Source organism: Paenibacillus sp. Paensp38 (assembly GCF_059491915.1).
Window position 1 is genome coordinate 1097231 of the sequence record NZ_CP168516.1, and the last position, 115343, is coordinate 1212573.

The 115343-nt window shown below is 42.3% G+C and carries 113 protein-coding genes and 2 pseudogenes (2 of these 115 running past the window's edge); 97 read left to right on the forward strand and 18 right to left on the reverse strand.

The features are described 5' to 3' along the window. Positions 1–994 carry the 5' portion of a hypothetical protein gene (locus ACEN8J_RS04910; RefSeq protein WP_029515490.1) on the reverse strand. It extends 11 nt beyond the left edge of the window, so 994 of the gene's 1005 nt are visible here — the first part of the coding sequence; it begins with the start codon at positions 992–994; the stop codon falls past the left edge of the window. Between the two features lie 260 nt (positions 995–1254). On the opposite strand from ACEN8J_RS04910, the gene ACEN8J_RS04915 reads away from it, so the two are divergent. The 9 genes from ACEN8J_RS04915 to ACEN8J_RS04955 all read left to right on the forward strand — a co-directional run bounded on the left by ACEN8J_RS04915 (position 1255) and on the right by ACEN8J_RS04955 (position 10894). Continuing rightward, complete coding sequence (locus ACEN8J_RS04915) at positions 1255–4017, forward strand: family 78 glycoside hydrolase catalytic domain (RefSeq protein WP_449292685.1); 2763 nt, start codon at positions 1255–1257, stop codon at positions 4015–4017. A 14-nt stretch (positions 4018–4031) separates the two neighbouring features. After that, complete coding sequence (locus ACEN8J_RS04920; RefSeq protein WP_165149771.1) at positions 4032–5225, forward strand: MFS transporter; 1194 nt, start codon at positions 4032–4034, stop codon at positions 5223–5225. 28 nt (positions 5226–5253) lie between these two features. Next, a complete protein-coding gene (locus tag ACEN8J_RS04925; protein ID WP_029515487.1) occupies positions 5254–6252 on the forward strand; it encodes an AraC family transcriptional regulator in 999 nt (332 codons plus the stop codon). 93 nt (positions 6253–6345) lie between these two features. Continuing rightward, on the forward strand, positions 6346–7353 hold the full coding sequence (locus ACEN8J_RS04930; protein ID WP_081317525.1) for a phosphotransferase: 1008 nt from the start codon (positions 6346–6348) through the stop codon (positions 7351–7353). Positions 7354–7437: 84 nt separating this feature from the next. Next, complete coding sequence (locus ACEN8J_RS04935; RefSeq protein ID WP_495594539.1) at positions 7438–8598, forward strand: immunity 26/phosphotriesterase HocA family protein; 1161 nt, start codon at positions 7438–7440, stop codon at positions 8596–8598. Between the two features lie 30 nt (positions 8599–8628). Then, positions 8629–9147: a hypothetical protein gene (locus tag ACEN8J_RS04940; RefSeq protein ID WP_069010518.1), complete on the forward strand. Its 519-nt coding sequence runs from the start codon at positions 8629–8631 to the stop codon at positions 9145–9147. Positions 9148–9182: 35 nt separating this feature from the next. Then, positions 9183–9842: a DUF2625 domain-containing protein gene (locus tag ACEN8J_RS04945; protein WP_449292689.1), complete on the forward strand. Its 660-nt coding sequence runs from the start codon at positions 9183–9185 to the stop codon at positions 9840–9842. A gap of 28 nt (positions 9843–9870) precedes the next feature. Then, positions 9871–10305, forward strand: coding sequence for a hypothetical protein (locus tag ACEN8J_RS04950; protein ID WP_069010520.1), 435 nt, complete (start codon positions 9871–9873; stop codon positions 10303–10305). A gap of 52 nt (positions 10306–10357) precedes the next feature. Next, positions 10358–10894 carry an SMI1/KNR4 family protein gene (locus tag ACEN8J_RS04955; RefSeq protein WP_069010521.1) on the forward strand — a complete coding sequence of 179 codons (537 nt, stop codon included), beginning with the start codon at positions 10358–10360 and terminating at the stop codon, positions 10892–10894. A 106-nt stretch (positions 10895–11000) separates the two neighbouring features. Here the strand turns inward: ACEN8J_RS04955 and ACEN8J_RS04960 are convergent, their stop codons facing one another. The 3 genes from ACEN8J_RS04960 to ACEN8J_RS04970 form a co-directional block, all read right to left on the reverse strand. Next, on the reverse strand, positions 11001–11585 hold the full coding sequence (locus ACEN8J_RS04960) for an RBBP9/YdeN family alpha/beta hydrolase (RefSeq protein ID WP_495594288.1): 585 nt from the start codon (positions 11583–11585) through the stop codon (positions 11001–11003). A gap of 197 nt (positions 11586–11782) precedes the next feature. Further along, positions 11783–12352 carry a DUF1697 domain-containing protein gene (locus ACEN8J_RS04965; RefSeq protein WP_495594289.1) on the reverse strand — a complete coding sequence of 190 codons (570 nt, stop codon included), beginning with the start codon at positions 12350–12352 and terminating at the stop codon, positions 11783–11785. 34 nt (positions 12353–12386) lie between these two features. Beyond that, positions 12387–13037 (reverse strand): hypothetical protein, encoded by a 651-nt coding sequence (locus tag ACEN8J_RS04970; protein ID WP_495594290.1) that lies wholly within the window; start codon positions 13035–13037, stop codon positions 12387–12389. 181 nt (positions 13038–13218) lie between these two features. Here ACEN8J_RS04970 and ACEN8J_RS04975 point away from each other — a divergent pair, with 181 nt between their 5' ends. From ACEN8J_RS04975 to ACEN8J_RS04990, 4 genes are all read left to right on the forward strand, one after another. Next, positions 13219–14214 carry a hypothetical protein gene (locus ACEN8J_RS04975; RefSeq protein ID WP_341039724.1) on the forward strand — a complete coding sequence of 332 codons (996 nt, stop codon included), beginning with the start codon at positions 13219–13221 and terminating at the stop codon, positions 14212–14214. Continuing rightward, entirely contained in the window at positions 14214–15299 is a 1086-nt protein-coding gene (locus ACEN8J_RS04980) for a hypothetical protein (RefSeq protein ID WP_495594291.1), read from the forward strand. The genes ACEN8J_RS04975 and ACEN8J_RS04980 overlap by 1 nt, the downstream gene beginning before the upstream one ends. A gap of 84 nt (positions 15300–15383) precedes the next feature. Further along, positions 15384–16325 (forward strand): ADP-ribosylglycohydrolase family protein, encoded by a 942-nt coding sequence (locus tag ACEN8J_RS04985; protein WP_029515476.1) that lies wholly within the window; start codon positions 15384–15386, stop codon positions 16323–16325. 212 nt (positions 16326–16537) lie between these two features. Continuing rightward, positions 16538–17458 (forward strand): YxiH-YxzG fusion protein, encoded by a 921-nt coding sequence (locus ACEN8J_RS04990; protein WP_495594292.1) that lies wholly within the window; start codon positions 16538–16540, stop codon positions 17456–17458. 43 nt (positions 17459–17501) lie between these two features. Here the strand turns inward: ACEN8J_RS04990 and ACEN8J_RS04995 are convergent, their stop codons facing one another. Next, positions 17502–18071, reverse strand: a complete 570-nt coding sequence (locus tag ACEN8J_RS04995; RefSeq protein WP_495594293.1) for a TerD family protein — start codon at positions 18069–18071, stop codon at positions 17502–17504. Positions 18072–18248: 177 nt separating this feature from the next. Here ACEN8J_RS04995 and ACEN8J_RS05000 point away from each other — a divergent pair, with 177 nt between their 5' ends. The 4 genes from ACEN8J_RS05000 (at position 18249) to ACEN8J_RS05015 (ending at position 24287) form a co-directional block, all read left to right on the forward strand. Next, positions 18249–20636, forward strand: a complete 2388-nt coding sequence (locus ACEN8J_RS05000; RefSeq protein WP_029515473.1) for a polyprenyl synthetase family protein — start codon at positions 18249–18251, stop codon at positions 20634–20636. A gap of 228 nt (positions 20637–20864) precedes the next feature. After that, the gene (locus ACEN8J_RS05005; protein ID WP_029515472.1) at positions 20865–21404 is read left to right on the forward strand and encodes a CueP family metal-binding protein; all 540 of its coding nucleotides are present in this window, start codon (positions 20865–20867) and stop codon (positions 21402–21404) included. Positions 21405–21688: 284 nt separating this feature from the next. Next, positions 21689–23752 carry a methyl-accepting chemotaxis protein gene (locus ACEN8J_RS05010; RefSeq protein WP_495594294.1) on the forward strand — a complete coding sequence of 688 codons (2064 nt, stop codon included), beginning with the start codon at positions 21689–21691 and terminating at the stop codon, positions 23750–23752. Between the two features lie 154 nt (positions 23753–23906). Next, positions 23907–24287 (forward strand): immunity 22 family protein, encoded by a 381-nt coding sequence (locus ACEN8J_RS05015; RefSeq protein ID WP_137078964.1) that lies wholly within the window; start codon positions 23907–23909, stop codon positions 24285–24287. Positions 24288–24495: 208 nt separating this feature from the next. Here ACEN8J_RS05015 and ACEN8J_RS05020 read toward each other — a convergent pair whose 3' ends face one another. Continuing rightward, complete coding sequence (locus ACEN8J_RS05020) at positions 24496–24702, reverse strand: hypothetical protein (RefSeq protein WP_290409353.1); 207 nt, start codon at positions 24700–24702, stop codon at positions 24496–24498. A gap of 302 nt (positions 24703–25004) precedes the next feature. On the opposite strand from ACEN8J_RS05020, the gene ACEN8J_RS05025 reads away from it, so the two are divergent. The 6 genes from ACEN8J_RS05025 (at position 25005) to ACEN8J_RS05050 (ending at position 28990) form a co-directional block, all read left to right on the forward strand. After that, positions 25005–25991, forward strand: a complete 987-nt coding sequence (locus ACEN8J_RS05025; protein WP_495594295.1) for a hypothetical protein — start codon at positions 25005–25007, stop codon at positions 25989–25991. 162 nt (positions 25992–26153) lie between these two features. After that, positions 26154–26753 carry a hypothetical protein gene (locus ACEN8J_RS05030; RefSeq protein ID WP_495594296.1) on the forward strand — a complete coding sequence of 200 codons (600 nt, stop codon included), beginning with the start codon at positions 26154–26156 and terminating at the stop codon, positions 26751–26753. Positions 26754–26790: 37 nt separating this feature from the next. Continuing rightward, positions 26791–26913 (forward strand): hypothetical protein, encoded by a 123-nt coding sequence (locus tag ACEN8J_RS05035; protein WP_495594297.1) that lies wholly within the window; start codon positions 26791–26793, stop codon positions 26911–26913. A 63-nt stretch (positions 26914–26976) separates the two neighbouring features. After that, positions 26977–27474, forward strand: coding sequence for a hypothetical protein (locus ACEN8J_RS05040; RefSeq protein ID WP_318627413.1), 498 nt, complete (start codon positions 26977–26979; stop codon positions 27472–27474). Between the two features lie 161 nt (positions 27475–27635). Continuing rightward, on the forward strand, positions 27636–28064 hold the full coding sequence (locus tag ACEN8J_RS05045; RefSeq protein ID WP_495594298.1) for a hypothetical protein: 429 nt from the start codon (positions 27636–27638) through the stop codon (positions 28062–28064). Between the two features lie 359 nt (positions 28065–28423). Then, positions 28424–28990, forward strand: a complete 567-nt coding sequence (locus ACEN8J_RS05050) for an HNH endonuclease (protein ID WP_495594540.1) — start codon at positions 28424–28426, stop codon at positions 28988–28990. 147 nt (positions 28991–29137) lie between these two features. Here ACEN8J_RS05050 and ACEN8J_RS05055 read toward each other — a convergent pair whose 3' ends face one another. After that, positions 29138–29425 carry a DUF6809 family protein gene (locus ACEN8J_RS05055; protein ID WP_318627410.1) on the reverse strand — a complete coding sequence of 96 codons (288 nt, stop codon included), beginning with the start codon at positions 29423–29425 and terminating at the stop codon, positions 29138–29140. 154 nt (positions 29426–29579) lie between these two features. Here ACEN8J_RS05055 and ACEN8J_RS05060 point away from each other — a divergent pair, with 154 nt between their 5' ends. From ACEN8J_RS05060 to ACEN8J_RS05190, 27 genes and pseudogenes are all read left to right on the forward strand, one after another. Next, positions 29580–29804 (forward strand): helix-turn-helix domain-containing protein, encoded by a 225-nt coding sequence (locus ACEN8J_RS05060; protein ID WP_069291285.1) that lies wholly within the window; start codon positions 29580–29582, stop codon positions 29802–29804. Between the two features lie 182 nt (positions 29805–29986). Then, entirely contained in the window at positions 29987–30937 is a 951-nt protein-coding gene (locus ACEN8J_RS05065; RefSeq protein ID WP_318627409.1) for a toll/interleukin-1 receptor domain-containing protein, read from the forward strand. Between the two features lie 310 nt (positions 30938–31247). Further along, positions 31248–32132, forward strand: coding sequence for a hypothetical protein (locus ACEN8J_RS05070; protein ID WP_495594299.1), 885 nt, complete (start codon positions 31248–31250; stop codon positions 32130–32132). A gap of 192 nt (positions 32133–32324) precedes the next feature. After that, positions 32325–32384 (forward strand): annotated as a pseudogene (locus ACEN8J_RS05075) (helix-turn-helix domain-containing protein); the annotation flags it as partial. A gap of 206 nt (positions 32385–32590) precedes the next feature. Then, on the forward strand, positions 32591–33580 hold the full coding sequence (locus tag ACEN8J_RS05080; protein ID WP_318627407.1) for a HEPN domain-containing protein: 990 nt from the start codon (positions 32591–32593) through the stop codon (positions 33578–33580). 160 nt (positions 33581–33740) lie between these two features. Further along, the gene (locus ACEN8J_RS05085; RefSeq protein WP_318627406.1) at positions 33741–34055 is read left to right on the forward strand and encodes a hypothetical protein; all 315 of its coding nucleotides are present in this window, start codon (positions 33741–33743) and stop codon (positions 34053–34055) included. Positions 34056–34095: 40 nt separating this feature from the next. Beyond that, positions 34096–34455, forward strand: coding sequence for an abortive infection family protein (locus ACEN8J_RS05090; RefSeq protein WP_495594300.1), 360 nt, complete (start codon positions 34096–34098; stop codon positions 34453–34455). Between the two features lie 194 nt (positions 34456–34649). After that, positions 34650–35543, forward strand: a complete 894-nt coding sequence (locus tag ACEN8J_RS05095; RefSeq protein WP_495594301.1) for a GIY-YIG nuclease family protein — start codon at positions 34650–34652, stop codon at positions 35541–35543. A gap of 83 nt (positions 35544–35626) precedes the next feature. Beyond that, positions 35627–36355: a hypothetical protein gene (locus ACEN8J_RS05100; RefSeq protein WP_495594302.1), complete on the forward strand. Its 729-nt coding sequence runs from the start codon at positions 35627–35629 to the stop codon at positions 36353–36355. Positions 36356–36488: 133 nt separating this feature from the next. Beyond that, positions 36489–36953 carry an SMI1/KNR4 family protein gene (locus tag ACEN8J_RS05105; protein ID WP_318627402.1) on the forward strand — a complete coding sequence of 155 codons (465 nt, stop codon included), beginning with the start codon at positions 36489–36491 and terminating at the stop codon, positions 36951–36953. A 372-nt stretch (positions 36954–37325) separates the two neighbouring features. Further along, complete coding sequence (locus ACEN8J_RS05110; RefSeq protein ID WP_318627401.1) at positions 37326–37697, forward strand: hypothetical protein; 372 nt, start codon at positions 37326–37328, stop codon at positions 37695–37697. Between the two features lie 198 nt (positions 37698–37895). Then, positions 37896–38555, forward strand: coding sequence for a hypothetical protein (locus tag ACEN8J_RS05115; RefSeq protein WP_069010392.1), 660 nt, complete (start codon positions 37896–37898; stop codon positions 38553–38555). 212 nt (positions 38556–38767) lie between these two features. Then, on the forward strand, positions 38768–39580 hold the full coding sequence (locus tag ACEN8J_RS05120; RefSeq protein WP_013372320.1) for a class I SAM-dependent methyltransferase: 813 nt from the start codon (positions 38768–38770) through the stop codon (positions 39578–39580). A 266-nt stretch (positions 39581–39846) separates the two neighbouring features. Next, positions 39847–40377: a hypothetical protein gene (locus ACEN8J_RS05125; RefSeq protein ID WP_209950157.1), complete on the forward strand. Its 531-nt coding sequence runs from the start codon at positions 39847–39849 to the stop codon at positions 40375–40377. A gap of 147 nt (positions 40378–40524) precedes the next feature. Further along, positions 40525–41013, forward strand: coding sequence for a hypothetical protein (locus ACEN8J_RS05130; RefSeq protein ID WP_069010394.1), 489 nt, complete (start codon positions 40525–40527; stop codon positions 41011–41013). A gap of 169 nt (positions 41014–41182) precedes the next feature. Next, positions 41183–41617, forward strand: a complete 435-nt coding sequence (locus ACEN8J_RS05135) for a hypothetical protein (protein WP_016324600.1) — start codon at positions 41183–41185, stop codon at positions 41615–41617. A 92-nt stretch (positions 41618–41709) separates the two neighbouring features. Continuing rightward, positions 41710–42126 (forward strand): DUF2569 family protein, encoded by a 417-nt coding sequence (locus ACEN8J_RS05140; RefSeq protein ID WP_029515461.1) that lies wholly within the window; start codon positions 41710–41712, stop codon positions 42124–42126. A 270-nt stretch (positions 42127–42396) separates the two neighbouring features. After that, positions 42397–42855 (forward strand): caspase family protein, encoded by a 459-nt coding sequence (locus tag ACEN8J_RS05145; protein ID WP_495594303.1) that lies wholly within the window; start codon positions 42397–42399, stop codon positions 42853–42855. A 1-nt stretch (position 42856) separates the two neighbouring features. Next, a complete protein-coding gene (locus ACEN8J_RS05150) occupies positions 42857–43738 on the forward strand; it encodes a hypothetical protein (RefSeq protein WP_495594304.1) in 882 nt (293 codons plus the stop codon). Positions 43739–44048: 310 nt separating this feature from the next. Continuing rightward, positions 44049–44354 (forward strand): hypothetical protein, encoded by a 306-nt coding sequence (locus ACEN8J_RS05155; RefSeq protein WP_495594305.1) that lies wholly within the window; start codon positions 44049–44051, stop codon positions 44352–44354. Positions 44355–44868: 514 nt separating this feature from the next. After that, positions 44869–45111, forward strand: a complete 243-nt coding sequence (locus ACEN8J_RS05160; RefSeq protein ID WP_495594306.1) for a hypothetical protein — start codon at positions 44869–44871, stop codon at positions 45109–45111. After that, positions 45112–45490: pseudogene (locus ACEN8J_RS05165) on the forward strand (retropepsin-like aspartic protease). Between the two features lie 709 nt (positions 45491–46199). Next, positions 46200–47240, forward strand: coding sequence for an ABC transporter substrate-binding protein (locus tag ACEN8J_RS05170; protein WP_495594307.1), 1041 nt, complete (start codon positions 46200–46202; stop codon positions 47238–47240). Position 47241: 1 nt separating this feature from the next. Further along, positions 47242–48018: a ferric iron reductase gene (locus ACEN8J_RS05175; protein WP_495594308.1), complete on the forward strand. Its 777-nt coding sequence runs from the start codon at positions 47242–47244 to the stop codon at positions 48016–48018. 109 nt (positions 48019–48127) lie between these two features. Then, positions 48128–49849, forward strand: coding sequence for a helix-turn-helix domain-containing protein (locus ACEN8J_RS05180; RefSeq protein WP_069010398.1), 1722 nt, complete (start codon positions 48128–48130; stop codon positions 49847–49849). A 775-nt stretch (positions 49850–50624) separates the two neighbouring features. Further along, positions 50625–50975 carry a hypothetical protein gene (locus tag ACEN8J_RS05185; RefSeq protein ID WP_495594309.1) on the forward strand — a complete coding sequence of 117 codons (351 nt, stop codon included), beginning with the start codon at positions 50625–50627 and terminating at the stop codon, positions 50973–50975. A 222-nt stretch (positions 50976–51197) separates the two neighbouring features. After that, positions 51198–51587 (forward strand): hypothetical protein, encoded by a 390-nt coding sequence (locus ACEN8J_RS05190; RefSeq protein ID WP_495594310.1) that lies wholly within the window; start codon positions 51198–51200, stop codon positions 51585–51587. A gap of 366 nt (positions 51588–51953) precedes the next feature. Here ACEN8J_RS05190 and ACEN8J_RS05195 read toward each other — a convergent pair whose 3' ends face one another. Then, on the reverse strand, positions 51954–52703 hold the full coding sequence (locus ACEN8J_RS05195; protein ID WP_495594311.1) for an SDR family oxidoreductase: 750 nt from the start codon (positions 52701–52703) through the stop codon (positions 51954–51956). A gap of 239 nt (positions 52704–52942) precedes the next feature. Here ACEN8J_RS05195 and ACEN8J_RS05200 point away from each other — a divergent pair, with 239 nt between their 5' ends. From ACEN8J_RS05200 to ACEN8J_RS05250, 11 genes are all read left to right on the forward strand, one after another. After that, positions 52943–53512, forward strand: a complete 570-nt coding sequence (locus ACEN8J_RS05200; protein ID WP_495594312.1) for a TetR/AcrR family transcriptional regulator — start codon at positions 52943–52945, stop codon at positions 53510–53512. Positions 53513–53940: 428 nt separating this feature from the next. Next, positions 53941–54390 (forward strand): GNAT family N-acetyltransferase, encoded by a 450-nt coding sequence (locus ACEN8J_RS05205; protein WP_495594313.1) that lies wholly within the window; start codon positions 53941–53943, stop codon positions 54388–54390. A 90-nt stretch (positions 54391–54480) separates the two neighbouring features. After that, on the forward strand, positions 54481–54894 hold the full coding sequence (locus ACEN8J_RS05210) for a GNAT family N-acetyltransferase (RefSeq protein WP_342444393.1): 414 nt from the start codon (positions 54481–54483) through the stop codon (positions 54892–54894). A gap of 181 nt (positions 54895–55075) precedes the next feature. Then, positions 55076–55426 (forward strand): helix-turn-helix domain-containing protein, encoded by a 351-nt coding sequence (locus ACEN8J_RS05215; protein ID WP_493430450.1) that lies wholly within the window; start codon positions 55076–55078, stop codon positions 55424–55426. Between the two features lie 145 nt (positions 55427–55571). Continuing rightward, positions 55572–56096 carry a hypothetical protein gene (locus tag ACEN8J_RS05220; protein WP_495594314.1) on the forward strand — a complete coding sequence of 175 codons (525 nt, stop codon included), beginning with the start codon at positions 55572–55574 and terminating at the stop codon, positions 56094–56096. A gap of 287 nt (positions 56097–56383) precedes the next feature. Beyond that, positions 56384–56932 carry a hypothetical protein gene (locus ACEN8J_RS05225; protein WP_495594315.1) on the forward strand — a complete coding sequence of 183 codons (549 nt, stop codon included), beginning with the start codon at positions 56384–56386 and terminating at the stop codon, positions 56930–56932. A gap of 55 nt (positions 56933–56987) precedes the next feature. Beyond that, complete coding sequence (locus ACEN8J_RS05230) at positions 56988–57611, forward strand: hypothetical protein (protein WP_495594316.1); 624 nt, start codon at positions 56988–56990, stop codon at positions 57609–57611. Between the two features lie 232 nt (positions 57612–57843). After that, a complete protein-coding gene (locus ACEN8J_RS05235) occupies positions 57844–58161 on the forward strand; it encodes a GNAT family N-acetyltransferase (protein WP_209018384.1) in 318 nt (105 codons plus the stop codon). 23 nt (positions 58162–58184) lie between these two features. Next, complete coding sequence (locus tag ACEN8J_RS05240; protein ID WP_495594317.1) at positions 58185–58640, forward strand: DinB family protein; 456 nt, start codon at positions 58185–58187, stop codon at positions 58638–58640. 21 nt (positions 58641–58661) lie between these two features. Continuing rightward, on the forward strand, positions 58662–59288 hold the full coding sequence (locus ACEN8J_RS05245; protein WP_029515441.1) for a class I SAM-dependent methyltransferase: 627 nt from the start codon (positions 58662–58664) through the stop codon (positions 59286–59288). A gap of 91 nt (positions 59289–59379) precedes the next feature. Beyond that, positions 59380–59793: a hypothetical protein gene (locus ACEN8J_RS05250; protein WP_495594318.1), complete on the forward strand. Its 414-nt coding sequence runs from the start codon at positions 59380–59382 to the stop codon at positions 59791–59793. A gap of 299 nt (positions 59794–60092) precedes the next feature. Here the strand turns inward: ACEN8J_RS05250 and ACEN8J_RS05255 are convergent, their stop codons facing one another. Then, on the reverse strand, positions 60093–60956 hold the full coding sequence (locus ACEN8J_RS05255; RefSeq protein WP_069010410.1) for a sulfurtransferase: 864 nt from the start codon (positions 60954–60956) through the stop codon (positions 60093–60095). A 75-nt stretch (positions 60957–61031) separates the two neighbouring features. Next, positions 61032–61976, reverse strand: coding sequence for a DMT family transporter (locus ACEN8J_RS05260; protein WP_318627380.1), 945 nt, complete (start codon positions 61974–61976; stop codon positions 61032–61034). Between the two features lie 239 nt (positions 61977–62215). Between ACEN8J_RS05260 and ACEN8J_RS05265 the strand changes: the two genes are divergently transcribed. The 7 genes from ACEN8J_RS05265 (at position 62216) to ACEN8J_RS05295 (ending at position 69227) form a co-directional block, all read left to right on the forward strand. After that, positions 62216–63124 carry a DUF8580 domain-containing lipoprotein gene (locus ACEN8J_RS05265; protein ID WP_318627379.1) on the forward strand — a complete coding sequence of 303 codons (909 nt, stop codon included), beginning with the start codon at positions 62216–62218 and terminating at the stop codon, positions 63122–63124. Between the two features lie 212 nt (positions 63125–63336). Further along, a complete protein-coding gene (dapD, locus tag ACEN8J_RS05270) occupies positions 63337–64050 on the forward strand; it encodes a 2,3,4,5-tetrahydropyridine-2,6-dicarboxylate N-acetyltransferase (protein WP_029515436.1) in 714 nt (237 codons plus the stop codon). A 181-nt stretch (positions 64051–64231) separates the two neighbouring features. Continuing rightward, complete coding sequence (locus tag ACEN8J_RS05275; protein WP_209950162.1) at positions 64232–65368, forward strand: N-acetyldiaminopimelate deacetylase; 1137 nt, start codon at positions 64232–64234, stop codon at positions 65366–65368. Positions 65369–65434: 66 nt separating this feature from the next. Further along, positions 65435–66544: an ABC transporter ATP-binding protein gene (locus tag ACEN8J_RS05280; protein WP_029515434.1), complete on the forward strand. Its 1110-nt coding sequence runs from the start codon at positions 65435–65437 to the stop codon at positions 66542–66544. Beyond that, positions 66534–67346 (forward strand): ABC transporter permease, encoded by an 813-nt coding sequence (locus ACEN8J_RS05285; protein ID WP_023989586.1) that lies wholly within the window; start codon positions 66534–66536, stop codon positions 67344–67346. The genes ACEN8J_RS05280 and ACEN8J_RS05285 overlap by 11 nt, the downstream gene beginning before the upstream one ends. Continuing rightward, positions 67336–68157 (forward strand): ABC transporter permease, encoded by an 822-nt coding sequence (locus tag ACEN8J_RS05290; RefSeq protein WP_322252249.1) that lies wholly within the window; start codon positions 67336–67338, stop codon positions 68155–68157. Before ACEN8J_RS05285 ends, ACEN8J_RS05290 begins: the two co-directional genes overlap by 11 nt. After that, the gene (locus tag ACEN8J_RS05295) at positions 68154–69227 is read left to right on the forward strand and encodes an ABC transporter substrate-binding protein (protein ID WP_340932748.1); all 1074 of its coding nucleotides are present in this window, start codon (positions 68154–68156) and stop codon (positions 69225–69227) included. The genes ACEN8J_RS05290 and ACEN8J_RS05295 overlap by 4 nt, the downstream gene beginning before the upstream one ends. A gap of 512 nt (positions 69228–69739) precedes the next feature. On the opposite strand, the gene ACEN8J_RS05300 is transcribed toward ACEN8J_RS05295, so the two are convergent. Next, on the reverse strand, positions 69740–70903 hold the full coding sequence (locus ACEN8J_RS05300) for an aminotransferase A (protein WP_495594319.1): 1164 nt from the start codon (positions 70901–70903) through the stop codon (positions 69740–69742). 392 nt (positions 70904–71295) lie between these two features. Here ACEN8J_RS05300 and ACEN8J_RS05305 point away from each other — a divergent pair, with 392 nt between their 5' ends. The 4 genes from ACEN8J_RS05305 (at position 71296) to ACEN8J_RS05320 (ending at position 74713) form a co-directional block, all read left to right on the forward strand. Then, positions 71296–71697: a VOC family protein gene (locus ACEN8J_RS05305; protein ID WP_029515431.1), complete on the forward strand. Its 402-nt coding sequence runs from the start codon at positions 71296–71298 to the stop codon at positions 71695–71697. Between the two features lie 112 nt (positions 71698–71809). Then, a complete protein-coding gene (locus tag ACEN8J_RS05310; protein WP_341039686.1) occupies positions 71810–72355 on the forward strand; it encodes a GNAT family N-acetyltransferase in 546 nt (181 codons plus the stop codon). 185 nt (positions 72356–72540) lie between these two features. Continuing rightward, positions 72541–73950, forward strand: a complete 1410-nt coding sequence (gene aspA, locus ACEN8J_RS05315) for an aspartate ammonia-lyase (RefSeq protein ID WP_029515429.1) — start codon at positions 72541–72543, stop codon at positions 73948–73950. A 175-nt stretch (positions 73951–74125) separates the two neighbouring features. Beyond that, positions 74126–74713: a restriction endonuclease gene (locus ACEN8J_RS05320; protein WP_165149872.1), complete on the forward strand. Its 588-nt coding sequence runs from the start codon at positions 74126–74128 to the stop codon at positions 74711–74713. 95 nt (positions 74714–74808) lie between these two features. On the opposite strand, the gene ACEN8J_RS05325 is transcribed toward ACEN8J_RS05320, so the two are convergent. After that, positions 74809–77985 (reverse strand): bifunctional cytochrome P450/NADPH--P450 reductase, encoded by a 3177-nt coding sequence (locus ACEN8J_RS05325; RefSeq protein ID WP_495594320.1) that lies wholly within the window; start codon positions 77983–77985, stop codon positions 74809–74811. Positions 77986–78269: 284 nt separating this feature from the next. Here ACEN8J_RS05325 and ACEN8J_RS05330 point away from each other — a divergent pair, with 284 nt between their 5' ends. The 6 genes from ACEN8J_RS05330 to ACEN8J_RS05355 all read left to right on the forward strand — a co-directional run bounded on the left by ACEN8J_RS05330 (position 78270) and on the right by ACEN8J_RS05355 (position 86300). Beyond that, entirely contained in the window at positions 78270–79274 is a 1005-nt protein-coding gene (locus ACEN8J_RS05330; RefSeq protein ID WP_029515426.1) for a BMP family lipoprotein, read from the forward strand. Between the two features lie 27 nt (positions 79275–79301). Continuing rightward, on the forward strand, positions 79302–80966 hold the full coding sequence (locus ACEN8J_RS05335) for a methyl-accepting chemotaxis protein (protein WP_495594321.1): 1665 nt from the start codon (positions 79302–79304) through the stop codon (positions 80964–80966). Between the two features lie 203 nt (positions 80967–81169). Next, the gene (locus ACEN8J_RS05340) at positions 81170–83617 is read left to right on the forward strand and encodes an AraC family transcriptional regulator (RefSeq protein ID WP_495594541.1); all 2448 of its coding nucleotides are present in this window, start codon (positions 81170–81172) and stop codon (positions 83615–83617) included. A gap of 129 nt (positions 83618–83746) precedes the next feature. After that, positions 83747–84754: a tripartite tricarboxylate transporter substrate binding protein gene (locus tag ACEN8J_RS05345; protein WP_495594322.1), complete on the forward strand. Its 1008-nt coding sequence runs from the start codon at positions 83747–83749 to the stop codon at positions 84752–84754. A 48-nt stretch (positions 84755–84802) separates the two neighbouring features. Beyond that, on the forward strand, positions 84803–85804 hold the full coding sequence (kdgT, locus tag ACEN8J_RS05350; RefSeq protein WP_495594323.1) for a 2-keto-3-deoxygluconate transporter: 1002 nt from the start codon (positions 84803–84805) through the stop codon (positions 85802–85804). A 142-nt stretch (positions 85805–85946) separates the two neighbouring features. Continuing rightward, positions 85947–86300 carry a hypothetical protein gene (locus ACEN8J_RS05355; RefSeq protein ID WP_029515421.1) on the forward strand — a complete coding sequence of 118 codons (354 nt, stop codon included), beginning with the start codon at positions 85947–85949 and terminating at the stop codon, positions 86298–86300. 81 nt (positions 86301–86381) lie between these two features. On the opposite strand, the gene ACEN8J_RS05360 is transcribed toward ACEN8J_RS05355, so the two are convergent. After that, complete coding sequence (locus tag ACEN8J_RS05360; RefSeq protein ID WP_039274499.1) at positions 86382–86864, reverse strand: helical membrane plugin domain-containing protein; 483 nt, start codon at positions 86862–86864, stop codon at positions 86382–86384. Positions 86865–86876: 12 nt separating this feature from the next. Then, a complete protein-coding gene (fdhF, locus tag ACEN8J_RS05365) occupies positions 86877–89819 on the reverse strand; it encodes a formate dehydrogenase subunit alpha (protein ID WP_495594324.1) in 2943 nt (980 codons plus the stop codon). A gap of 640 nt (positions 89820–90459) precedes the next feature. Here fdhF and moaA point away from each other — a divergent pair. From moaA to ACEN8J_RS05405, 8 genes are all read left to right on the forward strand, one after another. Continuing rightward, positions 90460–91473 (forward strand): GTP 3',8-cyclase MoaA, encoded by a 1014-nt coding sequence (gene moaA, locus ACEN8J_RS05370; protein WP_049816885.1) that lies wholly within the window; start codon positions 90460–90462, stop codon positions 91471–91473. Positions 91474–91513: 40 nt separating this feature from the next. Continuing rightward, entirely contained in the window at positions 91514–92326 is an 813-nt protein-coding gene (gene fdhD, locus ACEN8J_RS05375) for a formate dehydrogenase accessory sulfurtransferase FdhD (RefSeq protein ID WP_318627371.1), read from the forward strand. Positions 92327–92459: 133 nt separating this feature from the next. Then, complete coding sequence (locus ACEN8J_RS05380) at positions 92460–92708, forward strand: MoaD/ThiS family protein (protein WP_340885999.1); 249 nt, start codon at positions 92460–92462, stop codon at positions 92706–92708. A gap of 178 nt (positions 92709–92886) precedes the next feature. Beyond that, positions 92887–93618 carry a molybdenum cofactor biosynthesis protein gene (locus ACEN8J_RS05385; protein WP_029515415.1) on the forward strand — a complete coding sequence of 244 codons (732 nt, stop codon included), beginning with the start codon at positions 92887–92889 and terminating at the stop codon, positions 93616–93618. A 64-nt stretch (positions 93619–93682) separates the two neighbouring features. Further along, entirely contained in the window at positions 93683–94756 is a 1074-nt protein-coding gene (locus ACEN8J_RS05390) for a thiazole biosynthesis adenylyltransferase ThiF (protein ID WP_029515414.1), read from the forward strand. 89 nt (positions 94757–94845) lie between these two features. Next, positions 94846–95667, forward strand: coding sequence for a molybdate ABC transporter substrate-binding protein (gene modA, locus ACEN8J_RS05395; protein WP_039274513.1), 822 nt, complete (start codon positions 94846–94848; stop codon positions 95665–95667). A gap of 27 nt (positions 95668–95694) precedes the next feature. Next, complete coding sequence (modB, locus tag ACEN8J_RS05400) at positions 95695–96360, forward strand: molybdate ABC transporter permease subunit (RefSeq protein ID WP_069010423.1); 666 nt, start codon at positions 95695–95697, stop codon at positions 96358–96360. 244 nt (positions 96361–96604) lie between these two features. Then, on the forward strand, positions 96605–98140 hold the full coding sequence (locus tag ACEN8J_RS05405) for a right-handed parallel beta-helix repeat-containing protein (RefSeq protein WP_495594325.1): 1536 nt from the start codon (positions 96605–96607) through the stop codon (positions 98138–98140). Between the two features lie 235 nt (positions 98141–98375). Here the strand turns inward: ACEN8J_RS05405 and ACEN8J_RS05410 are convergent, their stop codons facing one another. Next, entirely contained in the window at positions 98376–99686 is a 1311-nt protein-coding gene (locus tag ACEN8J_RS05410; RefSeq protein ID WP_029515410.1) for an amidohydrolase family protein, read from the reverse strand. 156 nt (positions 99687–99842) lie between these two features. Between ACEN8J_RS05410 and ACEN8J_RS05415 the strand changes: the two genes are divergently transcribed. The 5 genes from ACEN8J_RS05415 to ACEN8J_RS05435 all read left to right on the forward strand — a co-directional run bounded on the left by ACEN8J_RS05415 (position 99843) and on the right by ACEN8J_RS05435 (position 103024). Beyond that, entirely contained in the window at positions 99843–100271 is a 429-nt protein-coding gene (locus tag ACEN8J_RS05415) for a MarR family winged helix-turn-helix transcriptional regulator (RefSeq protein WP_029515409.1), read from the forward strand. Positions 100272–100388: 117 nt separating this feature from the next. Then, positions 100389–100736, forward strand: a complete 348-nt coding sequence (locus ACEN8J_RS05420) for a Na-translocating system protein MpsC family protein (RefSeq protein WP_013311231.1) — start codon at positions 100389–100391, stop codon at positions 100734–100736. Positions 100737–100990: 254 nt separating this feature from the next. After that, complete coding sequence (locus ACEN8J_RS05425) at positions 100991–101728, forward strand: tRNA(His) guanylyltransferase Thg1 family protein (protein WP_025718215.1); 738 nt, start codon at positions 100991–100993, stop codon at positions 101726–101728. A gap of 2 nt (positions 101729–101730) precedes the next feature. After that, positions 101731–102183: an AAA family ATPase gene (locus ACEN8J_RS05430; protein WP_029515407.1), complete on the forward strand. Its 453-nt coding sequence runs from the start codon at positions 101731–101733 to the stop codon at positions 102181–102183. A 10-nt stretch (positions 102184–102193) separates the two neighbouring features. Next, positions 102194–103024, forward strand: coding sequence for a hypothetical protein (locus tag ACEN8J_RS05435; RefSeq protein WP_029515406.1), 831 nt, complete (start codon positions 102194–102196; stop codon positions 103022–103024). A 57-nt stretch (positions 103025–103081) separates the two neighbouring features. Here the strand turns inward: ACEN8J_RS05435 and ACEN8J_RS05440 are convergent, their stop codons facing one another. After that, complete coding sequence (locus tag ACEN8J_RS05440) at positions 103082–103573, reverse strand: hypothetical protein (RefSeq protein WP_495594326.1); 492 nt, start codon at positions 103571–103573, stop codon at positions 103082–103084. Positions 103574–103745: 172 nt separating this feature from the next. Between ACEN8J_RS05440 and ACEN8J_RS05445 the strand changes: the two genes are divergently transcribed. The 4 genes from ACEN8J_RS05445 (at position 103746) to ACEN8J_RS05460 (ending at position 112841) form a co-directional block, all read left to right on the forward strand. Further along, on the forward strand, positions 103746–105227 hold the full coding sequence (locus ACEN8J_RS05445; protein ID WP_029515404.1) for a hypothetical protein: 1482 nt from the start codon (positions 103746–103748) through the stop codon (positions 105225–105227). A gap of 273 nt (positions 105228–105500) precedes the next feature. Continuing rightward, complete coding sequence (locus ACEN8J_RS05450; RefSeq protein WP_029515403.1) at positions 105501–106970, forward strand: transthyretin-like family protein; 1470 nt, start codon at positions 105501–105503, stop codon at positions 106968–106970. A 212-nt stretch (positions 106971–107182) separates the two neighbouring features. Next, on the forward strand, positions 107183–108061 hold the full coding sequence (locus ACEN8J_RS05455; protein ID WP_029515402.1) for a hypothetical protein: 879 nt from the start codon (positions 107183–107185) through the stop codon (positions 108059–108061). A 193-nt stretch (positions 108062–108254) separates the two neighbouring features. Then, complete coding sequence (locus ACEN8J_RS05460; protein WP_495594327.1) at positions 108255–112841, forward strand: fibronectin type III domain-containing protein; 4587 nt, start codon at positions 108255–108257, stop codon at positions 112839–112841. Positions 112842–112890: 49 nt separating this feature from the next. Here the strand turns inward: ACEN8J_RS05460 and ACEN8J_RS05465 are convergent, their stop codons facing one another. After that, entirely contained in the window at positions 112891–113400 is a 510-nt protein-coding gene (locus ACEN8J_RS05465) for a discoidin domain-containing protein (protein ID WP_029515400.1), read from the reverse strand. Between the two features lie 217 nt (positions 113401–113617). Between ACEN8J_RS05465 and ACEN8J_RS05470 the strand changes: the two genes are divergently transcribed. Continuing rightward, positions 113618–113989 carry a hypothetical protein gene (locus ACEN8J_RS05470; RefSeq protein WP_029515399.1) on the forward strand — a complete coding sequence of 124 codons (372 nt, stop codon included), beginning with the start codon at positions 113618–113620 and terminating at the stop codon, positions 113987–113989. 280 nt (positions 113990–114269) lie between these two features. Further along, positions 114270–114971, forward strand: coding sequence for an RNA polymerase sporulation sigma factor SigK (gene sigK, locus ACEN8J_RS05475; protein WP_013311218.1), 702 nt, complete (start codon positions 114270–114272; stop codon positions 114969–114971). A 158-nt stretch (positions 114972–115129) separates the two neighbouring features. Here sigK and ACEN8J_RS05480 read toward each other — a convergent pair whose 3' ends face one another. Then, positions 115130–115343 carry the final stretch of an alpha/beta hydrolase gene (locus tag ACEN8J_RS05480; RefSeq protein WP_029515398.1) on the reverse strand. Its footprint extends 761 nt past the window's final position, so the window shows 214 of its 975 coding nt (coding positions 762–975); its start codon lies off the right edge, out of view; the stop codon is at positions 115130–115132.

Sequence of the window (115343 nt, forward strand, 5' to 3'; positions counted from 1 at the left end):
GCTTCCGAATCCGGAGTAACTTTTGCTCCAATTTGGTATCACCCATAAATTTGCTGACAGATACAGCAAGCTGATATTGAATGGTCCCCATATTGTTAGCGGCAGGTTGAAGAACCCCTTTTATCGTTTGCCATAACGAAGTAGCCTGTCGGCTTTTTGCTCCAAAATGCATGATGATGTGGATACAGGCTGTAATTATATTGCGGCCAAGTCCGTACAGGAACCATTCTTTTTCCTTAGTAATAAGCGGAATGATGGTTGCCATCGTTTCCCAAGCTTCATCCCATCGTCCTGTTTCAATGAGCTTTTCTGCCAAGCTGGATGCAGTAGAACAGTAGTTACTAGAATTTTCTTCTATTTTCTCCATTTCAGCCAGCTTTTTGAGGGCTTCAATTTCACCTTCTGGATGGTTGCGCCATCTCTCATGATAAACGAGTGTCCGCAAATTTTCTTTGTCCCAATCCGTCTGCTCTCTGATCCACAAATCAATAAATAATGATAGGTATACATCTTCCCCGAGTTCACTCGCGATATTGATGCAATCTTCAAGATCAGCTGTATCTTTGCTGAATAAATATGTTTCCAAAATCAACTCAGGATCAAACCCGGCGTATGTATCGAAATTGGCTTTCTTGGCCTGCTGGAACAAAATTTGGTCCTGTTCACGCTCATACTTTTGCAGTAAAAAAACGGCATAGTATAGAGCATCGCCAATCCCCTGAAAACTGTTCGTTTCCCTATCTATAATCTCATTAACGAGCAGCCTTCTCACAATCGGTTCGTAATGCGGGGAATCTCGATCCTCACGATTATACATAGCCAAAAGCACCTTCAAGCGATGGGTATAATTGGCATCACTTTTTCCATATTCCTCACTGTGTTGCTCCAAATAGTCAACCTTCGAAAAATCGGCGTGATCACTTATTAGACTCTGCAGCATTTTATCATAGGGTGCCATCATCTGATCCAGCAGCTTTTTGTAGTTCGTTTCCATTACTGTAATTCTCCTTTCACTGATCGGCTTAATACTACAATCCATATGTACAAAAAACAAGAGTTTTCCTTTTGAGTACTGCGCTGTCACACGTACATATTTTTCTAATAGACCCATTTTAAGATTCGATATGAGGGATGGACATTCAACACCTGTAAATCAAGCATACAACATGCAGGGATACAACATTGCGCACAACTAATGGAAGCGTTTTAATTTGAGTATAGAAACACAAAAGAAGATCTCAGGGAGGACATAAGATGCTAAAAGTGAAAGCGCTTAGATGTGAACATGTAAACAATCCGATTGGACTGGGTTGTCTAAAGCCTCGATTAAGTTGGCAAATTGAATCTGACAACATATACGTTTTCCAAAAACGCTTCCAATTGCAGGTAGCCATAAATCCCGCTTTTGAACCGCTGCTCTGGAATCATTTTTCCTATTCGGAACAATCCATTTTGTTTCCCTATGAAGGTCCTCCACTCGAATCAGGACAAAGATATTATTACCGGGTAAAAGTATGGGCTCAGGGAGCGGGTGACACCGAACCCGAGGAATCGGAATGGAGTGAGATTGGCTTTTGGGAAATGGGGCTGCTCCATGAGCAGGACTGGAAGGCACAATGGATTACAGTGCAGGAGCGAAGCATCCATGAAAAGTTTCAGACAAGAGCCCCTTTTGCTGCTTCCAAGTGTTTTTCAGTTGAGGGAAAAGTGAAAAAAGCAGTCATTTATGCCACAAGCCTTGGTCTGTATGAGCTGGAGCTCAATGGACAAAGAGTAGGCGATGCCTACTTTACCCCGGGATGGACAGATTATAACGATCGTGTTCAGGTGCAAGCCTATGATGTGACTTCTACCGTTCGAGAACAACATAACCGCATCACAGCCACGGTGGGAGAAGGCTGGTACAGCGGCTATCTAGGCTGGCAAAAGCGCAAGGATACCTACGGGAACACAAATGCTTTGCTATTTCAAATGAAGATTAGCTATGAAGATGGCCGTTCAGAACTCATTTGCTCTGATTCTTCCTGGGAGGAAACGAGCTGTGCCATTTTGATGTCAGATATTTATAACGGCGAAATCTATGATGCTCGACTGGAGCAGCAGGCAGCCGAACATCGCTTCTTGAACGAACGGAAAATGATGCAGGTCGCCCCGTTTCCGTTAAGTCATCTGGTTGCTCAGGAGAACGAGCCTGTCCGTGTAATGAACCGATTAAAGCCTGTTGAACTGATTTGGACTCCTAAAGGCGAACTAGTACTTAACTTGGGTCAAAATATGGTAGGCTGGCTGGAATTTAAAGTGGAAGCCCCCGAAGGTACGGTTCTGAATCTGGTTCATGGTGAAGTACTGGATCAGCAAGGGAACTTTTACCGAGATAATATTCGTGATGCAGCGCAGCAGATTACGTACATTTGCAGCGGCAAGGGGACGGAGATATTTAGGCCGCATTTCACTTTTCAAGGCTTCCAGTATGTGAAGCTTGAGGGCTTTCCGGCTGGCGTAGCCATTGAAGATTTTACAGGCGTTGTTTTGCATTCAGACATGGCGACAATTGGCTTGTTCGAGACATCCGATCCAAAGCTGAACCAACTCCAGCACAATATTGTATGGGGACAAAAAGGGAACTTCCTGGATGTGCCGACCGATTGCCCGCAGCGTGATGAGCGATTAGGCTGGACCGGCGATGCACAGATTTTTGCCAGAACGGCCAGCTTCAATATGAATAGTGCTTCCTTCTTTCGAAAGTGGCTGAAAGATTTGGCTTACAACCAGCTGGAGAATGGGGCTGTGCCTTTTGTCGTGCCGGATGTCCTCAAAGGAACCTTTGCAGACAATATGGACCAAACGACAGCCGCATGGGGAGATGCAGCAGTTATATGTCCGTGGACGATCTATCAATGTTATGGGGATAAGCAAATTCTAGCTCAGCAGTATGACAGTATGAAAGCATGGGTCGATTATATTCGTGCCCAGGGGACCGAGGAACATTTGTGGGATACTGGTTTGCAGCTGGGAGACTGGCTGGCGCTGGATAGCGAGGAAGGAAGCTATTTTGGAGCGACCGATGGAACGTTGGTAGCGACTGCATACTTTGCGTATTCGACTCATATCTTGGCGCAGACCGCCAAACTGCTGAATCGCTATACCGATTACAACACTTATCAAAGCTTGCATGAGGGGATTAGAAGCGCTTTTGCGAACCGTTATTTTGATGACGCTGGCAAACTGACTTCTAATACCCAGACTGCACAGGTTGTGGCTTTGCACTTCGGATTGGTACCAGAAAAATATAAAAAGCAAGTGGTTCAGGAGCTCGTACGGCTGATAGAAAAAAATGATATGCATCTGGATACTGGCTTTGTAGGCACACCCTATCTATGCCTGGTTTTATCCGACAATGGCTATACAGATATAGCTTATAAAATTTTATTTCAGAAAGATTATCCTTCTTGGCTCTATCAGGTTGAACGGGGAGCAACGACCATGTGGGAGCATTGGGACAGTATCAAAGTGGACGGCTCGTTCTGGAGCACCGATATGAACTCGTTCAATCACTATTCGTACGGTTCAGTTGGAGACTTTATGTACCAAAATATTGCCGGTATCGATGTGCTTGAAGCGGGCTACAAAAAGTCACGGTTAGCACCCAAACCGCCTGTTAATCTTACTTCGGCCCATGGCAAGCTGGAGACACCTTATGGTGAGGTTGCTGTCCATTGGGAAATCGTGAATGAAGAAATGCGGATGACGGTTCACGTACCACATAATACGACAGCTGAGATTACGCTTCCGGGCGTTCTAGAGCCAGATGCATTACAACAGACCATTACTAAGCAATACCCGTCGATTCAGTATCCGCCTGGTAATGTGCCACAAGAGCTGGCCGGGAAATCAGGTTCTCCCGGAGAACAGGCGATTTTCGAACTGAGTGGAGATCATGAATTGACGTTTACCGTCGGATCTGGACAGTATACGTTCCAGTACAAATACAACCAGAGGCTAAATAACATAGACTAGAGGTGAGAAGCTTGATGAATATTAAAAACAAAATATGGTTTAAAACAGCATTGTTGTCCATTTCCTTAGTCCTGACATCAGCGAGTGCTATTTCAGCTATCATCCCGATGATGCTGAACCAATTACCGGGAGTCTCCAGTTCACTGATTGAAAGCATAGTTACAATCCCATCTTTCTCGATGATGCTGTTTGTGCTGTTGAGTGGCCCGATCTCTTCCCGCTTGGGTAAAAAAAATACAATCCTGCTAGGACTTTTGCTCGTGGTCATCGGCGGAATACTTCCTATGCTCACTACGAACATTACATGGATTCTCGTGTTGCGTTTGGTGCTAGGTGCAGGTCTGGGGATGTTCAATTCGCTGGCTGTCAGTTTAATTAGTGATTTTTTTGAAGGGGACGAACGTGCTCAATTGGTAGGTTTTCAAAGCGCTGTACAAGGGCTCGGAAGCAGCTTGGCTACCTTTGTGGCAGGACAGCTTGCCCTAATCGACTGGCCGTTTGCTTTTTTGTGCTATGCGATCACTATTCCTATCGCACTGTTGTTCTTTTTTATCATTCCTGAACCAGAGCGTGAGGAGCCTACAGTGAGCACGACAGGAACGGGCCAAAAGAGTGGGGGAATGTCCCTACCTGTACTTGGATTAGGGGCTGCACTTTTCCTGTTTATGACCTTTATCATGATTGTGTATACCAAAACAGGTATTATGATTGCTGAAAAGAGTATGCCTAACGCAGGGTTTTTAGGGACCGCTTTGACGCTGTTCTCCTTGTCAACTATGATTGCAGGCTTCTTGTTCGGTAGAATATATAAATGGTTCAGAAATTACGCACCTTTTATCTCCAGTTTATTAACAGCGACAGGTTTTGTCCTGCTGTGGTTTGCTCAGAATGTGACCATGGTTACGGTTGCCATGCTGATCATTGGCTTTAGCTTTGCGCTGTTTATTCCTTATATTTTTACGATACTAACTAAAATCGTACCTAAAGGCAGTGAGACGATATCTATTTCGATTGCAATGGTAGGCTCCAATTTGGGAGCGTTTGCTTCGCCTTATGTTATCAAGTTAGTTGGGGTGTTGTCTGGGAATGAAACTGCCTCATTTTCCTTTCTCGTCTCTGCGATTGTATTTATGATTGCTGCGCTCCTCTGTCTGGGAATCGCTATTAGAGGAAAGGGAAGCAAAACACAGACGGCAGTTCACAGTTAATGGGAGTCTGAAGGAGGAGTCTGTGTTTATGAACCTTCATGAGTTGGATCAGTTGCTGAGAAGTAAAACTGAAATTGAACTTTTACAACAGCAAAACAATCAAGTGATTAATGATCTCTCCAAAGAATCGGAAAATGAGCGATTTTTTGATATAAATCAGAATATGTATCGAATGCCTGCTTTATTTTTCTTCGGAGAACATGATATTTATATTAGCAAGCACAACAGGTTTGCTCCGATGCTGGAGCACATGCATGAATTTATTGAGTTAAACTATGTTTACTCAGGTAAGTGCAACCAAATCATAGCGGGTAAAGAAATTGAGCTTTGTGAAGGCCAAGTGTGTGTCCTCGATAAGGATGTACCGCACAGCATCGCACCTTTGGGAGAAAACGATATACTGATTAATATCCTCCTGCAAAGAGAAACGATTTCATCCCTATTTCTACAGCGGCTATCTAAGAAAAAAAGTTTGATCGGCGAGTTTCTTGCCAATTCAGTCCTCCAGCATCAGCATCATAATCACTTTATTATTTTTGAGTCACAGCATAATGAAAACCTTCAATATATATTGCGTAGAATCTTGATCGAATATTTTTCCAGGCAAGAGGATTCAATGGAGCTGGTCAAGGCTTATTTGTCCATTGTATTTGGGGAATTGGTCCGTGTATTGGAAAGCGAGCATAATATTCACTTAAACCAGCAGGAAAGTAATATTACTTCTATTCTGAATTACATGGAAGAGCATTATCAGCATTTAAGCCTCCAGCAATTATCTACTCATTTTAATTACAATAGTACGTATTTAAGTAATAAGTTGAAAAAAGTAACCGGTCTTACTTACACGCAGCTTATTGCCAACATTAAACTTAATGCGGCCTATTCTTTGGTAGTCAATACCAACCTGCCATTCGAAATGATCTTTAAGCAGGTCGGATATAACAGCATGAGTTTTTTCTATAAAAAATTTAAAACAGCGTATGGTGCCACCCCGCAGAATATCCGAAACAAACAAATGAGGAAATGAAGGATACACAAGGACGTCCAATTCTAATGGGCGTCTATATTTGTTATAATATCGGCAAATTCATAAGCGGATGTTTAATAGGGAGGATACATTTTGGAAGCGGTATTAAGACGGCACTGGCCGGAGTGGGACGGGACACTACAGAGACGAACCGGAGGTTGGAATAATACGACGTATTTTGTTAAGAGCGGTGGGCGAAGTGGGGTACTGCGCATCTACGATACACACAGGGATCGGAACAAAATCGAATTTGAGCATGCGGTTTTGCAGGAACTGAGCAGGCATTCTCTATCATTCAGGGTTCCAATGCCAATCCGAACGATTACGGGAGAGACACTTGCACAGGTTGAGAAGGATAGTGGCAAATATGTGTGTCTGTTCGAATACATAGAAGGCACATCCCCATTGGAGCAGGATCCTAGCTTTGCCCATTCTTTTGGCGAGGCTGCTGGCGAATTATCTGCTGCACTTGAAACACTCAATCTTGATATGACTCCAGTCTATCGGCCGTATTATGCTTTGCAGCAATCCTATCCATTATGTAACCGGGAAGTAATCCAAGGCTTTTGTTTAAACCCGCCGGAGCCTCTAAAAGATTTACATGAGGAGCTGCGTTTGATAGGAAAAGTATATGAAGAGATTATAGATTCACTTCATGCATTGGAAGAGTTACCGCATCAGCTTGTACATGGAGATTTGAACGCTTCCAATTTGTTGGTAAAGGATTCTGACCCTAGTCAGGTGGCTGCACTGCTTGATTTTGAATTTTGTACGCTGGACGTTCGGGTCATGGATCCGGCGGTCATTTTATCAGGATTTTTGGGACAACCGGAGGAAACGACAGCTGTTCGTGATTTTTGCCGGGGCTTCAGCCGTCAGGTTCGTTTAAGCCAATCCGAGGTTGACGCTTTGCCTGTGTTAATGCTGCTTAGGAAGGTAGACGTTTTTCTTCATTTTATGAGTCGCTTTCTGGAAGGAACAGATCAGCCACACGTGCTGCAAGAACAGGTTAAACAGATCACGGCCGACTTGCTCCAACTGTCTACCAGCAGTAGCTGGATTCAGGAGGAGTTGGTCCAAGCTGGAACAATGTATGAATAAACGAGCTACATGCCGTGTTATGTTATAATTTCTGGAAGAACAGAAATGAAGTCTACTGAATTGTACTCGGAACAGGAGGAGCAGATGAATAGTTGGTTAACGAACGCGTTACGACCCTATTTTGGGCTGGAGACGCTGGAAGAACATTGGGACGTAGTAGAAATTAAAGAAGGATATTTTATTTGTATGGATGGAGATGTTATTCGCAAGCGAATTTCTTCCAAAGAGGATGCTTATGGAGAAGCTGATGTAGAGATTTTTACTCGTGATCGGGCATTTGTTCTGCCTAAAACGGCTCGTGGCAAAGAGAAAAAACTGAATTATACAAGTGTTTCGAGCATCACAGCAGAAGGTGTGTCCTTTTCAGCAGGCATTCGAAGAGATCGTAATATTAGTTATGTTACTGCTGTGAATAGCAAAACTGGCGTGAGATTGCCCATCACTGGATGTGAGCATTTACATAGTAAAGAAGAGATCATCGATTGGCTTCAACGTTACCCGTCGCTTGTACCTAACGACTATGATCGTAAGGTGGAACGATTGAAGCATATGAAAAACCTGCGTTATAAAACCATTCCGGGAGACATCTTCCGCGTGGAAATAGACCTTTTTACAGATGGCTATGTACTGGTCGTCGGAGATTTGCGCCAAATGCAAAAGGATCAGTTGTTTGCAAAGGAGAGCATATGGAATAGTGTCATGACAATGCCTTTGTTCGTACGTCCGTATTTGTGTACAAGTCGTGACCGTTCAATAACTTTGGAATCCATCACGGCCGCCCCGTTATCGGATGCAACCTGGATTGTCATGGATGATTCCTTTATGCGAGGGTCCTACGAGCGGATAGGGCATAAAGCGTTGGCGGAAGAGGATATTGTGTTTCCGATGGGTTACGGCAGTAGCATAGATAGCAGTAAAGAAAGAATATATAGACTGTCCTGGGGAACGGGCACAATTTCCAAACCGGAAGGGGAGACAGTGTTCAAGTCTTCGCGGGAATTGTTAAATAACGGTGTGTATTCAGGTGTCATTGCAGACTGTTTTGGTCCTTGGGAAGAGCGGGAGTGGCACCACACGCTGGATAACCCGTTGTATCGGGAAGAGCGTCGAAAAGCACTGGCCGAATTCGGATTCCCGGAAGACATTTCGTACGATGAGTTCAACCGCCAAACGGGAGGCCTGACGCGTTCGGAATATCTCGCATACTTGATAAGAGTCTATAGCGGAAAAAGAAAGATGAAATGACACGGTTATACATCCTTTTAGGAGGGGCCAATGAAATATCTTAAAGATTGTCCGGAACCAGGCATGGGAACCTGGTATTTTGAAATAGACTCAGACGGCGTAGCCTATCGGCAAATTGTGATCCAGGATGACGGTACTTTTATTGCTTCTAATCGCAAGCACGAGCAATATCATTTCTTGTTAGCCGAGAAAGCAATTGATGATACAGAGCCCTATTATACGAAAATTACAAAAAAAGAGTTTGAAGAAGTCTGGTCCAACAATCTTCACACTTTTAACAAGGAATGGCATCAAGTCAAAACCGTACTGCCCGTTGGGACTAAGGTAAAGGGTTATATTGAAGCATTTTTCCCACATGGAACACTTATTCATATTTTCCAGCACAATACAGTCGGATTGGCAGACACCCATTCATATGCGGAAAAGACCCCATCTGAGTGGATGTATCCGAGGCATGAGATCACGGCGATTGTCCAGGGCTACGACGAGCTGAATCAGTGGGTGATTTTAGAGCAAACGCAGGTTTTCGAAAATCAGTTCAAAGGTTGAAAGATAGATATCGGAATACAGGAAGGAGAATGGATATGCATACGTTAACGGTTGATGAGCTGGTGGATCAGGACAACCATGCATGGGAAGAGGTCAGAAACATTCTGCAAGAAGGGAATAATCCATTTCGCATTGTACCGGCAGAATCGGAATCTGCTAGGGGAGATTCGCTCTACCGTTTGCAAGTGAGCACAAAATCGTACTTGGGAACGGTTGCCTATGAAACAGGAGGGATCATATTTGACCACGGATGGATCACCTTACTGGGTGCAGGTGGGCCTGAAATTTACGGTAGTTTGGCTTCGTGGAACGGGCTGCAAGAGCCAGCGAGCGTTCCTGCACTTGGGGGAATGCTGATTGTGGCCTATGATGCAGCAGGTGGCTTCTTTGGATTGGATACAGGGAAGTTTGGACGTAGCGGCCATATCTACTATTTTGCACCGGATGCATTGGAGTGGGAATCCACTGAGCTGGCCTATTCCGGTTTCTTGAGCTGGTTGGCTGAGGGAGATTTGGGCTTGTTCTACCAGACATTCCGCTGGAATGGTTGGCAGTCGGATATGGAGCAACTTCAGCCAGGAGAGGTATTTGCTTATTATCCGCCGCTATGGACTCAGGAAGGTGGCGGAGAGACCAGCCAAAAATCGCCTATAGCTGTAACAGAAGCATGGCAGGCGGTAATAGATAGGGGCTAGCCCCGCTAATGATGAGGAGGCGTAGATCATGAATCATTCCATTCAATCCAAACTGATGCAGCTGAATGAAATACTTTCTCAAAATAACATTGACCATTACTACATTTATGATTATACAAGTCGCCCTAAGCTGGTACTAGCAGGGAGCTTTGACTTTAGCTATTATCACAACATAGAGATTACATTTTACGAGGTCTCGTTTCTTTCCTGTCCGGGCGGTGTATTTTCAATTGAATGCTTTAGACTGGCTAATGACAAGGAATTGGAAATGTTAAAAACTGTCTCTTACGGATTTCTTGAGGGGCCTGTGATTTGTATGGAGGATCAAACGTTTGGTACCCGATTTTTCATTGCTGCGGAAAGCTTGGATTACGAGCTCAAGACCGTTTTTTACTATAAACGTGAGAACCTTCAACCTCATGAAAGTGTGGCTGAGTGGCTTGGAAAAGATGGAAAAGGTTGAAAAAGGTAGCAAAAACAACTTTTAGAGACGTCAAGGTAGGAGGGTGGTTATTATGTGGAGTATTCACTTTGAACATCAATTTATAAAATGTCCGGAAGCAACTGGTGAACAAATCGCGAATTTTTTGAGCACATGGAACATCAAGCTATCGGAGCAGGAGATTCACGAAATCCAACAAAGACAAGTGAACCCTTTCCCGAAATCGTCTCCATTTTATGATCAATATAAACCGCTAGATCCTGTGGGCTGGCATCTGCCCCAAGGACAATTTCCTGATAGTTACATAGAATTGCTGAAATATTCTAATGGCGGTGAATTTCAGAATGGAGAACGTTATTTCCAGTTTTTCAATACTGAAGATTTGAGAGAAATGAACCTCGCCTACGAGCTGCCAGAGTATATGCCGGGTGCCGTGTCGTTTGCGATGGATGGTAGCGGAAACCACTATATGTTTGATATGAGAGAGGAAAAAAGTAACAACGAATATCCCATTCTTTTTGCTCATTCTGGTAGCTTGGGGTATGACGAATGTGAACAGGTTGCCCATTCATTTATAGAGCTGTGTACGGAAAAATGGGCATTGTATTGATATCTTGACTAAACATACGCTTTATTCCCCCTAATTCATCCAGTAGAAAATGTAAAACCCGCAAGCTGGACCCTTTTTGCCAGGTCTATTTTGCGGGTTTTTAACGCTACTTATTTTCATTTATCATTTCCATTAAAACTTGAGAGACGATCGGTAAGGTGGTAAAGCCGTCACTTTGTAAAAAGTGTCCTCCATGATCTAATTCGTGAAAATCAGCCTGGATATCTTCCGCTAGTTTCTTACTAAGTGCAAAGGGGACAATCGCGTCGTCCTTTGAAGCTATAACTACACGCGCTTTTAGCGAATCCATGATCTGCTGATGATCCAAATGGTCATTTGTAAATTCATCTAATGACGGCAGGCTTGGCAATGGATCAGTAAAACCGGAAACGAAAACGGCACCACCTAGTGGTTCCGGGATATTGACTTGCTGCAGGTACCTTAATATGGATACACAACCCAAGCTATGACCAATAAAATAGGTGTCTTTATGTAAAGCTTTAATATTTTGCAATAGATGCTCAATCCACTCATTAAGTTTGGGGCCTTGCGAGTTGGGCATATCTAGTATATTTACCGAAACCCCGTCTTCCTGTAATTTATCTTGTAACCAAGGAAACCAATGATCTGTTGGCGAAGCTGTGTATCCGTGGATTATATATACTTGTTTTTGATTTTGTAGGTTTGTCACAGTGTTTTTTCTCCCATTATTCAGTGTTTAGTTCATGCTGATGATAGGTGTTCCTCTTCGTCTGAGAAGCCTTCTAGTTTAGCAAAATCTCTATGCCTATAGTATTAGAAATTGTTGATTTATGTAGACCATTTTTTTAATGAGTTTTGTCGAGTTTTTTATCTTGCCTATCCCTCCCTATTTAAACACGACTACAGTCAAGAGCTCGTATCCCGTAGTTCTTCCTGTTCAGCCATTTGCATCAGCTTATAAATCTGCCGTGCTGTGTTCACATTCCGTACCGTCATTTGCTGATACAGCTTGGTGCCGACTAATTTCGTTAACCCGCTTTTTGTGACTTGTTCTTTGCTGACAGAAAACAGAATGGCTCTGGTCGTATAGATGACATGTCCAATTCCCGGTTTTAAAGGAAGCTTGTCCAGAACGGAAATATCGTTAATTTCATCCCACAGAAACATTACATCACTTTTCATCTGTGTATCATTAGCCCATTCATTCGGCAGTGCCTCCATAATGCTCTGAATCTCCTTCATATTACGGACGATGACGCGGATGGGTAAGCTAAAATCCTCCAGAATCGCCTGTTCCAGTATGAGTGATAGCTCCTGGTTGGGCCGCTCCTGACTGGAAAAAATAATGTTTCCAGAATTAATGTAAGTTGTCACATGCCCCATCCCTGCATGTTCAAACGTTTGCTTGAGCTTCTTCATCTCGATTTTGTTATTGCCGCCCACATTGATGCCCCGCAGTAATGCGATATAGATCATAAAAAGCCCCACCTCTCTTTAACAAATAGGATTTCTAACAAAAGGATAGGTAATTCAGCAAATACGTGGTTTGGTTTTCGCCCAACAAATGATGTAGCAATGGTTTTACGTGCTCGATATATTCTGCTTTGGTTTCGTATGTATCTTCATCTATCAATTCTCCCTTAAAGGTACAGGCACCTTCAATCAGGATGGAAAGAGCCGTAAAGAAGTTAGCTAAAGAGTCAGCAACTTGCTGCGCTGCGCCACCTTCAATTGCAGCATATACAGGGGAAGCAGGTGCGCTAGTATCGACAATGACTGGATCATCATTAAACGTGGCAATTACAACATGGTGGGAGGGCCACGAAGATGACTCATGAACAAGCTCTCCAGATGTAATGAAGCGATAGCCCAGCTGTTGGCGATATAAATGTTCTGGTGCGACAAAAAAGAGAACAGCAGCATCCCCGATTTCAACGGCTGCATTTTTTAATTTGTGTGTTCCCGCTGCCTTAGCATCGATCATTTCATAATGGCTATATAGGTACTCCAGCTCAGGGGATAGAGGAATCCGCTTGTCCCAGCAATCTGTTATACTCTCTGAACGGGGCTGGATATAGTGGTCTTGGAACAGCCCGTAGGCTACATTATATAAGTTTTGCTGGTGTACAAACCGGGTAATCGCTTCGCTTAACTGTTTCATAGGTGTGTATTCCTTTCTAATCGTAGACTATGACCTGTGACATCACGTTTTACTTTTAGCATTAAGATATCATAATATAGAAATGAAGAACATATGTTTCTGTAATTATGCTACCTTGTCAGTCGATCCAGAATAATTTTACAATATAGGAGTTCGAAAATAAGGTGCATGGAGGAGAGAAATGTCTTTTTCTATAATATACGATTACAAATTAAGAGCCTACTTTAATGAGCGCATTTCTGATTTGAATCATGAAGATCTATTTTATTCCTATCCTGATCAAGAGCAAAATTTAAGAATACTAACTCTGAATATAAATGAGCAGAGTCATATTTCTTTAGTGCGATGGCATGATCTGTTTGATAGGTCGCTATTTACAAAAATGAATCATCCCATTCTAAGCTTAGCGGATGCTGAACGTCTGATTCGATTGCTTGCACTCATTTTTAACGTTTTTGATATACATAAAGATGCTGTTTATAGCCGAAAAAACTTATGTTGTTTTTATTATCAATATCAAGTTTCACATCTAGCAGAGAGAGGCAATGAATTCTCGCTTACTCAGGACAGACTATTTTTCCTTCATCATCTCTTATTTGAATTGGGTTTAGGGGATGACATTTATGATCGTCTAACGATTGAAAATAATAAGATGATGTACAGGATGGAAGACGCACAACAGTATGATATGCATATTCTAATTGACATGTTGCATGAGCATATTAACAAAAATGAGATGGATATGGATACCCGGGCAGCGCTAGGAAAAATAAAAATTTTGCAGGGTCAGTTGGTCAGCTTCATCCTGGGCAGTCATGATGTATATGATTTTCCGTATGACGATTTCAACAAGCCGTTTGCAGAAGCAACGAGGTTTATACATGCCTATAACTCTAATAAAAATAGGGTATTAGAGGTGCTGATCGACTGTATCAATGAGCATCAATCTCCAACAGAGCAGTTCATCTCCAATTTGATCATGATGAATTATTCCTATTTTGTTCTCAAAAGTAATCCTAGCGAAATTACATATCTTAAATGTTTTTGCAAGAAAAAACCGGGAGTTTTTATAAAAGTATTGTCTGCATTGCTTGAACTCAGATTTTTTATTGATAAATCCAGCTTCACAAATACGGGTATAAATTATTATTTATCCAGATTAAAAGGGGTTAAATGATGCCATTCTCTCACGTTTCTTTACCCGATTTACCACAGACTATCGGACGTCTTACGGCCATTCATCCTGTAAAAGGTGGCTCTCACGGAAGCATAACCTTGCTGGCATTGAACACACAGGCAGAACTGTGGAGGTTAGAGCCTCGCTCTGGCAGTGCAGAATTGTGTACACATATTTGTATTCCTGATTTTAATCCCCTGCAACCTGTCCAAATGGTTACCAGTCCTGAAGGCAAGTACGTGGCGATCTCCAATCGATTTGGCCGACATGCGGCAGTGTATGATTTAGTCCATGCTCAAGAAAAAATGCAATTATCACGGGACGAATACCACTACGATAAAAGTATGTTTCCCCTGGATTTTGTATATCAAGACGGTGCGTGTATTCTTGTTCATGGAACGGAATGGAACCGATTGGATCTGACGGATGTAGAAACGGGGAGGCTTTTGACAGCAAGACCTACCCCAGTTTATAACAGCGAAAATAAAGATGAGCATTATCTAGATTATTTTCATGGGAGGCTTCTGACTTCTCCAGAGGGAAAGTGGATTGCGGATACGGGATGGGTATGGGCTCCATTAGGAGTAGTCCGAACTTGGTCCTTATCTAATTGGCTGCTGAACTCATGGGAATCGGAGAATGGTCCGTCAGTTCGCCATCTTTGGCAAACCATAGATTGGGATGGGCCAGTGTGCTGGACAGGACCTGATACATTGGCGGTTTGGGGACAGATGGATGCCGATTTACTGGAGGAGGAAGATTGGGGAGAGGAAGGAGTGGAACCGGCGGTTGTCCTATTCGACATGACTCAGCCTGGGTATCGACGAGTGCTTCCTGCGATCCCTCCACTAAATTGTAAGCCTGAAGAAGACGGGATTTATCCATATCCCCAAGCGGATATGGTCGTTTCTGGCGACCGATTATTCTTATGGGGGAAAGGAGTCCCGCTTCAGGTATGGCGGCTTTCAAGAGGTGTGCGTGAAGATGTAGATACGGAGCGATTTCCACTCATTTACCATCAAGAGGCAGGAATTTTCATTGAATTAAAACCGGATAGCGGTTGTACAGCCTTAAGCTACGAATAAATGGCGTTACCGGATTTTCTTCCTTCCAGTGATATGGAAATATATGCATTAGCTATAACAATTATTAAAGGAGTGTACATCAAAATGGCACTGATCAAGGATCGTTTTTATGGAAGTCTCGCTGGACTGGCCGTGGGTGATGCTTTGGGAACCACTGTGGAATTCAGCAGTCCAGGTACATTTGAACCTGTAACGGATATCGTGGGCGGCGGTGTCTTTGGGTTAAAGCCGGGGCAGTGGACCGACGATACGTCTATGGCACTTTGTTTAGCCGAGAGTATGGTGCAAAAAGATAGCTTTGATCCAGCGGACCAAATGCGTCGCTACACCAATTGGTATCACCTGGGATATATGAGCAGCACGGGAACGTGCTTTGATATCGGCGGTGCGACGAGAGCAGCATTGCATCGCTTCGAGGCCACTGGAGAGCCGTACAGTGGGTCCGTTGACCCCATGACTGCCGGGAATGGCTCGATCATGAGGCTTGCACCTGTTGCCATGGCCTATGCGAACCGTCCGGAAGAGGCCGTGATGTACGCCGAACTGAGCTCGCGAACCACCCATGGAGCAGTCGAAAGTGTGGAGGCCTGTGCTGTGCTTGCTTCAATCCTTGTGGCAGGTCTGCGGGGAGCGGACAAAGAATCCATGTTATCAGCCGACATCTGCTATAAGTGGCGGCGGCAGGAACAGCCAGCTTATTCGGCAGCCATTGAAGAAATCATTCAGGGATCTTACAAGGATAAGGAGCCGCCCGAAATACAGGGAACCGGCTATGTCATTCGTTCCCTTGAGGCTGCGCTGTGGGCATTTCACCATTCGACTTCGTTTGAAGAGGGGGCACTGCTGGCCGTAAATCTGGGGGATGACGCCGATACGACCGGGGCGGTGTATGGGCAAATTGCAGGAGCTTATTACGGGCTAAGCGGTATCCCGAATCACTGGCGTGAGAAGCTGGCGATGAAGGAGATGATCGATGAGCTGACTGAGGCTTTATGGCAGAAGGCCGACAAGGGCCAGACACTTTAAGAGGGACATCTATAAAGATCAAGCTGGGTTGCTTTTATTATGAGCAGAACCCGGCTTTTTTTGTTCCCAATATTTTTGCCGATGCCTCATCTCTTGGGATCACTATCCATATCGCCATACTTCCGCCCTCCTCAGTAGCATGTTGTTATGACAAAATGAAGTCCAGTACAAATCATACTTCACTTTACTGATCTTTCAGAGGAGGAACTACATTGTCGCATCTAAATAAACAGCTTCATTCATTTGTCGATATTTCCAACTATACTAAAGGGTTTGAGATCGTTTCGACCCAATTTGGCCCTGATGGGCGCGTGTATATTTTGCTAATTGATAAAGTCCCAGAACGAGTGCGGGGGATGTTCCCGCCTGCCTCTCTTAAAGAGAGACGTACTTACAAGATACTCATTATAGACGATCATATTGAAGAAGTGTATGTGGAGGGACAGCAGTTTAACTATCATTATGTACAGCCTCTACATCATCATCTACTGCTCGTCGGAGCGCGATGTCATTATTATGGATCGGGCCAATATGATTTAAATGGTAAAATTATTGATTATGAAGGTCGTACTGTGAATGAACTGCTGCTTGGAGACGGTATCCAGAGTGTTCAGGTTACAGGGGAAGGTACGATCTGGACCAGTTATTTTGATGAAGGTATATTTGGAAATTATGGTTGGAATGAGCCTGTGGGATCCTCCGGCCTTGTCGCTTGGAATAAAGAAGGACACAAAATATATGAAAACCAAGCGGCAGACATTCATGATTGCTATGCTTTGAACGTGATCAGCGAACAGGAAATCTGGTTTTATTACTATTCAGACTTTTCATTAGGGTATATTTCCGGTAGCGACCGTACGAATATTACGTTTGTGAATCCGAGGATTTCCGGCTGCTCCGGGGTGGCTACAGATGGGTATCACTTTTTGTTCGACGGCGGGTATGGCAAGAATGGACAATATGTCCTGAAAAAGAATGTGAAGCCAGGCAGCTTGAGCAAAGGACAACACATTCGCTTTTTAAATGACAATCAAAAGTTCCTTCAACCGCATGAACAGGATTTCAGAAAAGATCGCCTGCTGCTCCGTGAAGGTTCTCTACTGTATCAGGTGACTATAGAAGAGTTAGCGTAAAAACCCACGTTAGACGTGGGTTTTTCCTTAACACCAAAAATACTTATTCATACGTTTTGACAAGATCATTCAGAGAGGTAATGGTGCTTCCTTCTCCAATAGCACCGAATTTCCACTCCCCTCCATAGCGGTATACTTCACCTACACGGATACTACACATCCCTTTATAGTCCTCTGTCAAGTTGTATCGGAGAATCTCTTCATATTGGGACGCATCCAATACTCGAATATAAGCATTGTTCACCATACTGAAATCTTTACGTCTACCAAAGCTGAAAAAACGGAATATATTCACAATAAATACGACTCTATGCACTTCCGGTGGTAGTTGCTGGAGGGAGACGGTAATGACTTCATCATCACCGTCGCCATGTCCTGTTAAGTTGTCACCACTATGTACGACGGCCCCACAAGGGCTATTTTTGTTTCCGAAATATACTAGATTTTTCGTCTGGGTCAGCTTGCCGTTCTCATTAAGAAGCAGCGCTGACGCATCAATATCCATGCTTCTACCCTTCATAGGGTCCCATCCAAGGCCTACTTTTAGCACGGATAAGTATGGATTATTTTTGGTTAGGTCTACCTTCTGTCCTTTAACTAGACTAATACTCAACGTTATGCCTCCCTATCATTATTTTCGTTCTACTCTGAAATTGTAGCATATATATAGAAGGATATAATCTATTCGTAACTTCACAGACTTTATTCCGTATAAAGATAAAAACATGATCCAAATTCGTTCCCTCAGGGAGAAATGCAACCATGTTTAACAAAATGAGAAGTTGAGGTAATGCATCATATGAATGGAAAATTTCAAGCCGATACAGGATATCAGCTGGCTGAACAGAAGGCGCTTCAGTATTTTGCATCACTCTATAATCAGGTCAAGAATAAAACTTATGTGACCTCTCTTACAGAAGATATCCATATATGGAAAAGGAATCATATCCATTCTTCTTCATGGTTATCCTTCTTTTCGCGGAAAAAGAGAAAGCCGGATACCCGGGATGACTACAGATATATTCAATGGCTGAGTTACACGGGGAAGTTAGATGAATATCTGAAGCGGAGTGTCTCTTATATTTACATGAGGGATCTAGGCAAGGCTCTAGATTCTGCCGACACACAGACCCGGATTCAGCGCGTCATTGCTGACGTAAAAAGATATTTGCTTCAACCCACCCATGCTAACAGGAGAGATCAAGCGGAGTTTATGAATTTAGCCGGGGTGTATCGGTGGTCTCAAAAGGAAGGGATCGAAACCACTGTAATCTGGCTAATCAACAAGCTTAACTCTGTATCTTCTCATATTCCTGAGGAAATGGATGCAGAGCACGCCCAGCGCAAACTGATTAAAATCATCATTGGGGTTATTCTGCATGTGATGGAAGAAATGGACGAAGCCGTGTCACCTGTTGAACGTTCGCGCAGGCTGGATGAAGCCATCAGGCTTGGGTATTCCTATGGACTGACCTATCCTTTTATTGATGATCTTCTCGATTCTCAGCTGTTGACCGTTCAAGAGAAAGAACAATATTCCCATATGATACGTACCGCGCTTCTTACCGGATCTGTGCCAGAACTGGGCGACTGGACCGGCGATCATATGAAGTTCATTCGCTATATCCATTCGGAGCTCTCGGATGCTTTTGAGTATATTAAGGCACATCAGCGGCCAGACACACAGCAAACCTTTTTCGAGCAGTCCTATGTTTTCTTTCATTCTCAAGATATCGACCGGGATAAGGATCTAAAACAAGCTAATTACACCAATGAAGAGCTTTATATACCCGTTATTTTAAAATCTGCTTCTTCCCGCCTGATTGTCCGTTCCGTGATTAGCGCTCCTGAGGATGAAGGGTTTGAGCAACGAACATTCTTTTATGGTATCTATAACCAGCTTGCTGATGATTTTGCAGATATGGCCGACGATATGAGGGACGGTGCGGTAACACCCTATACCTATTATTTAAAATATCATCATCAAAGATCGGATTTGATCAATCCCTTCGAACTATACTGGGCGGTCATTTCTCACTTGATTCATAACGTGTATGACTCGGATGCTATGGCTCGTGAAGTGATACTGGACCGTGCAATAAATGGACTCAAACGTTGTAAAGAACGGGTAGGTGCAGAAAAGTACAATGAAATAATGGAGATTTTTGCATCCGGAAATCCGGAATTTAATCGTCTCATCCAGAAGATGGTGGGTAAAGCGGAGGATGTAGATTTCTTCGATAAGCTGCTTCGGGATCAGATGATTACTCAACTGAAAAATGATTCGAAGGAAAAAGAAGACTTTATGAATACGATCAAAACCGTCCGTGATCAGATTAACAACCAATTGAAAATTACCAAGCCTTCTGGGATCGAGGCCATGAAAGAACATCTTATTGATGCTGCCAATTATAGTCTTGAGGGGGATGGGAAAAGGATACGTCCTATATTGACCTGGGTCATGGGTGTGAATGAATATGGCTTAGACGCTTCGGCAATCGTGCCTCTTCTAAGATCATTGGAATATATGCATACAGCCTCCCTGATTTTTGATGATTTGCCTTCCCAGGATAACGCGTCTACCCGTAGAGGGCGTCAGACATTACATCAGGTGCACAATAGCGCTACTGCGGAATTAACCGGACTATATCTGATCCAGAAGGCCATCGGGGAGCAATCGTCACTGAACCAGTTCAATGCTGAGACTGTGCTTGCCTTGATCCAATACTCGGCTCGTAAGGCAGAGGATATGTGTATGGGGCAGGCGATGGATCTGGATTCCAAAGGAAAGGCTTTGACCTTGGAACAGCTGAATATGATGTGCTTTTACAAAACAGGAGTGGCGTTCGAGGCTTGTCTCGTTATGCCAGCCATGCTCGCACAGGCCGAGGAATCAGAGATTGCTGCTTTGCAGAAATTTGCCTATCATATGGGGATTGCTTTTCAGATTAAAGATGATTTGCTTGATGTGGAAGGAGATACGCTGTTACTTGGAAAACCTGTGGGCCAGGATTCGGATAACAATAACTCGAATTTCGTGTCCATCCTTGGTTACAAAGGTGCCAGTAAAGAAATGTGGGAGCACTACTGCCTTGCCATGGAAGCATTAAAAGAGGTGCCACGCAATATCGCTTTTCTGAAGCATCTAATGAATTATATTGTGAACCGGGATCGTTAAAAAGAATTGTGCCCCATAGCTCCATAGGAGTGGTGGGGTGTTTGTACGTTGAGACAGTAGAGTTGCTCATACTTCCTTGCCCCTCTTTGGGGATCATCTAATGTAACGCAGATACGTCTGGATAAAAAGCAAAGATGTGAATATCTGGTGACTTCAGTACCGTATTTTGTCCGTTACGGCGCGTTCTACATTATAATGTTTAAAAACGGACAAGGAGATGAACTCCAGATGAAAAAAGGAATCTTGGTCGCTTCAGGGTTGGTTGTTGCGGCATTGGGCACGTACCTGATTGCAGGAAATATGCAGAAAGAAGGAGCGGACAAGCTTGGGACAACAGATATCAAGCAATTGGTGCATGATTTCAGCGCAGGCAAGGCAACAGGTCAATCCGCTTCCATTAATTCCAGTCAGTTAATTGTTAATGGAGACAATACACAACCCATAACTTATAATTTGCCTGACAGCGAGTTTTTTGTTTCGATTGCGCCATATGTAGACCAGACCCACCCTTGTGCAATTCATAGTCTAACCGGCTGCCAAGGCGAAATAAAAAACGGAGAATTCAATGTGACCGTTCACGACTCCGAAGGGAATGTCATCATGGAGAATGCTGCCATGAAATCACAACCCAATGGTTTTATTGATCTATGGCTGCCGAGGGATAAAACCTACCGCATTAGCGTCAATCATGAAGGTAAAACGGCTGAAACTGAATTCTCTACATATGAGAAAGACGATACATGTATCACAACGATGCAGTTAGGTTAACGACAGAGAATAAAGGGGTTGAGCTTACTGATCGCTCGTACACTTTAAGTCCACATAACCCTGCGTTCATACATAGCTTTTAGTAAAGAGCCTACGTCTGACGGAGGCTCTTTGTGCTGCCCTAATCTTTTGCTGGAGTTGCGGAACAGGTTAGGTGGGAATCTATGAGGAATCAGATAGCGAAACTTTAAATTGTATATACTAAAAACCTATTGAAATAGCTGCAAACTTCCGACATATTATCTAAGAGCTTTTCGCTCAATATTCCTCGGGGAGATGGCAGCATGTCACAAAATATGAAGAAGCGCGTATCCAGATCATCCAGCATCGCGAACACATTGGCCATGGTCTTGTTAGTTATTATCGTTGTCGTCTTTGCAATCTTGGGGACGTTCATGTTTGCAAGCACGCGAAGCATACTTGTCAAGCAGCAAGAGGCCATGCTCCAGACCAAGACGCAGGCCACCGTTAGTCAATTCGATGCGTTGTTTAAGGAAAAGGGTTCGCTAGTCAAGCAAATGTCAACCAACACTTTGTTTAGACAATATATAGAAACCACCGAATCAGCAGAGATGGCGAAAACTTCTCCACATGCTGCGGCAACTCAAGCGACTCTGGCAGCGATTGTCAAGGAAGAGCCATCTTTTGCCGACGCCTGGATTGCAGGAATACATGGTAAAGGCTTCTTTCTTCAGAACGATGGTGCTGCTTCCAAGCCGGATTTCGATATCCATTCGCGTCCGTACTTCAAGCCAGCTGTTGAAGCAGACGGTTTGTACTACTCAGAACCCTATAAGGACGTCAATACAGGGAATGTGGTCATGGGCATCTTCTATCCGATCAAAGATAGTAGCAACCAATTAATCGGCTTTGCAGCTGTGGATATTGCATTCAAAGACATCCCCGCCGTTATGCAAAGCTATTCGCTTGGAAGCACAGGTTATTCGATTCTTGCATCCAAAACAGGTGATATTTTGTATCACCCTGATCAAAATAAAGTGCTGAAAGAAAAGATTAACGAAAGCACAGGTGATCTTGGCGAGATCGGTAAGAAAATGATTGCTGGCGAGTCTGGAGTACAGCTCATTAATGATAATGGCGAACGTCGCTACATTGGGTATGCAACCAGCAAAGATACAGGATGGTCCGTAGGCTTAACCATTTCTGAACAAGAGGCGCTCTCAGAATTAAGAACCTTTACCTGGATTACGATTGGCGGTTTTGCCGCAGCCACTATTCTGTTGGTTGTAATCTGTTATATAACGCTCCGTTACCTGTTGAGATCCATTCCGAAATTGCTTGCCAAAATCAAGCTGATTGAAAATGGAGATTTGACCGTTCCGTTTGATACGAATTCCCATAACGAAATCGGGCAAATTTCTCAAGGGGTTCACAATATGGTTCAAAAAATTCAAGGCATGCTCCAAATGGTAGGCGGCTCAGCTCAAGTCTTGAATCAGTCTTCAAATGATTTGCAATCCATTTCTTCCAGAACCGCAATCACGATGAACGATACTGCGACAGCAATTAATGAAATAGCCAATGCAACGAACTACCAATCCATCGAAACGGATAACATTTTACAAAAAACCGGAGCCTTATCCGGCCAAATTGACGAAATTGCCAATGATACGAAAGCCATCGAATCGATGGTGCAAACCTCTGCCGAACAAAGCGGACAAGGGCTTGCAGTAGTTGATCAGCTATCCAAATGGGCGGAAGAAAATCATAACTCCACCCAAGCGATGTCGGCTATCATTCAGGATATCGATCTGAGCCGTCATGAGATTTCAGGCATTGTGGATACGGTCAACCAAATTGCAACACAGACCAACCTACTGGCGCTCAATGCTTCTATTGAAGCTGCGCGTGCAGGAGAACAGGGCAAAGGGTTTGCTGTGGTTGCCGGGGAGGTTCGCAAGCTGGCTGAGCAGACGGCACTAGCGACACAGGAAATCTACAAGAAGGTCCGTGTGATTGAAGAAAAAACCAGTGTATCGGTTGAGCATACCGTTCATGGTCTGAAAATTGCAGAAGAAAATGCCAGATCGGTAGAGGACACGAAGCAGGTGTTCTTTAGCATTAACAAGGATTTGGAAGATTTGAAATTACGAATGATCCAGATCAGCACCAACACCTCCAAAGTCCACAAGCACAAAGATGAGATTTTGCAGGCGCTGGAGATCATCTCTTCCACCACCGAAGAGAATTCCGCTTCAACCGAAGAGGTCAGCGCTAGCACGCAGGAACAATTGGAGAGCTTCGAACAGGTTGCTGAACTATCCAAACAATTAAACCAATTGTCCACTAAGCTGCAAGACGAATTAAAACAGTTCAAGGTCGAGTAACAAGGCTAGGCATGATTTTGACTAAATATACAGCAAAGCCCGCGTTCAGCGGGCTTTTTAGCTTCAACAGCTGTTGTGGGGTAGAGGGCATGGTAGCTGGTGCGGGATACAGATAGACCATACGTATAAACTGAAATATTAGCGGGGTGAAGATATGAATTGCTTTGAAAAAAATATGGTGTCCGTCTGGTACGGTCACTTTGCCTCTGAAGATGAGTTGTTTGAATATGTTGAGATCAAATACCCGGAAGATGAGAATGAGAATATTTTTAGCGGTTTTTTAAATGATCATAAAATAGATGATTTTGACGAAGATTTTGCTGAAGGAGTCTTTCTGGTTGATGGGTCAGATGATGGTATAAAAGATGTTTCCTATGTTGATTCTTTTTTATCTCCACTATTACATGATTTGAGTAAAATAGATGGTAAATATAATTCGTTGTTCTTTATATATGATTGTAATACAAGCGGTTTATCTGAAAAAAATGGCGAGAAACTACGCTTTTTAGCCGCATATTCTTATACAAGAGATTAACGTTACACTATTCCACTGTTTTCGGAGTCTCATTTTAAGTAATTATGATAATGAAAATTGAACTTAAAGGATCAATAATTTGATCCGAAAGAATCAGGTCCTTGAGGTGAATTTCCATCTTAAGGCCCTTTTTTTGTGTGAAATTAGATTTCCAAATTTTTGAACGGCTGATATACTAAGGAGACAAGCGAGATGAAGATTACCTACTTTATCGGAATGAAGCAGGAAGGTTCGGCAAACGCTGCTTTCCGAAGCGGCGTTTGCGGCGGTCGAGCAGTACATAGGGGATAGCTGCCGGAAAACTGGCTGTTTCCAGGGCAGAGGGAAGGCCGTCACCTGACAGAACGATCAGCGCAGAAAGTGTTTGAAAAAAGCGCTGGTTGAAGCGGATATTCGCAGACAGATGAGCATTCATTCGCTGACGCATTCCTTTGCGACCCACTTGCTGGAGAAATAGGATTGATCTTCGCTATATTCAGGAACTGCTGGAGCGTCAGAGTGTACAAACTACGGAGCGGTACACATATGAGTAGACGGGGCATTGGGCGGATTCAAAGTTTGTTGGATCGGCTGGGCAGGGTGAAGGATTGAAACGCAGAAAGTGCGGGAATCAGGAACAAAGTGCAGGATTCACGAAGTTCGTGAATAACGAAGAGAACATTTTTTCTGAAGTTCGTAAATAAGACGTTAGGCAAAATCTAAACTGAGGTGAACAACTTGAATAACTTATTTTATTATCCAAGCTTCGAAGTAGAAAGAGAAGACTGGCTGAAATTTGCACTACTATATATCGGAAAATTAAAGCCAATTGTTCCGATAAATGAAAGACCAAGATTAAGTTCACAAACGAGATTATTACTAGATGAAACAGATCTATTAGATTTTCATCACCCGTCTTCTGAGGAAGCTTATAGAGCTTCATTAGATGCTTTTACTGTAATTGAAAGTTTATTAAAATCACCAGAAAGATATTTTAGAACTTTCCACACGCGAAGAATATCTGATTTATTTAGGGACACAAACACTCATACGTCTACCTTATTTCAAAAAAAGTATACATATGAATTCGAAAAATTTTGTTTAGATGAGGGATTGGCAACAGATACCAATAGGGGTATTTTAATGAGTGATGAATTGATAAATATATATATGACCCTATTAGCTAATATTATTAGTGAGAATAATCACACATCTGCTGTGACTGATAGTAATGAAATGGAAAAATATAATGTTTTGTTGAGAAGGAGTCCTTCGCCTTCTGCAAATAGAATAAACATCGCAAAATCAACGATTAATTTGGCTTTACCAACTAATTTAGAAAATATTTCATTGGAGACAATTATTCAGCTTAGAAATAGCAATGATTTCAGAGCCATGATTGATTCATTCCATAGAGAACTCGATGCTTATATTACGTCACTAGAAAATAATAATTATGATGAGCATTTTGTTGAACATTTGAACAGAAATCTATTTGATATTAGAAGTGAGTTGGCTCAATTAGGGCCTAACTTATTTAGTTTTAGTCTTGGATTCTGGTTCGTTTTTAACGGAAGTGTAGATTTTAAAGATGTATTCGGTACTGCACTTATTGGAGGGGCTGTGACTGCATCTGTAAGTAAAATCTCACGTCAATTGAGAAATAATAGAGATGTAAGATTTACAAGGAAATACTTAGCAACTTTAGGGAAGGTACCATTTTAGACCTCGCCTAACATAATATTCACGCATCGGGCATACGCCCTCGGTCCGGCATAGAAGGATTTCGGGGAAGCAGAAGCAGCCGGGCACCTCAGCATACGCTGAGGTCGTGAATACGGGGACGTTATCTGCAATTGCCTAAAACATGAAATTTGGAGGATACCTTTGAACAGATTTGATAACTATTACAGGGCAAGTAGTTTCATCATTGAAAAAACGAGACGAGTATTTTATTTAGGTAAAGTTCCTATTAGAATACCTTTTAGATTTCTTAGTCTCAATCAAATGCATTTAATGAAGGAGCAATTAATAAGTAATTATACTGATTCGAAGCTTAGAACCTTAAAAGCAGTTATTAATAGTCAAATGGAATCTAAGAAAAACTTTGGCCCAAACAATATAATTATTACTGTTTTTATAACAGGGGTTTTTACTTTTTTAATTAGTTTTTTTATTTCGTATATTAATTTTGTTGGCCAAATATATACGATGTCACTTAGAGGTGACTTAAAGGAATCTGATATAGTAAATGAAGTTAATTCGGAGTTTATTAATAGCTCGTCCAACTCAAAATTAGAGGATTTATTAACAAAACTATTTATTAATAACATGACAGGATATTACAATTTCTTTTTTGTTGCTTTTGGAATTATTATTTTATATATAATTTTATACAAACTAAGTTTTATGAGATTGGTGAAGTTAGATAATATCGTTAATCAAGCACTGGAAGAGAAAAAGATGCTAAATAATGATCGAAAGTAATATCTTAGTGTGCATCTCAAAGAAGAGGAAACAGCAGATGACATTATATTCACGCATCGGAACCGGGCGGTTCCTCGGTACGCAAGAAGCGATTGACAGGGAAGCAGATTCCGCGGATACATCTCCACTGGCTAACTGCGCTTGGGCAGTTAGCCAGTGAGGCGTCGTGAACACGGGAACGTTATGTGAAATCAGCTTAAATAAGAGAGAAAGAGTGAGATAGATGATTCAAAGCAGGTATTTATTTGTATCTCGTGCAGGCAAAGTTATAAAGATCGCCCGACCTAAAGATCATAAGCATAAATCTGTTCCTCAATTAGCAGGTGAGGAAGTACTTGAAGTGATCTTATATTACAGGAATAAAGACAGGAAGCCGCATAAACTACTTATGGTGGAATTTGATAGAATACGTTTAGATTCGGACGGAAATTATAAACAGACAGAAGAAGATAGAAAAAGAGCTATTCATAATTTTCTTTCTTTTGGGATGGCTGATTTGCATGAAGAAATAGAAGTAGAAGATAAGCCACTACCTATACCTGTTGCGCCGATAATTCCGACGACTGCTGAGAAAAAATCATTATACGATTACATAAATGAGAAACTACCCAGTTTTTCAGATGATGCTCCTTATGTAGTGGAAAGTAAAATTAAAGCTGCTAAAGAGAAATATGAAGAGTTTAAAAGCATGGCAAAGAAATCAAACAAGCTGTCTAAGTAGTTCGAAGAAGAAGCAGACATCACATAACATAATATTCACGCTGCGGACATTCGTCCTTGGCCCGGCATGCGCCGGACACCTAGCATATGCTGGGTTCGTGAATACAGGAACGTTATCGGAAATTTATGTGAAGTAATTTAATATTATTTGGAGGGCTCAAAATGAAAGAAACAGTTACACCTGAATATAAATTAGGTTTGTTTTACGTGTCGGGGCCTATAGAAGAAAGCGATCTTTTATTGATAAGCTCTGATTTGAATGAGAATGGAATTCAATTTATAGCGTTAGATGAAAGTGGGCAAATTAATGCTTCGATTGATGAATTTTCTAATGTTTTTTCATTTTTAGTTAGTTCTCCATTAGCTATGGGGTTGGTTTCAGGTATTCTTGCTAGTGCAACGTGGGATAGCATAAAAACTGTAATATTACGGACTTTTAAAAAAGTGAAAAACAAAAAATGTAACAAGATAACGAAAAATGGCGTGGAGGAGAAGCAAATAACATTTGGGATTGAAGTGAAAATTAATGATGATCATTACAATTTAAATTTAATGGAATATCATCGGATGAAGCAATGCGCGAAGCTCTAGATAATATTATGTCTTTGCTACAGAGCAAACAATCGCTATCCAGTGAAATAAACCATTTGTCAGGATCTGGTTTACCTAATTATATTGCAACTTATGACGAGGTATCGAAAATATGGATCGTCAGAGATACCAATAAAATCATATTAGACAAAATAGAGAACTCCAAGTAATTAAGCTAATTCGAAGAAGACAGGAACATCCGATAACATAGTATTCAAGCAGCGGCTCCTTTGGAGCCTTGGTCCGCGAGAAGGATTTCAGGGAAGCATTTCAGCAGACAACCCCTTCGGGGTTCATGAATACAGGAACGTTATGCGAAATTATTGTAATTAATAAAATGAAAGGAATGATAGTTGAAGATGGGAATGCCTTCGAAATCAAAGATATTCGAACATTGGATGAATTGGTTAGATAAGAAGGGAATTGATTGGGGAGAGCCGTGTTGTTGGGCATGTGGCAGGTTTTGGGGGGATAAATATAATATAAAGAAACCTCATGCAACTAGGGAAGAAATAATAAAGAATTGGGATAATGTCCCGTTACAGAGATGCCATATTATTGCTAAGCAATTTGACGGTACTGATGAACCCTCAAATTTGTTTTTAATGTGCAGAGATTGTCATGATAAAGCTCCGAATACTAGATCGGTAGAAGCATTTTTAATATGGACAGAAAAGCAAAATTGGTATGAGAATTTTAGAGACGAGTTAATGAAGGAAATAAATAATTTTGGACTTGAAGACAGGGTTGAAGAGTTGAACGAAATAATTGCAAATAAAGAAATAAAGGATAAAATCATTGAAAACCTAGGGGTACATATGAATCAAAATGGAAAAGGTGCTCAAATAACCATCTCAACATATATTTCAGCGTTATATGGATATCTAAAAGAACAAGACAAATTGAAAGTCTCAAGAAGACAATAACCTCGCATAACATAGTATTCACGCTGCGGACATTCGTCCTTGGTCCGGCATTCGCCGGACACCCAGCATAGCTGGGTCGTGAATACAGGAACGTTATACGACAGAATCAGAAATAATAGAAATAGAAAAAGAGGATCATGCGATCCTCTAAATGCTAAAATTTTCCAATTCACTAAAGAGTTGTAGAGCGTCTTTGAAACCTTGTATGTAGATGCTTCTTTCTAAGATGGATTGGAGAGAAATTTGAGCATCTTCGTACAGAAAAACCGTATGTTGAAGTTGATCGGGTAACGCTTCGCGAAGCGTTCTAAAGTATCGATCTGTCTCCGAAGAAAGCTGATTGTACTCCGTATGGTACTCTAGAAGCTCAGCAAAGAGTAATTCTAAACGTATTCTTATAAGTGGCTCTGTCAAAGATTCTAATGCATTAATCATATGTTGTTCCTCCTTGTAATTAACTTTATAGAGTTATTATATAACCTCACAAAGTTAATTAAAAGGTGAATTTTTGACTTTATAGAGTTAAATCTTTGCTTTTCGTTGATGATTACTGATATGGGAGATAAGATAGAATTATGGAGGGGAAAAGATGACCGTAATCAAGTGCAATATAAGGGAACTCATGGCAGAACATCGAATAGATGATATAACAGAATTGATGGCGAAATCGGGATTGAGTCGGAATTCAATTAATAAACTCTATAGGGAAACAAATATAGAAACAACAAAGCTGGAGACTTTATTCAAGCTTTGCGATACATTTAACTGTAAATTATCTGATTTGATTGAATATCTACCCGGAGATAATCAATAGTGAGGGCAGATTCAAGAAGTGAATCCGTCGTATAACATCATATTCAAGTTGCGGCTCCTAACGGAGCCTTGGTCTACGGGATGGATTTCGAGAGAGATTTCAGTAGACAACTCTTGACGGGACTCATGAATACAGAAACGTTATGCGAAAGAACTATTGAAAATAAAGGAGACATTAAGTAAATGACGAATATATTCCTTTCTTATTCTAATAAGGATAAGGATTTAGCTAACATATTTATAAATAAATTAAGAGATTTTGATATTAAAGTATTCGTAGATGTCCTAGACCTTAAAGTTGGTGACGATTGGAGTGAAGTTTTAAATAATGGACTTAGAAATTCTGATGCAGTAGTAATTCTAATTACTAAAAATTCAATCAGTAGTGATAATGTTTCATCAGAGTTATACGTATCACTAGGTTACATGAAAGAACGAGGAAAACCACGGGTTCTTCCGATTATCTTTGATGATGTTGCTATTCCTGATCCTTTAAAGCATACTCTAGTATTGAGGGCTGATCGAGATAATCTGGATTTAACGATGTACCAGATAAAAGAATCTATTGCAAGGATTACTGGCGAATTAATAGCAAAGGCTGATGAAAAGAAAGAGTCAATTGAGAAAGTAGAAAAGTCTGCTGAACAGTATATTCAGGAGTCACTTAAGGGGTTAAGGAAGCGGGAGAGGGCATATAAGAATATTTCCTATTTTTGTTATACAATCTCTTGTGCTAGTTTGGTTGGGTGCATTATTCTGGTTCTTATAAGAGGGAGTATTTTATTACAATTTGATGTAAATACAAAGGTGATTAAATACATAGAATTTTCGTTGCTTAATATTTTTATTATTAGTTTGATTATCGCATTGGCTAGATTAGCATTTATCTTAGGTAAATCATTTATGGTAGAAGCATTAAGGAATGCTGACCGAATTCATGCAATATCTTTTGGGGAATTTTATCTAAAAGCATATGGTGATAAAGCTGATTGGAAAGAAATTAAGGAAGCGTTTCAGCATTGGAATATTGATAATGGGTCCTCATTTATTTCTCAGTCAACAAAAGACTTTGATCCAGAATTGATACAACATCTAATTGAATTTACAAAGGCAATAAAAAATGATGGTAGGTGATTCTAAGAAGTAAGTTTCTTCACATAACATCGTATCTACACTGTGGGACGGCAAGCCGCCTCTTGGTCTGCCCGAGGAAATTCGAGGAAGCTTATCAACAGACAACCTCTTCGAGGTTCGTGAATACAACAACGTTATCAGAAATCAAACACTAAATACAGCCTAAGGAGAAAAAAATGTTTGCAATTCTTAAATAAAAGCCAGATAAAATGACATTAAGGGCTTTAAAAGTAACGAGCGCTTCTATAGTATTTTTAGCTATACTATTTTTTATTGTCGCTATGCGTCAGATGGAAAGTTTGAACAAGATGTGTATTTTTTTAGAGAGGCGGAGGAAGCTAAAACCGAAATTCGTTCTAGCTTGAAAGTTTTGTTACCTGATGATGCTACACCTTCACGTATACAAGAGTATTTTAAATTGTTACTTCAAGATGAAACGCTCCTAAAAGAGAAAATGAACGAAAATAATAAATACATAGAATATTTGAAAAACAACAATGTAACAGTTGATGATGCTGTATTATACATGAAAAAAATAATTAACTTGGATGAAATATTTTTGTATGCGGCATCGTACGTAGGAATGCTGTTATTTATTCTTATTTTGTATTTTTTATATAAATGGAGAATAAGTATATTTATTCTTTCAGGTATACTCTATTTCATTTTGGTGGTAGATTCGTTTACGGCTGGCATCTTTTTAGATGCATTCTTCCCTGTGTTGCAAAATATATATAGTTATTCAGGTAAAGTTACAGGGAGTTTTTATTTACTATCTTATGATGATTATTTGAGATTATCAAAAAACTTTTTGCCAGCTACACGTGAAGCAGCACTGACTTTTATAATATTAGATACTGTTGTACAGTCGCTTAAAGACTCTAAAAAAAGAAGACGAAGTTCAAAGTTTTTAGTAGCATATTTAGAGCTTGAATTTACTTTACAATTTCTTAGTGGGATTAAGGGGGATTTAATAGTAACCAATCTTAAAACAGTTGATTTAGAAGAAATATATAATCTATGCAAAGAAAATAAATCAGATGAATTCGCAATGAAAGCAAAAGAAAAACTTGATGAATGGAGAAAAGTGACCAGAAATCAGAAAATGACAGTTTCTGAGCTATATGAAAGACTTTTAAACATCCACAATTATTTAAAAAAATCAAAGTACATCAGAGAAAATATTATCAGATAAATAAACAGGGACTTCCGATAACAGGAACATTCCCGCGGCGTTGCTGTACTCCTTGATCTGCCAGGAGGCAGATAATCTCTGGCGAGGTTCGGGAATAGCCTATACAACAGAATCAAAATGAAAAAGAGCCAGAAGGCTCTCAGTCTAAAGATATATGTAATTCGTTATGCAGGTGAAGAGCGTCCTTAAAACCTTGCATCGGCTTTAGGTTGTCAGCCAGGAGATTTATTGGAACATATAACAGAACAATGAAAGATTAGAATCAAGGATGGATGTTGGTTAATCGAAGAAGTGATTCCATCGTATAACATAATATTCAAGCAGCGGCTCCTTTGGAGCCTTGGTCTGCGAGAAAGGATTTCAGGGAAGCATTTCAGCAGACAACCCCTTTGGGATTCATGAATACAGAAACGTTAGGTGAAATTAATTGTTTTTAATCAAAGGAGTATGATTTAAAGATGAGTTTTACTTCAGAAAATATTCTTCCTGCAGGTACAGCCTATAATAAATTAATAAATTTAATAGCCTTGTTAGGCTACACAAAGCAAAGAAACGAATTCAAAAATCAAGGTATGCTAGCAAGTTATTTTTGGTATGAATATAAGAATTATAGATCGTATGTTGGAGTAGAACTCGACATTTATAAGAAAGAAGGTAATATTTTAGTTTATACAAGAACTAGATCAGGGAGAAGTTATTGGGATTTAGAACATCAAAATAAAACTATTAAATATATAAGAGATTATTTTAAAGGAAGCTTTTCAACGGATGAGGGCAAAAACCGTTATTTTATAATAGATGAAAAAGTCCCTACTGAGTTAGAAGCAGGACTCTTTATCGCTAGGTGGGTTTACAAGAATGCACTTATTAAACCCAAAATATATTTAGATTCAAGGAATTTGAAAGGTGATATTTCAAGGGTAGAGCATACAGGCATTTCATTTATAGATGATCTAAATCCAAGATTCTTTTCTAATAACTTGTTAATACCTTACTTGGTAGCAACTTGGGAAGAATATTTGAAGAAATCATTTATTGTGATATTGAAATATACAGATAATAGGGACAAGCTGTTTAAAGAAGCGCGGTTTTCAGTAAATAATCTAAGAGATATCTCTGCTGGGAATACCTCAATTGAAGAGGCTTTAGTTGAAAAATTTTCATTTCAAAGACCACGAATAGTTGCAGAAAATTTTAAAAAGCTTGATGAAAAATTAGATATATTTACTGTATTAAACAAGCCGATTTTAAACAGAAAAGTTTCTCTTTTTGACTCTATTGAAGAAATTGTTGAGTTAAGAAATACATTTGTTCATGAAGGAGGTATGGATTTAAGTATCAATGACAAAAAACTTAAAGTCATCATCAAAGATTTTGAAGTTGCAGTAGATAGGATTTACGATAGATTTGGAGCTTATTATAATTTTGAACCTAGTAGAGATTTTTGATTCGAAGAACATATATTTACATCACCTAACATAATATTCACGCTGCGGACATTCGTCCTTGGCCCGGCGTTCGCCGGACACTCAGCATGTGCTGAGTCGTGAATACAGGAACGTTAGTTGAAATTCGACCGATAAATAGAAATTTTGGAGTTGATCAATTATGGAAAGATTGAGTGGAAAAGAAGTGAATAGTGTTGTCGCATATATTGGAGTTAGCGGTGGCTACTTAGGAAATTTTTCGTATGCCTCTCACGCTGAATTCTATCCTGCATATTGTGGTTTAGATATTGACCCTAACGAATTTAACGGAACAACAAGGGAGAGATTCATAGCAATATTATCTCAGGCAGATCCATTAGTTCAGTCAAAAATTATACAAGGAGTAATCGAAAAATACCCTTTAGAACATTTTGAAGATCGGTTTACTGATGGTCACTTAACTGAAGGAGAACTCAAAACAAGTTTTAACGTATAACTACGAATTTGTACAAGAAACATTAGATCACTGCCAGACATTGATTTCTCAACATGATTGTAGAAGTGCTGTCGATCGGGCCCATACTGCATTACATGGTTATCTAAAAGAAACTTGTAATAATGCAGGGCTTACAATCACTGAAAGCAATCCTAAAATACAAGACTACTGGAGTAAATTGAAACAAGAGCATCCGAGTATTCTAATTGATAATTCAGAAAGCCATCTTCCCATTAATCAGATTATCAATGCAATTGGAAAGCTCTTAGAAAATTTAAATGGGATAAGAAACAATAGATCATACTCTCATCCTAATGAACAAATAATAGGAGAGTCTGAAGCTAAACTTGTAATAAATTTATTCAGAAGTATTTTGCAATACATTGATTCTAAAGTATGACATTATTTTGAGAGTGGTATCAAAGAAGTGCGAACATCAACTAACAATATATTCACGCTGCGGACATACGGCCTTGGTCCGGCATTCGCCGGACATCCAGCATACGCTGGGTCGTGAATACAGGAACGTTAGATGAAACTCTCTATATATTTAAGAAGATGTAAAACACGCTTGGAGGCTAAGGAGGTTAACAGGTGAGAGGAAAATCAATCAAGCTTTATATTATGGGAGAGAAATATAAGAATTTAAAAACCGCTGAGCTTAGTAATTGGACAGGTAAAGCATATATTGGCCAAAGAAAACATGTTCAAATGCTTCAAAGTATTGAAGAGTTGTCTTCTCCCGGTATTTACATATTGATTTCTGAAGTAGAAGATTCCTATCAAAAGAAGATATATGTCGGAGAAGCAGATGAAGTGAATAAACGAATAGCAGAGCAGTTCAAGAAGAAGGATTGGTGGAGCGATTTTGTAATATTTATTAGTAAAGATACTAACTTAACAAAGTCGCACGTCAGGTATCTTGAAAGAGAACTTTATGAAATTGCACTCAAAAATAAGACTACTATAGAGACCACTAATGGAAATACACCACCAGGTTCAAAGCTGCCTATCTCTGAATGTGATGACATGAGTGATTTTAATGAGAATATTATCTTTGTACTTAACAATCTAGGCATTATAGATTTTACGAAGACTCAGACAAACAATCAAAATATTGATAGCAGTAACAGAAGAGAAAGCGACACTTTTTATATGAATGTTCCTGGAGCTAAAGGTGAGAATGCTAAAGAAGCGAAGCTTATGATTATAGAAGGAACATACAGATTGTTAACAGGTTCCTACATTCGAAAAGATCACGTAAATAGCTTTGCTAGTCATAATTATGCAAAACTAAGAAGGCAACTCGAAGAGGAAGGTTTTTTCGAGCCTTCAGAAAGTGAAAGTTATTTTAAATTATGTAGGGACGTTGACTTTAAATCTCCATCTGCAGCAGCGGCTATTGTAAGAAATAGTTCAATGAATGGAAGAAAAGAATGGAAACTAAAAAGCGGATTAAGCTTGGATGAATTTGAAAATAGACAATAAGATTTTAACTTTGTGTATTTTCGGAGAAGCGAGGGTATCATCTAACATAATATTCAAGCGCGGCTCCGTTGGAGTCTAGGTCTGTGAGAAGGATTTTCGGAGAGGAATTTCAGCAGACAACCCCTTCGGGGTTCATGAATACAGGAACGTTATATGTAATCATCTTTAAACTAGGAGGAAGTATGCCAACATATTTCTCAATACAGTATTCCTTTCCCTATGACTATTTCTATGCTAACTTTACTCAAGAAATCTATGAAACGATATTTGAATGTTTTTCTTTTAAATCAGGTTATTGGAATTCTGAAGATAATAACCTTGAAGAAATTATCTCATGGAATTCTAAACTATTGTCAGATAAGTTTAAATTGGAATTTGATCAGCATGTCAGACATAATTACAAACAAGTATTGTTACAGTCGAATCAATTTAGTCATTTAAGATTATTTTGGACGTATCAATCCAATGAAATCATTTTACATCTGATATTACCGGAAGACGAAATAGAGTTGGATGACGACAGTTGGAAATTCAATGGAGAACAAATCGCTCCTCTACTAAATCTCTCAGTGAAAATTTGGGAAAAATATAGATTAAATATGGTGCAAACTTATAGAGAATTAGGAGCACCTGTTAGTTTAAGAAAAGTTTTAAAGGGCAAATTAGCTTCGACGGATCCATTTTCAATTATGGGATTTGAACTTTTTGAGAAACAGGAGAATCTTGAAAGTGACTACAAAACAATAGTAATAAAGAACGGTCTTATTATAATTGAGCAAGAATATGTGAGCTTATTCAATGAGGTCAGATGACTACATATAACATAATATTCACGCATCGGGCATACGCCCTTGGTCCGGCATTCGCCGGACACCCAGCGTACGCTGAGTCGTGAATACGGGAACGTTATGTGAAACTCCAAAATGAATATTTAGAGGTGTAAGCATGAAACAAGAAGATATAAAAATACTTTTAATGAGGAAGAAACTAATTAACACACCTCTCGTTGGTTGTACTGAAGAAGAGATAATTAAATTAGAGGATAAGGTTGGTTTTAAGCTACCGGGAATGTATAAAGAATTTTTGTTTGCGGTTGGACACGAATCAGGCAGATTATTTCAAGGAACAGTTGTTAATTATATTAATCTTATTGAAGTTCAAGGATGGGCAAAAGAATTATTAGAAGAGAATAATAACCCTATTACTTTACCAAATACTTCATTTGTCTTTTCAATGCACCAAGGGTATGAAATTAGATTTTTTGATGTCAATATGGGCGAGAATCCACCTGTATTTCTTTGGTACGAAGGAATGGAAAACCCGGCATCAGCTATTAAGTTATTTGATACATTCGAGGAATTCTTGTTACAAGAGATTGAAGATCATTCCAGTGTAAGTTGGAGAGATTAATAGAGTAGGATAATTCGAAGAGGTCTGGAGCATCACATAACAATATATTCACGCTGCGGACATTCGTCCTTGGTCCGGCATTCGCCGGACACTCGACATACGTCGAGTCGTGAATACAGGAACGTTATGCGTAACTTCCGAGTAACCGTGCATAAACTTATTGAACACTGAAAAAGCAATGCCTGGGTGAAAAATAGAAGATAATATGCACTCAAGAATATGAAGGTCATGCTGGGATGAAGACTTGAAGAGGCGACAGCCAACGGCACTTCTTTTTGAAGGTGATTTAGTAATGTCAGGAGCAGCGAATGACACTTATCTACAATGCTGGAATAATATTCTCATATTGAAAAGATCATGGAGGGGAAATCTATGAAAAAGAAAGAACATAAAGATAGATTAATTGAATTACTTAATGAAGGAATTGAAGAACTAACAACAGACCAAGTAATCCAAAAAACGAAATTATTAATTTTTGAATATGAGAAAAAACAAGCGTATAGCGCAGAAAATAAGGGGAGACCTTGGACAGATGAAGAGTTAAGGGTAGTATTATCATTTGCACCAACTAAAGAAAACATACTGAAGTTGGCCAAAGGCTTTAAACGTAGCTGCGGGAGCATTGAACAATTTTTTAGATGGGCTGTAACCACAGATGAAGAGATTATAAATAAGGGAAGAGAAGATGATAGTTTTATAAAACAGATTAAAAGATTGTATAAAGAGATGGGTTGGAAGGCGTAAATTAGAATGCCAATCAATGGAGTGATAACTACACATAACATAATATTCAAGCTGCGGCCCCGTTGGAGCCTAGGTCTGTGAGAAGGATTTCGGAGAGGCATTTCAGCAGACAACCCCTTCGGGGTTCATGAATACAAAAACGTTAACTGAAATTCCGACAAGTTCATGATTGAAGGAAATATCAAAGGAGGAATTAATTTGCCTTGGCCTATGGTACACTTTGCAATTTCAGAAAACCTTTCTATTAATGCCCCCTCACCCAATTTTTTATTAGGCAGTATTGCTCCGGATGCGATTCATATGAGAGGGAAGGTATCCAGGGAAGAAAAAGGTGTGACTCATCTCGTACATAACGATAAATTACCAGCCAAGGAATTGATCATGGAGAAGTGCAAGGAATATTTACTGAAGCAAGCGGGGCCAGAATGGAAGGACTTTGTTATAGGTTACTTTTCACATATTTATACAGATTTAAGGTGGACAGATACCGTCTATTTCGATTTTGAGAAAAACTACAGAGGCGAAAAGAATGATATTAGAAAGACATATAACCTTGAAGTTAGCCAAGTAGAATTTGATCTCTTAAGATCAATGGGAAGTACTGAAAAACTGTTTACAAAACTCTTAAAAGCTAAGGGATATACAATAAATCCTTACATTACGCAGCTTGAAGTCAATCAGTATAGGGATAATAAGGTGAGATGGCTGCAAGATCTAAAGAATGAACCTCATATAGCACCTATCTATTTTAAAGCAGAAATTATTAAGATCTTTGTTAGTGAAACATCAAGGGAATTGAAAGAACTATTTAAAGACCAGAGTATTGATTATTTCGAAGGAGGCCGGAACATTAGTTAACATCGTATATACGCTGCGTCCTGACGGCCTTGGTCTGCAAGAGGGATTTTGAGGAAGCCTATTCACCAGACAACCCTGCACCACCTAACCGCATCGCGGCCGGACCTACGGTCCTTAAGGTGGTGAGGGTTCGTAGATACACAAACGTTATCAGAAATTAATGCAAATCTGAAATGCTCAAATATAAATATCTACTAAGAGAAGGTGCCTTCATGGACAAGAATTCATTAAATAGAAGAAGCATTATTGTTGACGGGGAAAATGGTGTCGGCAGCTCGGAAGACTTAAAAAAGAATGTTGTTCATAAAACAAACAGCCTATATTGGGATACCAAAGGCAATGACTTCTTAAAAGCAATCGTGCTCCCTTATTATGGAGCATTTATCTCAGAAGAAAATTGCCAGCTCTTTGGTGATATCTCAGGAAAAAAACTGCTGGAGATCGGCTGCGGAAATGGTCAATCCTTGCAATATCAAGGGGAACGAAACGCATCTGAACTATGGGCTGTGGATATTTCAGAAAGACAAATAGAAAAGGCAGCGCAACATTTGAAGTCATGTGGAATAGCAGCAAAATTGATATGTTCTCCCATGGAAGAAGAATGCGGCATCCCGACGGATTATTTTGACTATGTTTATTCAATTTATGCCATAGGTTGGACCACCGATCTTGAGGGTACCTTTCGACGAATATCTTCTTACCTTAAAAAAGACGGGCTATTTATTTTCAGTTGGTCTCACCCTATACACAGATGGGTTACTACAGAAAATGATAGGTTTGTAATTAATAAGAGTTACTTTAATGAAGGTTGGTATCCGGTGGCAGTTGATGAAGGTGAGCTATTGTTAGCGGACCGTATGCTGTCAACTTATGTAAACGCGCTTGCAAAAGCTGGGTTTGTAATTGAGCTAATGATTGAGGAATGTGATTATGAGTTTATGCAATTGCGGGATGATAACAGCGATATGGCAAAGAGAGCAAAAATGCTTCCAGTAACTTTTGTGATAAAGGCAAGAAAACTATAAGATATAAAAACAAAAGCGAAACTGACTCCAAGATTTTTAGAGGTTCGAGGAAGGTATTGACATCCGATAACAAAACATTCACGCTGCGGGTCGCTGTCGCGCCTCTTGGTCCGCCCGAGGATTTTCAGGGAAGATTAACAGGCGGACAACCCTGCACTGCCTAACCGCATCGCGGCCGCTCCCGTTGGTCGCTTAAGGCAGTGAGGGTTCGTGAATACAGGAACGTTAAGTGAAATTCCGAGGCAAAATTGAAAGGAAGCTAGAGGATGATTAATGGAGATCAATTAAATCAATTTGAGACTGCAAAAAATTATCAAGAAGCCTTTCTGTCAACGAAAAGAGAGTGGGACAAAGGGAAGCGTGACTTGAGTATATGCTTGAATTTAGCTTTTATATCCTGGTATTTGAGTGTCGAATCTGGAAATACGTTTGTTACTCAGGGGCTTGATGATAACGATTATGAAATGATTGAATTGACATTAAACGAAATTACAGAAGAAGGGATACATAATTTCTCGAAAGAGACGCAGTTTTTATTGATTTTCGGTTATATGATCACTTTGTTTCCTCATCATTTTGGAGACTATGAGCATTGGGAAAGCATAGGGAAAAACATGCTGTCCAAAGCATACGAGTTGGAACCAAGTGATCCAATAATTGAAATGGTTTTTCTTGCAGACAGTATGAGAAGTGAAGGTTATAAAAATGCTTGTTTAAGAGCAAAAGAACATATTAAAGACAGATTTAAGAATAAAGGATTAATGGATAAATATTTTCAAGACGTATTTGATAGGTAATTCAGAGGAACATCACTTAACATAATATTCACGTTGCGGACATTCGTCCTTGGTACGGCAGGAGCCGGACACCTCAGCATACGCTGTGGTCGTGAATACAGAAACGTTATCTGCAATTTCTCAAATATATTTAGGGAGGGAGAAGTAATGAAAAATCATGATGATGAAAAATCTGCCTTAGAAGAAGCTGCCGTTAGCATCTTTGTAGATTTATATAATTTAAATCGCGAAGATCACTTAGAAGTAATAGAGAGACGTGAGCGTCCAGATTATATCTTAAAGAGCATAAAAGATGGATTAGTAGGTCTAGAAGTAACTCACCTATTCTACGATGCCGACGAAGCTAAAATGTTATTTGGAAGATCGGCTGAGGAAATGCATGGATTAGAAAATTCAGCCAGCTATATGCAGGTTCTTAATGAACTACTGAAACAGAAGGAAAAAAAGATAGAGAAGTATGATGCTGCATATCCAATAGCGCTTTTAATTAGGAACGCTTCTCCTATATTCGGAATGAGTGATTTTCTTAGAAATAAAAATGAGATATACAAGCCAGAAAAATACACTCATATTTGGTTTGTTTCAAAAGACGGAAATGATAATGAATGGTCGTTAAAAGACTTGCTTACTGTTTAGTCAAAGAAGTGAGAAACAGCAGATAACATAATATTCATGCATCGGACATTCGTCCTCGGTCCGGCAGTCGCCGGACACCCAGCATGCGCTAGGTCATGAATACAAGAACGTTATATGAAAGATCGGTAGACCTTTAAAAAGAGAAGAATTAGAAAAGGGGATAATAAAAATGGATGAAATTTACTTTTTAAGACATTACCTCTCGTCTCTCAGGTATCGATGTTCAAAAGCAATTCTAAATGCTCCAAGTAATTACCCGAATTATGAGCTCGGTAACGGTGTAAGAACTCCAATTGAAATTTTGGCACACATGTCTGATGTCATAAGATATGCCCAATCCGTTTTTGATAACCAAGTACAACTTAAGAAAGAATCAGGAAACTGGAATGACGAAGTACAGACATTTTTTAATGAGCTGCATAACTTAGACAATTTAATGAAATCAAATGGAATACCAAACAAAGATAGAATTATCGAAAAACTGATTCAAGGACCATTATCAGATGCAATGACACATGTTGGTCAATTGTCAATGATAAGAAGAATGGCTGGAGATTCAATACCTGGAGAGAATTTCTTTATTGCTGAAGTAAAGGTTGAATAGTTATTTTAAGGTGGTGGGGCGTCGTGAATACAACAACGTTATCTGAAACCAATGCTCAATGCAAATAAAAGACAAAAATTAAGGAGCCAATAATGCAATTATCTCAGAATAGTATGAGTGGAATTAAAGGCTGGCTGCTTCTCTTTGTGATCTATTCTTTTTATCTACTTATAAGTAATTTAATAGGTCTTTATTTCGAATTTTATATTTATATGTTAGTTGGAACAATTGGTTGGAATCTTGCTAGAACTATTTCTGTCGGAATATATTTATTTTCTGAAGTCTTAATTATTGTTTCTCTAGTGCTTATATTGAAGAAGAAAAGGAAAGGACCAAATATAATAATTCAAATTGAAATAATCACTATAATATTTGGATTTTTAAACTTCATTCTCACAATTAACAAAATAGATGAACTCCCAAGTTTAATCTCTACAATTATTTTTGGATCAATATGGATTTTGTATTTTAAAAACTCAAAACGAGTCAAAGCAACATTTGAAAGTTAATCAAGAAGGCATTGGCATCAGATAACAAAATATTCACGCATCGGGCCATTCGGCCCTCGGTCCGGCAGAGACATTTTGGGGGAGTGGAAGCAGCCGGACAACCCTGCACTGGCTAAGTCCGTCGGACCCGGCGCGTTCGCTCCTTAAGCCAGTGAGGGTTCGTGAATACAAGAACGTTATCTGAAAGATCTGCCCCAGAGAGAGTGAAAGTATTATATTCGCAACGTCCTGTTGCTCGAAGAAATTATACAGATTCATGGGTGGTGTTTTATGAATTCAGGATTTCATGGGAATACATTCGCAGTAATAATAGCAGTGGAAAATTATCAATTTAGAATCAAGACAGTTGATTATGCGAGGAATGATGCAATAGCATTTCAACAATGGCTTATAAATAATCTTAAAGTACCTCAAGAAAATATTAAGCTTTGGCTTGATGTTGATGCGACAAAATCCGCGCTTAATGAAGAACTTCAATATGAGATATCAAATCTTACTGAAAGTGATCGATTTATTTTCTATTATGCTGGTCATGGATTTTATGATGGAGGATATAACAAAATAACAACGTGGGACACTCACCCAAATAATATACAAGAAACTACTGTTTCACTAAACCGAATATTAATGGAGCCACTAAGAAACTCAAGATGTAATCAATGTTTGATATTTATAGATGCATGTGCGAGTTATATTGATGAGCAATTAGTTAGCAGAGATTATTGCTGATATGAATACCAAAGAGTTTAGCGATTTTGTGCGATCAAGCAATTATAGAGCTATGTTTCTGTCATGTTCACGTGGAGAGAAATCATACGGTAGTCCAGAACTAGAACATGGAATATGGACACATTTTCTGATAAAGGCATTAAATGGAGAAGCCCCCGAAGCAGTTGAACGTGAACGATTTATTACTAGTACATCATTGCAGAATTATTTAGGCAAAATAGTTCCGGATTATATTAAATCTAGTACAGACATAAGAGGAACTCAAAAACCATGGGCCGAAGTCTCTAGCTCAAATACATTTATTATTTATGAAGTTTCAGGAGCTAATTCTGAAGTAAGTAATAATTATATTGATTTTATATTTATTCCTGAAAGGCTTATTATTGATTTTGAAAATGACTTGATAATTGCTCATCTTAGAGGTCTCGAGAATGATGGAAGACATTTTCCAATGTATGATTATGAAGGATTGAAAGAAATAGATGTAGAGGCGTATTGTATAAGGATTAGTAAGGTTAAGAATGAAATAAGAAAGATATTAGAAGAAATTATGGATTTTCTAATGGAGTACGAGTGGGAGGAAGAAGTTATATTTGAGAGAAGTGATGATAAATTCAACATTAGTGCATTTCTTTACGAAGATGACAAAACGAGAGAAATAACTGTTTCTCTGGGGCTATCCTTGAAAATTTCAGGCCTACACCCAATGGGTGATACAATATTTAATTCTGAATTCGACGTTGCTAATGATGAACTTAAAATATATACAGATTCTAGTGATTACAATGTAGAGGAAGTAGAGATTCAAGAAATCTTTTCGGATTGCTGGGATGAAATTAGAAGATATTTTTTGCTTGAAAAGGAAATTGAAAAGAATTATTAAATGAAATTGACGAGTAAATAGATATTCAGTTGAAATATATTATAACATTAGTAATTAAATGTGGGTCGACGTCCTGTCTTAATTCGGAGATGTGGGGCAGATCCATCAGATAACAACATATTCACGCTGCGGCTCCTGGCGGAGCCTTGATCTGCCCGAGGCATTTCGAGGAAGTGAAGTCAGGCAGATAACCCTGCGAACCTAAGTCTGCAAGCGAACCCGCCCGGTCAAGCCGGCCTTAAGGTTCTCGGGTTCGAGAATACAAGAACGTTAAGTGAAATCACCTAAATACTAAATTGGAGTTGATCTTATGGAATTTTCTGAGGTGATTGATTTTCTAAGTAATGATAATAGTTATTGGAGTTCTCGTGGACATGAAGAAATAGATATACCATTTGATGTTGCGCCTTCAGAATACTTGTCCTTTGCTGAATTTGATTTAGAATCGGGAACTGAAAAACACAGTTTAATAAATGCTCTCTCAAATGCAAAGAGATCTCTTGACTGCCAAATTGATTGTTTGATGATTGCATTCGTTTTTTTTGGAAATTCAAAAAAATGGAATGTACCTAAGAAGATAGAGACTTTAAAAAAACTTAGGAATTATTGCTCCTAGAATATTAAATAAAATAAATTCTGTAAGGAATTTAGTTGAACATGAATTTGTTGTTCCAAATAAAGAACAAGTGTCAGACTTTATAGATATTGTTGCACTATTCAATGCAAGTACAGAAAAACATATTTTTAATTTCCCGGGAGATAGTCAAATAGAACACGGTTTAATAAAAGAAGTTTTTCTAGATATCAAGTTTAAACGTAACCAAAGAAACATAAAAATAGAAGTAAGAGAGAAAGGTGTAACAGATAGACAGATATTTAATATTGATTCAAGTCATGATAATTATATAATTTTTATGAAACATTATATTGAGAATTTTTCTAAATCGTGACGAATATAACTCGAAGATAAGTGACTTTACTTAAACAATATACTCACGCACCGGGCATGTACCCTCGGTCCGGCAGAGGCCAGACATCCCAGCATTCGCTAGGGTCGTGAATACAGGAACGTTAAGTGAAATTCTAATTAAATGATATAATGTAACCATAAAAGTACAGGAGGGATTAATGTGAAGTGGCAAGAAGTACAACAAATCTTCCCGAATCAATTTGTAAAGTTTGAAATTCTTCATTTCGAAGAGATAGAAAATAAAGAAATCATAGATGACGTCGCTGTGATTGGTCCTGTAAGTGACGAAGAAGCGACAAGAGAGTTGTTGAATAGCCGAGACAAAACCTTGGTTTATCATACTTCTAAGGACCAGGTCATTGTGAAGGTTCGGAAGAATGTTGGTTTAAGGAGAAATCTATAAATGAAAATTGAATATAGGGATGGGCTGTTGTTCACCGAAATAACAGTCCATTTTAATGGAGAAAAGAAAGTCATAAATAACATAGTTATTGACACAGGAGCAAGCCATACATTGATTTCACAGGATGAAGTAGATGATATTGGGATTCAGGTCGGGATGGATGACGAAATCATAACAAGTTACGGAATTGGAGGGAAAGAACACGCATTTTCCAAACGGGATCAAGGGAATACAGGTAGGAGATTTTATTTTAAGAGATGTACTCATAGATTTTACTTCATTTAAATATCACAATATCAACGGATTATTGGGATTAGACATATTGGTAAAAGGCAAATTCAATGTAGATCTAGAGAACTTTAAACTCTCTCGTTCATAAAGCCATTAAATTTAAAAAGGTTATTCAAAAAAAAGTTGAACTTCACTTAACACAATATTTACACTATGTTTTCGATGGAACCTTGGTCTGCGGGATGAGTTTCGGAGAGGAATTTCAGCAGACACCCCCTAACGGGTTCATAAATACAAGAACGTTATAGGAGATACTTGATAAAAGGAGAAAGCAAAATGTTTTAGAAATATCTGCGGACGAAAGGGTATTAAAGATAGATGTTTCACCGAATATGGCTTATGAATCCAAAGGAACATTTTATGAGTTTCCACATTCAGAATTTAATGAAGAGCATCCACAAATTTATCATACAAACCTCTGTTGTAGTTTCAATGGAACAAATGGATATGGAATGTACATTGACGCAAGAGGTAGAAATCAATGAAAAGAAAAATATTCTTTTGAAGAAAATGAAGATCAAATAGTTGTTGCTAGATTAGAAATAACGGAACTCCCAAATGAATGGAAAGAAAAAATGGGAGATTCTTGGTTTTATTGGCTTGATACATTAGACGATGATTATGCAGTAATTAGTAAAAGAGCTGATAGAATTGTAAATGAAGATATAGCGGTTTACATGTCGCATTAGTCCGGCTGAAATGTCGCAAAAGTACATGGTAACGCGATGTGGAGATATATTATACTCGCCTTATATTTCGATAATGAAAATCATTATCATACATAAGGAGGATTCACCATGAATAAAGGAACAAAGAGGCAAGCTGCCGGAAGCATGGCACATGCTAACCATAAATCACGATTTTTAATGGGCTGGATGCTGGCCCTTGTTCTTGTACTGACGGCTTGCGGTGCCGGAGCAGGTACAAATGGCGGCAATGAGTCTGCTACAGCTCCAACGGACACGCCTTCGAATGGAGCGTCTCAGACTGCCGGAGCCTTCCCGGTTACGATCTCGCATATGAAGGGTCAGTATACGCTTAACGAGAAACCAAAGAAAATTGCTGTGCTTGATGTCAAATTTCTGGATCAATTGCTAGCCGTTGGCGAGCAGCCGGCAGGCAGTGTTATCGCTGAAGGCAATACCACATTTCCAGAATATTTAGGCGATAAGCCGGGTGACGTACAGGTTTTAGGCACACGGGACAAGCCCAATCTGGAAGCGATTGTAGCATTGGACCCGGATCTTATTTTAATGACTGATTTTCAAGAGAAAGAGTATGAGCGTGTAAGCAAAATAGCACCCACAATCGTACTTGACTTCTACGAGGATTGGCGAGATACGTTAGCTACGGTGGCTGCGATCACAGGTAAGCAGGCAGAGGCAGAAACTGTGCGTAAGGCTTATGAGGACAAAATTGCAGGACTGAAGGAGAAACTGTCGGAGAAGTTGGGAGAGGAAACGGTAGCACTTATTCGTCCGAGAAAAGAAGGCATTCGTGTTCATGGTCTTGAGCATCGAACAGGCGGCATTCTGTATGAGGATTTAGGCTTAAAAATGCCTGCATTAGTCCAGAAGATCAAAGATGATACCTCCGTTGAAATCTCGATGGAGAAAGTTCCTGAGATTGGAGCAGATCATTATTTTGTTCTGTCTGATGAGTTGTTTGCGGCAGAGGCAGAGGCTTTGGATAGCAGTTCAGTATGGAAATCCCTTGATGCAGTCAAAAATAACCGTGCATATGATGTTAATTCTACACTTTGGATCGCTTATTATGGCCCACTTGCAATTAATATTATTGTAGATCAGGTATCGGAAGCACTGTTGGGATCAAATTAAAATGGACCATTATCTATCGACTGACTTATGGGAGCAAACAATGGATGAACACTCGATTCGGCTTGGTGAGCCGTCTGAAGATAATGTCCGTATTATTGCTTTGAGCCAACTACATGAAGAAGCTGCATGCCGAGAGTATTTAAGCTGGCTTCAAGAGTATATTGGTGCGCCTGACATGAGGGTAGCTGCTTCAATGTTAGCTAAGCGAATCGGCTACCTGTGGATTGCTCCGTTGCTGACCGCGATGACCGTTCATCATCAGCATGTTTCTTTTCGGCTAGACAACAGCTTTCTCTATCATCCGACGCTCACAGCTAACGAGGGGGGGACGCATTTTCCTTTTCTAGCTATGAACGGGCTTCGGGCAGAAGCACTAACTGGAGACAGGGAAGTGTGGCGGGAAAAGGTGGTAAAGGAGATGTTTGCGTTACACCTTGCACCGCTGTTAAAGACGCTTGCTGCGATTGCTCCTCTTTCGATGAGTATCCTTTGGGAGAATATCATGATACGTATTGTCCCATTATATACTCCTGAAGTAGACAATGCTGAGCAAGAAAGTCAGCACATCCAGGCAGATTTTTTATATCTGACGCAAGGAGCGCCCGGGCATTTGTTCGGTGTAAAAAGAAATCCGTTCACCCGGTTCACAAAAAATAAGGACAGCTTTCCAGCCGTGAAAAGCAAGCGTACCACCTGTTGTTTTTATTACCAGATGTCAGGGGAATATTGCAGAAAATGTCCGAAAATTGACAATGAGAATAAATCTCAATTAAAATGACAACAGCAACAATTTTACTTTTGCTGACAGGCCTGGTTGTAGTTAATTGGTTAAGCCCAGTCATGCGAGTCACTCTAGCAAAGGATGCTATTGTCAGGAGATGAGAGAAATGCCGCTACAAGAACAGACAAGTCTATGGAGTGATACAACGATCAAGATGCTTGACGAGTATAGCGGTACTTTGCAGACAGGCAGTGTTCTTCGCGAAACGGAATTAACTTCGAATGTGTTGTTGCTGGCATACGGAGGGGAAGGGGAGCTTGCAATGAATGGTGAGGTTTGCCACATTGGAGCTTCTTTTGCTGGTCATGTTGTTAAGGGGACATCCTTAACGCTGACGGCCAGATCAGACGACATTTATTATATCGTGATCATGTACAAGGCTTCTTCTATGGAGGGAGCCTCTCTTGTTTTGCCTTCATATCGAAAACATCCGTTGCGCACTTCATTTGTGCAAAATTCGGTAACCCAAGCAGAATGGATCGAGAATGCAGAAAAAATCGTTGCCAAATGGCGTCGTGGCGAAGGGATGGAACGTTTTCATGCCAATGCGTTGCTTCAGGGCATGATCTACGAACTGATCATGGATTACGAACGTGATCAGGGAGGAGAAGCGTCTGACATGGTGGATGTTGTCGCTTCATATATAGCGTCGCATTATCGCCAGAATCTGGAGCTTAAAGAGCTGGCAGCCCTTGCTGGATGCAGCTTAAGACAGCTGCAGCGACGATTCAAACAAGAGAAGCAGCTCGGACTGACTGAGTATGTCATTCAGTTGCGCATGGAGAGTGCATCGCGGATGCTGCGTCACACGGATGCTCCCATCGGTGAAATTGCTGACAGAATGGGCTATCGCGACATGTATTATTTCAGTAGGGCGTTTAAGAAATATTATGGCATCCCTCCGCTGCGTTATAGGCTTGATGCCGCTTCGAAAACAGATATAGACTATGCTCATTCCTTGCAGCTGAACCGCACAGCTTCTTCATATGAGTCGGCCCAAGGCTCGGTGATATGCCATATGCGAGGGGAATACTATGTTATCGGATCTCCGAAACGTATCGCTGTACTCGATGTGCAATATGCCGATCATTTGCTTGCGCTGGGGCTCTCTCCAGCAGGTAGCGTAGGACTAGGCAATGCAGTGTTACATTTCCCTCAAACGATCAGGGCAGGACTTCAGAATACTGAATTACTCGGAACATATGAGTACCCCGACCTGCTTGCAGTGGAACGACTGTCTCCGGATCTAATTATTTGCACCGAGGTGCATGAGCCGCACTATGAACAGTTAAGCCGGATCGCTCCAGTTCTCATGTTTAAGCGCAATGAAAACTGGCAGACTATTCTGACTCTGTTCGGTGAACTGACAGGCAAACGAGAAGAGGCAAAGCGTATTATAGCGGATTATAACCGACGAACCACATTGCTGTCCGAAGAACTTGCTCCCGTTCTGGCAGGCAAGAGCGTCGCACTGATCCGTCCGCTGGATTCTCTGGTTCGCGTGCATTCTGCCTCTCATCGTACAGGGGCTGTGCTGTACCATGATCTAGGTCTGCCTGTTCCGTTATTTGTGGCAGATACCTCCGACACGGCCTATCACATCTCAGTTGACAGACTACCGGCTGTACACGCCAGCCATTACTTCTTGCTTAGCCATGAACTCATGCAGGAGGGAATATCCGCAACAGAGCAACGTGTCTGGGGAATGCTTGATACCGTTGAGCGCCAGCACATACACTCGGTCGATGCCGCGACATGGATTGGCTGTTATGGACCCACAGGCATCAATGGCATTGTGGATCAGATCGCTCAGGCTTTGTTGGCTTGATGGGAGAAGAAGTTGCTACTTGTGCGCATAGAGATTTTAACAGGAACTAAAGACAGTTCATCTTTGCCTTATGTCATAGAGGGAAAGTTGAACTGTTTTTTTATGGGCAATCCATCAGATAACATCATATCCACGCATCGGAGCCTGGCGGTTCCTCGGTCCGGCAAAGAGGATTGCCAGGGAGGGGCAGGCGGACACATACGCACGGCGGCCGCTCATTTCGTTCGCATAAGTCAGAGAAACATCGTGAACACAGAAACGTTATATGCTAGAAATGATGGATAACAAGTAGAATAAAAGAAAAATGCAAGAAAATAAATGAGAACACTTGTTTGCACTCGCAAATACAGGTAAAATATAGATACAATTGACTCTTGGGTGGGCATGGTTTTCCTTCGAAAAGTGAGACCATGGATGTAAAAGATGCGATGACTCTAATGTTACTATTTTGAACATTTATTCTTGCACTTTTGACATACATCAATAACAACAAGAGAAGGTAAAAAATCACCTAAAGGTTAAGAGCCGAAGGGGGAGGGGTTATTACCTGAGACTTAGAAGGGAATAAACCCTCCAAGCCAATTGTACTGACTAGATGTTGACCGGACTTGGTCTTTCATTAAGGGTGTACTAACAGATGAAAAAAGATGAATCAAAGAAAAAATTAGATAAGTGAAGTGAAAAGCAAGTTAGTAAGCAAACTCATATGCGAAATACTATGCAACAATTTTAAAAATCTATTAAAACAAAAACAAGAAGATGAGGGATATGCCCAATGACATTACAGGACCTATTTAATGAAAAACCAACTCAATTGTGGAACAAAAGAATGGTTGAATACGGAGATGACCTTTTTACGGAAGAGAAATTATTAATGTCTGATAAAGTCTTGGATAACTATCTAAACCAATTAATATTATTACAAGAAACTAAACATCCTGAAAGTATTATGAAGGCTGTAGAAGAAATTGTAATTACGTTTAATGAATTGAATGAAAAGAACGACTATTTTATTGAAACGATGGAACGTGAAGAACTGGCTGAATTTATAGATAAGGCAGCAAGACTAGCTGGATTAGAAATTGAGGAAGATCAAGATATTACAGAAGAATGGAGAGAATGGTGATGTTGAATTAAACAGGATATGTAAGTAGATTCAATGAAGTCATGGAACTTTGCATAACATGACATCCAAGCATCGTCGCATTCGCTCCTCGGTTCGGCTGAAGGATTTCGGAAAAGGAGATAGCTGTAGGACACCCGAGCATTCGCTGGGATCGTGAATGCAGAATCGTTAGATGAAAGCCCCCGAATAAATAAAACCATCTAAAAAGGATGAAAAGAAAAAGTGATAAAATCTATTAGTATTGATGAATGGATTGGGACCACATTCAATGAAGAAATAGTTATGAATCCTACGTGGGCAGACACTCTAAGTTTTTTAAAAAAACTTGATGGAGATAAATTTACATTAGTTTTTTTTGAGGTATCAGATACAGATTCAGCATTGGTTGGAGGCGGACCGGAATATTTTATAGTGTCTATTACAATTGATGGTAATATATATACTCTTATGAACGATAAACAGGGAAACAGTGAAATTCATCTGGTTGCTGGTGGCCAGTTAGGCAATTATTGCGATAACATTTGTATAGAATTAATTCCTATGCTTGAAGTAATAAAGTATTATTATGAAACTGGAAAACTACTCGAAACACATAAATGGAAACGAGAATAATAATTACTTACTTAACTTGAAAAAAGTGAACGTCATCTAACATAGCATTCAACGCATCTGGCTGGGACAAGACCGACCTTTGGCCCGGAAGAGGCATTTCGAAGGATCGGATTCACCGGACAAATTCGACCTGTTAAGTCTGACGAGGATGTCCCCGATATCACCTAACAAAGGGCTGTTGAACTTCAGGAATATCCAAACGTTATGTGAAATCAACGGAATTATTTAAGGGGGAAACATTGACGTGACTTCTTGGCGCTTTTTCTTACTCCACGTGCAAGTTGCAATAAAATGAACATGAAGTAGACAGAGCTGAGTGTCTACTTCATGTTCGCCTAAATTTTTGAAAATTAAATTACAGGTGGATCAATGAATCTTTGGAGGTTCAGAATTCATCGTATCGTTAAGCTGGGTCACAAAAATACCTTCGTTCGGGCCAGGGTTATTTCGAAACATTTTCGCTTCTTCCACCAGAACTTCATCTGTATCCGTGCCAAGTATCTTTATTGTTGCATCAATGAATGAATCAAGTGACATCGCACGCGGTTCATCGTTGTTGCTTTGAACCCATGGAGGCACAATTTCTATTACTTTTACCGACGTGTCTTTAAGCATGTACCTTTGGGACAGCGTATAGGTATGAAGTGCTGCTTTCGTCGCGGAGTATACAGCAGTTGTCGCTAATGGTACAAATCCAAGTATTGAAGTCGTGTTGATGACAACCGCTTCTTCTTTGGACTTCAAATGCTCGATGAATGCAGAAGTCAACCTAATGGGGCCTAGCAAATTTGTAGTGACAGTCGAAATCAAAACATCCTCATCGATTACGCCCGCCGCGTCATCGGACTGTATGATGCCGGCGTTGTTAATCAAGACATTCACATCCGGGTATTCTTCGATTAACTGCTTGGCGGTCGCCTCTATGCTGGTAGGATCTTGTACATTCAATTCCACTGCGGACATGCCAGGATTGGCTTTGATCGTCTCCTCCAGACGCTCTTTACGTCGACCGGAGATAATAACTTTGTTTCCAAGATTGTGGAGAGCTTCTGCTAACGCACGTCCAATTCCCGAACCGCCGCCTGTAATAAAAACGGTGTTTCCTGTAAGTTTCAATTTTAAAACCCTCCTAATTCATGGGAATTAAGTCATTCCAAAGATTGTAAAACAATAGCTTTCATGAGTATGGCTCCTCTAAAATTGAACATATGTTGAATCATCAACATAAATTTTATAAAGTGAATGTATCAGAGTGGTATATGGGGTTCAATGGTTAAAACAAGCGTAGTTGTTGATTTTTCAACAGAGGACTTCGAAATGTTCATTTTTTTGTATGATACAAAGGGGAGATGGGTATGGACAGGCGTATTCAAAAATCGAGGCAAGCCATTATTGACGCTTTTATGAGGCTGATGTCAGAAAAGGAATTCGAGAGAATTACGATCAATCAAATTGCGGAGGAAGCGAATGTCAATCGCGGAACGGTTTATTTGCATTTCGCTGACAAGTATGATCTGCGCGATCAATGCATGAAAGCTCAAATTAACGAGTTACTACGCAATTGTATGTCTGAAGATAACTTCTTACATCTTCCTTCCAAAACCGCACTACTGCGTACGTTTGAATATTTGGAGCAGCATGCTTCATTCTACTCTATAATGCTGACGAACAAGGGAAGTACGGTTTTTCGAAACCAAATAGAGACAATGTTCCGGCAAAGTCTGTGCGAGCATCTGGATTCGATCAACCTCGATCAGGAAATGAACAGGGACATTACGGTGCAATTTTTAATTTCAGCGGCAGTGGGGGTATTGGAATGGTGGATTACCCGTTCGATGCCATATCCGGCATCGGTCATGGTTGAACAATTTTGGAGATTGCTGAATTGTGGTGTCGAGGGACACGAACGAACATCGTCCATATGAGCCTCTAATTTAGAGGCTTTTTTGAGGATGGAACCCATAATATGGATATATTCTTTGCCGATTATGGGATTGATATAATTCGAAGAGATGGGGAATATTCATTAGTTTTGATGCTGGTGGAATAGTGGTTCAAATGATAGAAATAGAAATAACAGAAGAAGAGTCACTAAAAGCTCAGAAAAGTGAAAGAGATGCATATGAACTAATAATCAAACTACAAAATGAAAAAAGACCATATAAGAAAATTCGCTGATAAAAAAATTTGCAGATTGATTTTGAATGCATAGTGAAGAAGTTCGGTAACTTCTGATAACATAATATTCAAGCATCGAATCCTCACGGAGCTTAGGCCTGCTGGGATGGAATTCGGGGAAGCATTTTACCAAACAACCCCGGAAAAAATAAAAAAGACAATGGAGGTATGTTTGGTGCTGACATTAGAAAAAGCTAGAAAAAATGATGCACAAAAACTTGCTGAAATACAAAAGGCCAGTTTTGAGGATGAATCAAAGCATTTTAATAATAATGAAACCGTTGGTCCCATAGGATATGACTCCATAAGTTGGCAGGAAGAGATGATGCAAAATTGCGAATATTTCAAGATACTCTTTAATGGAGAAATAATCGGGGGAGCAATGATATTTGTAGAATGTAATCAAGTGCATAATCTAGGAAGAATCTTTATTGATCCAAATTTTAAAAATCAAGGAATCGGCACGAAGGTAATGGAGAAAATTGAAAGTGAATTTCCAGACAGCACTGAATGGTGGCTGGATACTCCTAGCTGGAGTGTCAAGAATCATCACTTCTATTCAAAGTGTGGGTTTACTAAGGTTAGAGAAGAAGGTGACTTATACATTTTTGAAAAGACTTTATAAACTTATGTATTGTACAAACGTTATGAGACATCAGTGCTAAGTGTTACCAAGAAGATATTCAATGAAATGAGTGAATAGGGAGGATTTACAATGAAGATTGATTTTGCGATTGAATCAGATTATGAGTATATCTTGTTAAGAGACAAGCACATACATAAGACACTGATAAGACCCAAAATAAAAGAAAATGAAATTCTAATAATCAGAGAATCCAATCAAGAAATAGGTTGGATGAGATACGGATTTTTCTGGGACAACACACCATTTATGAATATGATATGGATAGATGAGGAGTATAGAGGAACAGGTATTGGTAAAAAAGTTGTCCACTATTGGGAAGAATTAATGAAACAAAAAGGATTTGAAATGGTTATGACCTCGACACTTTCAAATGAAGAAGCTCAACATTTTTATAGGAAGCTTGGGTATAGAGATGCTGGATGTTTAATGCTTGAGAACGAACCTCTGGAAATAATACTGACAAAGGATTTAAACAAAAATTGACGTTGAGTAAATCAATGAAGGAAGTAACATTTAATATATAATATTCAAGCTGCGTCTCCAATGGAGCCTAGGTCTGCGAGTTGGATTTCGAAGAGGGATTTCAGCAGACAACCCCTTTGGGTTCAGGAATACAGAAACGTTAGGTGAAATATGATTAATTTATTTATAGGAGGCAAGGGCAATGAAGCAACTAAATCTAAGTACAATAATTAGTTCTTTCATATTAGGTTTATCAATTGTTATTAGTGGCTTGTTTATTAGTCACACTGGAGACAAAGAGCTGAATAAAGACGGAACAAATCAAAAAGAATATAAACCACTAATGACAATCAAAGAAACAGCTGAATACTTGGACATAACTGAACCCCAAGTAAGAACAATCATATCTAGTGAGGAAACTATATTAAAGACCACTGGTTCATATTCTGGCAAGATGTTTCCCATTATTAGAATTGGAACTGATATTTATATAAGTAAAGATGGATTAAATGAATGGTTAAAGGAGTCAACAACACAGAGAACACAATATTAGAGAGAGCATTCGGAAAAGATCGTACATCAGATAACAGCACATTTACGATGCATTGCTGACGTCCCTTAAGGCAGTGAGGATTCGGAATACAAGAACGTTATCTACAATTCCCATAGCCTAAAAGGTACAATAGGAGGAGAGTATCTTGACCACAACTTTCACTAAGATAACTGGAGTTGGTTTTATTATTTTATCAGTATTAAGACTAACCCCCTTTATGAATGCTACTGGAAAATGGTTGTTATATATCTCAATTGCAGCGTTCTTTCTTATACTATATGACTTGCTGGAATTTATTGTTGAAGGCATATGGATAAAGAAAGGATTCATGCTAAGTAAATTTCTATTCAGTTTACGTTCTATATTTCTTGGGTGTGCGGTGATGGCTATAATCGTTTTGCCTAATATAAAGTTCAATATTTCTGTCAAAGAAGTTAATACTTTTAGTGATGCCTTTACACTAATTAGCTTAGGTATAGCAATAACACTAATTGGGTTTAAAACCGAAAAAGCACAATCCATTTTGTATAATAAGAGAAGGACAATAGATAATGAGGTCAGAGAATTTCTTAATTCAATTGAAGGGCAAAATATAATTAATGAACACATAGAAAAACTAAGAATAGAAAATACACAACAGATTAATAAATTGAATGCTGATTCTAAGTAGTAGCAACAGAAGAGTAACATAATATTCAAACTGAGCCCCTTCGGAGCTTCGATCTGCAAGAGGGATTTCGAAGAGGCCTTTAGCAGACAACGCCTGACGAGGCTTATAAATACAGAAACGTTATGTGAAATTGCAAAGAGATATATTAATAATTCAAACTAAATAGGAGTTTTGTCTGAAAGAGGCATTCCGAGGAAGTTTGATCAGGTAAGACAACCCCTAGCGAGGTTCATTAATACAAGAACGCTTTAGGAAAGGGACGCAAACCATAAAAGAAGGTGTTTAAGTTGTTTGGTTTATTTAAGAAAAAGAAAACAATATTTGAAGATCAACTAAACCAACTTTCTGAATTGGGCATCTTCATGAGAGCAATTCTAAAGAAAGAATTGCTTTTAGAAAAAATTTCAAGAAGTGAATATGAAGAAGATTCCTACAACTTGCTGCTGCTTACTTTAGGTGGAGAAGTTGAAGTGAATGGTGAATTTATAAATGTATCTGATAAAATTTGGTATTTAGATACGGAATGTATTGAGGACTATGGAGACTATGCAAGAGTAATAATGCGATTAGAGAATATGACAAAACTTAATTTAAATAAGATAACGGATTACGTAGATATTCAGAATAGTACTGCATGGGTCTCTTTTGAATATAAGAATGAACTTATAAGATGGGAAATGAAAGTAGATGATGATTGGTTGGATATGGAGATATTCAAGAAATTTAATGAGTTAATAAAGACTGAACAATCCATGGAATTATATATTTCAATTTTAGATCAAGGCTGCCTAGTGGGCTATTTTAATAAAGAACAAGTAATCGAATTAAATAAATAACAAAATATAAATTTGAAGAGTATTAGTGAAATATGACTAAAAAGGAGCCAAAACAATGAGTGAATTGACTTCAGGAAGCTTATCACTATTGAAATATAAAGAAGCAGTTCTTGATTATGATCCTGTATACGCGGAGGATTTAAATGACAAATGGTTTGTTTTCGTAACCAAAGATACAGAAGTAAGTGAAGAAATTCCGGAAAGTCTATTTCAAATTTCAGAAAAAATCCCAGTGTTATATTTTTATAATTTTGAAGATCACTATTGGGGATACCGTGTAGTTTACAATTCACAAGAGATAGCAAGTCTTCATATATCATATGTGTTATTAGATACTTTAATTATTAAGCTTGCAGAAGAGAGATATCCAGAGGAAGATCACATTGAATTTTTATATGTCGACCCTAGAGGGGACAAAACCAGAACTGAATTAATTGAAGAAGTTCTGAGATCTAATGAATACAATGAGAAAATAGCAAAACAGTTTACAAATTGCAATCTAGAAACATTTAGTTTTTTTGAACTAGATAATGAGCGAATAAAACAATTAGACGATATTTTGAATAATGATTACTATACACAATTAGAATCTAAGCATCAGTTAGTAGAAGAGTTTAAAGAATTATTAAACATTGAGGAGATGAGCTGGATACGAGCAGATAGAATGAATGAAGAATAGAAGGTCGTAGTAGTTCTATTATGTATTTTTCTGCACCGAAACAATCTAAAACTCGGGAGTCAAGGGTTGAAAAATGTATGCAGAAAATTCTCAATGGAGAGGGATTAAATGATCGGTAAAAGTAATTCAGGCAAAGGCTAAATAAACGTATCAGAGGCGATAATTATGATAGATTTAGAGTCAGAAAGATTACTTATAAGAAATTTTCGATCTGATGATTGGAATGATCTACATGATTACTTATAAAATGATAGGACACATTTACTTTAATCAAACCGTACCGTTTGAGTTTTTAACATGGGAAATAGGATACATATTCAACCCAAGATACTATGGAAATGGATATGCTACTGAGGCAAGTAGAAGAGTATTGCAATATGGATTTGAAGAGTTAAAGGCTCATCGGATTATTGCGATGTGTAATCCAGAAAACGCTTCATCGTGGAGATTATTGGAGCGCTTGTTGATGCGAAAAGAAGGACAACCCATTTGGCATAATGCATATCAACATGCGATTTTAACAGATGAATGGCAAAGGAACAATGAATAATTTGAAAAAAGGAGTGTGATACCATGAATGAGAAGTCGCGGTTACTAGAGGAGTTCAGAGAATGGATACGTTTTGTTTCTGAGATTCGTGAAATGGATTGGAAAATAAAGATTGCTGAAGATAAATGGTCAGTTCACGATATCGTAAGTCATATATTACTGTGGGATAAATACTTTTATGAAGTAGCCATAAATCCGATATTAAACGATGCGCCTTTGACATTAACACATATGGATTTTGAACAATTTAATCAGGATGCTGTTGAATATGGAAAAACAAAAACGAAAGAAGAATTAATTAAAATGACTATTCAGTACCGTAACATGATATTGGAGAGTATAGAGAGTTTTGAAGACGACAAGTTTACTAAAGAATATGCTGACGGGAAGTTTACTGTAATATCATATTTAAGAGATTTTATCTGGCATGATCAACATCATATCAGACAGATTGATGAGCTTAAAAGAAGAGCAATGTGAGTATATAGGCGGGTGAATAATATGGGGGATTATTGGAACAAAAGATTTACTGAAGAAGGAATGATTTGGGGTTGTGAACCAAGTCAAACTGTAACCCAAGCTATAGATTTGTTCAAAAAAAATAATGTACATGATATTTTGGTTCCTGGTGCTGGATATGGAAGAAATACGAAGGCGTTCTCTTCTTATTTTCAGGTTGATGGAATTGAAATATCTAGTTCAGCTATAAATCTAGCAAAAGAATGGGATTTAAAAACGAATTTTATTCAAGAATCGGTATTAGAGTTTACTACAAGCCAAAGGTATGATGGAATATATTGTTATGATTTATTACATTTATTTTTGTTAGAAGACCGAAAAAAACTGATACAGAATTGCGTGAAGCATTTGAAGGAATTGGGAGTAATGTATTTCACATGTTTTTCTGATCGTGATTCTAATAATGGTGTAGGTAGGAAAGTTGAGGAAGGAACATATGAATACAAGGAAGGGAAATATGCTCACTTCTTTACTGAAAAAGATTTAAAAGAACATTTTAATGATTTGAATATATTAGAAATGGGTTTCATGAGAGAAACTCTGATATATGTAGAGAAACAACAGAAAGAATATGAATTAAGATATATAGTTGTTCAAAATATTGGATAGCTATTTCGAGGAAGTAATTCAACAGACATGTCCCATCGCTTAGCTACCGCAAGTGGCAGCCGGACTGTTAATCTTAAAGCGCTGGGACATCGTGAATAAAGAAACGTTACATGTAATTGGAACCGAAGGGAATAAAAAAATGAGGATGCAAGATAAACCGATAGTAAGTATTATAGGCTTGGGATTATTTAGTCTGACACTAGTGGTGCACATTTGTTTTAGATCAATAAGAACAATGGATGTAGGAATGGGGATATTATTGTCTCTAGTAAATGCCGTATTTTTAGTATTTACATTGCTATGGGGAGTATTAGGCGCAGTAGAATTCTCAAGATTAATGAGTTGGAGAGAGAAAATAAAGAAAAGAGAAGTGAACGAAGAAGTAGATTTACATAAATACAAGAAAAAAATTAAAATATATCTATGTATAAACGTAATTTATTTATTACTAGTTATATGTCAACTCGGCTATGTTATTTATAGATGGGATGAGGTGAACGTATAGTGCATAGAGCAATGCGATGCTATTCGAAGGCGAAATAAGTTCCAGTTAACAACGTATTTTTGTACCGGCTATCATCTCAATCTGGTAGAAGAATTTCGGGAGATGTGGAACCAGTCAGAAACTTACGCCAAATCGTCAGGACGTAGAAAAAAATCAGCTTTGGAATTCTATATAAGGTCGCTTCACTCGGCTCAAGTTGATTTTTTATGTACTTTTTAACAAAGCAAATAAACTGCCATGAGCCAAATCGCTTAAGGCAGTTTATTTGTCTTTTGAACCTGTATATCCGTTGAAACTTTTTATTCCTCTCCGGTCGCCACCGGATTCTCCTCATAGCTAATCCAGTCGCTCCAGCTTCCCGGATATAAACGGACCTTACTAAATCCAGCTTCATTCAGGGCCAGTACATTGGGACAGGCGGATACGCCAGAACCACAGTACACGATAATTTCTGCGTTTGGATCAAGATCGGCAAAGTGCTGCTGCAATTGTTCCGCATTTTTAAAGCTGCCTTTTTCGTCCAAGATCTCTTTCCAGAAGAAATTCACTGCACCGGGGATATGTCCCGCTGCTTGATCAATGGGCTCCTCCAGCCCCAGGTAGCGAGGCCGCTCTCTGGAGTCGATTAATATAGGTGAAAAACCGATATAGGAGCCAACAGGAACAGAATCTTCGGATACACGGTGCACCTCTTGCATACTTGTGAGCATTTGTGGCTGTACATTTGGTGTGAATGTACTTGGAATGCGAATCGGCTGGTCTACCGTAACGGGGAACTTCGCTTCTTTCCAAGCGCTGTAGCCCTCTTCCAGCACATATACCTGCTCATGCCCGAGATAGCGCAGGAGCCACCAGAAGCGGGAAGCCATCATACCGCCTTGGTCATCATAAGCGACGATGCGCGAGGCAGCATTGATTCCGGCACGACTTAGACGTGCAGCAAGTGTATCCACATCAGGTAAGGGATGGCGACCCCCATGCTCAGCAAGAGGAGCGGTAAGGTCTTCTTCCAAATCGAAATGAACCGCCCCTGGAATATGGTCTTCATTAAATTGAGTCCGCCCAGCTCCGGCTTGTCCGAGCAGGGAACGGCAGTCGGCGATGATCATGTCCGGCTCATACAATCGGGCTAGCAGCCAGCGTTTGGATACGATGGATTTCATAGAGAATTCCGCCTTCCTTTTTTTAGAAGTGAATTTAATTCATTGAGTATGGTTTATGAAAATGGGGTAAATAAGTTAAGAGCTGGCCTTCAGGGGATGCTCAGTGTCGGGCAACTCACTTTGATGGACAACTTTCTTTTTAAAATCCGTTCCGTATCGGATAAAAATCCATACCCCGAACAGGATGAAAAAGCCTGCACCAAATTGTAAAGTAGACAACCTTTCCCCGAGCAGCACCCAAGCTAGCAAGGAAGAAATAACGGGCTCGCCGAGTACCGCCATCGACACCGCAGTTGCGTTAATGTATTTGAGCAGCCAGTTAAATAGGTAATGTCCGAACAGCGTAGGTACAATGGCTAACAGCAGGAACAGTCCCCATTCCCGTGGAGCGTATCCGGTAAAAGGAATGGCATTGACCACATTATACAGCGCAAGTGATGTGGCTGCGATGGCAAAAACCCAAAAATTATACACAAACGCGCTCAAATGCTCGCGCAGATGCTTGCCCATCAGCATATGGATGGACACGGCTACCATACCCAAGAAGGACAGTGCGTCCCCGAGCAGGGCTTGTCCTGAGACATGGAAGTCTCCAGCTCCGATGGCCAGCGAGCCGATAAAAGCCATGCCCATCCCGATGAGCATAGCGCGATTCGTGCCCGTCCGGAAAAACAAAAATGAACCGAGCATGACAAGGATCGGCTCCAATGTCATAATAACGGTAGAGCTTGCAACGGTGGTCAGTCGCAGTGAGCCCATCCAGAGCAAGAAATGCAGCCCCAGCGCAATACCGGACCAGAGGATCAGCATCCACTGCTTGCGGGTCAGGCTAAACAGCTCAGTGCGGTACTTCCAGACCAAAGGCAGCATGATCAGATTGGTTAGGTACAAACGGTACATAGCGATGACGGACACCTCGGCTTCAGACCATCTTACGAAGATCGAGGAGAACGAAATAGCGATAATACCTATGATGTACAATAATTCAAAGGAAAACGACGGTTTGTGTGCTTGATTCACGTGGCAGCTCCATCCGTATGGGGGAAAATAAATACGTCTATGTTCCTTCCAAGCGGTATCTCGAAAATTAGGTTAATACAGCCCATTATACCGTACCTAACATTCCCGTGGTATTAGGATTTTGCAAAATCCTGAGAATATAATAAACGGGAGCAGGAGGTAGGATTTTGGATTTTAAGTGAGATGCTGCGTAGAACTTTTGCTGCACAAGCTCGTCTATCATAGTGGAGGTGGATTTTATGAAAAAACAAAACACAATTTCAATCATACTACTGACTGTAGTGGCAGTGCTGGCTCTGTCAGCCTGTGGAACGAAACCGCAAACCAATAACACCGCACCTCAAGGGTCAGACCAACCGCAAACGCAACAGCAGCCGCAAGTTAAACCGGAGACAATCGCTGAGTCGGAGGTTAAAAAAGGCACAGGTGTATACAATGGAGCTGCTGACCCGCATACGGTAGAGATTGGAACCAATGGCGAAGCCCAATCCTTCCAATTGGGGGACGGACTGGACACGGTAATAGCTGGACTTAAGGAAGGCGATACAGTAGCGTTTGAATACACCGAAAAAGCAGTAGAGGGCGACGCGACGGCGAAGCAACTGACTTTAACGAAAATACAAAAAACAGAGGCTGCAACAGATGGCAATCAAAACGGAAGTGCTGGTCAAGCAGTAGGCGGAGAACGCACAAAGACTCAAACTTTTGATCTCACCCTTGAGGGAAAAAAGGAAAAGCAGACTGCGACATTAGCAAAAGGAGAGGGATATTCGCTGTATGTGTTTGATCCGATGTCCCTGTTTCCTGATCAAAACCGTGTTGCCTTGGCTGTAGATGATAACTATTATGCTGAAATTACGAAGCTACCCTCCGATTTTAATCTGGACGAACTTCAAAAAGAAGGCGAAAAGGATCTAGCTTCCATCGGTAAGGTGCAAAAGCTGGACAAAGCAGCCATACCTGAAGCGTTATCCAGTAGCCGTCTGTTCTTACAAGCGAGCAGTTCGAAGATGACACAGCAATATATAGTTGTAGAAAATAAAACAGGCGGTTTCATCGTGAAAGTGAACATTCCACAAGGTGAACCTGCTGAAGGATTCCAATCCTACATTTATACATCGCTGGAGAGCCTGCAAGCTAATAAATAACCCTACTTTGATGCGGGATGATCGGCGGCTTACAATCATGAATTTAAGGCAGTCATGCCGCTGAAAATGGTTATTTTAAGGGCTAGGTTAGAGCTATAAGGGTCTAATCTATAATTGCGAGACCTGCACTTTTGTGCTATAAAGGATGAGAGAATAAGATCATTCCGGCTTGCGAAGTCGTATGAAGCGATGAAGGAGTTGTTAGATTTACTATGTCCATCGAAATGAATACACAAGAAGTCATCAACGTGATTAAAAACAGCAAGAAAAAGACGCCTGTTAAAGTATATGTAAAAGGAGCTTTGGCTTCCGCATCATTTGGCGAGAATGTTCAAGCTTTTATTTCTGGAGACAGTGGTGTTGTATTTGGTGATTGGGCTGATATCAAGCCGGTACTGGATAGCGCAAACGCTAAAGAAGAAGATTATGTGGTGGAAAATGATCGCCGTAACTCCGCTGTTCCAATGTTGGATCTGAAAGGCATTAATGCACGCATTGAGCCAGGCGCATATATCCGTGATATGGTTGGCATCGGTAACAACGCAGTCATCATGATGGGTGCAGTGATTAACATCGGTGTCACCATTGGTGAAGGCACGATGATTGATATGAATGCTGTGCTGGGCGGTCGTGTTAAAGTAGGCAACATGTGCCACATCGGTGCAGGCGTTGTCCTGGCGGGTGTCATTGAGCCACCGTCCGCACAGCCTGTTATCGTAGAAGACGAAGTATTGATCGGTGCGAACTCGGTTGTACTGGAAGGCGTACGCATTGGTAAAGGTGCAGTTGTTGCAGCCGGAGCGGTCGTAACTGAAGATGTGCCTGAATACTCCGTAGTGGCGGGTACACCTGCACGTGTGATCAAACAGGTCGACGATAAGACCAAATCTAAAACTGAGATTTTGAAAGAACTGCGCGTTCTGTAAGAATGCAGAAGTTTTTTATGTACCAAAGGTGAACGATTCCTTGTCAGAAGCATGATGCACTGACAGCATAACTTAGGGACGAAGCACAACGGACAAGGCTCGGCGGCTGCGCCGGGCTTTTGTCCTTTTGTTCTTTTGCCCGATAAGAGCTGATGAGCTATAAAGAGGAGGCGTGGCAGCAATGAGTACGGTCGACTATCGTTCTTTTGTCCAAATACGAAGAGATTTACACCAAATTCCCGAACCGGGTTTTGAGGAGTACAAAACACAACAATATTTGCTGGATTATTTGGAAACGCTCCCTCAGGAGCGGTTGGACATTCGTACATGGCGTACGGGCGTGTTAGTGTTCATTCATGGATCAGCTCCTGAACGCCGCTATGGATATCGTTGTGATATGGATGGTTTACCGATTGAAGAAGAGACAGGTTACGATTTCCGTTCGACCCATCCCGGCTATATGCATGCTTGTGGACACGATTTACATATGACGATTGGATTGGGAATTGTTACTCACTTTGCAAGCCATCCGATTAAGGATGATCTGGTTGTATTGTTTCAACCGGCTGAGGAAGGGCCGGGTGGAGCCTTGCCTATGCGGGACAGCACAGAGCTGGCAGACTGGATACCCGATGAAATTGTCGCGCTGCATGTTGCACCTGAATATCCTGTCGGTACAATTGCGACTCGCCCGGGCATCCTATTTGCCAATACGTCGGAGCTTTTCATCGACCTGAAGGGTACGGGCGGGCATGCTGCGTATCCACACAAGGCGAATGATATGGTAGTGGCTGCTTGCCAACTGGTGGGACAATTACAAACGGTTGTAGCCCGTAATGTGAATCCACTCGATGCAGCAGTCATTACTGTGGGTAAGGTTAGCGGAGGCACGAAGCAAAATATTATCGCAGAAACCGCCCGGTTGGAGGGTACGATCCGAACGTTGTCTGCCGATACGATGGCGCTGGTTAAATCGCGGATCGAAGCGCTGGTGCGCGGTGTGGAAGCTGGGTTTGAATGCCATGCCGAGATTCATTATGGCTCCAATTATTTGCAAGTGTACAATGAAGCTCAGGTGACCGAGGAATTTATGAACTGGGTCAGTAACCGGCAGGATGTGCAGCTTATTGAATGCGGAGAAGCGATGACCGGAGAAGACTTCGGGTATTTTCTGGAGCGAATTCCCGGTCTGATGTTCTGGCTTGGCGTTGATACGCCTTATGGTTTGCATCATGCGAAGCTGGAGCCTGCGGAAGAAGCGATTGGTGTAGCCATTCGTGTGCTGACAGACTATTTTACATGGAAGTCTCAAGGGTAAATGAGGCGCCCTGAATAATTATGTTTAATAAAATGGAATGAAGTCGAATTTTTGAAGGAGGGTGTTATGGGAGAGCAAACCATCATCCGATTTGAACGGGTGACCAAGCAATATGACAACGATCCCCCAGTGCTGGCGGACGTCAGCTTTGAAATTGAGCGTGGTAAATTTTATACACTGCTGGGGCCTTCCGGCTGTGGTAAAACGACGATTCTGCGTATGATTGCAGGTTTTGCGGAGCCGACAGAAGGCTCTATTTATTTAAATGGAAAACTCATTAATCGTGTTCCAGCCAATGAGCGGCAGGTCAATACGGTTTTTCAAGATTATGCGCTATTTCCGCATCTGAATGTGTTTGAAAATGTAGCCTTTGGTCTGCGAATCAAAAAGATGAATAAAAAGGACATCCAAGAGAAGGTGACACAGGCGTTGTCCTTTGTCAATCTGGAAGGCTACGGCGAGCGGGAAATTTCTGAGATGTCCGGAGGACAGCGTCAGCGTGTTGCCATCGCACGGGCTATCGTTAATGAGCCTGACGTTCTCTTGTTGGATGAACCGTTGTCTGCATTGGATTTAAAGCTGCGTACTGAAATGCAGTACATTTTGCGCGAAATGCAGCAGCGCCTTGGAATTACCTTTATTTTCGTTACGCATGATCAGGAGGAAGCACTGGCCATGTCGGACGAAATTTTTGTCATGAACAAAGGTAAGATTGAGCAGAGTGGTACGCCTAATGATATTTATGATGAGCCGATCAATCGGTTTGTTGCTGATTTCATCGGCGAATCCAATATTGTCCCAGGACGGATGATTGCGGATTACCAAGTGGAATTTAACGGCCGACAGTTTGAATGTGTCGACGGAGGCTTACGTCCGAACGAGCCCATTGAAATCGTGATCCGACCGGAGGATCTGGAGATTACGAGTGTTGTTGAAGGCAAGCTGCGTGTAAAAGTGGATACCCAATTGTTCCGTGGTGTTCACTATGAAATAAGCTGCTATGATGATTCGGGACAGGAATGGCTCGTGCATTCTACCAAAAAGGCGGAGCTGGGCAGTGAAATCGGTCTGCGATTTGACCCGGAAGCGATCCATGTGATGCGGTTCGGGGAAACAGAGGAAGAATTTGATCGGCGTCTGGAAGCCTATGAAGAGGTGGATCAGCATGTCCGGTAATACAAGAGCAGCGTATCTGCTGCCTTATTATTTATGGATTGTGCTGTTTGTGGCGGCTCCGGTTGTACTTGTGTTTTACTATTCACTATTTGATGTGGATGGTCATCTCACATTCAACAACTATGCTCAGTTTCTGACACCTGTTTATTTGAGCATGACGCTTAGCTCGTTTTGGTATGCATTTCTGATCACTGTATTTTCACTGTTAGTTGCTTACCCGGCAGCCTATTTACTCACACGCACCAAGCATAAGCAGCTGTGGCTGTTGCTCATTATTTTGCCGACCTGGATTAACCTGTTACTCAAAACGTATGCTTTTATTGGGATTTTCGGAACCTATGGTCCGGTGAATGCGGTGTTAGGTATGGTTGGGTTGGGAGGTCAGCAATTATTGTTTACCAGCTCCAGCTTTGTGTTTGTGTCGGTTTATATTTTTGTGCCTTTTATGATTTTGCCCATCTATAACGCGTTGGAAGGGTTAAACCCTTCATTGCTGGACGCAGCCCGTGATTTGGGAGCCTCCAAGTGGACTGCGTTTCGCAGGGTTATTTTTCCGTTAACGCTTGCGGGTGTGCGATCTGGTTGCATGGCTGTGTTTATTCCAGCGTTGTCGCTGTTTATGATTACCCGCCTGATTGCAGGTAACCGTGTGATTACACTGGGGACGGCGATAGAGCAGCATTTTCTGGTTACTCAGGATTGGGGTATGGGCTCTACGGTTGCCGTGTTCCTGATTTTGGCGATGGGGATCATTATGCTGCTCACCTCGGGAACGAAACGGAGGGTGCGGCATGGTAAATAAAAACCGATTCGGAAATATTTATTTGGTGATTGTTTTTCTCGTTTTGTACGCGCCTATTTTGTATTTGATGTACTATTCCTTCAATAGCGGCGGGACGATGCATGAGTTTGAGGGTTTTACACTCCAGTATTACAAAGAGGTGTTTGCAGACACTCGCTTGATCATTATTGTCATTAACACCTTGGTGATTGCTTTGCTGTCATCTGCGTTGGCTACGATTATTGGCATTATGGGTGCGCTGGCTATCCATCAGATGCAGAACCGTCGAGTCAAAAATACGCTGCTGTCGCTCAATAATGTATTGATCGTGAACCCGGACGTCATTATCGGCGCTTCCTTCCTTATTTTGTTCACGATGGTCGGGATTAAGCTGGGTTTCTACTCCGTTTTATTGTCCCATATTGCGTTTAGTGTGCCGATTGCGGTCATTATGATTTTGCCGCGGCTTCAGGAAATGAGTCCATCCCTGGTGGATGCTGCGCGTGATTTGGGTGCCAGCCGGCTGGATGTACTGACCAAGGTGATTTTGCCCTTTATCAAGCCAGGGATTTATGCGGGCTTTTTTATGGCGTTAACGTACTCGCTGGATGATTTTGCGGTGACCTTTTTTGTGACAGGCAGTGGCTATTCGACTTTATCGGTGGAAATATACTCACGTGCCCGTCAAGGGGTTTCCTTGTCCATCAATGCGCTATCTACGCTCATATTCCTGTTTACTGTACTGCTGGTGGTGGGTTACTACTTTATTATGCGCAAAGCGAATCGTAATGATAAAAAGGAGCCTGCGGCAGAAATGGGGGTGCCTAGATGAAGTCACTTGTGCGCGTGTTTCTGTCGATTTTCATCATCTCGTTTGGGCTGATGGGAGTGGCGGCATGGCTGAATTCCAGTCAAGGCTACTCCGGTGGCAACACACTGACGGTGTACAACTGGGGAGACTACATTGACCCTGAGTTGTTGGAACGGTTTCAGAAGGAGACGGGGATTACTGTCATTTATCAGACCTTTGATTCCAATGAGGCGATGCTGACGAAAATCGAGCAGGGAGGAACTTCGTTTGATGTAGCGGTTCCCTCGGAATATGCTTTGGCTAAAATGAAGCAGGAGCACTTGTTGCTCCCGTTGGACCATAGCAAGCTGCCGAATTTGAAGCATGTAGATTCACATTATCTAAACCTTTCGTTTGATCCGAATAACCAATATTCGGTTCCGTATTTTTGGGGTACAGTCGGGATTGTGTTTAACCCGGAGCTGACGAGAGGCATTGATTTTCATAGCTGGGATGGCCTATGGGACCCGAAGCTACGTAATAACCTGTTGTTGGTTGATGGAGCTAGGGAGATTATGGGCATGTCGCTGAACAGTCTCCACTACTCCTTGAATGATACGAATGAGGCACATTTGCAGCAGGCTTTGACGAAGTTGGAGAAATTAGCGCCCAATGTCAAAGCGGTTGTTGGTGACGAGATTAAAATGCTGCTGGCAAACGAGGAAGCTGCTGCCGGGGTTGTATGGTCCGGTGATGCGTCTGAAATCATGGATGAGAACGATAAGCTCGATTACATCGTGCCGGATGAAGGTTCCAACCTGTGGTTTGATAATATAGTTATTCCAAAAACCGCTACCCATGTGGATGCGGCCCATAAGTTCATCAATTTCATGATGCAGCCCGATGTAGCCGCTCAAAATGCCGAATTTGTAGGATACTCCACGCCAAACAAGGATGCAAAGAAATTGCTGCCTAAAGATATCTCTGGCGACGAGCGTTTTTACCCTCCGTCCGACATTACAGATAAGCTGGAAGTGTACGACAATCTGGGCAAGCGCATGCTCGCTCATTACAACGAATTGTTCCTGCAATTCAAAATGCATTTAAAGTAGGGGAGTGGCGTGAGGATTCAGGTTTGCGCTTTAGAGGTCGCTGCGGAGGCGGATGGTGCTTACCATCGCTGTTAAATTCCGATTTTTATGATTACCGCATAAAGGTGGAAATCGGAATTTAAAGGCGACCGCTTCGCTTGTCCAGTACCATTCCGCCCCCTCCGCTGCACCGTGCTTAAAGCTAGTCACCCATGAATCCCTACGCCGATAGCGCGTGGGAGTAGTGGAAGAATAGGCCTCTGAGCCACCCGTAGGGGTGCCTCAGAGGCCTATTCTGTTTACTCACCGTGTAAAGCGGTGAGTATGTTTTTATCCTGCTGCTCCACACACACGTTAGAGAATTTTGGGACTTTAAGGTGGGCAGTGAGCGAAGCGGGCCATTTGAATCTGGAGAAGCGGCAGCGTTCGCCTTTGCTGAGGGATTCTTACCTATAAATGTTTTATCCAATTCAAGAATCCCCCAGCAACAGCGATCGGAAGATCAAATGGACTGCGTAGCGCCTCTAACCACCTTAACCCCTCACCATTCCTCTAACAAACTTCTCTATTTTATCCAATCCTTGCTCCAGCACATCCTGTCCGTAAGCATAGGACAAGCGAATGTATCCTTCGCCATAGGAAGAAAAGGCATCTCCAGGTACGACAGCCACTCCATGCTCTTCCAGCAGCTTCAAGGTAAAATCCATCGAGCTTAATCCAAAATGGGCGATGGAAGGGAAAAGATAAAAGGCTCCCTCAGGCTTCTCTAGTGGAATTCCCATATCAGTTAGTCTTCCGTGTACATAGTCGCGACGTCGGCGGTACTCCTCGCGCATCTGAAGTGCATCATCCACCCCGACGGTCAGGGCTTCCAGTGCTGCATATTGGCTAATTGAGCTAGCGCAGGTCACGTTGTACTGATGGACTTTGACCATGTGCTGTGTAATTTCAGCGGGTGCAAGTGTAAAACCAATACGCCATCCCGTCATGGAATGTGATTTGGACAGACCGTTAATGACGATGGTGCGCTCACGCATACCTGGAAGAGCTGCAATGGACACGTGGGGGGTATCGTAAATCAGTTCGCTGTATATTTCGTCCGAAATGATAAACAGATCGCGCTCCTTCAGTAAATCCGCGACCGCTTCCAGTTCTTCGCGGCTCATCACTCGCCCGGTCGGATTCGAAGGATATCCGAGAATGACTGCTTTTGTCCGTTCGGTCAGATAAGGCTCCAACACCTCGGCTGTGAGCTTGAATCCGCTACTGCGGGTATCGGCAAACACAGGAATGCCGCCTGACAAACGGATCAAGGGCTCGTACCCTGGGTAGATTGGCACGGGTAGAATGACTTCATCACCGGGTGACAAAATCGTGCGTAAGGTAATATCCAGCGCTTCACTGGCTCCGTTCGTTATGATAACCTCATCCTGTCCACGGTAATTTAGGCCGTATTTACGGGCTACAAACGCTGCTGCGGCTTCTCGTAATTCCGGCAGTCCCGGATTAGGTGTATAAGTGGTCCGGCCTTCATCAATCGCCCGATGGGCAGCTTCCATAATATGCGCAGGGGTAGGGAAATCCGGCTGTCCAATCGTTAAGGAGAGCGTTCCGGGTAATGCGGCAACTTTATTTGCGATTTTGCGGATGCCGCTGATTTGAATATTTTTGACCTGATCGTTAAGCAAATGCTCCATAGCGTGTGTGCCACCTTTTTCTGTATTAGAACAAGTTTACAATAATATGATCTGATTATGCTACGACAAGAAGAATTCATTTTTACATAATTTAAGTACTAAATTGGCTAATTTGTGGTATCTTAAATATAGGATATGTTTGTAAGCGTAATCATGGCGAAATTGGGGAAGGGAACAGCTTCTAAAACCAAGAGTGGATGATCAAGTGGATCAGGATGAAAAAACATCCGAAGCCATTTTGTTGTACAAGCCTATTCTTGGTGTAAAGCTAAGGGACAAGGTAAGAGTTGTTAGTTTAATTGCAAATGTCAGATTGATTGACTTTGTGAGATAGTTAAGTTATCTTTTGTGGAGAAGTCGTATGATAAAGTAGAATGAAGAGGTGAAGCATCGTGGGAGTAACAGCTAAACAAATTTTTGTGAATTTACCAGTTAAAAACCTACAGCACTCCATTGATTTTTTCACTACAATTGGATTTGAATTTAACGCTCAGTTCACTGATGAACATGCAACCTGCATGGTTGTTAGTGAGCATATTTTTGTCATGCTATTGGTTGAAGAACGTTTTAAAGCGTTCACTACAAAGGAAATTTCAGATGCCACGAAAAGCACAGAAGCGATTGTTGCTCTATCGGTGGAGAGCCGAGAAAAGGTGAACGAGATCGTTCGCAAGGCTTTGGAAGCAGGCGGCCAGCCCTCGAATGAACCTCAAGATCATGGTTTTATGTATGGATGGAGCTTTCAGGATTTGGATGGTCATTTGTGGGAGTTCTTTTATATGGCAGAGCAGTAATAGAAGTAAGGGTGATTAAGTAGTAAACAAAGTACCATGGAAAGTAAGCTATCCTAAAAAGATAGTTTACTTTCTTTATTGTATGTTATCGAACTCACCGGGAGGAATCACAATGTCTAACGAAGTGAGAGTTTACCCTGTTCAAGCTCTGAACGAAGCCCTGACAGATTCACTGAGTCGACTGTTAATCGACGTGGTTGCAGACGGTGCATCTATAGGTTTCTTACCTCCATTAGGTTATCAGGAAGCAGCAGCTTATTGGAATAATGTACTTGAGGATGGCGTAGTTCTGTGGATTGCCGAGAAGGACGAAGTACCTGTAGGGACGGTCCAGCTTCATTTGGCTCAAAAAGCTAACGCAATTCATCGTGCGGAAATTGCAAAGCTTATGGTACATCCGTCCGGGCGCAGGCTTGGGATCGCACGTCAGTTAATGAAGGCAGCGGAAGAAGAGGCACTAAGTCAGGATAGAACGTTACTGGTGCTAGATACGCGGGTGGGTGATCCCTCCAATGGACTATACGAGTCGATCGGGTTCGTGGAAGCTGGTGTTATTCCGGATTACGCTCAATCAGCCGATGGTCAACTGCATGCCACTCGATATTATTATAAGCCATTAAATCCGTATTCCAGTCATAGCGGAGCATTTGCCGAATAACCCTGGTATATACGGGTAATCATAACTTGTCATAGGATTACATAACCTTTTTCCGCGTTTATTCGACTGGTAAAGCACGGGAATCGGAACGTATAATGAAGAGGGGATCAGAAGAGGTCTTTTTATGTCAATTTGGCTGTACTGAATTGAAGAACGTAGCAAACACAGCGGAGGAATCAGAGAATATGAGGTTGGAGCATGATTTTTTAGGTACCAAGGAAGTACCATTAGATGCCTATTACGGTGTACAAACGCTGAGGGCAAAAGAAAATTTTCCAATTACAGGCCAACGACTGCACCCTGAGTTGATTAAAGCCATGGCGATCGTGAAAAAGGGAGCAGCGACGGTAAATATGGAACTAACCCGTTTACACCGCCCCAAAGCAGAGGCCATTATTCAGGCTGCTGATGAGATTATACAAGGACAGTTGCATGATCATTTCATCGTCGATCCCATTCAGGGCGGCGCAGGCACGTCCATTAATATGAATACAAATGAAGTGATTGCGAACCGCGCGTTGGAGCTGATTGGCAAGCAACGCGGAGATTATCAGGAGATCAGTCCTAATAATCATGTTAATATGGCGCAATCGACGAACGATGCTTTTCCTACAGCCGTACACTTGGCTGTATTAAGCATGATTGATAAACTGTTGGATACCATGAGTGAGCTTCAGGAGGCATTTTCCCGCAAGGCCAATGAGTTTGATAGTGTGATTAAGATGGGTAGAACCCACTTGCAGGATGCAGTGCCAATCCGATTAGGACAGGAGTTTCAGGCTTATGCGCGTGTGCTGGGTCGTGATATCGGACGCGTGCGTGCGACCAAACAGCACCTGTTAACGATTAATATGGGTGCAACTGCGGTGGGTACTGGCCTGAATGCAGACCGTCGTTATATTCAGCGTGTTGCAGAGGTACTGGCAGACGTCAGTGGCTTCCCTGTGGAAGCTGACGAAAATCTTGTAGATGCTACACAAAATACGGATGCTTATACCGAAGTGTCTGCCGCCTTGAAAATTTGTATGATGAATATGTCTAAGGTGGCAAATGACATCCGCTTAATGGCTTCCGGACCTCGTGCAGGTCTGGGAGAACTGAGTCTGCCTGCTCGTCAGCCAGGGTCATCCATTATGCCAGGCAAGGTAAATCCGGTGATGTGTGAGGTCATTAACCAAATTGCATTTCAGGTCATTGGTAATGATCATACGATCTGCCTGGCTTCAGAGGCGGGCCAGCTGGAGCTGAACGTGATGGAGCCTGTGCTTGTCTACAATCTGCTGCAATCGCTGGAAATTATGAAGCAGGGCTTCCACGTTTTCCGTATACATTGTGTAGAAGGAATTGAAGCAAATGTGGAGCGGTGCCGTGAATATGTGGAGAACAGTGTAGGTATTATTACAGCACTCAATCCCCACCTTGGATATGAGGTAGTATCACGTATTGCCCGCGAAGCAATTACGACGGGGAAATCGGTGCGCGAGCTGTGCCTGCTGTATAATGTACTGACCGAGGAAGAGTTGGACATTATATTGGACCCGTACCAAATGACTCAGCCTGGTATTGCCGGAGAATCTTTGCTGAATCGCGAATAATGATACGGAGTATGGAATTTAGATAGCTTTGAGGCAAGACGAAGATAGCCCCGTCGAATCTGGCGGGGCTATTGTTATGGTGATAAGAGAGATGTAATACGGGAGCCAGCGTGCATAGGGGAGTTCCCTTTTAAGGATGATACGGCTACGCTTACGGTAGAAAAGGGAGAGTTGGGTGTTGCTAGAAAAATTATTGGCATACAAGGAATTAGGAATAGGACTCATTGTACTTTTGGTGTTGTTTGCGCTCATCATCAGAGGACTGATACGTGGTCGCAGAAATCGGATTTTACGTGATCTGGACCCACGCAAAATTGGAATTCAGGATATAGATCGTATGGAGGATGGCTCGGAATTTGAGCTTTATTTGCAACGGTTATTATCCGCGCTTGGCTATAAGGACATCTATAAAACAACCAGTAGCCGGGATTTTGGAGCGGATCTGGTTTTTACAGACCGTGAAGGCATCAGAGTTGTCATACAGGCCAAACGTTATGGCGTACAACATCCGGTGGGCTTGGGAGCAGTACAGGAAATTTACACCTCTATGCGTTATTATGCGGCCGACAAGTCTATCGTTATCACCTCCGGCCGTTATACGGAATCTTGTAAAACACTTGCTGCTGTCAACGGGGTTAAATTATTAGATCGCAACGACTTGATCGACATCATAGATTTATTCAAGGCTAGGCACCGCGAGGAGGTTATGGACCTATTAGAAAGTAAAGTAGATGTGATTGCTTCCAAATGGAGTGAAAGATAATCATAAAAGGGACTGAACTACTGGCGACGAGTTTGAAGGCCAGTAATCAGTCCCTTTTATTTTTTAACATGATGCTTGTTCTTATACTGTTATCATTAGATGCCTGTCCAGACATCCTTGGCATAGCGTTTTTCCTGTTGGAGACGATCCAACCATTGCTGTGCTTCTTCTTTACTGGTATGGTGTGCTTCCGCGTAAGCAGCACAAAGGGTGTTTTCTACATCGGGAGCCATCCGGCTACCATCACCGCATACATATAGATGCGCTCCTTCATCAAGCAAGTGAATCAGAGTGTCCGCATCTTCTTTCATGACATGCTGCACGTATCTTTTGGGTTGATCGGGCAGACGTGAAAAGGCTGTATGAAGCGTAACGATTCCTTCCTGCTCCCAGGCTTGCAGCTCTTGCTTGTACAGATAGTCAAGCTTAGGATTACGGCAGCCATAGTATAGGTGAGCCTCGCCGAGCTGTTCCCCTCTTTCTTTAAGTACATGGCGGGTTTGGAGGAATCCGCGGAATGGTGCCACTCCAGTACCTGGACCGACCATGATGACAGGCACCGTCGGATCTTCCGGCAAACGGAAGCCCGACTGAGGCTTACGCACAAAAATGACAATTGGATCATCTGGTTGGAGCTGCGCCAAATAGTTGGAGGCAATTCCCAGGTATTCGCCCTGTCCGCTACGGGCTGGTCCACGCACGACGCCCACGGTTATACTCGCTGAATTCTCCGATTCAAGCGGAGAGCTTGAGATGGAGTAGTACCTAGGCTTGAGTGGAGGTAACAGCGAGATAAAGTTTTCAAATGGCAGCTCGCAGGCTGGATACTTCTCCAGAATATCCAGCATCGTGACGTGCTTCTGTCGTATCTCTTGATCAAAGGTAGAATCCTCTAGCAAAGCTTCGATTTCTTTCTTGTGCGGTGGACACACTGTAAAGGATGCTAGTTGCCGTAGCTGGGCTCTCGTTGCCGGTTCTTGCAGTTCCACACTGAGAGTGAGCAAATCTCCTACGCTGACAGGCCGATCTAAGGGGAGCTGCGCCGCATCCCGGTCACTGCCTCTCAATACGATGTAGTCTTGATCCTGTAACTTAAAGCGTTGCATTACTCTATTCGCCAACGAAGCAGGATTACGCGGCAAAACACCCAGATGATCACCCTCGCGATAGGACAATCCGGTTGGTAATTGGATCTCCAGATGCCGTGTACTGCGTTCACTTTCAGCAGCGTGCAATTCACGATTCGCGGTAACAACGGCAGTAGTTGCCTCATAGTTGGCCGCCAGAGGAGCGCTAAGTACGTCGCTTACAAACTCTATGCTCAGACTGCTGGTGTCCTGTGGTTCTGTATCACTGTGCTCTATGCCGAAAGCATTCAGCAATTCCGGCCATAGGCCGCGATTCCAGACTTCCCAATCCTTCTCGAAGTCACCACTGGCGTCGCCCTCGCCCCGATCATACAGTCGCTTTGCCCCTTTGGCAGCCATTAGCTCATCAATCATCCTTGGAATACGCTGATACGTGCTGGCCCAATTCCGGTCACCGCAACCAAAGACAGCGTACCTTATGCCTGCCAGTTGGCCCTCGTCTACCTGCTTCAACCATTCTACAAAGGCATCAGCATTATCCGGCGGATGTCCGTTATAAGATGCAGTCGTAATAAGTACCACGCCTTCTTTAGGCAAATGGTCCACATGTTCATTCAGAGTTGCTATGCTACTGTTAAAACCCCAATTCCGACCTAAATCGGCTAGTTCACCCGCAAGTCCCTCAGCTGTACCCAGATTCGAGCCGTACAAAGACAGCAAAGAAGTATCATGTTTTTCGGCATGAGGAGCTGCAACTTTTTGTTCCTCCTGTTCATGAAGTTCTTGAGCGGCACCCGGCAGCATGACGGCAGTCTGTGTGCTACGCGGTCGTACTTGAATGGTGAAGCCCTCAGGCTTGAGTGTGAGCGTCTCTTTGACTTTCAACTCATAATGAGTATGATCAATCAGCTCAAAATGTTTCAGTACCATACCCAGCACAAGGGTGGCCTCCTGTAAGGCAAACTGTTGTCCAATACAGGCCCGTTGACCGTTGCCAAACGGTTTATAGGCATCTTGTGGAATGGCGGATGGGTCCTCAAAGCGTTCCGGTCTAAATTCCTCAACATCTTCACCCCAAGCCTCGGTATCACGGTGCAGTTTCGGGATGAGTACATTTACACTGTCGCCCTTTTTAAGCGGATAGGTTCCGTCGAGCAGTGTATCTTCTTTGGCGAAGAGCGAGAAGGCGGGCGCTGTCGGCCATAGCCGCAGAGCTTCATTCAGTATCATCCTTATGTACTTGAGCTCACGCACCTGAGTATAGGAAGGCAGCGAATCGGTGAGCACGCGATCCACTTCTTCATAGGCTTTAGTTAGCGTTCTTGGATTTTTAAGCAAATAGTAAATGGCAAAGGATAAAAGCCCACTGGTCGTTTCATGACCGGCGATGAGGAAGGTGATGATCTGATAACGGATATTTTCATCATCCAGCGTTTCACCTGTTTCCGGGTCCTTGCCTTCCAGCATACGTGCCAGTAAATCCTCTTCACCTTGGTTGCCCAGGGTTTTGCGTTCTTGAATAATGCTGTCCACCAGAGAGAACATCGTTTCGATGTCGTGTTTAAACTGTTTTTTCTTCGATAACATCAGCTTGTTTTGCAAATTGAGGCGTTGCAACTGACCCATTGCTTCATCCAGTGCGCGTGTCATACTGGTCACGAACGGATGGGGCTGGTCGCGGTAAAAGCTGTTAAAACGATAATTAAAGCCGCATAATCCGATGGTATCCAAAGTCAGCCGGGTCATATCTTCCGGTACCTCTACACTTTCATCTGGATTGAGCCGAGACCATTTCTGCACCAGCTGAACCGCAAGATCAAGCATCATATTGTGGTAACCCTTCATAGTCCGCTGGCTAAAGCTTGGTAGCAATATTTGGTGGGCCTTGCGCCAGTTCGGTTCCTCAGTCCAGCTTGTGAATAGTCCGTCTCCAGCAAAAGCTCGTACTTTTTGTAAGGGAGCCCACACCTGCTTATCGAAACGGGATTCATCACAAGCATCTGCCACCAGCTTATGATCGGAAATATAAATGTTCGTTCCTTCAGGCAGATCCATGCGAAAGATGGGACCGTACTCATTAGCAAGCTTAACCAGAGACTGGACAGGGGCATGTGTATCGATCAAGGGCAGATTTCCTAAGGGACCATATGTTTTGGGTTGTGGAATTAAATGGGTCGAAGTCATTTTAAATGTTGCTCCTTTCAGATTGAAATAGGGTGATGGTTTCAAAGTACCTATGTTTTCCAAATTACACTTTATTCTTCCGGTATAAACGAAAATAAATGAATTTGGACAGTTCGTATAATAAAAACAAAGCAAAATATACATTTTTTACATAATAAACAATGACATCACACTTATCACACTTCTATTAACAATGAATTTACAGAAACTCTTATGAAAAAATATGCTTTTATAACCGATATAAAGATGTTGGGGATTTGCATTTTATGTTGAGGTGATATGTCATGAAGAAACGAGCTCTATTATTAACTTTTAGGTGGATTCCCATTGTCACGATCTTTGCATTATTGGTAAGTGCATGTGGGCAATCAGACGTACAAACCAAGGCCGAACCCATTAAGGTGGGAATCGTACTGTCAGATATTGGTCTGGGTGACCAATCTTACAGCGACGCGGCTTTTCGAGGTTTGGTCAAGGCACGGGATGAGGGGAAGATTGTTTTTGAATACCGGGAAATAACGGAGACCAAGACGTATGATGCGGCTTTTGAGCAGCTTGCTCAAGAAAAAGCGGATTTAATCATTGGGTTGGGTTATATGGTGAAGGACAGTATGGAATCCATTGCCAAAAAATACCCAGACCGTAAATTTTTAATCGTGGATGAGAAATCAGATTTACCGAATGTGGCCTCTATTAGCTTCAAAGCAGAAGAGGGCAGTTTTATGGCTGGGGTCGTTGCCGGTTTGACGAGTCGCACCGAACAGGTGGGTTTTCTTGGAGGTGCGGAATCTCCTCTGTTGAAAAAATTTGAAATTGGGTACCGCGCAGGGGTGCAATCAGTCAAGCCTAATGCCAAAGTTACTGCAACGTATGCAGGAGATTTTGGAAAGCCGGAACTGGGTACGAAAATTGCAGATGACATGATTAATCAGGATCAGATTGATGTTATCTTTGCAGCCGCAGGTCTCACGGGCGTAGGTGCGCTACAGGAAGCGCAAAAACAGCAAAAATTAGCCATCGGGGTCGATAGCGACCAGTTTTTTATTGCGGAAAAGGCGGTAGTGACCTCGATGTTTAAAAATGTAGACATTGCAATTTATACAGCAGTCAAAGGCTTTGCAGATCATCAAAGAAAATTTACGGAGAAGGATATGGTGTTTGGTCTTGCAGAAGATGGCGTAGGTTTAGCGCCTATTCGTGTCGTGACACTGAGTCCGGATCAGCAAAAGTTGTTGGATGATTTAAAGGAAAAAATCAAATCCGGCACACTTACTGTTCCCACCCAATAAATTTTCGCAAACGGAGGATGAAAGCTGATGAAACTGCAAGGTAAACTGGTGCTGAATGCGATGATTTCCTTGATCGCTTGTCTGGCTTTAGTGGCATATATCATTTTTGAATTAATTCGTATTAACTCGCAAAGTAGTAATTTGGTTCCGGCTATGTTGAATGTACAGCAGCTCAATGCCTATTTGATTCAGTCGGGACAGGCGTTGCAAAATTATTCTGCTTCCATGACAGAGAGCAACAAAGCTGATGTGCAAAATCAACTGACTCAGTCTGAAAAAACGATTGCTTTGCTTTCACAGGGCATGATGCAGACCGAAGAACAGCAAAAACGACTGAATACGATTAAAACAAAATTCAGCCAATTGAAAGTAGCAACGGAGAAAGCAATGAGTACCCAAAACAGTCCGGAGTCCAAGCGGGAGGCCATGCGTGCCCAAGGGATTCAGAACGATGTATTTATGCTGGATCTGCTGACCAAGGCACGTTATGACCAATACACAGAAGATTTGACTAAGAGCATTCGTTTTACTTGGCAATTGGCCTTGGCAGGTGCAGTTATACTTCTGGTGGCGGTTGGGCTATATAATACATATACCTCCAGGCAGCTTGCCCTTAGAACACGCAAGTTAACGGATGCCGCAAAGCAAATTGCCGAGGGGAATCTGACAGTGGAGCTTGCACAAACGAAGGGGCACGATGAGCTAGACGAGCTCAATGAATCTTTCCGGGTGATGATCGGGAACTTGCGCAGCATTGTACTCTCCATTGATCAGGCGGGTAATCGTGTCGATCTGATGGCTCGGGATATTGATCAGCATAATGAGGCCATGAAGGAAATTGTGACACAAGTCAGCACGTCAACAGAGGAACTGGCGATAGGCAGTCAGAAAATTGCTGAGGATCTGTCGTCAACAGTTGGCGTTGTGGATGAAATGCAGCAAAAGTTTGAATCGAATCTGCTGGAGACCACACAATCGACTGCGTATAGTGAGGATGCTTTGCGTGTCATTGAGCAAGGTGCGCGGGTCATGAGTGATCAACTGCGTATTGTTGCAGAAAATCGTTCAGCCATGTCCGAAGTGGAGCAGACGGTTAAGGAGCTGGAGGCGAATGCATCTGAGATTACAACCATGACCGGATACGTCTCCGAAATTGCCAGCCAAACATCGCTGTTGTCCTTGAATGCTTCTATTGAAGCTGCACGTGCAGGTGAAGCAGGCAAAGGTTTTGCTGTGGTTGCCAATGAAGTGAAAAAGCTAGCGAATCAATCAGAGTCTGCTGTAAAGAAAATTTATACCGCAGTTGACGGTATCACGCAGGCTATGGATAAGGTGAAGACTTCTGTGGCGCAAAGTCAGGAGCTGTTTCGTGAGCAGGAGAAGGCTACCTCCTCGACCGGAGAATCGTTTACTGAGATTAGTGGCAAAGTGCAGCAAATTGCCAGCCAAGTCAGTAAGCTATCAACGGACATGGACGTATCGCGAGAACTGAGCGTACAGGTGCAGCAAGCTATCGAAAATATCAGCGCAATCACTCAGCAATCCGCCGCAGGCAGCGAAGAGATTACGGCTTCCACGGTGGAGCAGAAGCGTTCATTTGAGGAATCGGCTGAGAAGGTAAAAGAGCTTCGTCAGATTCGCGAAGAGATGCAGCGGGAGCTAGATCGTTTTCAGGTGGAAAAGACAAGCTAAAACCTGTGAAGCGAGTATCAGTTTTGCTGAATAATGAATATAAGCAGTGCCAAAGAAGAAGTTCTACCTTGTACAGGGAGGCTTCTTTTTTATTTTAATGATGTGACTTTTGTTAAGTTTGATATACATAGGCAGGGAATTCCAACTCTTACGTCAAATAGATTTAGGGAGAATATGTCACCATGTATATTGGCAAGAGGAAGATGGACAACGAAGTCCGGAAGGATGAAGTTACGGGAATGTTGCGACTTAAGCTTCGATTGATACTGAAAAATAAACAGACAAGATTGATTCTACTGCTCACTCTGTGCGTGTCGCTTGTAATTAGCGTGATCGGCTTGCTATCGTATTCACGATACCGTGAAGGTTTGGATACCGAGCTGAACACACCCAATATAGAATTGTTGCAAATCAATCTGGATGTGACCAATCGGGCTTTTCGTGAGTCTGATAACAAGGCGCTGGATGCAGCATATCATCCGGATGTAGAGGCTTTTGTACGTGTCCAAACGGATAGGAAATCGCTGGAAGATAACGCCTCCGTCATAGATCGGCTTCAGAAATACTTGAAAACCCTTTCTTCACACGAAGAAATTTATTCGGTTGAAGTGATTTCTTTGGACAATCATGCTCTCGTATCCAGCAATTATGGTTACATGCCTGATTGGAAGCAGGCACCGGATGCCACATGGGTTCCCTGGATTCAGGACATTCAAAAAAAACCGTTGTTGATTAAGCGGAGATGGTACGGCACCGATCGTGAGCAGGGGACGTTAGAGCTGCTTTCGCTGGCCAGGCCCATAGTAGAGAATGGTCAGGTCATGGGTGCGGTGCTAATCAATCTGGATTACGACCGTTTTTTCTCCAAACTATATATTCATTTATCCAACTCGCAATACGTGTATGATCTGGAGGGCGAGTTGATCTATCCCAAGCTGAGATTGTCCTTACCCTTAAATGATATGGGCAGGGTTTTGAAAGAGCTGGATGTGAGCCCCTATGCTTATGTGGAGATAGGGAATATGGAATATATGGCGAACCAAACCTTTTCTGATGTAACGGGCTGGCGTCTAGTCTCGCTCGTTCCGATGGACAAGCTGCTAAAAAATGTAAAGCTGGCGCGCAATATGATGCTGTGGCTGGCCTTTATCTCCATACTGGCTGGGTGCTCAGCAGTTTACTATTACAACTATGCAGCTTTTCGCCCCATGAAAAAAATTAATAGCCTATTGAATTCGGGTAATAAGGGAACGCGCCAAGGAGGATTGTATGACCTGGAACCTGTGATTAGCAAACTGGTTGGAGAGTTTCATCGCAAATCATTGGTGGTAGAGCGAAGCCTGCCGGAGCTGCGTTCCAAATATATGGAAGATGTCATCCAGCGTAGAATGGGCATACAGGAAATGCGTATGAAATGGGAACAGTATTTTTCCGATTGGGACGGTAATTCTTTGTTTGTCATAATCGTGTCCATCGACCGATATTCTGCGTGGGCTGCAAGCTTTCCAGAAGAGGATAAAATGCTGCTCAAGTATGCGCTGAACAATATTTTGCTAGAGATGCTCGAACCTTACTGGAAAGCAGTATGCTCGCCGGAAGAGGAAAGTGGTTTTATTGTGCTGTTACAGTACAGCGAGAGTTCGAATGAAGTTGAAGTTGGTTCGGAGACTGCCCTCCAAGAGAGTATTTTGCTTCACAAAAGCGTTGATAGACTGATTCAGGTTGTCGGTGAGTATCTTCCTTTGACCATTTCTATAGGGATTGGTCATATGGTCACGGATATTCAAGAGGCACGGGCATCTTTTATAAAAGGAAAAGAGGCCCTTAATTTGCGTTTGTATGAGGGGTATGGACGTTCATATACGAATATGGACAGCGATATAAGTGTGAAAAAGGATAATACAGTGGATGAACAGTCAAAGGAGCAAATTCAGGATTCAACATTGTTGGACGATCGGCGTGTGGAAATAATTCATGCCCTGGAGTCGCAGGAACCGGGTGCAAGTGTAAAGCTAATCAGCCACTGGGTAGAAGAACTTCGACTCCACAGAACATCCCCAGCCCAGGTCTACTTGTTTGTTCATGAATTGCTGGAAGATTTGCTGAAATGGTGTGCCACTCAGAGTGTGACGCCGCCGGATCAGCTTGCTGATTACCACTGGAATCAGATTCTGACGCTAGACTTTCAAGACATTGAGGTATTGCTGGTCACTATGTTGACTGAAATTGAAGAAAAATGGCACGGACGTATTCAGTCCAAAGATTTTGTGCGTGTACAAGAGATGATCGAGTATATGGAACATCATTTGCATTTGAACATCGGACTTCAGGAAATTGCGGATCATGTTCACATGAGCGTGTCCTCGGTGAGCAGTATGTTCAAGGAAGAAACAGGGACTACCGTTTACGATTATTTGACTGGATTACGCGTAAAAAAGGCAAGCACTCTACTATGTGAAACCCATTTGAAAATCAGTGAAATTGCAGAGCAGGTCGGATACCGAAATGAGAACAGTTTTATTCGGGTATTCCGCAAGCATAAGCAAGTGACCCCAGGGAAATTCAGACAAATCAGCAAATCTTCCAATGAATATGCAGATCGGTCAAAAGGCCGATACTTTGGCGAAATAGAAGATAAATACGAAGATTAAGCGATAGCTGTAGCCCTCCACGTTGCGGTACATTGACTTCATGTAAACGCAAACAACAAGACCGAAAACGTTGGAGGTGAAAACGGGCGCATGACGGGCCCAGTTCATTTTTGGAGAAGAGGAAACGTAATGAAGAAAAAGCCATGGCAAAAATATGTGCTGGTTGCGGCGGGAGTAGCTATGCTTTCTGCCTTGAGTATCAGTGAATATGTGGATCACCGCACCTTGCAGGATCACAGCCGTATATTTCCTACGAAGCCAATAACCCTCGTCGTTCCCTATGCAGCCGGAGGCGGTACGGATATTACCGCGAGAGCGTTGGCGAAAGCCGCCGAAAAGCATCTCGGTCAGCCGATCATCGTCGTCAATCGAACGGGAGGAGGCGGTTCTGTCGGGCTGATGGAAGGGGCTGAGGCGCAGGCGGACGGTTATACCGTAACGTATCTGGTCGCTGAGCTGACTACGTTGCCTTATCTGGGACTGCTACCGCTCACCTATGAGCGATTTAAGCCGCTGCTTCAAACCAATATGGACCCTTCTGCCATTACGGTCCGGGCGGATGCACCATGGAAGACAGCGGAGGCATTTCTGGAGGATGCTGAGGCCCATCCCGGCAAACTCAAAATGGGGAATGCAGGCACAGGGAGCATATGGCACCTTGCTGCCGCAATGCTGGAACAGAAAAGTGGAGTCCGCTTTACCCATATCCCTTATGAGGGAGCAGGCCCAGCCGTCTCCGCTTTAATGAGCGGATTTGTGGATGCTGTACCCGTCAGTCCCGCAGAAGTGAAGAAATACGTGGACGAAGGGAAACTTCGCATACTGGCGATCCAGTCAGACACTATTTCGGAAGCGTTTCCAAAAGTGCCGACACTACAGCAAGCCACTGGGCTGCGTGTACATTTTATCGGCACTTGGAGAGGGCTGGCTGTGCCTAAGGATACACCGGATGCAGTTGCTCAAACGCTAACGGATGCACTGATCAAGGGAACGAAAGACGAGGAATTCAGGGAGGAAATGCGTAAGCATGGGTTGGGATTGCGTGTCCAGGATGCAGACGCATTCGCGCGACAACTGAAGGAGAGTCATGATACCTTCGCGAGACTGATTCCCGAGCTCGGTTTGAGCCGCAAGTGACACGGCCTTGTTTTTGCATTGGCAAAAACGAAAGGGTTGAACGAAGTTATGAAAATCAAACAAAACATTGATAAAATTCCAGGGGGCATTATGCTGGTGCCGCTGTTTATTGGCGCGCTTTTTCATACATTTACTCCATGGGCAGGCGACTATTTTGGATCTTTTACCAAGGGGCTGATGACAGGTACGGTACCCATTTTAGCAGTGTGGTTTTTTTGTATGGGGGCTTCTATAGATGTGCGAGCGACGGGTACTGTATTGCGTAAATCAGGAACGCTCGTATTGACTAAAATCGCGGTCGCGTGGGTAGTGGCGATCATTGCATCCAGATTGCTGCCTGTTGGGGGTGTAGAAAGTGGGCTATTTGCAGGTTTGTCGGTGCTGGCGCTGATCTCGGCTATGGATATGACGAACGGCGGGTTATACGCCTCCATTATGCAGCAGTATGGCTCCAAGGAAGAGGCGGGAGCATTTGTACTGATGTCACTGGAATCGGGTCCATTAGTGACCATGATTATTTTGGGTAGCACCGGACTGGCCGTTTTCGAACCGCAGACATTTGTGGGGGCGGTATTACCATTTTTGATCGGCTTTATGTTGGGCAATCTGGATCATGATTTCCGAAAGTATTTTGGGAACGCAACGCAAGCCTTAATTCCATTTTTCGGTTTTGCACTTGGTTGTTCCATTGACTTGAGTGTCATTGTCCAGACAGGTATGCTCGGTATTTTATTGGGTATTTTTGTAATTATCGTTACAGGTATTCCACTAATTTTGGCGGACAAATATATCGGTGGTGGCAACGGTACAGCAGGAATCGCAGCTTCCAGTACAGCAGGTGCAGCAGTAGCGAACCCAGTCATTGTCGCCAATATCAAGCCTGAGTTCCTGCCTGTTGCGCAATCTGCAACGGCCTTAGTTGCCGCTTCAGTCATTGTGACCTCGATTTTGGTACCTATTCTGACGGCATACTGGGCCAATTATATGAAGCGTAAGGAGAAATCCCGAGGAGCAGGGCCTGTAAATCCAGGGACGAATGTACCTAAATAAAGTTTGGATGATGATGGCTCAACTTATTATGGATCTTTCCATTACCCGGGAAATGCTTTTGCAGGTATACCTTCAATCCTAACATCACAAAACTTGTCCTAAAACGCTTCTGCAAACATACATATGTAAGCAGAGGAGCGTGATGGGATTGGAAAACAAAGTGCGTCGCTACTATCAGTTAAAGCAAAAGCAAAAAGAAATTGAAGGTGAACTGACTGATTTGCGTAATGACATTACCGCTCATTGTGCGCAGCAGGAAGTGTCAGATTGGGAAATTGGCAACTATCGGGTCAAGATTGTGCAGCAGCACCGTAAGGAATACGATCATACAAAGCTGTATGATTCACTGCCTGATCCGCAGCTATGGCGCTTGTTTTCCAAGCCGGATACGTCGAAGATTGCCAGTTTGCTTAAGCTCAAGGTCATCGCAGAGGAGCAAATAAAAGATGCTGTTTCTCTTAAAACGGTGACGCTATTGCAAGTGGATAAAAAATAAATAAAAAGAGCTGCCCCCGTTTTCGGAGCCAGCTCTTTTTATTGTCATTGTTACTAGTCTTCAACCCTCACGCTCTATAAGTTATTTATCTGACAAACTTTTTCCCACTCCTTTGAGAAAATGAATGCCAAATCCCATTGCACGGTTTACATCTGGATCATTCATCGCCTTCATAAGATCGCGCAGACGAGTCTTTTTATTCTGTTTTAGATGTTCATTGGCTTCGTTCAGGCCATTAGTAACGCTGTTTGTCAGCTTTTTCATCAGCTCGGGGTCTACCTCAGACAGCATTCCGGCTGCTCCCATGAGATTATTGATGATGTTCGTCACAGGCTTACGCGTCGCTTGTCCTACAGCGATTTTGGCGATGCTTTCTTTAGCCTTTAGCATAGACTGGGCTGCTTCGAGAAGACCACTATCGTGCAGCTCACGTACGATTTCAAGTGTCTTCTGCAGTGCCGCTCCATTGTCCGCCAGATCAGCAGTAAGCTGATCCAGCGATTGTTTTTGGCGTTCTTCTTCTGTCAAAATGCGTTTTCTCACAATTGAAATAGGCTTAGCCACGGTTCGACCTCCTTATTTTTGATCTACCAAATCAACATAACCGGGACGATTCCACTTACGGTCCACTTCAACCCCATTTTGCGGGTGACGCTTTTTGTAACGCGGATTAATACGTGGGAGTGGATTTTGACCATCTACCTCCAAAATTTGCATCCGTACTTTGGCTTGTTTATAGGCCGGTGTACGGGTGACCACATCGAACGCTCCACCAGTTAACAGATTGACAGCACCATCATGGCTGGTAGAGTGCATCGGCACATAAATTTCAGTTCCCTGCACCCGGTCTGTAACCAGAACGCGTAGCTTGACCGCACCATAAGGGGATTCCAATCGAACCAGCGATCCGTCTGTGACTCCGCGCTCCTTAGCCAATTCAGGTGACACTTCCACAAATACTTTTGGAAGTTTGAGCTGAATACCCGCTGATTTGGTCGTCATATTTCCTTCATGAAACTGTTCGAGCAGTCGACCATTATTCAAGGTCAGATCGAATTCAACAGGGTACTCTTTTGGTGGTACATATTCGAAAAGTCCCAAACGCGCTTTTTTATCTGGAAAGTTAAAGCCGTTGGTGTGCAGCAGCGGTGTATTGCTACCATCCGGCGATCCCCAGTGGAAGCTGTTCCAGCCTTCCAATACGTCATAATTACATTGGGAGAAAAATGGAGTGAGCGACGCCATTTCCTCAAAAATTTCACTTGGATGGCTGTAATCCCAATCAAATCCCATATGCTTGGCAAATTGGCTGAAAATCCACCAATCCGGTTTACTGTCTCCCATAGGGCGGAGTGCTTCGTATAAACGCTGGACACGACGTTCGGTGTTCGTAAAGGTTCCGTCTTTTTCAAGTGAAGGTACGGCTGGCAAAATAACGTCAGCGAATTCAGCTGTCTTGCTCAGAAATACATCTTGAACGACAAGGAAATCCAAATTCGCCAGCATTTCTTGGGTATGGTTGGAGTCGGCATCCACCCATGCCATCTCTTCTCCAGCGATATACATCGCTTTAAGCTTACCTGTTTCAATGGCTTCTAGCATCTGAATGTTGTCCAGTCCGCGCTGACCTGGGATTTGTACACCGTAGGCCGCTTCAAACTTGGCACGAATGTCATCGTTCGTCACGGGCTGATAGCCCGGGAAAATATCCGGCATCGTACCCATATCGGCAGCACCCTGAACATTGTTATGTCCGCGAAGCGGATATGCGCCTGCACCCGGACGCATAAAGTTTCCAGTCACCAGCAGCAGATTGGCAATCGCAATCGAAGTGTAAGAGCCTGCGATGTTTTGCGTCACACCCATGCCCCAGCAAATGGCAGTGCCGTCGGCTTCGTGAATCATAGTCGCTACCTGAATCAGTGTCTCTTTGGAAATACCAGTTTCCTGTTCGGCAAAGTCCAGGGTGAATCGCTCTAGCAATTTCAAATATTCAGGATAGAAGTTTACATGCTCTTCAATGAATTTTGCATCATGCCAGTTTTGCTCAATGATGTATTTGGCTACAGCGGATAACCATACATAATCAGTACCTTGCTTCGGACGAATGAACAGATCAGCGCGTTCTGCCATTTCATGCTTGCGCAGGTCGACCGAGATTAACTTTTGACCGTGCAGCTTATGCGCACGTTTGATACGCGTAGCCAGCACGGGATGACCTTCTCCCGGCGCGCAACCGACCAGCATGACCAAACCTGCTTTGGCAATATCTTTAATCGTACCACTGTCCCCACCGATGCCTCCGGTGTATTGCAACCCCCATGACGCAGGAGATTGGCAATACCGTGAGCAATTATCGACGTTATTCGTTTGGAAGACCTGACGAGCTAACTTCTGCATCAAATAGTTCTCTTCATTAGTAAATTTGGAAGAAGAAATAAAGCCGAGTGCTTCGCCACCATAGGTTTCTTTAATAGCTCCCATCTTGCTGGCCATCAGGCTCAGTGCTTCTTCCCAGGTTGCTTCCACAAATTCGTCACCTTGACGAATTAAAGGGGAGGTCAGACGCTGATCGCTGTTCACAAAATCCCAGCCAAATTTCCCTTTTACGCATGTCGAGATACCGTTAACAGGTCCCTCGGAGGTAGGTTGAACCTTCAAAATTTTGCGACCTTTGGTCCAAACCTCAAAGCTGCAACCTACACCGCAAAATGTACAGACGGTTTTCGTTTTTTTCGTACGGGTTTCACGCATTGCTGCTTCGGCTTCGGAAATAGCAAAAATCCCACTATAGCTCGGCTCTACTTCCTTTATTAAATCCACCATCGGATTTAATAAATCCTTGCTCATGCCACTCATGAAGCCTGCTTCTCCCAGCATAGATTTCTCCATCAAGGCATTACATGGGCAGACGGTTACACACTGACCACAGCTAACGCAGGAGGAATCGTTAATCGCAACCCTGTCATCCCATATGACGCGAGGACGTTCAGCCTCCCAGTCGAGGGACAGCGTTTCATTGACCTGAAGGTTTTGGCATACCTCTACGCATTGGCCGCATGCAATACATTGATTGGGGTCATATCGGTAGAAGGGATGAGACATATCTACTTCTGTTGGGTCCACTTTCGGTTGATATGGATATTTTTGATGTTCAATTTCCATAAGCTCTGCTGTATTATGCAAAGTACAATTACCGTTGTTGTTATCGCACACTGTGCAGTAAAGGAGATGATTTTCCAGCAATCGGTCCATAGCCTCGGTTTGAGCTGCTTTCGCGCGATCCGAATGTAAATGAATATTCATTCCATCCGAAGCCAGTGTCGAGCAGGAACGCATAAGTTTTCCGTCCACTTCCACGATACACGTGTCACAGGTGCGTATCGGATCGACTTCGGGAACGTAACACAGCTGGGGATGGGCGATGTTGTTTTCGTTAATCACTTCAAGAATCGTTGCGCTGCTCTTCGTTTTCAGTTCCTGTCCGTTTAATGTAATTTTGATCGAACTATCTGTCACGGTTCAGGCTCCTTTCAGATTTTAAATTTAAAAATTTGGAATAAAAAAACTCCACCATAAACACAAGTGCTCGTGTTCCAGCACTTGTGTTTATGGTGGAGTAGTGACCAAGCTCTAGGTCCTGGAGGCCAATCCGCCATTTGAATATGTATTAATAACAAACGGTACGCACCGTCTGTATATCAATAACTTCTGAATAACTTAGATATGTCATTTTCTGCATGTCACCTCGTGTAACTATAACGTAAAATTTAAGATAGTTCAACGGTACATTATTAATTTTTTAATTGATAATGATTATCGTTTGAGAAATCGAAAAATCATTGACAAACGTTCCAGGATTGCTAACAATAGGAATGTAATCTATTTCAGAGCAATCGTAAATGGAGTGTACGTGGGAATCGCGTATATTTTATTTGTCGCAGCGCTTGTTAGTTTGATTTTTCTATATCACATGATGTGGGATTCGTAAAATCCTGATGTAGATAAATTAACCGGCATTTAGCAGATTCTTCGATATTCATAAGCGAAGAAGTTGTTGTGATGCCGGTTTTTTGGTTCAGTATAAAATGAATGGAAATACCGTTCCAATTTAGAGTGTAAAGAGTTTTATTAATGAAGACGGATTGAGGTGAACAGGATGGCGAACCGGAGCGACGATCAATGGAATCGTCCGTTACGGGACTTAAGAATATCCGTCATAGACCGATGTAATTTTCGGTGCCGATATTGTATGCCGGAAGAAATATTTGGCCATGACTATCCGTTTTTGCCAAAAGAAAAAATATTGACCTTTGAAGAAATTACACGCCTTTCCCGTATTTTTGTCTCGCTGGGCGTTACAAAGCTGCGTATTACTGGTGGTGAGCCGTTGCTGAGGAAAAATTTGTCCTCGCTTATTCATTCGTTAACTCAACTCGATGGGGTTGAAGATATTGCAATGACGACAAACGGCGTATTTTTGCCTAAATATGCTGCAGCACTGCGAGAGGCGGGACTAAAGAGAGTGACGGTTAGTCTGGATTCGCTTGATGATGATCGGTTCCGCCAAATGAACGGGGGCAGAAGCAGCGTAAAGGCGGTGCTGGATGGTATTGAGGCTGCGGCTCAAGCAGGGATGCAGGTGAAAATAAATATGGTCGTGCAAAAGGGCTTTAACGATCAGGATATTGTTCCCATGGCCGACTATTTCCAAAAGAAAAAGCATATTTTGCGTTTTGTTGAGTTTATGGATGTAGGCAACACCAATGGCTGGAAATTGGATCAGGTCGTTTCCAAGCAGCAGATCATCCAAGCCATTCACGAGCATATGCCGTTAGAGCCTGTCCCACCCCAGTACAAAGGTGAGGTGGCGACGCGCTACAGGTATCAGGACAGAGACGGGGAAATCGGTATTATTTCGTCTGTTACGGACGCCTTCTGCTCTACCTGTACACGAGCGAGAATTTCTGCTGAAGGCTCCTTGTATACGTGCCTGTTTGCCTCTCAAGGGTACAAGCTTCGCGCGATGCTACGTTCCGAACAGTCCGATGACGAGATTAGAGCTTACATTGAGCGTGTTTGGAGAGAACGTACCGATCGCTATTCAGAGGAACGGCTGAATCATACACAGCAAGCAACGTCTAAAATTGAAATGTCACACATCGGCGGGTGAGCCGAAGAGCCAGCCTGTCAGAAACAAGGGAGTGGAGCACGTGGAAAAGCCAGCTGAGGTAAAACGTGAGATTCTACGTTATCATGACGGTCAGATCAAGCGTTTTGAAGACACGGTGGTGACGGAGCATCCGGTGACCATCAAAATCAATCAGCAGGAATTTGCTACCATGGTTTGTACACCGGAGTATGTGGAGGATATGGCGGTGGGTTTTTTGGCCTCTGAAGGCGTCATTCAGCGGTACGATGATATTGAAGATATTTGGGTTCAGGAACAAGAAGGCTTTGTTCATATTAAAACCCGTCGAATGAATGAGTTTTATCAGAATTTTCATTCCAAACGCTACATTACCTCCTGCTGCGGAAAAAGTAGACAGGGCTTTTATTTTATGAATGATGCCAAAGTGGCAAAAAGAATGAATGACACCCATGTTACGCTGTCTTTTGACGATTGTTTCCGCTTGATGAATTTAATGCAAAGCTCGGCACTTACGTTCCAAGAGACCGGTGGTGTTCATAATGCAGCGCTATGCGACAAAGACGGGATGATCCTGTCCAGAATAGATATCGGCCGACACAATGCGCTAGATAAAATCTATGGGTATTGCCTAAAACATGATATTGTATTACAAGACAAAATCATAGTATTCAGCGGACGCATTTCGTCTGAAATTTTGTTGAAGGTTGCGAAGATTGGCTGTGAAGTTGTTTTGTCCAAGTCAGCACCCACAGAGCTTGCACTTGAGTTGGCTGAGGATCTGGGGATTACGACCGTTGGCTTTATACGCAGTCGTTCTCTGAATGTATATACGCATACCGAACGGATTGATGAGCTGGTTGAATCTAAAATATAATGTAATAATCTTCAATGTACACCGTCATAGTTAACCAGCATGGAATAAAACCTTTCGAGGTATTCATTCATGTTGGTTTTTCTTGATACATAGGTGGTGGGCAGTCACTGTACTGAAAAGGAGGGTATGTTAAATGAACTATCATATTCAAGTATTTGCTGGACTTGCGGAACAGATGGGAGGGCCTATAATTATGGTGCCTACTGAGCAAAAAACGATGACCGTTGCCGCATTAAAAGACTTGCTATCCGAGCGTTTCCCTGAATCAGCAGCTCAGTTGCAGGGTTCTTTTGTTGCCAGAAATCAAGCCTACGCCGCTCCTGAGGACCTCGTGAGTATACATGATGAGATTGCGATTATTCCTCCGGTTTCAGGAGGGTAGATTTTATTTAATAGGAATCAATTTCATAACTCATTAAATTTTGATGGTTGTAACTAGATATAGACAAATCGAATCATTTTGATCTATATCTAGTTTTGATTAGAGCAGCTAAAGGTATTATGAAATTGATTCATAGGATAGGTGAATTCGATAGAATAGGTGCAAGGGGGCAGATCATATGCAATATCGTATTCAACTATTCGCAGATATGGCGGAGCAACTTGGTGATGTGATCACGGTAGAACTTTCACAGGAAGCGGTGACCATTGCAGACATTCGAAAAAGGCTGAATGAGCTGTACCCGGAAGTGGCTTCACAACTGCCAGGTTCTTTTTTTACCCATCATAAAAAGCTGGCTTCTCCAAATGAACTTGTGCTTCCATCAGATGCAATTGCTCTTCATCAGTCAGCATCCGGGATGGAGACGGTCGTTTCAAAATGTGGTTTATTTGCCATTACGTACGACCCGATTGATGCCGATGAAGTAACCTCAAAGGTACTCGACCCTTCTCATGGCGCCTCGCTGACCTTTAATGGTACGACTCGGGAATTTACGCAAGGTCAGCGAACGGTGTTGCTTGAATATGAGGCGTATGTCCCGATGGCCATGAACACGATGAAGCAGATTGGTGACGAAATTGCAGAACGTTGGCCTTCCACACGTACTGCGATTACACATCGGCTTGGCACGGTAAGAATTGGAGAGACGAGTGTGGTGATTGCTGTCTCAGCTGCACACCGCGATACTTGCTATGAAGCCAGCCGCCATGCCATTGAACGGTTAAAGCAAATCGTACCGATTTGGAAAAAGGAAGTGTGGGAGGACGGCTCAGAATGGAAGGGGCATCAGCTGGGTGGCTGGAACCCTCAAAGTACCCCAAAGCTTTCAAATAAGGGCGAGGACATCTAAGCTTTTAGCTTGTCTGATCAACTTGTAGCTATTCAATGGATAAGTATGGAGGCGTAAATCAACGATGTCAGAAATGGACAAGATCCAGAAAATAGAGGTTGCTGCACATGCGCATACGTCTCATGCCCGTTATTCTAGACAGGAATTATTCTCGAAAATTGGACCGACAGGCCAGCAAAATATCCGTAGTAAGCACGTGCTGATGGTGGGGGCCGGCGCACTGGGCACTGCCAATGCTGACATGCTGGTGCGAGCGGGCATCGGACGGCTGACGTTGGTAGACCGTGATTATGTAGACTGGAGTAATTTGCAGCGCCAACAGCTCTATGACGAAGCGGATGCCCGTAATCAGATCCCCAAGGCAGTGGCCGCGCAGAAGCGATTGCAGCAAACCAATTCGGACGTGGACATTCGTGCGCTAGTCCGGGACGTCTCGCTGGAGGAAATCGACGATATCGCAGCAGGGGTGGATCTCATCGTAGATGCCACTGACAATTTCGATACACGTTTGCTTATGAACGATTATGCGGTCAAGCACAGAATACCCTGGATTTACGGGGCATGTGTAGGTAGTTATGGGACAACCTTTACCATCGTGCCAGGGCAGACACCGTGCCTGCATTGCCTGCTCGGAACTGTACCGCTCGGCGGTGCAACCTGTGATACGGTCGGTGTGATTAGCCCGGCTGTACAGATGGTAGCGGCTTATCAAAGCGCCGAGGCATTGAAGCTGCTCACAGGGGACGATTCGGCTTTGCAAAATAAGCTGATTTCTTTCGATCTGTGGAACAATCAGCATCAGGCAATCCAAATCAGCGCCATGAAGAAAGCCGATTGTCCAACGTGTGGTGAGCACCCAGTGTATCCTTTTTTACAATCGGAGCATCAGGCTAAAACGGCTGTCTTGTGCGGACGAGATACGGTTCAAATCCGCCCGGCTTCGGGTGCTGTACGTGATCTGAATGAAGCGGCACGTTTGTTATCCCGTCAGGGGGGCAAAGTGGAGCATAATCCATACCTGGTATCCGTTGTTATCGGGACGCATCGAATCGTTCTTTTTCAGGATGGTCGCGTCTTAATTCATGGCACGAAGGACATCGCCGAGGCGAGATCAATTTATCACAAATATTTGGGTTGACCCAATAGATTCGACCCGTTATGAGATGTACAATGCTTCCTTATTTTCGCTATCTCATTTTGGAATTTATAGGATAGGGGAAGAACAAGTTGAAAAAGAAATTTGGGTACATATTCACGTTCGTTGGATTGTTGGCATGGGTTCTGGCTGGGTGTTCGTCTCCGGCTGCTGTACAGTCGGCACAGTCCGCACCCAAGACAGAACTAGTCGTTTCTGCCGCTGCGAGTCTTCAAGATAGTCTGAATACGCTCAAGGGCCAGTATGAGAAAAAGCACCCAGATATCAAACTTACCTTTAACTACGCTTCATCTGGTACATTACAAAAACAAATTGAGCAAGGCGCACCCGCTGACGTATTTATTTCGGCAGGCATGAAGCAAATGAAGGCATTAACCGATGCTTCATTGGTGGAAAAGGATAACGTGCTACTTCAAAATAAACTGGTTGTGGTTATTCCGCAAGATAAGGCGAAAAGCACAGATAACAAAAGCATTACGCTCAATGACTTGATGGGTCCTTCTTTCCTGAAAGTGGCTGTTGGGGAGCCTACTACCGTTCCCGCCGGACAATATTCTAAAGAATCGTTAACGAAGGCTGGGCTATGGGACAAGCTGGAACCTAAGATGGTATTCGCCAAGGACGTAAGACAGGTATTAAATTATGTTGAAACAGGCAACGCCGATGCAGGACTCGTCTATCTAACGGATGCCAAATCATCCGATAAAACGGTCATAGCACTGGAAGTGCCCGAGGAATTGCACGCACCCATCCTGTATCCTGAAGGCATTGTAAAAGCAACCAAACACAGCCAGGAAGCAGGAGAGTTTCTTGATTTTCTACGAACAGATGAAGCTATGAGTGTGTTCAGTAAAGATGGATTTTCAGCCCCTACAGAAATGACGGGAAAATAGAATTTACAGATAAAGGAGGGGGTCCCGTTGGATTGGTCAGCTTTTCTTCCTCCGGTTATCGTATCTGTTAAAGTCGCTGTCGTCGCCAGCATCATCGTCTTTTTATTAGCTACTGTGGTAGCGCGGATGATGGCGAACTGCACGTCGCGGAGGGGAACCAGCGTGATTGAGACCGTCCTACTTCTTCCGCTCGTTTTGCCTCCTACTGTTATCGGCTTTATTTTGCTCATCTTGCTGGGAAGGAAAAGCTGGATTGGCACTGCCTTCGAAAGCCTGTTCCAGCAGACGATTGTATTTACGTGGGGAGCTGCAGTGGTGGCGGCCGTAGTTGTTGCTTTTCCACTGGCTTACCGCACCATTAAAGCAGGTTTTGAAGCTGTAGACCCGGAGGTAGAGCAGGCTGCACGTGCGCAAGGTGCCAACGAATGGCAAGTGTTTCGCCACATTACGATGCCCCTTGCCTACCGACCCCTCATTTCAGGATACATTCTCGGATTTGCCCGAGGGTTAGGGGAATTTGGTGCTACGCTGATGCTTGCAGGTAATATTCCTGAACAGACTCAAACCCTGCCTACAGCGATTTACACCGCGTCCGAGGTCGGAAATATGACACTCTCTTGGAGCTGGGTAGCTGTCATCATTTTATTCTCTTTTATCATGTTGATGCTTTCTAATCGACTGGTAAAGGATTAGTCCGTTTGGAGTAAGAACATGCGCAGTCTGCCGACAGGGTAGCTGCGGCAACGTTAGCAGCTTTGATCACCAAGAAACCTTGCGATTACTAAAACGCAGGGTTTCTTGTTTCTTTCGACAGCAATTACGGTGACCTCCTGGTCCTTGGTATGGCGCATTAGGTTGCACTAATGGCCGATGCCAAAGAACAGATTTAGTGGAATTAGGGTACAATTTACAAGAAAAACAAAGGGGGATGAGGAACATGAAGAAATTCGGGCAAATGTTTCTGGTAGGTTTAGCCATGGTTTTCGGGCTTGGTCTGGTGGCCGGAAATGTGCAACCTCCCGTCGCTTCCGCGGCCGGTTCAGAATATTATGTGGCCACGAGCGGCAGCGACTCTAACGCCGGAACGAACGATGCGCCGTGGAAGACGTTGCAGCACGCGGCCGACGTGGCTCCTGCGGGCAGCACGGTTTACGTCCGGGGCGGCGTGTACAAGCAGAAAGTAAAGATCACCCGCTCTGGCTCCGCTTCACAGGGTCCCATTGTGTTCACCAACTATGGGACAGAGACCGCCATTATTGATGGCAGCGGACTTTCGGTCAGCGGGAACGAAGGGCTGATCGAACTGGCCGATGTCAATTACGTTACTGTTCGGGGGTTTGAAATCCGCAATTTTACCACTGCTTCCAAGAACGTGGTGCCTGTAGGTATTTATGTCCACGGTTCGGGCGGCTTCATTAATCTGTCCAACAATAAAATCCATGACATCAAAAACATGGTCACTCCGACCGGCAAAGATCGGCTGGGCCGGGATGCTCACGGTATCGCTGTTTACGGCACGAAAGCTCCGGCTTCGATTCACGATCTTACGATCAGCGGCAATGAGCTGTACAATCTCGTGCTGGGCTCCAGCGAATCGCTCGTTTTAAACGGCAACGTGGATGGCTTTGCGGTGACCGACAACCTCATTCACGATAATGACAACATCGGGATTGATTTGATCGGCTTTGAGAGCACCGCGCCGAATACGACTTACGATCAGGCGCGGAACGGGTTGGTGAAGGGAAATCGGGTGTATAATAATTCAGTTCAAAATAACCCATCTTACAAGAGCGATGACAACTCGGCCGGGGGCATTTATGTAGATGGGGGCAAGGACAGTATTATTGAGCAGAACTACAGCTACAACAACGATATCGGCGTCGAAATTGCCTCCGAGCACGCCGGTAAAGCCACCAGCAATATTACGGTCCGCAGCAACGTGATATATAACAACCGACTGACCGGCATTGCCATGGGCGGTTACAATGAGGAGCGTGGCTCCACGGTAAACTGCAAGATCGTGAACAATACACTATACAAGAACGATACGTTTGAAGATGGAAGCGGCCAGTTTTTGGTTCAATATGATACGCGAAACAACGTGATCCAAAACAATATTTTCGTGGCCAGCTCCACGGATATGCTGATCTCCAATGGATACACCAAAAATTCCGGCAATGTTGTGGATTATAATTTATATTTTGCTCCAAGCGGCAGCTCGGAAGCGAATTGGATCTGGAAAAATAAGGAGTATACGGGTTTCTCCGCGTACAAATCGGGGACCGGCAACGATACGCATTCTCTATTTGCCGATCCTAAATTCGTGAGTGCCGCGAACAGCGACTTCCATTTGCAGTCTTCGTCACCTGCGATCGATGCCGGGAACACGGACCTTGCCATCATTGGAACACTGGATATCGACGGGAAGCCAAGAGTACAGGGAGTCGCTGTGAACATCGGTGCCTACGAGTAAGCCGTATATTTTATGACAAACAGTGCAACCGAAACGATGTGAGGCCACTGCTTGTACGTTTTTACAATGTTCCTTGCAATTAAAACACCTTCAAAGTGAAACCCCATGTCGTAAGATATGGAGATAACCTTGGAGGTGTTTTTGCGTTGGCAACAAGATTAAGCTATCTTCGGAAAGTAAAAATGGAAGTCATATAAATGAGAGTAGAAAGTTGTTCCTGTTCGATAGGCTCCGATTAACATAGTTGTTGCACACCTTTGAACCATACGGATTTGATCGACAAAGTATCAGAGATGTTGGTTGTCGGATCACCGTTTACTAGTATAAGGTCAGCGAGCGAACCTTCGGCAATACAGCCGCGATCGTTAAGCCCAAAGCAACGGGCCGGTTTCGCGGTAGCCGACTGAAGCGCTTCTATGGGAGTAAATCCGGCCTCAACCAGCAATTGCATTTCATGATGAACGCTGGCTCCATGAGCAAGGCCGCCAAGATTGGGAACAGGAACGGGGGCGACATCCGTCCCGACCAGAATATCCACACCGGCACGGTGAAGATCCATCACATTTTTAAAGCTATTCTCCAAATTGCCTTGCGGGAAAGTATGGAAGCTTGATTTCAAAATATCGATCCATTCCGGACTTAATTTGGAATAAACACGTGAATCATTCGCCAATTCTGATGCCGGATTCCCCAGAATGGATGAGTTCAATACTAAGCATGGTATAACAAATGCGCCTGAATCCGCTATGGATTTCACCAACTCAGATGTGTACTCGGGCCTGTCGAGAAATAAGTGACCCAATCCGTCGACTCCAATATCGATGGCGGTTTGCGAAGAATGGGCCGTCAAGACGTGGGCTATGACTATTTTATCGAACTTATGGGCTTCTACCACGGCTGCTTTTAAAATCTCGTCGCTTAAAATAGGCAGTCCAGGGGCACCCAAGACCGTCCCTTCTTCAATCATGATTTTAATAAAGTCGGCGCCACTCTCCACTTGGGTATGCACATGTTTGATCGCTTCTTCCACTGTCGTCACTTGGGGCACTTTTTCGTGATCGTGAGCGTAAGCGGCTAGCATAGCTTCCCGGTCTTTCTTGGGTAACTTCTCCAATTCCTTTAATACGAACTCAGGAATTTCATCCTCATCCTGCAGTAATTCATCCGGATGACCACCTGGAGCGGTGATCGCTGTGCCGGCAGAACGGACTTCAGCGGCATCATTCACGTTTTTTAACTGGATCTTGCGCCCTCTTTCTGTAAAACTGCCGTTCATTTCGAGTTCTGTCGTGACGCCGAATTTTAAAGCATCTCTTAACCCACCGATTGAAGTGTGGACATGCGCATCAATCAGGCCGGGCAATAATGTCGCATTTTCCCCATCGATGATCGTTGCATGCGTCGGAAGGTCTCCGCCTACCGAAATAATAGTTTCCCCCTGGATGATAACATTTCTGGGCTCAATAACTTTTTCTCCATCGAAAATACGTACATTCGTAATCGCTGTAACTTTTTCTACCGTAGAGCTTTGAGTTACATTCTTCATGTCGTTCCTCCTTAGTGTTCAGCTTCAAACAATTAGAATTCTAACTATTAGTTATATAACTGTCAACAAACTGATTTTCATTTGACAAACAGTTTAGAGATTTATATAGTTTATTTACTGACAATTAGACTTCTAATAATTTGAGGAGATACGATGATGAAAACCCAAAAGGATACGGCTTTTCTGGATTTGTTTCAGGTTATCGGTCTTAAGCTAAAGAAAAGAGCGGACGAGAGCATAAAAGAGTTGGGATTAAATGCTCAACAAGGAAAAATGATTAGATATATCTACGAGAATCAAGAAAATAATTTAATTCAGAAGGATCTTGCCGATCGGTTTCATCTGCGCGGAGCCAGCATTACAAGCATACTTCAAGGTCTTGAGCAAAAAGGATTCATCGAGCGCAAAATCCCGGCCAATAATGAACGGCAAAAAAATATTTATGTTTTACCAAAAGCCATTGAATTGATTGAAACTTTTAGTGATTCTTTCCAAAAGGTGGAGGACGAAATTGTTCAGGCCCTGACCGAAGAGGAGAAGCGAATTTTAGAGGGAATGTTAAACAAAATTAATGAACGTCTATAATTGCGTAAAATCATGTTCCAAAAATCACTTTCGCTAGTCTCTGTTTTATATGATAGGAATCGGTTATGATGGAAATAGTAATAGGGATTTTAGTAGATTTTAGGAGAGCGGTGCGATATGAGAAGGGAAACGGGTTTTAACGAAATTATTCGAAAAGTACGTAAAGAGCTATTTGGGAAAGGCCCGGAGCGCATACATACAACCTTTGTAGATAATATGGCCATCACGATGCTATATGGAAATTTAACCCCATCCGAAAAGTTTCTGGCACAAGAAGAATCCGGGAAAGAGATGGTGCATGCAGCCCGAACCAAAATGGTTCAAAAAATATATCCCACACACTTCAATAAAGAACTGGAGGATTACATGGATTCCCGGCTGCTACACCTCTTTTCAGATATTAAAGTGGAGGAAGATATAGCTATATCCGTTTTTGTATTTGAAGATAATATTACTGCAAAATAAAAAAGAAAGCGGAACCGACATCGAATCCATATTGTTGGAGAGCTCGGCTACACCCTCGATTTAATTAACGATGTCCTAACCCAAGCGATCAGCAGAAAAAAGACGGCAAGAAGCTGATTAAACCTTTGCTGTTCTCGGTCCTCCTGCACATACGAGGAGGGGCTTTTCTTCAAGAAAAGCTTGGCTATCCGCACCCCATATCGCCCTGTACTGCGTACGTAAATCACGGATCATGAAAGGAACCTACATAGTTTATGAAAAAAAATGATTTTGGAAATAGGATGAAGGAATATGAAAATGCCTATAGATTAAGCCTACCACGCCGTTTACCAGTAATCATCAGAATTGATGGTGCGCATTTTCATACCTTTACGCGTGGGATGACGAAACCTTTTGATGAGAAACTAATTTTTGCATTATGGGAGACGTGTAAATATTTGGCCTATAACATTATGGGATGTAAATTGGTGTATCATCAGAGCGATGAAATCTCACTGCTTCTTACGAATGATGACAAATTAACGACGCAATCCTGGTTTGAAAATAATCTTCAAAAGATGGTGTCCATATCTGCCTCTCTGGCTACAGCCAAATTTAATGAGGAAATCCAAAAGGTTTACCCAGGTCAGCCTTTAGCCACTTTTGATGCGAGAGCTTGGGTTTTGCCTCAGGATGAGGTTACAAACTACTTCCTATGGAGACAACAAGATGCTACTAAAAACAGCATTTCTATGGTAGCTCAAGCCCATTTCAGGCATTCAGAACTAGAAGGATTGAACGGAAATCAGCTCCAAGACAAGCTTTTTGTGGAAAAAGGGCTAAACTGGAACGACCTTCCGGTCTGGCAAAAGCGGGGAATTTGCATTACCAAACAACAATACAACAAAGGCGAAGCCGTTAGAAGCAAGTGGGATGTTGATCATGAGACACCGATTTTTTCGCAGAATAGAGATTATATTAACCAATATGTATACTTGGACAAGGATGTGTAGATTTGGAGTGTGTTATTTTTATAGGAATTCAGGCTTCGGGCAAGTCGACTTTTTATAAAGAACAATTCTTCAAAACACATATGCGAATAAATCTGGATATGCTTAAAACACGAAATAGGGAAAATATTTACCTTCAGGCCTCTATCGAAACGATGCAGCGTTTTGTAGTGGACAATACCAATCCAACAGTCGAAGAACGAAAGAAATATATAGGTGCTTGTAAAAACAAGGGATTTAAAATCATTGGCTACTACTTTGAACCTGATTATGCAGAATCTATTAAGCGTAATGAGCAGCGCACAGGCAAAGAGTATATTCCTGAGATTGGTATTAAGAGTGTAATGAGTAAACTGGAGGTTCCGAGCTACGAAGAAGGATTTGATGAACTCTATAGCGTGATTTCCATTGAAGGAACGTTTCAGATTAGAAGGCTGCCGGAAAACCATACAATATAGGAGGACTACCATGAACATACCTGAGAGATTCATCAAACGTTTTCCAGCATACGAGGACGTATTTGCCAGCGATCTTGAACATCATCGCAAGCATTTTCTGCCGATTTGCTCGATAAATCTTCAGTTTTTATTCCCGGAGCAAGATGAGTGGCTGCATTTTGTTTCCGTAAAAGAAATCTACGAAGGCTGTGTGGGTGAAAATACTCAGGACTTTCATACCTCATATACCAAGCAAGATATGCTGGGATTCGATGTAATTGACGGCAAATACAAATTCGAAGCAGACTGGAATTATTTTAGTCTTCATCAGAAGGAGCAATTGGAAGCTACCTATGAAGCGCTGAAATCAACCGGGGATAAAGCGTACCTACGTATGAAGAGAGAAGTCATGGCGTTGGGCGGACTGGAACAGGTGTATATGGATAATGAACAAGACTACCAAGCTCGCAAAGCGTTTTTCCTGGAAAATAATAAAATTTATCCATATTCCTCCTTTGGAGAGGCCAAAAAGTCTGTTGAAGAACTTACCCGTGATTTTGAGGAAAAGCAATCCAGTGGTTGGGGGCTGAGTTACCCTGAAGTTAACGGAATTTTAGATGATATCGCTTTTCAGTCTGACAAGGCTCAAAGTTACATCAAGGAATATGATGAATCTCTGGAAGAGATGCTCCAGTTCGAGCAAACCAATCTGCTTCATGTGCCTAAGCGTCCCAATGGTGAGACTTTTACCTATATCGGTTCCATTACCGGGTATTATTTTCAAGCGTGTGGGGCGGATACCGTCTATTTATTTTACGACCAAGAATTAAGTAAAGCGGTAATTTGCTTCGAATATTCATAAGTGTGGATTTTGCAAAATCCTGAAGTGAAAAAACTCCCATAATGGGAGTTTTTTTGTTTATTTCTTATTCAAAGTCACATCATGCTCTTTAGCAAGTGTGTTAACCTGTTCACCAAAATCTCTGAATAGCTTTCTACCCTCGCTTAGCTTGGTGTTACTTTCATTAATTAAGTTCAGATCCCCTTTTTCCAACGCATCGAGCATCGTAATGAATGTTTCCTTTTGAGTGCTAACCGCCTTGATGTAGGTTTCGTGGACAGCTCGCACCTCAGGGGTTTCCGTCTTCACTGCTTCAACTTTATCAAGGTATTTGGTGTATTGTGGGATAATTTCGTCTCGTAACGTATTATATAGTGTTTCATCATCTGTGAAGTTATCACCGGTCACGGATCCATATTTTTCAGTTACTGTTTTTTCATCTTGTGCTAACGTAAGCATTCCATCATTCACATAGGTAATTAAATCTTTTTTAACCGGATCGGTAGAGCAGGCTGCCAAAATGGAGAAGCAACATAATACTAACATAAACACGCTAAGTTTTTTCATCATTAAGTTAATTAACCTAAACCCTATTCATACGGATTACAAATAAGAATATTTTAAGAATTATATTCCATTGAAACCAGAATTCCTTTATGACAGAAAAGGACATCCTAGAATTTCCCTGCATATATTTAGGAATAGCTGTATTTCTTTAATACATTTGAGAGGAGATTTCAGTATGATAAGGTTTAAAAAGGTGGTTTCAGTTACACTAAGCTCAATGCTCCTGCTATCATTCGGGATGACGGCGAATGCGAGTGCAAGCCCAGAGGTGAAGACGGATCAAGCGATTCAGGCAGTTTCCAATGTGCAGCTAACAACTGATAAGGGAAGTGTCATTGAACAATTAACACGCGCGGACAAGCCTGCCAGTATCACAAATTCGGTGTACACCATTACAGAAAATATTAACTTGGCGACACCACAGAAATCTGTATTGAAAAAGAAAGTTACCCCTTCGCTCAAAGCCAGCACAAAATCAGTATCAGCTAAAGCTGCAGCGACCGTAGCGACAGCGTCTACTGCTACATATTCCGGCACGATTACAGAAGAGGGAGGCACACAGTTTTTATATCCGATTTATTTGCAACCGGGTGAATTGTTACAGGCTCAGTTGGATAGTCCGTCTTCAGCCCAGCTAGACTATGACTTATATCTGTATGAGTTTGATATGGCGACAGGTGATATTAATTCCAATCCTATAGATGTTTCCAACTACGGGACTTATGTTAACAATTATGAGCAAGGAGCTGCTTCTCTTCCAGAAAACGTAGGAACTCGCAACTCAATCGGAGCCGAGAAGGCATACGCGCTTGCAGTTCATGCCAAGAAGGGGTCTAGCATTAATGATCTTTTTTATTTAACTGTAGCAGTAAGCTCCAACTATGATGCCTATGAGCCGGATGACAGTGCCTTTCATGCTTATAATTTTACGGTTAACGACAAAGGCTCCTCGATTAACTTCCGTACCATTCATTCCGCTATAGATAACGATTGGTATCAAGTTACAGTACCAGCCAGCCGTAATTATGATGCATTAAATGTGAAGCTGGACAGCACTTCGGAAAGCTATGGGTACAAAGCGGAAGTATATGCAGCTCTTGCTGGCAACCAAATGGTGCTTCTACCGCAAACCAATCATAATGTTACCTTAAGCACAGGGACCTACTATGTACGAGTGTACAGCACAAGTCAGTATTCAGCCGACCATTTGTATACACTAGCGATTAAACCGGTGCTTCGAGCTGGCAAAATTGAAATTACCGGCTATAACTCCAATGGCTATTATGATTATCCGACGTATTCTTACGGTCGTCATTATCGTATTAACGGAGGCAGCAGTCTGTTCGTGAACGGTGTTGTGAAAACAACAGATGGTCAAATGGTTCCCAATGCTCCTGTCACGGTCGTTTGGCTGGATAAGAACTGGAGCGAGAGTAGCGGTAACCGTACGAGAACGGCTTCTACGTACACCGATGATAGCGGTAAATTCAGTGTGACCCTTTCTCTTCCGCAATCGACAGGAAAAAATGTAGAATATATAAGTGAAATTGCTTCCACACACTATTTTGATCTTACAGGAGTAGCGGCTCAGGTCGATGGAACTTCGATTAGTGCGACGGACATTATTTATCTATTTGCTTACAGCTTGAGAAACTAAGAAATGCTTTAATGTCATTTCGATCATGAGAGAGTCGCTTTTTCTGAAGGGTTAGCCGAGGCTTTCCATTTCTGAAAGAGCGACTTTTCATGTTTATTTAGCAAGGATAAGAAAATAGTCTTGTTTTCATAGATTACAAATAGAAAATGTTTTGCATAATATATTCCAATAGAACCAAAGATGATTTATGATAGAGCCATGCAGCCTAGAAATCACCCTGGTTTATCCGGGGATAGCGGGAATTCCTTAAACCATTTGAGAGGGGATTTCAGTATGAAGAGGTTCAAAAAGGCTATTGCAGTGATGTTAAGCATGATGCTTCTGTTTGCTTTCGGAATGACTGCGAACGCGAGTGAAAGTAAGGAGGCTGCATCGGATCAAGCGATTAGGGCAGAGTCCAAGATTCAGCTAACAACTGAAAATGAAGACTTAATTAAGCGTTTAACGCGGGCAGACAAGCCAGACAGCGTTACGTCTTCGGTTTATGTCATGCAAGAAAATCTCAACTTCAAGACACCAGAGACAACCTCATTGAAAAGGGAATCCATGTCTTCGCTGAAAGAAAGCCCAATGGTTGCTTCAGCCACAGCTTCTTCTGCTACGTATTCCGGTACGATTACGCAAGAGGGAGGTACACAATTTTTATATCCGATCTATTTGCAGCCTGGTGAATTGTTGCAGGCCCAGTTGGATGGTCCATTTTCAGCCCAGCTTGACTATGATTTATACTTATATGAGTTTGATATGACGACAGGGGACATTAATCCTAATGCCATTGACGCATCCACCTATGGTACTTATTTTAACAATTATGAACAGGGGGCTGCCTCACTTCCTGAAAACGTAGGAACCCGCAACGCTTCTGGAAATGAAAAGGCATATGCGATTGCTGTCCATGCCAAAAAAGGTTCCAGTATCAATGATCCTTTCTATCTAACGGTCGATACAAGTTCCAGCTACGATGCATATGAACCAGATGAGAGTGCTTTCCATGCCTACAACTTTACCTTTAGTACGGGCGGTTCATCGCTTAATTCACGCTCCATTCATTCAGGCATTGATAATGACTGGTACCAAGTTACGATCCCAGCCAGCCGCAATTATGACGCTTTGAACGTCAAGCTTGACAGTGTTTCGGACGGTTATGGCTACAAAGCGGAAGTCTACGGAGTCCTTACCGGAAACCAAATGGTGCTTTTGCCGCAAACGAACCATAATGTTAGCTTAAATACAGGAACCTACTATGTGCGAGTGTACACAACCAATCAGTATTCACCCAATCATTTGTACACACTTACACTGAAGCCGGTGCTTCAGGCTGGCAAAATTGAAATTACCGGCTATGATTCTGCTAATGGCCCTAATGATTATCCGAACTACTCATATGGTCGTCATTATCGGGTTAATCAACGCAGTAACCTTACCGTGAATGGTGTAGTTAAGACAACTGATGGTTATCCAGTGGCAAATGCACCTGTTGATGTGACATGGTTGAATCAGAACTGGACTGAAGGCAGCGGGAATCGTACTCGTACAGGCACAGCTTATACGGACCAGAATGGAGCCTTTAGTGTGACTCTTTCCCTGCCATCTTCCACTGGAAGTATAGCGGAATACCTGTCTGGAGCCATCAGTTTTACACACTACTATGATCTATCAGGGGTAGCCGCTCAGGTGTCAGGTACTTCGATTATAGATACGGATATTGTATATCACTTTGCCTATAGTATTTATGGCGGTTGATAGATAGGTTATTAAGCTAACCCTAAGGTAACTTGTTGCTTGAGTATTTTATATTTGAATCAAAAGTAGTTTGCTTCAATATTTGTTCATTTTTGGGACAAAGCATATATTCATTCCATATATGCTTTGTCCGATATATATAGAAACAGGGTCACATTACACTATACATACGCCTTAGATTGCCTGTTACAAACATGACAGGAGGAAATAGGATGAATTTTGGGCCTCTTAGAGCACAGCAAGCGATTCTTAATGCGAGTAGCTTACGGATCAATCCGACAAGTAAGCAAGTTCCATCATCCCAGCTTCATGAAGAAAAGGTCTCGGGATTCGTAGTTCAAGACTCCGTGGAGATCAGTGAAGCCGGCAGACAGTTGGCCGAAGGAGCTATTGTATCACAGGCTGCCAAGTATTTCGGTACAACCCAAATCAATGATTCATTAAACCGGGTTTTGGAAGGTCAATCAGAAGAAGTGTCTAATGCAGTGTACAGTATGATTGAATCTAATTTTATCGTCGACGGAACAGTAACCGATGAGAGTCAGCGAGCTGTGCTGCTGGAGATGGGAGTTACCCAATCCAAGTATATTGCCGATCATTACATGGAAGGCGACAAGGCCAAAGAATTTCTGGAAACCATGAACCAGATCGCTGGTATTGCTTTAACACGATCCACTGATCCAGAGACCGGAGATATTAGCTACACGACTCCAATGGATCGTCCGTCAGGTGCTCCTGAGGATTATGTCAAGCTGTCGGAAGTGATGAAGCAGGTCGATCCTCAAAAATATACGGCGTACATGAATGATATTAAAGGTGGAGGAAATGGGTTGAGCCAACTGTTAAATTTTGCGCAAAAGGTTCCTCAACATCCTGATTGGATTGAGAAATACAAGGAACGTATGGGACAGAATACAGAGTTGCTAAATAACACACCGTTAAACAATCGCTTTGACAAAGCGGATACGACATCAGCTTCTGCTTTTATGAACAGCATGCAAAATCTTCTTAAGGAATCTTCCGCTACTCAGGATTCTTACATGCAGAATATGCGAGGATTTTTTCGGAGCTTAGGCGTTCAAGTTCATTAACACCCTTAAATAATTTGTCAGTTCTGTTTACATCCTGCTTGGAACGAAGTATAATAGCTTCAAAACATACTCGTGATATAGAGGAAGCACCTCAAACCTAGGCATTAACGCCTTCGTTTGAGGTGCTTTTTCTATTTTACTCGAAGCGAGTTTGTAAAACTCTTTGAAAATAAAATAAAGTAAGGAGAAGTGTATGTATCGAAAAAATAAGCGAAAGGTAAGGAAGTATAGGAAGTGGGTGTATGGATTTTTGGCTGTAGTCCTACTATTAACGATGATTCCCATATTTCCGGAAAGGGTATCCGCTGCTGCTCAGGAGATCATTGGGGGCCCTTTTTGCCAAAACAATTTGCCGGGTGGAGGCGATAGTTGGGGTTCTTGGTCAGGAAATGGGATAGGAGCAACAGAAGTATACACTGGCACGGGTTCGGCGAGGTATAAATGTGATGGGACTACACAGCCGACAAATCGTTTTATTGATATTGGAAGATCTATTAAGGCTTCGGATTACAAGATTTTTGTTTATATTGAGGGGTCTTATCATACCGATATATATACGTCTAATGCCGCCGCAGGCGACAGTTGGAGGCCTAACGGAACGAATCTATATACATGGATTAATGTAAGGAAATTCTATGCTGATAGCTATTACCAGGGAAAATGGATAGATATCACCGACTCAATTACATTAAGGGATGTTCGCTATTTCAGAGCGATGGGAACTAACCAACAGACAAGTAATGAAATATCCAAGTTTGGGGTCCGTGTTATTCCCAAATCGGACCTCATGCCTAAACCACCCCAGATTCACGCAGACGCAGAGGGACAAGCTGTTACAGGGTGGACCAAAGACCCTGTAACCGTGTGGATCGATGGAGATGTGGCTCCTGAAGGATTAAAATACTATGAATATAGTCTGAACGGAGGAGCATTTCAGCCATACACCGGGCCTTTCACTGTCTATGACCATGGTGTAAATACAATCTATGCCCGGACAGTGGATGTGAATGACCAGTATAGTGGCCTTTCTTCCGGGAATGTCCGAATAGACAAGATGCCACCAACTCCCCCTAGCATAGAAGCAACAGGGAATAGTAATGACTATACGATTTCATTACAACCAGGTGTAGACGATTATTCTGGACTAGCCCATACTCAATTTCGTATGACAGGCGTTGTGAATCAGGATTGGCAGGATTATAGTGGAGTGTTTCATGTAAATAAAGATGGTAAAAGCACGGTTTATGCACGCTCCATTGACAGCGTCGGTAATGTGAGCCGAGAAGTAAGCAAGGAAGTCACTATTGATAAAAAGGGACCGACTGCTCCTGTCATCCGGACTAGTGAAACAGGCCCAACGAACCGTGATGTGAATATTACCATTGATTCAGGAAGTGACCCTACAAATGGAATTAAGATGACACAGTATCGCTTGAGTCCATCTGGGGAGTGGTTGACCTACAAGGGTAATTTTACATTAAACGCAGAAGGAATTTACGAATTATCAGCACGGACGATCAATAATCTTGATGTGTCTAGTTCAATCGTAACTCAATCGGTTATGATTGATCGAACCAAGCCAACGGCTCCAAAAGTTACGTTTTCCGAGGTGACGATACCTACTCGATATACCAATAAGCCAGTTCAGTTCGCTCTATCGGGTGCGACGGATACTACAGCAGTACATTATGAATATCAATTAGGTTCTGGCGCTTATGTGTCTGGTTCATCGGGAATATTAAAGGGTTCGGGGGTCATAAAATTGACTGCACAAGCTGTAGATGCAGCTGGAAATCGAAGCGATCCGGTGTCCGCGGTGTCTTATATTGATTTGGAACCACCGACGATCCAACTGACGCCGGATTCGCGTGAATGGAAAGATACTCATATTCCTGTAAGGATACGATATGCCGATCAGCATTCGGGGATTGAGTCATCCACAATGCAGTATAAAATCACGAACAGCCCTGATTCACCCGAAAACTGGGATGCTGCAGCCGACACAACAATCCAGATGGATCTTTCAAATGAAGGTGAATGGTATGTTCATGCCAAGGTCAAAGATAGGGTGGGTAACATTTATGAAACGGTTAGCGGTGCACTTCGCATTCAAAACCAGCCCCAGTCGGTTGTGCTCTCTGCGACATCCGTACGAAATACAGAAGCTGATTTGCAGTGGACACTCCCGTCGGCCCTTGATGATGGTTACGTCTATACAGTCCGAAATATAACAACTAATGAGGTTTGGGATGTTACGCATCCGACAAATTCTTTTACAGATAGAGGGCTACAAGGAGGACGGCAATACGAATATGAAGTGCGTTCTAGTAATCATGTAGGAGGCAATGCGTATTCCAATCGAGTCCGTGTATTAACGTTACCTGATGCTCCTGATCATATCCAGTTACGACCTGTCTCTCGTCATTCTACAGAAATCATGGCTGACTTTACGCCAGTTTCATCAGCTAACAGATATAATATTACAGCAGCAGACGTAAGTACGGGAGAAATCATATTTAAGGATACGGTTACACAGGATGTGTATAATCCAATTACGGGAATGAAGCCTGGTAAATATTACGATGTTTCTGTATCAGCTATGAATGACACTGGAGAGGGTACAGCAAAGCATGTATCTTTTCTAAGCCTACCAGACAGCCCGAACGGATTCCGGAATGTAACTGTAAGAGAAGATGGAATCGACTTGAAGTGGAATTCTGTAATCACTGCCACCTACTATGCCCTAGAACGTAATGAAGTATCGGTTTATAACGATGTGTATACAGAATTCACCGATACTGATCTTCAGGCGGGAACAGAGTATGGTTATAATGTTTCCGCTGAAAATGCAACAGGATTCGGAGACTTTGCTCATCTGGGAGTCATCACTTTACCTGATCGAGTAACTACATTATCGGGTGTGACGAAGGATGTGTATGCTATCGGTGTTGAGTGGCAGGATGTGCAGGGGGCTGAAGGATACATCTTGAATGTTAACGATGAACCGAAGGTGCGGGTTGCGCGTGGTATTCATTCTTATACTTTTGAGGGCTTGCCAGCGGGCAGGTCTGCCAATATTAAAATACGAGCCTACAATCGAAGTGGTACGGGTAAAGATACTTCTATCAACGCATTAACACTACCGATTTCGGCTGTACAACTTGCAACTGTAGATGTTCGCGAGCACGATGCCACATTGATATGGGCCCCGGTTGATGGGGCAACTCAATATAAGGTGACGATCAACGGTCAAGATTATTATAGTACGGAACCACGTGTGGTTATATCTGGTTTAACAGGTGGGAAAAACTATGATTTTCAAGTGAGCAGTGGGAACAGTAGTGGTTTCAGCCAGCCAGCGTTGGGTGAGCTGCTGACACGTCCTCCTGAAGTACAAAATGTTAATGTTACAGAACTTGAGGCTGGCCTTATTTCACTGAGCTGGGATGAGATCAAGAGCGCTTATCAATATACTGTAACCCGTAAAGATACGGGGGAAGTTTTTAACACCAGAGATGCCCATATTAAGCTTTCAGGTATCCAGCCTGGTATGATTTACTCGTTTGGTATACAGGCCGTGAATACAACGGGGGCAGGTAATTTAGTTCCGTTTACGTATCGCGCTTTGCCAGGTCAGATATCAGACAGTAGATTGACTGTGAAAAAAGTAACAGATACCGATTTGGTTGTTACGTGGAAAGAAGCTCCGGGTGCAGATGCCTACAATGTCTACCAAAACGAGATGCTTATCGGTCATACGACCACCCATGAATTTAAAGTAGATGGATTGGATAGTTCTACATTGTATCGTATTACCGTCAAGCCATTGAACACAAGTGGTGAGGGTAAGCAGACAGAAGGTGAAGTGGAGACGCTGCCGTCTCCAGCATTTGCGTTTTCGAAGATGGAAACAACGAATAGTGAGTTTATCATCCATTGGGAATCTGACCATGAGAATGATATTTTCGTCCTCGCCAGTGAAGGAGGAACAGAGCTATATCGTGGTAAGGATCGAGGCTATATCTGGAGACAGCTTAAAGAGAAGCGGTTGTATACAGTTCAACTTTGGGCAGAAAATAGTCAAGGAAAACGCACAGAGGCAAAACAAGCGAATGGCAAAACAACGGGTAATACTGTGGAAGCAGGTGGCGGAGCAGGAGGGGCGGAGAGTGTAAAACCGATTCAGCCTGTTATAAAGGAACCGATAGAAACAGAGCACATTCAAGATTCAACCGTTGAAAAGAAGCCAAATCGTTTTAGTGACATTGATCGGATATTTAATAGAGAAAAAATAAATGTGCTTGCTGATTTAGGTGTAGTAAAGGGAACAACCCACACGCTATTTGAGCCGAACAGACCTGTAACACGTATGGAGTTTACCTCTATGCTGGTCCGTTCCTTGAAATTACCGCTCGAAACGGATGTGACTTTAGGCTTCGAGGATATCAATCCATCGGCGTGGTACGTTGATCTGCTCAAAACGGCGATTAAAGATCAGGTTGCTCGCGGGTTTAGTAATAGAGAATTTGGCCCAGATCGGGTCATTAACCGTGAGCAGGCGGCTAAAATGGTGAATAACATTGTCAAGGCTACACCACAGCAAGAAAGCAGTGCATACTCAGATTCCTCTCAAATTGTAGAGTGGGCCAGAAAGGATGTACTTGGTCTAACCGAAATTAATTTAGTACAAGGATATCCAGATGGTAGCTTCCGTGCCAAACAGGAGGTCACACGTGCAGAAGCAGCAGAGATGATTTATAACATGCTTCAAATGAAATAGAATGAATCAAGGGGCGGCGTTGGCCAGCCCCTTTTTTGTGTATACTAACTTATTCCGCAATAGCGGGGTTTAGATTGGATGCTCTGTAGGCAGGAACGCCATTAATGAGTGCGGTTCTTAGCTGAATATATCGTATACCATAATAGGAGGTTGTACTACTCATCCCGGAGGAAAGTACAGTTATTTTATAATATGAAAAAGGAATCTCATTACTAAATTGATAGGTTGTTTTTGCAGTGGTTGGCAAAGTTTCGACTTCACCTAACCTAAACCAATTTTCTCCGTCTCTAGAGCCGTGAAAAGAAAATGAAAGTATAAAAGCTCGAGAAGATGGCTGAGCTAAAAGAATATCATTGATCGTCTTACCTGTATCTAATTTGAAGATGATTTCTCCACCTTTACCGTTTAAGCTGCTTTCCCAATAGAGATTATTATCAATTAAAACATTTTTCGGAAAAGTATTTTTGGAATCTCCGTTGGTTGATACATTTTCCTCTGCTATAACAACAGGATCCATGGAAAAAGTATAGTTGTCTGGATTTTGACTGAATTTTGCCATGTTGAAATTCCTCCTTAAGTTTAATTTTTGAATGTGTTGAAAAGGTTGATATATATCATTTATATGAAACTCTCTATGAATATATTCCTTGATCATGGAATGCATACTAGTGTTTAAGCGGTCTGACATCATAATAGCAAACTCATTTGCGGGCGGGGAGTTGCATGTTTAGAATATAAATAACTAAATGAGGTGCGAGAAAGGAAATGGATCGAATATGAAAATATACACTTATTATTTGGGAAATGGCATATTCCCTTTGGATTGGGAAGTTTGTTTTAGTACTGTTGAGGAATATAAAAGAAAATTATTTGAGAAGTACACCGCTTCCCAAGAATACAATGATTTTGTAATAGGCGGATTTAATGTGCTTACCGACAAAATAGATGCGATTTTGAATTATGCTTTAGAGAACTTTCGAAAAGAATTTCCTCATAATTATGAGTTGCGTTGTCCGGCTATGATATTCCCGTTGCCAAGAGGTGATGAAAGTAATGGTGCTGAGTTTGCTATTGTTTTAAAACGTGATGAAGATGGAGATACAATGGTCTATTCTCCACTCCCATTGTCATATTTAGAAAGAAGTTAATACTCTGCTGAGAGAAAATGGGAAACCAATTGTTGGATAATGTAAGGCTATTCCGGGTTTTCCTCTGGCTATATGGAGTGCGTTGATTTGTGTCGAAGAGATCTCTATGTTTCGAATTAAGTATTGGAGGTTGCTCCAGCAAGATATCCGGCAAATTGTTACGGAGCAGTTTTCGGAGTACAGGCACGGATGGGCACTTGCCTACATACAATAAACAGACCGCAAGCCCGGTAAGTAACAAAGGCCGGTAAGTTCGCAACTACCTCAGGAGGTGTCATCCGTGCCCGGACTATTTAGCGCTATCGCTCTGTTCATCAAGGAATTGACGCTACTCGTTTCCTACGTGAAAAACAACGCCTTTCCGCAGCCATTGACTGAGAAAGAGGAAGCTCGACACCTAAAGCTTTTTGCCGAAGGCAACGCACACTCTCGTAACACACTCATTGAACATAACCTACGGCTGGTGGCCCATATTGTGAAAAAATTCGATAACACCGGTGAAGATTTGGAGGACCTTATATCCATCGGCACCATCGGACTGATCAAGGCCATCGAAAGCTTTCAGACCGGGAAAGGCACCAAGCTGGCAACATTTGCAGCCCGTTGTATAGAAAATGAAATCCTGATGCATTTACGATCCCTGAAAAAAACACGCAAAGACGTATCACTTCACGATCCTATAGGGACTGATAAGGAAGGCAACGAGATTACTTTGATTGATATCCTCGGCACCGAGGCGGACGATATTGTAGATAAAGTACAGCTCAAAATCGAGAAGAGTAAAATCTATCGCAACCTGGATATTTTAGATGAGCGTGAAAAAGAAGTAGTTATTGGTCGATTCGGCCTGGAAGCCGGAGGTGAAGAACGTACACAGCGGGAAATCGCCAGAGAGCTGGGGATTTCGCGTTCGTATGTGTCCCGCATTGAAAAGCGTGCATTAATGAAGCTGTACCATGAATTTTACAAGCAGAAGGGGTAATGGATAAGGAGATATATGAACCCACTTGAGGCCCTTTACAGGGCCTTTTTAGGTCTTTTTCATAATTCAATTACTTGCTTCTTTACGCTGAAAAGCGCTAGGGAATTTTCCTATAAGTGTGGTTACTCGTTCAGCTAGTTGGCTCTCTTGGATTGAATTTATTTCCCTACATATTCATCCAAAAAGTGATCTACTCTTTTGAAATATTCAGTGGGGTAATGGTTGATGGCATCGATGTGCTCCGTATTTTGCGGGTACCATACTTCTGCTTTTGGGTTATCTTTTAAGGACTCGTAAATAATTTCTGTATTTTTATAACTAATTTGCTGATCTCCAGTACCATGAATGAGCATAACTGGCTTGTCTTGCATC

Bases quoted from the DNA above. Each gene is read 5' to 3' on its own strand.
- ACEN8J_RS04915 (WP_449292685.1), top strand. From the start codon at position 1,255: ATGCTAAAAGTGAAAGCGCTTAGATGTGAACATGTAAACAATCCGATT.
- ACEN8J_RS04920 (WP_165149771.1), top strand. From the start codon at position 4,032: ATGAATATTAAAAACAAAATATGGTTTAAAACAGCATTGTTGTCCATT.
- ACEN8J_RS04925 (WP_029515487.1), top strand. From the start codon at position 5,254: ATGAACCTTCATGAGTTGGATCAGTTGCTGAGAAGTAAAACTGAAATT.
- ACEN8J_RS04935 (WP_495594539.1), top strand. From the start codon at position 7,438: ATGAATAGTTGGTTAACGAACGCGTTACGACCCTATTTTGGGCTGGAG.
- ACEN8J_RS04940 (WP_069010518.1), top strand. From the start codon at position 8,629: ATGAAATATCTTAAAGATTGTCCGGAACCAGGCATGGGAACCTGGTAT.
- ACEN8J_RS04945 (WP_449292689.1), top strand. From the start codon at position 9,183: ATGCATACGTTAACGGTTGATGAGCTGGTGGATCAGGACAACCATGCA.
- ACEN8J_RS04950 (WP_069010520.1), top strand. From the start codon at position 9,871: ATGAATCATTCCATTCAATCCAAACTGATGCAGCTGAATGAAATACTT.
- ACEN8J_RS04955 (WP_069010521.1), top strand. From the start codon at position 10,358: ATGTGGAGTATTCACTTTGAACATCAATTTATAAAATGTCCGGAAGCA.
- ACEN8J_RS04965 (WP_495594289.1), bottom strand. From the start codon at position 12,352: ATGATCTATATCGCATTACTGCGGGGCATCAATGTGGGCGGCAATAAC.
- ACEN8J_RS04970 (WP_495594290.1), bottom strand. From the start codon at position 13,037: ATGAAACAGTTAAGCGAAGCGATTACCCGGTTTGTACACCAGCAAAAC.
- ACEN8J_RS04975 (WP_341039724.1), top strand. From the start codon at position 13,219: ATGTCTTTTTCTATAATATACGATTACAAATTAAGAGCCTACTTTAAT.
- ACEN8J_RS04980 (WP_495594291.1), top strand. From the start codon at position 14,214: ATGCCATTCTCTCACGTTTCTTTACCCGATTTACCACAGACTATCGGA.
- ACEN8J_RS04985 (WP_029515476.1), top strand. From the start codon at position 15,384: ATGGCACTGATCAAGGATCGTTTTTATGGAAGTCTCGCTGGACTGGCC.
- ACEN8J_RS05000 (WP_029515473.1), top strand. From the start codon at position 18,249: ATGCATCATATGAATGGAAAATTTCAAGCCGATACAGGATATCAGCTG.
- ACEN8J_RS05005 (WP_029515472.1), top strand. From the start codon at position 20,865: ATGAAAAAAGGAATCTTGGTCGCTTCAGGGTTGGTTGTTGCGGCATTG.
- ACEN8J_RS05010 (WP_495594294.1), top strand. From the start codon at position 21,689: ATGTCACAAAATATGAAGAAGCGCGTATCCAGATCATCCAGCATCGCG.
- ACEN8J_RS05015 (WP_137078964.1), top strand. From the start codon at position 23,907: ATGAATTGCTTTGAAAAAAATATGGTGTCCGTCTGGTACGGTCACTTT.
- ACEN8J_RS05020 (WP_290409353.1), bottom strand. From the start codon at position 24,702: ATGAATGCTCATCTGTCTGCGAATATCCGCTTCAACCAGCGCTTTTTT.
- ACEN8J_RS05035 (WP_495594297.1), top strand. From the start codon at position 26,791: ATGACATTATATTCACGCATCGGAACCGGGCGGTTCCTCGGTACGCAA.
- ACEN8J_RS05040 (WP_318627413.1), top strand. From the start codon at position 26,977: ATGATTCAAAGCAGGTATTTATTTGTATCTCGTGCAGGCAAAGTTATA.
- ACEN8J_RS05045 (WP_495594298.1), top strand. From the start codon at position 27,636: ATGAAAGAAACAGTTACACCTGAATATAAATTAGGTTTGTTTTACGTG.
- ACEN8J_RS05050 (WP_495594540.1), top strand. From the start codon at position 28,424: ATGGGAATGCCTTCGAAATCAAAGATATTCGAACATTGGATGAATTGG.
- ACEN8J_RS05055 (WP_318627410.1), bottom strand. From the start codon at position 29,425: ATGATTAATGCATTAGAATCTTTGACAGAGCCACTTATAAGAATACGT.
- ACEN8J_RS05060 (WP_069291285.1), top strand. From the start codon at position 29,580: ATGACCGTAATCAAGTGCAATATAAGGGAACTCATGGCAGAACATCGA.
- ACEN8J_RS05065 (WP_318627409.1), top strand. From the start codon at position 29,987: ATGACGAATATATTCCTTTCTTATTCTAATAAGGATAAGGATTTAGCT.
- ACEN8J_RS05080 (WP_318627407.1), top strand. From the start codon at position 32,591: ATGAGTTTTACTTCAGAAAATATTCTTCCTGCAGGTACAGCCTATAAT.
- ACEN8J_RS05085 (WP_318627406.1), top strand. From the start codon at position 33,741: ATGGAAAGATTGAGTGGAAAAGAAGTGAATAGTGTTGTCGCATATATT.
- ACEN8J_RS05105 (WP_318627402.1), top strand. From the start codon at position 36,489: ATGAAACAAGAAGATATAAAAATACTTTTAATGAGGAAGAAACTAATT.
- ACEN8J_RS05110 (WP_318627401.1), top strand. From the start codon at position 37,326: ATGAAAAAGAAAGAACATAAAGATAGATTAATTGAATTACTTAATGAA.
- ACEN8J_RS05120 (WP_013372320.1), top strand. From the start codon at position 38,768: ATGGACAAGAATTCATTAAATAGAAGAAGCATTATTGTTGACGGGGAA.
- ACEN8J_RS05125 (WP_209950157.1), top strand. From the start codon at position 39,847: ATGATTAATGGAGATCAATTAAATCAATTTGAGACTGCAAAAAATTAT.
- ACEN8J_RS05130 (WP_069010394.1), top strand. From the start codon at position 40,525: ATGAAAAATCATGATGATGAAAAATCTGCCTTAGAAGAAGCTGCCGTT.
- ACEN8J_RS05135 (WP_016324600.1), top strand. From the start codon at position 41,183: ATGGATGAAATTTACTTTTTAAGACATTACCTCTCGTCTCTCAGGTAT.
- ACEN8J_RS05140 (WP_029515461.1), top strand. From the start codon at position 41,710: ATGCAATTATCTCAGAATAGTATGAGTGGAATTAAAGGCTGGCTGCTT.
- ACEN8J_RS05145 (WP_495594303.1), top strand. From the start codon at position 42,397: ATGAATTCAGGATTTCATGGGAATACATTCGCAGTAATAATAGCAGTG.
- ACEN8J_RS05150 (WP_495594304.1), top strand. From the start codon at position 42,857: ATGAATACCAAAGAGTTTAGCGATTTTGTGCGATCAAGCAATTATAGA.
- ACEN8J_RS05155 (WP_495594305.1), top strand. From the start codon at position 44,049: ATGGAATTTTCTGAGGTGATTGATTTTCTAAGTAATGATAATAGTTAT.
- ACEN8J_RS05170 (WP_495594307.1), top strand. From the start codon at position 46,200: ATGAATAAAGGAACAAAGAGGCAAGCTGCCGGAAGCATGGCACATGCT.
- ACEN8J_RS05175 (WP_495594308.1), top strand. From the start codon at position 47,242: ATGGACCATTATCTATCGACTGACTTATGGGAGCAAACAATGGATGAA.
- ACEN8J_RS05180 (WP_069010398.1), top strand. From the start codon at position 48,128: ATGCCGCTACAAGAACAGACAAGTCTATGGAGTGATACAACGATCAAG.
- ACEN8J_RS05185 (WP_495594309.1), top strand. From the start codon at position 50,625: ATGACATTACAGGACCTATTTAATGAAAAACCAACTCAATTGTGGAAC.
- ACEN8J_RS05200 (WP_495594312.1), top strand. From the start codon at position 52,943: ATGGACAGGCGTATTCAAAAATCGAGGCAAGCCATTATTGACGCTTTT.
- ACEN8J_RS05210 (WP_342444393.1), top strand. From the start codon at position 54,481: ATGAAGATTGATTTTGCGATTGAATCAGATTATGAGTATATCTTGTTA.
- ACEN8J_RS05215 (WP_493430450.1), top strand. From the start codon at position 55,076: ATGAAGCAACTAAATCTAAGTACAATAATTAGTTCTTTCATATTAGGT.
- ACEN8J_RS05230 (WP_495594316.1), top strand. From the start codon at position 56,988: ATGAGTGAATTGACTTCAGGAAGCTTATCACTATTGAAATATAAAGAA.
- ACEN8J_RS05235 (WP_209018384.1), top strand. From the start codon at position 57,844: ATGATTACTTATAAAATGATAGGACACATTTACTTTAATCAAACCGTA.
- ACEN8J_RS05240 (WP_495594317.1), top strand. From the start codon at position 58,185: ATGAATGAGAAGTCGCGGTTACTAGAGGAGTTCAGAGAATGGATACGT.
- ACEN8J_RS05245 (WP_029515441.1), top strand. From the start codon at position 58,662: ATGGGGGATTATTGGAACAAAAGATTTACTGAAGAAGGAATGATTTGG.
- ACEN8J_RS05255 (WP_069010410.1), bottom strand. From the start codon at position 60,956: ATGAAATCCATCGTATCCAAACGCTGGCTGCTAGCCCGATTGTATGAG.
- ACEN8J_RS05265 (WP_318627379.1), top strand. From the start codon at position 62,216: ATGAAAAAACAAAACACAATTTCAATCATACTACTGACTGTAGTGGCA.
- dapD (WP_029515436.1), top strand. From the start codon at position 63,337: ATGTCCATCGAAATGAATACACAAGAAGTCATCAACGTGATTAAAAAC.
- ACEN8J_RS05275 (WP_209950162.1), top strand. From the start codon at position 64,232: ATGAGTACGGTCGACTATCGTTCTTTTGTCCAAATACGAAGAGATTTA.
- ACEN8J_RS05280 (WP_029515434.1), top strand. From the start codon at position 65,435: ATGGGAGAGCAAACCATCATCCGATTTGAACGGGTGACCAAGCAATAT.
- ACEN8J_RS05285 (WP_023989586.1), top strand. From the start codon at position 66,534: ATGTCCGGTAATACAAGAGCAGCGTATCTGCTGCCTTATTATTTATGG.
- ACEN8J_RS05290 (WP_322252249.1), top strand. From the start codon at position 67,336: ATGGTAAATAAAAACCGATTCGGAAATATTTATTTGGTGATTGTTTTT.
- ACEN8J_RS05295 (WP_340932748.1), top strand. From the start codon at position 68,154: ATGAAGTCACTTGTGCGCGTGTTTCTGTCGATTTTCATCATCTCGTTT.
- ACEN8J_RS05300 (WP_495594319.1), bottom strand. From the start codon at position 70,903: ATGGAGCATTTGCTTAACGATCAGGTCAAAAATATTCAAATCAGCGGC.
- ACEN8J_RS05310 (WP_341039686.1), top strand. From the start codon at position 71,810: ATGTCTAACGAAGTGAGAGTTTACCCTGTTCAAGCTCTGAACGAAGCC.
- aspA (WP_029515429.1), top strand. From the start codon at position 72,541: ATGAGGTTGGAGCATGATTTTTTAGGTACCAAGGAAGTACCATTAGAT.
- ACEN8J_RS05325 (WP_495594320.1), bottom strand. From the start codon at position 77,985: ATGACTTCGACCCATTTAATTCCACAACCCAAAACATATGGTCCCTTA.
- ACEN8J_RS05330 (WP_029515426.1), top strand. From the start codon at position 78,270: ATGAAGAAACGAGCTCTATTATTAACTTTTAGGTGGATTCCCATTGTC.
- ACEN8J_RS05335 (WP_495594321.1), top strand. From the start codon at position 79,302: ATGAAACTGCAAGGTAAACTGGTGCTGAATGCGATGATTTCCTTGATC.
- ACEN8J_RS05340 (WP_495594541.1), top strand. From the start codon at position 81,170: ATGGACAACGAAGTCCGGAAGGATGAAGTTACGGGAATGTTGCGACTT.
- ACEN8J_RS05345 (WP_495594322.1), top strand. From the start codon at position 83,747: ATGAAGAAAAAGCCATGGCAAAAATATGTGCTGGTTGCGGCGGGAGTA.
- kdgT (WP_495594323.1), top strand. From the start codon at position 84,803: ATGAAAATCAAACAAAACATTGATAAAATTCCAGGGGGCATTATGCTG.
- ACEN8J_RS05355 (WP_029515421.1), top strand. From the start codon at position 85,947: ATGGGATTGGAAAACAAAGTGCGTCGCTACTATCAGTTAAAGCAAAAG.
- moaA (WP_049816885.1), top strand. From the start codon at position 90,460: ATGGCGAACCGGAGCGACGATCAATGGAATCGTCCGTTACGGGACTTA.
- ACEN8J_RS05380 (WP_340885999.1), top strand. From the start codon at position 92,460: ATGAACTATCATATTCAAGTATTTGCTGGACTTGCGGAACAGATGGGA.
- ACEN8J_RS05385 (WP_029515415.1), top strand. From the start codon at position 92,887: ATGCAATATCGTATTCAACTATTCGCAGATATGGCGGAGCAACTTGGT.
- ACEN8J_RS05390 (WP_029515414.1), top strand. From the start codon at position 93,683: ATGTCAGAAATGGACAAGATCCAGAAAATAGAGGTTGCTGCACATGCG.
- ACEN8J_RS05405 (WP_495594325.1), top strand. From the start codon at position 96,605: ATGAAGAAATTCGGGCAAATGTTTCTGGTAGGTTTAGCCATGGTTTTC.
- ACEN8J_RS05410 (WP_029515410.1), bottom strand. From the start codon at position 99,686: ATGAAGAATGTAACTCAAAGCTCTACGGTAGAAAAAGTTACAGCGATT.
- ACEN8J_RS05415 (WP_029515409.1), top strand. From the start codon at position 99,843: ATGAAAACCCAAAAGGATACGGCTTTTCTGGATTTGTTTCAGGTTATC.
- ACEN8J_RS05420 (WP_013311231.1), top strand. From the start codon at position 100,389: ATGAGAAGGGAAACGGGTTTTAACGAAATTATTCGAAAAGTACGTAAA.
- ACEN8J_RS05425 (WP_025718215.1), top strand. From the start codon at position 100,991: ATGAAAAAAAATGATTTTGGAAATAGGATGAAGGAATATGAAAATGCC.
- ACEN8J_RS05435 (WP_029515406.1), top strand. From the start codon at position 102,194: ATGAACATACCTGAGAGATTCATCAAACGTTTTCCAGCATACGAGGAC.
- ACEN8J_RS05440 (WP_495594326.1), bottom strand. From the start codon at position 103,573: ATGATGAAAAAACTTAGCGTGTTTATGTTAGTATTATGTTGCTTCTCC.
- ACEN8J_RS05445 (WP_029515404.1), top strand. From the start codon at position 103,746: ATGATAAGGTTTAAAAAGGTGGTTTCAGTTACACTAAGCTCAATGCTC.
- ACEN8J_RS05450 (WP_029515403.1), top strand. From the start codon at position 105,501: ATGAAGAGGTTCAAAAAGGCTATTGCAGTGATGTTAAGCATGATGCTT.
- ACEN8J_RS05455 (WP_029515402.1), top strand. From the start codon at position 107,183: ATGAATTTTGGGCCTCTTAGAGCACAGCAAGCGATTCTTAATGCGAGT.
- ACEN8J_RS05460 (WP_495594327.1), top strand. From the start codon at position 108,255: ATGTATCGAAAAAATAAGCGAAAGGTAAGGAAGTATAGGAAGTGGGTG.
- ACEN8J_RS05465 (WP_029515400.1), bottom strand. From the start codon at position 113,400: ATGGCAAAATTCAGTCAAAATCCAGACAACTATACTTTTTCCATGGAT.
- ACEN8J_RS05470 (WP_029515399.1), top strand. From the start codon at position 113,618: ATGAAAATATACACTTATTATTTGGGAAATGGCATATTCCCTTTGGAT.